The sequence below is a fragment of the Streptomyces uncialis genome, assembly GCF_036250755.1.
Taxonomy (GTDB): Bacteria; Actinomycetota; Actinomycetes; order Streptomycetales; family Streptomycetaceae; genus Streptomyces; species Streptomyces uncialis.
Window position 1 is genome coordinate 5,002,332 of record NZ_CP109583.1, and the last position, 102,669, is coordinate 5,105,000.

74 protein-coding genes, 7 tRNA genes, 3 pseudogenes and 1 riboswitch (1 of these 85 cut by a window edge) are annotated in these 102,669 nt (G+C 71.8%); of the genes and pseudogenes, 38 read left to right on the forward strand and 46 right to left on the reverse strand.

The window, feature by feature from the left end; all coding sequences use genetic code 11:
* Positions 1–1,028 carry the 5' portion of a helix-turn-helix transcriptional regulator gene (locus tag OG711_RS20755; RefSeq protein ID WP_329560020.1) on the reverse strand. It extends 142 nt beyond the left edge of the window, so 1,028 of the gene's 1,170 nt are visible here — the first part of the coding sequence; the start codon lies at positions 1,026–1,028; its stop codon lies beyond the left edge, outside the window.
* 440 nt (positions 1,029–1,468) lie between these two features.
* On the opposite strand from OG711_RS20755, the gene OG711_RS20760 reads away from it, so the two are divergent.
* Positions 1,469–1,771 (forward strand): hypothetical protein, encoded by a 303-nt coding sequence (locus OG711_RS20760; protein ID WP_329560021.1) that lies wholly within the window; start codon positions 1,469–1,471, stop codon positions 1,769–1,771.
* On the forward strand, positions 1,768–2,061 hold the full coding sequence (locus OG711_RS20765) for a hypothetical protein (RefSeq protein WP_329560022.1): 294 nt from the start codon (positions 1,768–1,770) through the stop codon (positions 2,059–2,061). Before OG711_RS20760 ends, OG711_RS20765 begins: the two co-directional genes overlap by 4 nt.
* Positions 2,062–2,118: 57 nt before the next feature.
* Here OG711_RS20765 and OG711_RS20770 read toward each other — a convergent pair whose 3' ends face one another.
* The 4 genes from OG711_RS20770 to OG711_RS20785 form a co-directional block, all read right to left on the reverse strand.
* Positions 2,119–3,033 carry an RNA polymerase sigma factor SigF gene (locus tag OG711_RS20770; protein WP_073787435.1) on the reverse strand — a complete coding sequence of 305 codons (915 nt, stop codon included), beginning with the start codon at positions 3,031–3,033 and terminating at the stop codon, positions 2,119–2,121.
* Between the two features lie 244 nt (positions 3,034–3,277).
* Positions 3,278–4,195, reverse strand: coding sequence for an RNA polymerase sigma factor SigF (locus tag OG711_RS20775; protein ID WP_107499239.1), 918 nt, complete (start codon positions 4,193–4,195; stop codon positions 3,278–3,280).
* A gap of 526 nt (positions 4,196–4,721) precedes the next feature.
* On the reverse strand, positions 4,722–5,015 hold the full coding sequence (locus OG711_RS20780; protein ID WP_073787437.1) for a Dabb family protein: 294 nt from the start codon (positions 5,013–5,015) through the stop codon (positions 4,722–4,724).
* A gap of 58 nt (positions 5,016–5,073) precedes the next feature.
* Positions 5,074–5,250, reverse strand: a complete 177-nt coding sequence (locus OG711_RS20785; RefSeq protein ID WP_099284417.1) for a hypothetical protein — start codon at positions 5,248–5,250, stop codon at positions 5,074–5,076.
* A gap of 702 nt (positions 5,251–5,952) precedes the next feature.
* Here OG711_RS20785 and OG711_RS20790 point away from each other — a divergent pair.
* Both OG711_RS20790 and OG711_RS20795 read left to right on the forward strand, forming a co-directional pair.
* A complete protein-coding gene (locus OG711_RS20790) occupies positions 5,953–7,215 on the forward strand; it encodes a DUF6357 family protein (RefSeq protein WP_329560023.1) in 1,263 nt (420 codons plus the stop codon).
* A 56-nt stretch (positions 7,216–7,271) separates the two neighbouring features.
* The gene (locus OG711_RS20795) at positions 7,272–7,709 is read left to right on the forward strand and encodes a DUF6892 domain-containing protein (RefSeq protein ID WP_266517562.1); all 438 of its coding nucleotides are present in this window, start codon (positions 7,272–7,274) and stop codon (positions 7,707–7,709) included.
* Here the strand turns inward: OG711_RS20795 and OG711_RS20800 are convergent.
* The 5 genes from OG711_RS20800 to OG711_RS20820 all read right to left on the reverse strand — a co-directional run bounded on the left by OG711_RS20800 (position 7,696) and on the right by OG711_RS20820 (position 9,942).
* Positions 7,696–8,001 (reverse strand): type II toxin-antitoxin system Phd/YefM family antitoxin, encoded by a 306-nt coding sequence (locus tag OG711_RS20800; protein WP_266517559.1) that lies wholly within the window; start codon positions 7,999–8,001, stop codon positions 7,696–7,698. The genes OG711_RS20795 and OG711_RS20800 overlap by 14 nt on opposite strands.
* A 100-nt stretch (positions 8,002–8,101) precedes the next feature.
* Positions 8,102–8,186: transfer RNA gene (locus OG711_RS20805), tRNA-Ser, on the reverse strand.
* A gap of 62 nt (positions 8,187–8,248) precedes the next feature.
* Positions 8,249–8,680: a tRNA adenosine(34) deaminase TadA gene (tadA, locus tag OG711_RS20810; RefSeq protein WP_266518392.1), complete on the reverse strand. Its 432-nt coding sequence runs from the start codon at positions 8,678–8,680 to the stop codon at positions 8,249–8,251.
* A gap of 165 nt (positions 8,681–8,845) precedes the next feature.
* Positions 8,846–9,382, reverse strand: coding sequence for a tRNA adenosine deaminase-associated protein (locus tag OG711_RS20815; protein WP_073787445.1), 537 nt, complete (start codon positions 9,380–9,382; stop codon positions 8,846–8,848).
* Between the two features lie 362 nt (positions 9,383–9,744).
* Positions 9,745–9,942, reverse strand: coding sequence for a hypothetical protein (locus OG711_RS20820; protein ID WP_073787447.1), 198 nt, complete (start codon positions 9,940–9,942; stop codon positions 9,745–9,747).
* A gap of 114 nt (positions 9,943–10,056) precedes the next feature.
* On the opposite strand from OG711_RS20820, the gene upp reads away from it, so the two are divergent.
* A complete protein-coding gene (upp, locus tag OG711_RS20825) occupies positions 10,057–10,692 on the forward strand; it encodes a uracil phosphoribosyltransferase (RefSeq protein ID WP_073787890.1) in 636 nt (211 codons plus the stop codon).
* Positions 10,693–10,978: 286 nt separating this feature from the next.
* On the opposite strand, the gene OG711_RS20830 is transcribed toward upp, so the two are convergent.
* Both OG711_RS20830 and OG711_RS20835 read right to left on the reverse strand, forming a co-directional pair.
* A complete protein-coding gene (locus OG711_RS20830) occupies positions 10,979–11,629 on the reverse strand; it encodes a LytR C-terminal domain-containing protein (protein WP_073787449.1) in 651 nt (216 codons plus the stop codon).
* 237 nt (positions 11,630–11,866) lie between these two features.
* Positions 11,867–12,163, reverse strand: coding sequence for a type II toxin-antitoxin system VapB family antitoxin (locus tag OG711_RS20835; protein WP_009067182.1), 297 nt, complete (start codon positions 12,161–12,163; stop codon positions 11,867–11,869).
* Positions 12,164–12,285: 122 nt separating this feature from the next.
* Between OG711_RS20835 and OG711_RS20840 the strand changes: the two genes are divergently transcribed.
* The gene (locus tag OG711_RS20840) at positions 12,286–13,932 is read left to right on the forward strand and encodes a helicase HerA-like domain-containing protein (protein WP_329560024.1); all 1,647 of its coding nucleotides are present in this window, start codon (positions 12,286–12,288) and stop codon (positions 13,930–13,932) included.
* A 179-nt stretch (positions 13,933–14,111) separates the two neighbouring features.
* Complete coding sequence (locus OG711_RS20845) at positions 14,112–14,699, forward strand: HhH-GPD-type base excision DNA repair protein (RefSeq protein ID WP_329560025.1); 588 nt, start codon at positions 14,112–14,114, stop codon at positions 14,697–14,699.
* Positions 14,700–14,828: 129 nt separating this feature from the next.
* On the opposite strand, the gene OG711_RS20850 is transcribed toward OG711_RS20845, so the two are convergent.
* Both OG711_RS20850 and OG711_RS20855 read right to left on the reverse strand, forming a co-directional pair.
* Entirely contained in the window at positions 14,829–15,557 is a 729-nt protein-coding gene (locus tag OG711_RS20850; RefSeq protein ID WP_266517542.1) for a siderophore-interacting protein, read from the reverse strand.
* Between the two features lie 119 nt (positions 15,558–15,676).
* Complete coding sequence (locus OG711_RS20855) at positions 15,677–18,142, reverse strand: excinuclease ABC subunit UvrA (RefSeq protein ID WP_329560026.1); 2,466 nt, start codon at positions 18,140–18,142, stop codon at positions 15,677–15,679.
* 105 nt (positions 18,143–18,247) lie between these two features.
* Between OG711_RS20855 and OG711_RS20860 the strand changes: the two genes are divergently transcribed.
* Complete coding sequence (locus OG711_RS20860) at positions 18,248–19,033, forward strand: TetR/AcrR family transcriptional regulator (RefSeq protein WP_245876743.1); 786 nt, start codon at positions 18,248–18,250, stop codon at positions 19,031–19,033.
* 973 nt (positions 19,034–20,006) lie between these two features.
* Positions 20,007–20,621: a potassium channel family protein gene (locus OG711_RS20865; protein WP_329560027.1), complete on the forward strand. Its 615-nt coding sequence runs from the start codon at positions 20,007–20,009 to the stop codon at positions 20,619–20,621.
* Here OG711_RS20865 and OG711_RS20870 read toward each other — a convergent pair.
* Positions 20,575–20,889 (reverse strand): 4a-hydroxytetrahydrobiopterin dehydratase, encoded by a 315-nt coding sequence (locus tag OG711_RS20870; RefSeq protein WP_073787459.1) that lies wholly within the window; start codon positions 20,887–20,889, stop codon positions 20,575–20,577. The two genes, OG711_RS20865 and OG711_RS20870, sit on opposite strands and share 47 nt — an antisense overlap.
* Before the next feature lie 292 nt (positions 20,890–21,181).
* Here OG711_RS20870 and OG711_RS20875 point away from each other — a divergent pair, with 292 nt between their 5' ends.
* From OG711_RS20875 to OG711_RS20905, 7 genes are all read left to right on the forward strand, one after another.
* On the forward strand, positions 21,182–22,090 hold the full coding sequence (locus tag OG711_RS20875; protein ID WP_329560028.1) for a hypothetical protein: 909 nt from the start codon (positions 21,182–21,184) through the stop codon (positions 22,088–22,090).
* 254 nt (positions 22,091–22,344) lie between these two features.
* Complete coding sequence (locus OG711_RS20880) at positions 22,345–23,187, forward strand: hypothetical protein (protein WP_329560029.1); 843 nt, start codon at positions 22,345–22,347, stop codon at positions 23,185–23,187.
* A gap of 279 nt (positions 23,188–23,466) precedes the next feature.
* Complete coding sequence (locus tag OG711_RS20885) at positions 23,467–24,789, forward strand: wax ester/triacylglycerol synthase domain-containing protein (RefSeq protein ID WP_329560030.1); 1,323 nt, start codon at positions 23,467–23,469, stop codon at positions 24,787–24,789.
* 428 nt (positions 24,790–25,217) lie between these two features.
* A complete protein-coding gene (locus OG711_RS20890; RefSeq protein ID WP_329560031.1) occupies positions 25,218–26,420 on the forward strand; it encodes a hypothetical protein in 1,203 nt (400 codons plus the stop codon).
* Between the two features lie 368 nt (positions 26,421–26,788).
* Entirely contained in the window at positions 26,789–27,415 is a 627-nt protein-coding gene (locus tag OG711_RS20895; RefSeq protein ID WP_399545500.1) for a DUF7144 family membrane protein, read from the forward strand.
* 607 nt (positions 27,416–28,022) lie between these two features.
* A complete protein-coding gene (locus OG711_RS20900; protein ID WP_329560032.1) occupies positions 28,023–29,231 on the forward strand; it encodes a cation:proton antiporter in 1,209 nt (402 codons plus the stop codon).
* 185 nt (positions 29,232–29,416) lie between these two features.
* Positions 29,417–30,652 (forward strand): YncE family protein, encoded by a 1,236-nt coding sequence (locus OG711_RS20905; RefSeq protein ID WP_329560033.1) that lies wholly within the window; start codon positions 29,417–29,419, stop codon positions 30,650–30,652.
* Between the two features lie 38 nt (positions 30,653–30,690).
* Here the strand turns inward: OG711_RS20905 and OG711_RS20910 are convergent, their stop codons facing one another.
* Together OG711_RS20910 and OG711_RS20915 are read right to left on the reverse strand one after the other, a co-directional pair.
* A complete protein-coding gene (locus OG711_RS20910; protein ID WP_073787469.1) occupies positions 30,691–31,074 on the reverse strand; it encodes a hypothetical protein in 384 nt (127 codons plus the stop codon).
* A 96-nt stretch (positions 31,075–31,170) separates the two neighbouring features.
* Positions 31,171–39,135 carry a hypothetical protein gene (locus OG711_RS20915; RefSeq protein WP_329560034.1) on the reverse strand — a complete coding sequence of 2,655 codons (7,965 nt, stop codon included), beginning with the start codon at positions 39,133–39,135 and terminating at the stop codon, positions 31,171–31,173.
* A gap of 278 nt (positions 39,136–39,413) precedes the next feature.
* Here OG711_RS20915 and OG711_RS20920 point away from each other — a divergent pair, with 278 nt between their 5' ends.
* From OG711_RS20920 to OG711_RS20940, 5 genes are all read left to right on the forward strand, one after another.
* Complete coding sequence (locus OG711_RS20920; RefSeq protein WP_329560035.1) at positions 39,414–42,179, forward strand: CHAT domain-containing protein; 2,766 nt, start codon at positions 39,414–39,416, stop codon at positions 42,177–42,179.
* Between the two features lie 907 nt (positions 42,180–43,086).
* Positions 43,087–43,779: a hypothetical protein gene (locus tag OG711_RS20925; protein ID WP_329560036.1), complete on the forward strand. Its 693-nt coding sequence runs from the start codon at positions 43,087–43,089 to the stop codon at positions 43,777–43,779.
* Positions 43,780–44,008: 229 nt separating this feature from the next.
* Entirely contained in the window at positions 44,009–45,676 is a 1,668-nt protein-coding gene (locus tag OG711_RS20930; RefSeq protein ID WP_329560037.1) for a fibronectin type III domain-containing protein, read from the forward strand.
* Between the two features lie 201 nt (positions 45,677–45,877).
* The gene (locus OG711_RS20935; RefSeq protein ID WP_266517506.1) at positions 45,878–47,053 is read left to right on the forward strand and encodes a Shedu anti-phage system protein SduA domain-containing protein; all 1,176 of its coding nucleotides are present in this window, start codon (positions 45,878–45,880) and stop codon (positions 47,051–47,053) included.
* Positions 47,050–47,370 (forward strand): hypothetical protein, encoded by a 321-nt coding sequence (locus tag OG711_RS20940; protein ID WP_266517503.1) that lies wholly within the window; start codon positions 47,050–47,052, stop codon positions 47,368–47,370. The genes OG711_RS20935 and OG711_RS20940 overlap by 4 nt, the downstream gene beginning before the upstream one ends.
* A gap of 294 nt (positions 47,371–47,664) precedes the next feature.
* Here OG711_RS20940 and OG711_RS20945 read toward each other — a convergent pair whose 3' ends face one another.
* From OG711_RS20945 to OG711_RS20960, 4 genes are read right to left on the reverse strand one after another with little or no spacing between them, the layout of a single operon-like run.
* Entirely contained in the window at positions 47,665–48,084 is a 420-nt protein-coding gene (locus OG711_RS20945; protein ID WP_266517500.1) for a hypothetical protein, read from the reverse strand.
* Positions 48,084–52,877, reverse strand: coding sequence for a putative T7SS-secreted protein (locus OG711_RS20950; protein ID WP_329560038.1), 4,794 nt, complete (start codon positions 52,875–52,877; stop codon positions 48,084–48,086). Before OG711_RS20950 ends, OG711_RS20945 begins: the two co-directional genes overlap by 1 nt.
* Positions 52,878–52,881: 4 nt before the next feature.
* Positions 52,882–53,526, reverse strand: coding sequence for a hypothetical protein (locus OG711_RS20955; protein ID WP_266517494.1), 645 nt, complete (start codon positions 53,524–53,526; stop codon positions 52,882–52,884).
* Positions 53,526–53,924: an SseB family protein gene (locus tag OG711_RS20960; protein ID WP_266517491.1), complete on the reverse strand. Its 399-nt coding sequence runs from the start codon at positions 53,922–53,924 to the stop codon at positions 53,526–53,528. The genes OG711_RS20955 and OG711_RS20960 overlap by 1 nt, the downstream gene beginning before the upstream one ends.
* Positions 53,925–55,898: 1,974 nt before the next feature.
* Here OG711_RS20960 and OG711_RS20965 point away from each other — a divergent pair.
* Entirely contained in the window at positions 55,899–56,084 is a 186-nt protein-coding gene (locus tag OG711_RS20965) for a hypothetical protein (protein ID WP_329560039.1), read from the forward strand.
* A gap of 10 nt (positions 56,085–56,094) precedes the next feature.
* On the opposite strand, the gene OG711_RS20970 is transcribed toward OG711_RS20965, so the two are convergent.
* Positions 56,095–56,547, reverse strand: coding sequence for a hypothetical protein (locus OG711_RS20970; protein ID WP_329560040.1), 453 nt, complete (start codon positions 56,545–56,547; stop codon positions 56,095–56,097).
* Between the two features lie 150 nt (positions 56,548–56,697).
* On the reverse strand, positions 56,698–57,135 hold the full coding sequence (locus OG711_RS20975) for a hypothetical protein (RefSeq protein ID WP_329560041.1): 438 nt from the start codon (positions 57,133–57,135) through the stop codon (positions 56,698–56,700).
* Positions 57,136–57,346: 211 nt separating this feature from the next.
* Here OG711_RS20975 and OG711_RS20980 point away from each other — a divergent pair, with 211 nt between their 5' ends.
* The gene (locus OG711_RS20980; protein WP_329560042.1) at positions 57,347–57,817 is read left to right on the forward strand and encodes a hypothetical protein; all 471 of its coding nucleotides are present in this window, start codon (positions 57,347–57,349) and stop codon (positions 57,815–57,817) included.
* A 432-nt stretch (positions 57,818–58,249) separates the two neighbouring features.
* On the opposite strand, the gene OG711_RS20985 is transcribed toward OG711_RS20980, so the two are convergent.
* A complete protein-coding gene (locus OG711_RS20985; protein ID WP_329560043.1) occupies positions 58,250–58,678 on the reverse strand; it encodes a hypothetical protein in 429 nt (142 codons plus the stop codon).
* Between the two features lie 61 nt (positions 58,679–58,739).
* On the opposite strand from OG711_RS20985, the pseudogene OG711_RS20990 reads away from it, so the two are divergent.
* Positions 58,740–59,117: pseudogene (locus OG711_RS20990) on the forward strand (tyrosine-type recombinase/integrase); the annotation flags it as partial.
* A gap of 51 nt (positions 59,118–59,168) precedes the next feature.
* On the opposite strand, the gene OG711_RS20995 reads toward OG711_RS20990, so the two are convergent.
* Positions 59,169–59,242 (reverse strand) — tRNA-Gly (locus OG711_RS20995).
* 568 nt (positions 59,243–59,810) lie between these two features.
* Here OG711_RS20995 and dcd point away from each other — a divergent pair.
* Together dcd and OG711_RS21005 are read left to right on the forward strand one after the other, a co-directional pair.
* A complete protein-coding gene (dcd, locus tag OG711_RS21000) occupies positions 59,811–60,386 on the forward strand; it encodes a dCTP deaminase (protein ID WP_073787489.1) in 576 nt (191 codons plus the stop codon).
* Positions 60,383–60,892 (forward strand): phosphoribosyltransferase, encoded by a 510-nt coding sequence (locus OG711_RS21005; RefSeq protein WP_073787491.1) that lies wholly within the window; start codon positions 60,383–60,385, stop codon positions 60,890–60,892. Before dcd ends, OG711_RS21005 begins: the two co-directional genes overlap by 4 nt.
* A 122-nt stretch (positions 60,893–61,014) precedes the next feature.
* Here OG711_RS21005 and OG711_RS21010 read toward each other — a convergent pair whose 3' ends face one another.
* The 9 genes from OG711_RS21010 to OG711_RS21050 all read right to left on the reverse strand — a co-directional run bounded on the left by OG711_RS21010 (position 61,015) and on the right by OG711_RS21050 (position 70,653).
* Complete coding sequence (locus OG711_RS21010) at positions 61,015–62,091, reverse strand: Yip1 family protein (protein ID WP_329560044.1); 1,077 nt, start codon at positions 62,089–62,091, stop codon at positions 61,015–61,017.
* Positions 62,092–62,733: 642 nt separating this feature from the next.
* Positions 62,734–64,353 carry an FG-GAP and VCBS repeat-containing protein gene (locus OG711_RS21015; RefSeq protein WP_329560045.1) on the reverse strand — a complete coding sequence of 540 codons (1,620 nt, stop codon included), beginning with the start codon at positions 64,351–64,353 and terminating at the stop codon, positions 62,734–62,736.
* A gap of 468 nt (positions 64,354–64,821) precedes the next feature.
* Positions 64,822–67,131, reverse strand: coding sequence for a (Fe-S)-binding protein (locus OG711_RS21020; RefSeq protein WP_329560046.1), 2,310 nt, complete (start codon positions 67,129–67,131; stop codon positions 64,822–64,824).
* Positions 67,132–67,391: 260 nt separating this feature from the next.
* Positions 67,392–67,465: transfer RNA gene (locus OG711_RS21025), tRNA-Phe, on the reverse strand.
* A gap of 23 nt (positions 67,466–67,488) precedes the next feature.
* A tRNA-Asp gene (locus tag OG711_RS21030) sits at positions 67,489–67,563 on the reverse strand.
* A gap of 32 nt (positions 67,564–67,595) precedes the next feature.
* Positions 67,596–67,668 (reverse strand) — tRNA-Glu (locus OG711_RS21035).
* Positions 67,669–67,748: 80 nt separating this feature from the next.
* Positions 67,749–69,434, reverse strand: a complete 1,686-nt coding sequence (locus OG711_RS21040; protein WP_405673888.1) for a metallophosphoesterase family protein — start codon at positions 69,432–69,434, stop codon at positions 67,749–67,751.
* Between the two features lie 184 nt (positions 69,435–69,618).
* A complete protein-coding gene (locus OG711_RS21045) occupies positions 69,619–69,969 on the reverse strand; it encodes a metallopeptidase family protein (RefSeq protein WP_073787501.1) in 351 nt (116 codons plus the stop codon).
* 93 nt (positions 69,970–70,062) lie between these two features.
* Entirely contained in the window at positions 70,063–70,653 is a 591-nt protein-coding gene (locus OG711_RS21050) for a hypothetical protein (RefSeq protein ID WP_329560048.1), read from the reverse strand.
* Positions 70,654–71,279: 626 nt separating this feature from the next.
* On the opposite strand from OG711_RS21050, the gene OG711_RS21055 reads away from it, so the two are divergent.
* Entirely contained in the window at positions 71,280–73,775 is a 2,496-nt protein-coding gene (locus tag OG711_RS21055; protein WP_329560049.1) for a DEAD/DEAH box helicase, read from the forward strand.
* Positions 73,776–74,064: 289 nt separating this feature from the next.
* Positions 74,065–74,137: transfer RNA gene (locus OG711_RS21060), tRNA-Lys, on the forward strand.
* Positions 74,138–74,261: 124 nt separating this feature from the next.
* Here OG711_RS21060 and OG711_RS21065 read toward each other — a convergent pair.
* The 3 genes and pseudogenes from OG711_RS21065 to OG711_RS21075 form a co-directional block, all read right to left on the reverse strand.
* Positions 74,262–74,372, reverse strand: a pseudogene (locus OG711_RS21065) (class I SAM-dependent methyltransferase); the annotation flags it as partial.
* Positions 74,373–74,675, reverse strand: coding sequence for a hypothetical protein (locus tag OG711_RS21070; RefSeq protein WP_329560050.1), 303 nt, complete (start codon positions 74,673–74,675; stop codon positions 74,373–74,375).
* Positions 74,672–75,085, reverse strand: coding sequence for a hypothetical protein (locus OG711_RS21075; RefSeq protein ID WP_329560051.1), 414 nt, complete (start codon positions 75,083–75,085; stop codon positions 74,672–74,674). Before OG711_RS21075 ends, OG711_RS21070 begins: the two co-directional genes overlap by 4 nt.
* Before the next feature lie 152 nt (positions 75,086–75,237).
* Between OG711_RS21075 and OG711_RS21080 the strand changes: the two genes are divergently transcribed.
* On the forward strand, positions 75,238–76,437 hold the full coding sequence (locus OG711_RS21080; protein WP_329560052.1) for a helix-turn-helix transcriptional regulator: 1,200 nt from the start codon (positions 75,238–75,240) through the stop codon (positions 76,435–76,437).
* Positions 76,438–76,490: 53 nt separating this feature from the next.
* Here the strand turns inward: OG711_RS21080 and OG711_RS21085 are convergent, their stop codons facing one another.
* A complete protein-coding gene (locus tag OG711_RS21085) occupies positions 76,491–77,648 on the reverse strand; it encodes a helix-turn-helix domain-containing protein (protein ID WP_329560053.1) in 1,158 nt (385 codons plus the stop codon).
* A 161-nt stretch (positions 77,649–77,809) separates the two neighbouring features.
* On the opposite strand from OG711_RS21085, the pseudogene OG711_RS21090 reads away from it, so the two are divergent.
* The 5 genes and pseudogenes from OG711_RS21090 to OG711_RS21110 all read left to right on the forward strand — a co-directional run.
* Positions 77,810–78,046: pseudogene (locus tag OG711_RS21090) on the forward strand (hypothetical protein); the annotation flags it as partial.
* 39 nt (positions 78,047–78,085) lie between these two features.
* Positions 78,086–78,159: transfer RNA gene (locus tag OG711_RS21095), tRNA-Met, on the forward strand.
* Positions 78,160–78,313: 154 nt separating this feature from the next.
* Positions 78,314–79,450, forward strand: coding sequence for a PP2C family protein-serine/threonine phosphatase (locus OG711_RS21100; protein ID WP_399504846.1), 1,137 nt, complete (start codon positions 78,314–78,316; stop codon positions 79,448–79,450).
* Between the two features lie 529 nt (positions 79,451–79,979).
* Positions 79,980–80,123: riboswitch (cyclic di-AMP (ydaO/yuaA leader) on the forward strand.
* Positions 80,124–80,134: 11 nt separating this feature from the next.
* Complete coding sequence (locus tag OG711_RS21105) at positions 80,135–81,247, forward strand: M23 family metallopeptidase (protein WP_329560054.1); 1,113 nt, start codon at positions 80,135–80,137, stop codon at positions 81,245–81,247.
* Between the two features lie 120 nt (positions 81,248–81,367).
* Entirely contained in the window at positions 81,368–82,312 is a 945-nt protein-coding gene (locus OG711_RS21110; RefSeq protein ID WP_073787521.1) for an aldo/keto reductase, read from the forward strand.
* Between the two features lie 46 nt (positions 82,313–82,358).
* Here OG711_RS21110 and OG711_RS21115 read toward each other — a convergent pair whose 3' ends face one another.
* The 5 genes from OG711_RS21115 to OG711_RS21135 form a co-directional block, all read right to left on the reverse strand.
* On the reverse strand, positions 82,359–84,050 hold the full coding sequence (locus OG711_RS21115; RefSeq protein ID WP_329560055.1) for a PrsW family intramembrane metalloprotease: 1,692 nt from the start codon (positions 84,048–84,050) through the stop codon (positions 82,359–82,361).
* Between the two features lie 864 nt (positions 84,051–84,914).
* On the reverse strand, positions 84,915–85,772 hold the full coding sequence (gene trmB / locus OG711_RS21120; protein WP_456341299.1) for a tRNA (guanosine(46)-N7)-methyltransferase TrmB: 858 nt from the start codon (positions 85,770–85,772) through the stop codon (positions 84,915–84,917).
* Between the two features lie 73 nt (positions 85,773–85,845).
* Positions 85,846–86,535, reverse strand: a complete 690-nt coding sequence (locus OG711_RS21125) for a hypothetical protein (RefSeq protein WP_073787525.1) — start codon at positions 86,533–86,535, stop codon at positions 85,846–85,848.
* A gap of 94 nt (positions 86,536–86,629) precedes the next feature.
* Positions 86,630–87,841, reverse strand: a complete 1,212-nt coding sequence (gene lhgO / locus OG711_RS21130) for an L-2-hydroxyglutarate oxidase (RefSeq protein WP_329560056.1) — start codon at positions 87,839–87,841, stop codon at positions 86,630–86,632.
* A gap of 113 nt (positions 87,842–87,954) precedes the next feature.
* The gene (locus tag OG711_RS21135) at positions 87,955–89,376 is read right to left on the reverse strand and encodes an MFS transporter (protein ID WP_073787529.1); all 1,422 of its coding nucleotides are present in this window, start codon (positions 89,374–89,376) and stop codon (positions 87,955–87,957) included.
* A gap of 921 nt (positions 89,377–90,297) precedes the next feature.
* Between OG711_RS21135 and OG711_RS21140 the strand changes: the two genes are divergently transcribed.
* Positions 90,298–92,397: an asparagine synthase-related protein gene (locus OG711_RS21140; RefSeq protein WP_073787531.1), complete on the forward strand. Its 2,100-nt coding sequence runs from the start codon at positions 90,298–90,300 to the stop codon at positions 92,395–92,397.
* 661 nt (positions 92,398–93,058) lie between these two features.
* Here the strand turns inward: OG711_RS21140 and OG711_RS21145 are convergent.
* Positions 93,059–95,233, reverse strand: coding sequence for a sigma-70 family RNA polymerase sigma factor (locus tag OG711_RS21145; RefSeq protein ID WP_329560057.1), 2,175 nt, complete (start codon positions 95,231–95,233; stop codon positions 93,059–93,061).
* A gap of 734 nt (positions 95,234–95,967) precedes the next feature.
* On the reverse strand, positions 95,968–96,873 hold the full coding sequence (locus OG711_RS21150; RefSeq protein ID WP_329560058.1) for a TetR/AcrR family transcriptional regulator: 906 nt from the start codon (positions 96,871–96,873) through the stop codon (positions 95,968–95,970).
* A 402-nt stretch (positions 96,874–97,275) separates the two neighbouring features.
* Between OG711_RS21150 and OG711_RS21155 the strand changes: the two genes are divergently transcribed.
* Positions 97,276–98,670 carry an NAD(P)/FAD-dependent oxidoreductase gene (locus OG711_RS21155; RefSeq protein ID WP_329560059.1) on the forward strand — a complete coding sequence of 465 codons (1,395 nt, stop codon included), beginning with the start codon at positions 97,276–97,278 and terminating at the stop codon, positions 98,668–98,670.
* A 122-nt stretch (positions 98,671–98,792) separates the two neighbouring features.
* On the forward strand, positions 98,793–100,445 hold the full coding sequence (locus OG711_RS21160) for an ATP-binding SpoIIE family protein phosphatase (RefSeq protein ID WP_073787537.1): 1,653 nt from the start codon (positions 98,793–98,795) through the stop codon (positions 100,443–100,445).
* Between the two features lie 161 nt (positions 100,446–100,606).
* Here OG711_RS21160 and OG711_RS21165 read toward each other — a convergent pair whose 3' ends face one another.
* Positions 100,607–101,908 (reverse strand): MFS transporter, encoded by a 1,302-nt coding sequence (locus OG711_RS21165; RefSeq protein ID WP_329560060.1) that lies wholly within the window; start codon positions 101,906–101,908, stop codon positions 100,607–100,609.
* 102 nt (positions 101,909–102,010) lie between these two features.
* Here OG711_RS21165 and OG711_RS21170 point away from each other — a divergent pair, with 102 nt between their 5' ends.
* Positions 102,011–102,559: a MarR family winged helix-turn-helix transcriptional regulator gene (locus OG711_RS21170; RefSeq protein WP_073787541.1), complete on the forward strand. Its 549-nt coding sequence runs from the start codon at positions 102,011–102,013 to the stop codon at positions 102,557–102,559.
* Positions 102,560–102,669 lie beyond the last annotated feature (110 nt).

The following is a 102,669-nucleotide window of genomic DNA, read 5'->3' on the forward strand; positions in this document are numbered from 1 at the left end:
GTCCGGTGCAGGGTTGCCGCTGCCTCTTCGAGCTTACGCTGGCGGATGAGAGCGAGGGTCAGGTTGCTGAGCGCGATGCTTTGGCTCTTTCTCTTCGCGGTCAGCGCAGTCACGGTCGCGGACAGAATGGGTTCGGCCCGGTCCGGCAGGTTCAGATGCAGATAGCAGGACCCGCGCAGCCGATTGAACTCGTTCACCGTGTAGAGGTCTGCGGCCAGGTCGTCCTCATTCACCCGGTCGAACTGAGCTCGGGCCTTCCTGAACGAGTCCTCGCAGCCCTTGGCGTCACCGGCCATGGCCTGTCCTTCAGCGATATGGAGCAGGGACAGGCCCAGCAGTGCCGGACTGCCGAGCTGGGCGACAGCCGCAGCCTCTTGGGCCAGCACGAGGCCTTTGCCCGGATTCCTCTCACCGTACAAAGCCACGAAGCTCTTCCGCAGCACGGCGTGCGCCTCAGCGTTCGGGTCACGTACCTGTCGCGCGGCGTGGATGGCTGCATCAAGGTAGTAGGCAGATCCGGCGTGGTCGCGCCGCTGACTCACATCCCAGACGAGTTGGCCCATCAGCGTCGCTGATTCGGCCTCTGCCCCCAGCAGCGCCCGCCTCACTCGGGGATTGCCCGCATGCTGCCGAAGGTGGCTCACCTGTCCGTGCAGTTGGCCGGCCGGTCCGAGTAGCCCCGTGGACGGAGCTTTGTCATAGGACTCATCCAGGTGCCGGATGCGTTCGTGCAGATAGGCGACGGCGATCAGATCGACACTTGAAGGGCGTTCAATCGCGTAAGCGATGCGCTCGCTCGGGCCCGGTCCGCCGACGATGACGATGTCGTCCAGGAGGGCTTGCAACTCGTCGCCTGTGACTGCGAGCAGCCTTGCCAGCTTCGGACGTATGGGTGGCTGTGGTTCAGTCACGGCCGTCTCCCAACGGATGACCGTCGTCCGTTCAACGCCCAAACGAGCAGCCAGACTTTCTTGGGTGAAGCCTGCTGACTTGCGGCGTTGGGACAAGCGCACCCGCTTGCTCGCCATGCCCTCACCCCCTTCGACCGGCGGATGCCAAAGGCTAAACCCGATTCGTCATCCGTGCAGGTGAGACCGCCGAACGCCACACTTCTGCGTCATCCTTGCCACCGTTCTGCGGTGGTGTTCGCCGGGCATTGCCGCTTCGCTTGTGCCTGGTCACACGGGTGGTTCTGGAAACGTTCGGAATATCAAGACGGATTGCCGGAAGCCAGCTGAGATCGGGCAATGCGTGTGGCCGTCAATCCTCCAACCCCCAGCCGGGGCCACCGTCCGGGCGACCGCGTGATGCCGACCGGGCCATGGCCGTCAGCGAAGGAGCCGACGTGCAGCACTGTCCAGCTGTTCCGGAACCAGCGGGAGAAGCTACCTCCGCTGCGGTCCATCCACTCCTGACCGACCGCCTCATCGCGTGGGCCCATGACCGTGACATCGGTGAGCGGGCGGCTGTGGCGGCGTTGATCGAGGAGGGGGACATTCTGGCGCGGGGGGATGTGCGGGATCTGCTGGTCGTGGAGAACGACGCTTTCGTGTTCTGTGACTGGCCGAGGTTCGAGGCGCGGTACCGGTGTGTGCTGGTGCTGGACGAGGGGGAGGACGCGTTCCTGACGCTGGTGCTCGCTACGGCGTTTCCGCGGCTCGTTCCGTTGTGGAAGGTGGAGGTGCTGGGGGAGCGGCGGTTGGGAATCGTGCTGCGGGCGCTGGCGCGGCTCGCGGGGTGCGCGACGGTCGCGGTGGGGGTGCGGTCGTGAGCGCGGCGGCCGGGGTGATCTGTTGCCGGTGCGACGGGGGGATCGGGCCCGGAGAGCCGTACGAGACGCTGCTGCGGCACTCGGTGTCGGGGCCGGGGACCCGGATGCACCGGCATACCCGCTGCCCGGACGAGTCCAGCACTCGCCAGGCCGCCCTTCACGCGGCCTGGGGAAAGCTGATGACCCACCTCGGGGCCTGCGCCGTATGCCTCAGCGACGAGCCCGGGGAGTGTGTGACCGGACGGCGCCTGCGCGAGGAATGGCGCGCCGCCGAACGCGACGCGTCCTGAGGGCGTCGCCGTACCCACCGGGGCGGGGTCCCCGGGCCCGGTGGGGGCGTCGCGTCGTCAGTCGGAGATGAGGCCGTCGCGGAGCTGGGCCAGGGTGCGGGTCAGCAGGCGGGAGACGTGCATCTGGGAGATGCCGACCTCTTCGCCGATCTGCGACTGCGTCATGTTCGCGAAGAACCGGAGCATGATGATCCGGCGCTCACGCGCGGGGAGCTTTGCGAGCAGCGGCTTCAGCGACTCGCGGTACTCGACGCCCTCCAGCGCGGTGTCCTCGTAGCCGAGGCGGTCCGCGAGGGAACCTTCGCCGCCGTCGTCCTCGGGGGCCGGGGAGTCGAGGGAAGAGGCGGTGTACGCGTTGCCCACGGCGAGGCCGTCGACCACGTCCTCCTCGGACACCCCGAGGACCACGGCCAGTTCGGGGACGGTCGGGGAGCGGTCGAGCTTCTGCGCCAGTTCGTCGCTCGCCTTGGTGAGGGCGAGCCGCAGCTCCTGGAGCCGCCGGGGCACCCGCACCGACCAGGACGTGTCCCGGAAGAAGCGCTTGATCTCGCCCACGACCGTCGGCATCGCGAAGGTCGGGAACTCCACCCCGCGTTCGCAGTCGAACCGGTCGATCGCCTTGATCAGCCCGATCGTGCCGACCTGGACGATGTCCTCCATGGGCTCGTTACGGCTGCGGAAGCGGGCCGCGGCGTAACGCACGAGCGGGAGGTTCAGCTCGATCAGGGTGTCGCGGACGTAGGGCCGTTCGGGGCTGTTCTCGTCCAGGGTCGCGAGCCGCAGGAACAGGGAACGGGACAGCGTCCGGGTGTCGATGGGCCCCGGGGTGACGAACACCTCGGGTGCCGGCGGGGTCGTGAGGGCCTCGGGAGCGACGAGGACCTCCGAGCGGTCGGAGCCGTGAAGCTCGGCGGGCGCTGATTCGCTCTTCGTGAGCGTGAGCACCTTCGAGCTGCCCTGTTCTGCGGACATGCCACCCCCTTGAGGTCGCTGACGGTCGCGGCCGTTCGTTCCGTCCGAGGAACCCGGCCTCCACCTGAATACCGGAGCCTGAGCCTCGGCAAACGCGCTTTCCGCAGAATGTCACATGTCGGCAACACGCTGTAGTGACTTGTCGACATCGTGTTGCTGGGTCCGTGCAGGAAAGAGGGGGTCTGGGTGCTTTGGGGGGCCGGGGTGTCGGTAACCGGCGCACGGAGGGGTCAACCCGATCCGGTTATGCCTCGATCCTGTTTGCGGATCGAAGACGCGCGAAACTTCGCGCCAGCAACCTTGACACATGCATCTGCGAGACCCCCAGTTCCGCGCTGATCTGCGACTGGGTCAGATTGCTGTAGTAGCGCAGCAGAAGGATGCGCTGCTCGCGCTCGGGGAGCTGGACGAGCAGATGCCGTACGAGGTCCCGGTGCTCGACTCCGTCGAGGGCGGGGTCCTCGTAACCGAGCCGGTCGAGCAGCCCCGGCAGACCGTCACCCTCCTGGGCGGCTTCGAGCGAGGTGGCGTGGTACGAGCGGCCGGCCTCGATGCAGGCGAGCACCTCGTCCTCGGTGATGCGCAGCCGTTCGGCGATCTCGGCGGTGGTGGGGGTGCGTCCGAAGCCGGTCGTCAGGTCCTCGGTGGCGCCGTTGACCTGCACCCACAGTTCATGGAGGCGGCGCGGGACGTGCACGGTGCGGACGTTGTCGCGGAAGTACCGCTTGATCTCGCCGACGACGGTCGGCATGGCGAACGTCGGGAACTGCACGCCCCGGTCCGGGTCGAACCGGTCGATGGCGTTGATCAGCCCGATCGTGCCGACCTGGACGACGTCCTCCATCGGCTCGTTGCGACTGCGGAACCGGGCCGCCGCGTACCGCACCAGCGGCAGGTTGGCCTCGATCAGCGCGCCCCTGACCCGGGTGTGCTCGGGCGAGCCGGGCTCCAGGTTCTTGAGCTGCCCGAACAGCACCTGGGTGAGGGCCCTGGTGTCGGCGCCGCGGCTGCGCGGAGGAGCGGGCGGGGCGGTGGAGGCGTCGGGTTCCTCGGTGGGCGGGTCGGCCGGGCCGCGGGGGGCTCCCGGTGCCGCGTCACGGGTGACCGTGTCATGGGGGGCGCGGCGGGGTTCAAGGGGAGCACCGGGGCGGTCGGACGGCACGGCCCGGTGCTCGGGGAGCGCGAGGGGGAGTTCATGGGGCGCGACGGGGGGATCGGGCAGGGGTGCCCCGCAGACCACGGGGGCGGCGGCATCGGGTGCCGCGGCTTCATGGGGCGGAGCCTGAGGCGCTGTACTGGCCGGCACGGTCAACGCCACCCCTTCGACACGTTTCGATCGCACGGTTCAACTCATCCGTCAAAAGCGGTCATAGCATCACAAGACATGTGCACTGTGTGCAAGCACCGCAAAAAGCCGTGTTGAGCTCGGAGGACGTACGGCGAAGCCCTCCACGGGGGCCGTGGAGGGCTCGGGAGAAGCGGTGGCGCCGAGAGCGGCGGCGCCCGTACGTGACCGTCAGGGGGACGCCGATGGGGCCAGGTGCGCGGGGCGGGGCGCCGGAACGGGAGGGCCCGAGGTGGCGGATCGCGCGGGGTGCGGTGCCCGATCGCGCGAGGACGCGGCGCCGGACGGGGCGGTGGGCCGCCGGATCACACGGGGTACGGTGCCGGACCGGGCGGTGGCCGCCTCAGAACTCGTAGTCGGCGATGACCCAGGTGGCGAACTCCCGCCACAGGGTCACTCCCGCCTGATGCGCGGGGTGCTCCACGTACCGCTTCAGCGCCTCGGTGTCGGCGACCGCGGAGTTGATCGCGAAGTCGTACGCGATGGGCCGGTCCGAGATGTTCCACTCGCACTCCCAGAACTCCAGCTCCGGGATCTGCCCGCCGAGCGCGCGGAACGCCGCGACACCCTCGACCACCCGCGGATCGTCGCGCCGCACGCCGTCGTTGAGCTTGAACAGGACGAGGTGACGGATCACGGGGGAACTCCTCGGCGCTTACGGGGCCGCGCACGCCGTGGGGCGCGGGGCCGGAAGGTCAGCTCTTGCCGCCGTTGGCGACCCAGGTCATGAAGTCACCGACTGCCTGGGCGGCGCTGGAGACGCCTTCGAAGCCTATCTGGACATAATCGGCGGCGTTCTCCGGGTCGGTGATGATCACATAGAGCAAGAAGACGACCACGACGTACAGCGCGATCTTTTTCGTGTGCACCACGTGGTGCCCTCCCCTGTCGCCGTGCCCTTGTCCGTCCCCCGCTAACCGGCGGTGCAGTGTAACCCGGGACCAACGACCCACCCCTTCGGGCCCTTTGCCCGTCGCTCCGGCGCGGGGTCCGCAGCAGGATGAAGGGGAGCCCGGCGGGGCCTGGCAGGAGTCCCCGCGGGGCCCAGGGACGAACCCCCGTGCGGGGTCCGCGCCGCTCGCGTTCCCCCTGAGCGTGGCGCGGACCCGGGGGAACGTCCGCCCGGGGGAAGCGGCCACCCCCCCGTCGCCGCTTCCCCCATCCGACCGGCGGTTCCCGGCCCGGCCACTGCGGAGGGCCGGCCGGGGCCGCGGTCCATGGTGAAGTCGCTCCCGGGCGGGGCCGCACGGTGAGTGCCATATCCGGCCTCTTGGCCGAGAACCGCTGTTCCCCGCTGGGCGTCCCCCTTGATGAAGGCCCGACGTCGAGTTCGGGTTCGATGTCTGACAATGTCTGACCCGGGCATGCGGTTTCCGGCCCGGGCTTGCGGTTTCCGGCCCGGGCATGCGGTGTCCGGCCGGGGCTTGCGGTGTCCGGCCCGGGCATGGGTTGTCCGACTCGGGCATGACGGGCCTGCTCGCTCCGGGCGTGCGGCGCGGGTGTACACGAAAGCAGCTGGTCGGATCGGTGCGGGCGGGACCCGCCGGTCTCGTCCGACGGGAGGGACCGGGTCCATGAGAGACATCGTCTTCACGCGCCAGAGCGGTTGGATACCGCAGGTGATCAGCGAGGACGGCGAGCTGAAGCTGATGCTCGGTGCCGGGGCCGACGCCAACCACGAGCCCCGCACGTTCACGTTCCCGATCGGGGAGGCCCATCTCGCGGTGATCCAGGAGGACCTGGCCAGACACCTGCTGCTGTGGAGTGCGGTCCTTCCGCTGTGCGACGCCGCCGGGACCCGGGGCCGGCTCGACGAGGACGCCGCCGTGGCGCTGCTGGACCCGATCCTCCTCTCCACGCCCGCGGACGTCGACGCGTTCTTCCGGAGCATCCGGTGGGACAGGGGCAGGCTCGTCGCCCATGGCGCCGACCTCGGTCTCCTCAAGCGCGGTCAGGTCTGCGCGGCGATGCGCGCGGCGACGGAGGCGCCCGACGGGAAGCGCGCTCAGGAGTACCACGCGGACCGCCGCCGGGCCGAGCGCGGAACGGTACTCGGCCCGCTCGACGCCGCGGTGCTGCGGTACACGGGCCAGTACCTGCACGGCTCGACCGTCCCGAAGCGGCTGCCCGACGCCGTGGACCCCGCGCTGCTGCCCCGGGTCATGGCTGTGATCGCCACGGCGGAGCAGGCATGCGCCGGGATGCGGATCAGCCGCGATCCGCGCCGGGGCAAGCGCGCCACGGACAAGCGCGACTGGGACCGGATGGCGGCGGTGGTCGACGCGGCGGTGCGCCGCGCACACCCCGCGCTCGCGGACGACGCGGTCCGCACCGTGAGCTTCCTGATGTGTTCGGAGGCATCGGACCGCTCCAGGAACGCGCCCATGGAGGACGACGAGGAGACCTCCGCCGACCGCGCCGACCTCGGCGGGAGCACGAGGCGCGGGCCCCTGTCGTTCACCGACGACAAGGGCGTCGAGAAGAAGTGGCTCCCGGACGGCCCCCGCTCCGCCACCGCGGAGTTCTGGGAGTTCGTCGGCGAGCGCTCCGCCGGGGACAACGAGGTGTTCACCATCGAGGACGAGGAGAAGGGCGAAGGCGTCCAGCTCCACTTCTACGCGGACTCCCTCGCCCGGATCACGACGGTGCGCGAGGGCCGAGGCGGGGCGGACCCGGAGTACCGGGTCGAGTACACCCTGGTCGACGGGATCGGCGGGTACCGGAACCTGGTGAGCGTCTTCGTCCGCGGCGGCTGCGCCGCACTCGAACGGCACGGCTCCTGGATGTCGGACGTCGACGAGTTCGAGCGCGCGCGCAGGCGGCGCGACGCCCGGTAGGCCTGGTACGCCCGGTCGGGGGCCGGTGTGTCAGTGCCCTGTTCTAAATTGACCGCATGATCGCCTTCAAGGACTTCAACTTCAAGCTGCTCGTCATCGAGAAACTCATGTACTGGGACGAGACGCTGACGCCGCAGTTCAGCCTCGGGGAGCACCTGCGCGAACGGAGCGGGGTCACCGACCTCCACCGGTACGCGGTCGACAACGACCTGGACCACAAGGTCTTCCCCGAGGCGCGCGCCTACTTCGAGGGGCTGGACATACCGGATGAACTGCTTCTCACGGTCGACGAACTGACCATCGACGGCGGTCACCAGGTGTACCAGGAGTGCGCGCCGGTCTGGGACGGCGAGGACGAGCTCTTCGACGTCCGCTCACTCGCGGATCTCGCCCTCGTACCGAATCTCCGAAGCGTCGTCGGCGCGGAAGAGGCCCTGCTCGCGGTCCCGGACAAGCTCGACATCCTCACGGCCCACGGCATCACCGCCGACTGACCGGAACCGGAACGGGGGCCGAAGCCATGGTGTCGCCTCGTTCGGCGCGTACGTCTCCCTGAAGGGTCTCCTCGATGTCGTCGTCGGTCAGATCGGGGAGGCCGAGGTCGGGCAGATCGATTTCGCCCATGAGGTCCGTGGGGTACGGGGGAATGTCGTCGTCGACGGGTACCACGCGAGCGACGGCGACGCCGTTCTTGGTGACGGTGATGGTCTCGCCACGTGCGGCGGCGGCGAGGATCTGTGAAGACTGCTGACTGAACTCACGGGCCGTGACTTCCATGTAGCGCATGTTGCTACCGCTGGGTCGGGCTGCTGCCGAGATGGTCACGCCCCTCACACGCAAAACACCCCCCTGAACGCGTTTCCGCAGTTCAAGGGGGTGTTAAAAGCGGTAGCGGAGGGATTTGAACCCTCGGTGACTTGCGCCACACTCGCTTTCGAGGCGAGCTCCTTCGGCCGCTCGGACACGCTACCGGGAGAGACCTTACCCCAAGGTGGGGTGTGCGCCGAAATCGTTTGAGGGCCCGGGTCCGGGGTCAGCGGTCGGAGCGGAAGAAGTCCGTGAGGAGGCGTCCGCACTCCTCCTCCAGGACGCCCGCGACGACCTCCGGGCGGTGGTTCAAGCGGCGGTCCCGTACGACGTCCCAGAGCGAACCCGCCGCGCCCGCCTTCTCGTCCCGGGCGCCGTAGACCACCCGGTCCAGCCGGGACTGGACGATCGCGCCCGCGCACATCGTGCACGGTTCGAGGGTGACGACCAGGGTGCAGTCGGTCAGCCGCCAGGCGTCCAGGGCCACGGCCGCGCGGCGGATGGCGACGATCTCCGCGTGGGCGGTGGGATCACCGGTGGCCTCCCGGAGGTTGTGCCCCGTTCCGAGCACCGTGCCCGCCGGGCTCAGCACGACCGCGCCCACCGGGACGTCTCCGCCCGCGAGCGCGGCCCGTGCCTCGTCCAGCGCGGTCCGCATGACCCGCTCCCACAACCCGCCCGTACCGTCCACGACCCCAACCTACCGACCCGGGGTGACGGGATCAGTGGCCACGGCGGGCCTGGTGGCGCGGTAGGAAGGTACGGGGTGCCGGGGTACGGGTGCCGCGTGGCCGCGGGTCGTACCCCGTACCGGGGCCGTCGGTCAGCGCACCGCTTCGAGTACTTCCGCCACCCCCAACGCGTCCGCGATCTCGCCGAGCGCGTCACCGGGTTCCAGCGCGCGCAGTTCCCTGGCGGAGACCCCGAAGTCGCCCAGCAGGTCCAGGTCCCCGAGCGGACCGGACGACACCGCGTCCCCGCCCTCCGGGGCTTCGTCGTCGGAGGACGAGGAGCTCTCCGGCTCCCCCTCCTCGGTACCGTCGAGGTCGAGCGCGTCGAGATCGACGTCGTCGTCCCCGGGCTCCCGTCCGATCAGCTCGTTCGTGAGGATCTCCCCGTACGAACTGCGCGCCGCGTTCGCGGCGTCCGACACGTAGATACGGGGGTCCTCCTCGCCGTCCACCCGGACGACCCCGAACCACGCGTCCTCCTGCTCGATGAAGACGAGAACGCTGTCGTCGTCGATCGAGGCGTCGCGGGCCAGATCGGCCAGGTCCGACAGGGACTCCACATCGTCGAGCTCCGTGTCGCTCGCTTCCCACCCGTCTTCGGTGCGCGCGAGCAGTGCGGCGAAGTACACCGTGACTCTCCCACTGGTCTGAGGCGTGCCGCTTGGGGTTCCCCCCGGCGGAGGTTGTGGGCGGGCCGTGCGGTGCGAGTGCCCCGCCCAATCGGAATCGTGGCAGAAACCACGGCCCGAGGAGAGGTGTTCCGGGGCCTGTGTGCGCGTCGCGTCCTCCGCGCGGGGGCTTCGCCACCCCGCGACCGTCCCGTACGACCGCCCCCACGCGCCCCCCGCACGCCTGCCCGGGGCCGTCGGTCCCAGGGCCCGGACGGCCCGGCGCCCCCTGCCGGGGCCCCGGGAAAGGCACCGGCGAGGCCGCCGGATCGATACCGGAACGTGTCCGGTGTCACTTCCTCACCATTCGCGCGCCGCGCGCGTCACTGCGTGCGGAATGTCCGGTTGCGCATCGCCTGGCGCATTCGCTGCGCCCGGGCGCGGCGCGGCTGCACCCGGCGTCTCAGCTCCCGCGCCTCGGTCAGTTCACGCAGGAACTGGGCGCGGCGCCTTCGGCGTTCGGCGTCCGTCCAGCGGTCGCTCCCGGCGTCTTCCCCGCCTCGCGGGGCCCGCTCAGGCATCGGTCACACCCCCAAGGGGCCCTGGTGGGCCCCGGTCGGTCCCTCCCACTTTCCCCCGGTCGGCGGTTTTGATGCCAGCACGGAGGGCACGGAGGCCCGGTTACTGTGGTGGACATGCGTCTCCACGTCGTCGACCACCCGCTGGTCGCCCACAAGCTCACCACCCTGCGCGACCGCCGTACGGACTCCGCCACCTTCCGGCGTCTCGCCGACGAGCTGGTCACCCTGCTCGCCTACGAGGCGACCCGCGATGTGCGGACCGAGCAGGTCGACATCGAGACGCCCGTCTGCGCGACCACCGGCGTCAAGCTCTCCCACCCCCGCCCCCTGGTCGTGCCGATCCTGCGGGCCGGTCTCGGCATGCTCGACGGGATGGTCCGGCTGCTGCCCACGGCCGAGGTCGGGTTCCTCGGCATGATCCGGGACGAGGAGACGCTCCAGGCGTCGACCTACGCCACCCGGATGCCCGACGACCTGTCCGGGCGCCAGGTGTACGTACTGGACCCGATGCTGGCGACCGGCGGCACGCTCGTCGCCGCGGTCCAGGAGCTGATGCGGCGCGGCGCCGACGATGTGACCGCCGTCGTGCTGCTCGCCGCGCCCGAGGGCGTGGAGATCATGGAGCGGGATCTCGCGGGCGTCCCGGTCACCGTCGTGACGGCGTCCGTGGACGAGCGGCTCAACGAGAACGGGTACATCGTCCCGGGTCTCGGTGACGCGGGCGACCGGATGTACGGCGCGGCTGAATAGCCGTCGCGTAGCCCCCCGCGTAGCCCCCCCCGCGCGCGTTGGACCGGGTTCCAGGGTGTTGCCCGGGGTGCCCGGGGTGCGGTGGGTTCACGAGGTGCGTGCGCGGGTGCGCGGGTGCGCGGGGTTCAGGGCCTGGCTGTCCTGAACCCGTTCCCGGGCGGCCCGGTCTTCCGCGCGGGCGTGATCCCGGGCTCCTCGACCCCGGTCCCCTCCGCGTACGTGACCCCGGCGGGACGGTTCCCGCACGGGGTCGGAACGGGACGACGGGGACGGTTCCCGGGCCGGGTCAGCAGGACGACGGGGTGGGTGCCGGGCTCGGGGACGCGAGGGCGGACAGGGCCTGGGTCGCGGCGGCCTGCGGGGTCAGCTTGGTGAACGCCGTACCGAGGATGAGGTCGACATCGCCCGCGCCCCGCGCGTCCGTCCGCTGCTGCGCGCCCGCGAGCTGCGTCGCGAGGACCGGCAGCGCGCCCCGCTCGGAGGTCTTCGCCCCGACCACCAGCCCGGGTCCCGGCACCTTCTTGTCGAACTCCTTCGGGGCGTTCCCGACCTGACCGATGGCAAAGCCGCGTTTGCGCAGTTCGTCGGCGGTCTTCTTGGCCAGCCCGCTGCGCGGGGTCGCGTTGAGGACGTTGACCTTTATCCCGGCGGGCCGCGGCAGGGCCTTGCCCGTCCGGCTCGCGACGTCCGCGGACCGGCCGGGGGACGGCTTCGCCGAGGGCGCGCATCCGGCGCCGGCCGCCGACGCCTTGCCGCCGTCGCCCGTGAAGACGCCGACGAGCTGGAGGGTGCCCCAGCCGATCACGCCCAGGGCCACGACGGACGCGACGCACACGGAGACGATCCAGCCGCGTCGGCGTCCCCGGCGCATACGGGGATATCTTTCCCCGGTGATGCGGTACTGACCGCCCATGCCGGGGGGTGTGAGCATGCTCATGTGCGCAGCGTAGTGCTGCGCGGCGATGATGCCTACTAAATGATCATTTGCTGAGGGCCGGTCCAACCCGAAAGGGCCAACGGCCTTGGGCGGACCGGCTCAGTCCACCACGGGCGACCGGCTCGTCCACGAGGAGCGGGACCCGGTCGTCCACCGGGTGCGGACCGGATCGTCCGCCATGAGGGGGCCCGGTCGTCGCCGTGAGCGGTTCCGATCGGCCACCGTGAGCGGACCGGCTCAGTCCATTTCCAGCACGCGGGCGTGCAGCACCTGCCGCTGCTGGAGTGCGGCCCGGACCGCCCGGTGCAGCCCGTCCTCCAGGTACAGATCGCCCCGCCACTTCACGACATGCGCGAAGAGGTCGCCGTAGAAGGTCGAGTCCTCGGCGAGGAGCGTCTCCAGATCGAGCTGGCCCTTGGTGGTCACGAGCTGATCGAGGCGGACCGGACGCGGTGCGACGTCCGCCCACTGCCGGGTGCTTTCCCGGCCGTGGTCGGGGTATGGCCGGCCGTTTCCGATGCGCTTGAAGATCACACGGAAAGCCTACCGGCCAAGCCTCTCCGGGCGCAGCCTCGGCGGGGCAGTGCGAGTGTGGTGCATAACGCCCTTAACGGTACGGACCGGTACCACTGGGGCCGGGGACAGGGGCCTGAACCATGAGTGACAGCGTGCCGGAGCCCGCCGGGACCGCCGGGTCGGCCGTCAAGGACATCGTTGCCGGGTACTCCTTCACCGGCCCCGCGCTCGACCTCGGGGCGCTGCTGTGGGACGGCCGCGCCGTCCCGGAGGCGCAGATCCGGGTGCCGCTCGGCATGCTCAACCGGCACGGGCTGGTCGCGGGCGCCACCGGTACGGGCAAGACGAAGACCCTCCAGCTCATCGCCGAACAGCTGTCCGCGCAGGGCGTCCCCGTGTTCCTGGCGGATGTGAAGGGCGATGTCTCCGGGATCTCCGAGCCGGGTGAGGCGGGGGAGCGGGTCACCGCGCGGGCCGGGGAAGTGGGGCAGCGGTGGGAGGCGGGCGGCTGTCCGGCCGAGTTCTACGCGCTGGGCGGGATCGGGCACGGCGTCCCGGTCCGCGCCACGGTCACCAGCTTCGGTCCGGTGCTGCTGTCGAAGGTGCTCCAGCTGAACCGGACCCAGGAGCAGTCCCTCGGGCTGGTCTTCCACTACGCCGACGGCAAGGGCCTCGAACTCGTCGATCTGAAGGACCTGCGGGCCGTCGTCGCCTTCCTGGTCTCGGACGAGGGCAGGGCCGAGCTGAAGGGGATCGGCGGGCTGTCGGCCGCGACCGCCGGGGTGATCCTGCGTTCGCTGACCGCCTTCGAACAGCAGGGCGCTTCGGCGTTCTTCGGGGAGCCGGAGTTCGACACGGGTGAGCTGCTGCGGACCGCGGACGGGCTCGGGGTGGTGTCCCTGCTCGAACTGTCCGCCGTCCAGGACCGGCCGCAGCTCTTCTCCACGTTCCTGATGTGGCTCCTCGCGGACCTCTACCACGACCTTCCCGAGGTCGGGGACCTCGACCGGCCGAAGCTGGTGTTCTTCTTCGACGAGGCGCATCTGCTGTTCAGCGACGCGTCCAAGGCGTTCCTGGAGGCGATCACGCAGACCGTGCGGCTGATTCGCTCGAAAGGGGTGGGGGTGTTCTTCGTGACCCAGACGCCGAAGGACGTACCGGCCGAGGTGCTGGGGCAGCTCGGCAACCGGGTGCAGCACGCGCTGCGGGCGTTCACCCCCGACGACCAGAAGGCGCTGCGCGCCACGGTGCGGACGTTCCCCGACTCCCCGTACGACCTGGAGGAGGTGCTGACCGCGCTCGGCACGGGCGAGGCGGTGGTCACCGTCCTCAGCGAGAACGGCGCGCCGACCCCGGTCGCCGCGACCCGGCTGCGGGCCCCGGAGTCCCTGATGGGACCGCTGGACCCGGCGGCGCTGGACGCGGCGGTGACGGGGTCCGCGCTGTACGGGCGTTACGCGGAGGCGGTGGACCGGGAGTCGGCGTTCGAGCGGCTGGCCGCACGGGGAGCCGAGGGCTCGGGTCGGGAGCCGGGGCCTGGTCCGGGGCCTGGTCCTGGGCCTGGGCCTGAGTCGGGCTCGGGTCCGGGTGGGGAGTCGTCGGGGTCCGGGTCGGCGTCGGACCGGGAGTCGGCTCGGGGGAAGGGGGCGGCGGCCGGGCGGGCGGACCCCTCGCTGGTGGAGCAGGTGGTGGGGAGCGGGGTGTTCAAGTCCCTGGCGCGGTCCGTCGGCACCCAGCTGGGGCGGGAGATCAGCCGCTCGCTGTTCGGCACGGCCCGCAGACGGTGATCCGGGGGCGGTGACCTCCGGGTGGTGAGCTCCGGTGGGCGAGGCGTGCACGGTGACTTGTGGGCCTGTGGAACGTGAGCGTGTCGGGTGGGGTGGCGCCGGGTGGGCGTGCCGGGTGGGGGGTGCCGGGTGGGGGGTGCCGGGGTGCCGGGGCCGGTGGGGGGCGGCATCATCGTCGTATGGATGTGAATCTTCGTCTCGCGCAGCAGCCCGACGCCGACGCGTTGCTGGGGCGCAGCCCGCTGGCCGCGCTGGTGGGCATGCTGCTGGATCAGCAGGTGCCCATGGAATGGGCCTTCGCGGGGCCGTACACGATCGCGGAACGGCTGGGCGGGGACGATCTCGACGCACAAGAGATCGCCGCGTACGAGCCGGAGGCGTTCGCCGCGCTGCTGTCCGCGAAGCCCGCGGTGCACCGGTATCCCGGGTCGATGGCCAAGCGGGTGCAGCAGCTCTGCCAGTACCTCGTGGAGCACTACGACGGTGATGCCGCGGCGGTGTGGGAGGGCGTCGGCAGCGGGAAGGAGCTGCTGAAGCGGCTCCAGGACCTGCCGGGGTTCGGCAAGCAGAAGGCCCAGATCTTCCTCGCGCTGCTCGGCAAGCAGCTCGGGGTGCGCCCCACGGGCTGGCGCGAGGCCGCCGGGGCGTACGGGGAGCAGGGGGCGTACCGGTCGGCGGCGGACATCACCGGGCCGGAGTCGCTGGCGAAGGTCCGCGCGCACAAGCAGGAGCTCAAGGCGGCGAAGAAAGCCCGGAAGCCCCTGTGACACGGCGGCCGTGGCCGGGTGTCGCAAGGGCTTCCGGGAAGAGTCGGCGGAACCGGGCTGAGAGCCGCCACAGTCCGGGTCCGCCATCTGGCGCATGTCCCACTGGGAAGGGACATGCGTCCACCCCCGTCAGTCCGGACGCCAGTACCCGAGGGCCTTGACGCGCGGTCTGGGTACCGACAGCTCCTTGCGCAGGTACGCCGTGAGGGACCGTGTGGTGACGGTGTCGCAGGCGACCCAGACGAAGTAGTCGTCGGTGTCCCGGTGTTTCCCGAGGAGGTCCGGGAGGGTGGACCGGACCTCCTCCATGAGTCCGCCGCCGCCGCGCGCGACCGTACGCAGGTCGTGCCGCGCCGGATCGAGCCGCATCGGCAGCCGGGCGTCGAGCGGATGCGAGGTCTCGTACCAGACGGTCGCGGGAACCTCGCCCAGCTCGTCGAGCAGGGAGTTGATCGCGGGCAGCGACGCGGCGTCGCCGACCACGTAGAGATGGGAGGGCGGTGGATCGGGCGTGGTGAAGTCCGAGCCGTGCACGGTCGCCTCGATGGTGTCGCCCTCGCGGGCGGCACGGGCCCAGTCGCTCGCGGGACCTTCGTGGAGCACGAACTCCAGGCTGAAGGTGCCCTTGTCCGGGTCCGGGTCCACGAGGGTGTAGCCGCGCTGGTGCGGCTTGCCCGCCTTGCTGAACCAGAGCCTTACCCACATGGTGGGGTGGACCCCGGTGACCGCGAGCATGCCGCCGTCCGTGACGTGGATCCTGCGGAAGCGGTCGTTGACCACCTCGGTGCCGGTCACGGTGAGGACGAAGTCCTTGCTCCGGAGCAGCTTGAGAACGGCACCTTCCCAGCCCCGCTTCATCACCACTCCCCTCGCCGGTCGCCCCCGGTGGCACTTCTGCCCCCGGCGTCCGTTGGTTAGGTTAGCCTAACCTAAAGCGATTTGGCGAGGGGTTCGCCGCGTGTCGTTCAGGAAGTCGTTCAGGAACCGGCCACGTACTCCCTCAGATGCCGGGCCGTCAGCGTCCGCCCGCCGGCCACCAACTCCTCGGGTGTCCCCGTGAAGACGACCTCCCCACCGGCCTGGCCGCCGCCGGGACCGACGTCGATGATCCAGTCCGCGTGCGCCATCACCGCGAGATGGTGCTCGATGACGATGACCGAGTTCCCGTCCTCCACCAGCCGGTCCAGCAGCGCCAGCAGCTTGTCCACGTCCGCCAGATGCAGACCCGTGGTGGGCTCGTCCAGGATGTACGTCGAGGACTTCTCCGCCATGTGGATGGCCAGCTTCAGACGCTGGCGCTCGCCACCGGAGAGGGTGTTGAGGGGCTGCCCCAGCCGGAGGTACCCGAGGCCGACGTCATGGAGCCGGTTCAGCACCTTGCGGGCCTGACCGGTCGGGAAGAAGGACCGGGCCTCGGCGATCGACATCCCGAGCACCTCGCTGATGTTCCGCCCGTCGAGCCGGTACTCCAGCACCTCCGGGGTGTACCGCTTGCCCTCGCACTCCTCGCAGACCGAGACCACCCCGGCCATCATCGCGAGATCGGTGTACACATGGCCCAGCCCGTTGCACCGCGGGCAGGCGCCCTCCGAGTTCGCGCTGAACAGGGCCGCCTTGACGCCGTTGGCCTTGGCGAACGCGGTCCGGATCGGGTTCAGCAGCCCCGTGTACGTCGCCGGGTTGGAACGCCGGGAGCCCCGGATGGGGGACTGGTCCGCGACCACCACTCCCTCCCGGTCGGCCAGATGACCGTGGATCAGGGAACTCTTGCCGGAACCCGCGACACCGGTCACCACCGTCAGCACCCCGAGCGGCACGTCCACCGAGACGTCCTTGAGGTTGTGCAGGTCCGCGTGCTCGATGCCCAGCTGGCCGGTGGGCTTGCGGACCGTCTCCCGCAGCCGCGCCCGGTGCCCGATATGGCGGCCGGTGAGGGTGTCCGAGGCGCGCAGCCCCGCCAGGTCCCCGGTGTACTGGATCGTCCCGCCGTCCGCCCCGGCGCCCGGCCCGAGATCCACCACATGGTCGGCTATCGCGATGACCTCGGGCTTGTGCTCCACCACCAGCACGGTGTTGCCCTTGTCGCGCAGCCGCAGCAGCAGGCTGTTCATCCGCTGGATGTCGTGCGGGTGCAGCCCGATGGTGGGCTCGTCGAAGATGTACGTGACATCGGTGAGCGGTGAGCCGAGATGGCGCACCATCTTCACCCGCTGCGCCTCACCGCCGGAGAGCGTGGACGAGGTGCGGTCCAGGCTCAGATAGCCGAGACCGATCTCGACCAGGCCGTCGAGGAGATCGCCCAGGGCGCCCAGCACCGGGGCCACCTCGGGGGCGTCGAGACCGCGGACGAAGGCGGCGAGATCGCTGATCTGCATCGCCGAGCACTCGGCGATGTTCACCCCGCCGATCCGCGCCGCCAGCGCGGCGGCGCTCAGCCGCGCGCCCCCGCAGTCCGGGCAGACGGCGAAGACGACCGCCCGGTCCACGAAGGTCCGGATGTGCGACTGCATCGCCTCGCGGTCCTTGGACAGGAACGACCGCTGGATACGCGGGACGAGCCCCTCGTAGGTGAGGTTGCTGGTGCCGACCTTCACCTTGGTGACCGGCTTGTGCAGCAGGTCGTGGAGCTCGGTCTCCGTGAAGTCCCCGACCTTGGTGTCCGGATCGTAGAAGCCCGAGCCCGCCATCACGCCCCACTGCCAGGAGTCGACGGCGAACCCGGGGACCAGGATCGCGCCCTCCTTCAGGGACAGCGAACGGTCGACGACCCGGTCGACGTCGATCTCGGAGGTCTGCCCGATCCCCTCGCAGCGCGCGCACATGCCCTCGCCGCTGTTGAAGCTGAAGAAGTTCGAGGTGCCCGCGTACGGCTCGCCGAGCCGGCTGAAGATGAGCCGCAGCATCGTGTACGCGTCGGTGGCGGTGCCCACGGTGGAGCGGGAGTTGGCGCCCATCCGCTCCTGGTCCACCACGATCGCCGCGCTGAGGTTGCGCAGCCCGTCCACGTCCGGGCGGCTGGGCGCGGGCATGAACGACTGGATGAAGCTCGGGTACGTCTCGTTGATGAGCCGCTGGGACTCGGCCGCGATCGTGCCGAAGACCAGCGAGGACTTCCCCGAGCCGGACACCCCGGTGAAGACGGTGAGCCGCCGCTTGGGGATGTCGACCGAGACATCACGGAGGTTGTTCGCGCGCGCCCCACGCACCTCGATGACGTGATGCCCGTCCGCCTCGGTGAGGACGAGGGCGGGGAGGGTGCCGATGCCCGGGGCGGGTGCGGGTGCGGGTGCGGGTGCCGGTGTGGCGGGGGCCGGGGCAGTGGCAGCGGTGGCGGTGGGTGCGGTGCCCGGGGCGGGGTCCGGGGCGGGGTCCGGGTGGGCACTCGGCGTGGTGGGGGGCGTGCTGTTGCTCGGTGCGGACGTGCGGTCGGCGTCGGCCGGCATGACTCTCCTCGGGCGCCCAGGGGCTGTCGTCGACATGGTTCAGAAATCTCCGTGGATACTCTGTACGTCGTACAGGATACACAGTACTGCATACGATGTACGCAGATGGAGTTGGTGGACATGGTGACCGGTCGGAGCGGGGCACAGACAGGCGATCCCGCGCGAACGCTGGAGCTGCTGTGGCGGGAGCCCGGCGACGAGCACTCGGGGCGTGGGCCCCGGCCGGGACTGAGCGTCGACACCGTCGTCCGCACGGCGATCGCGCTCGCCGACGCGGAAGGGCTCGACGCCGTCACCATGCGGCGGGTCGCCGAGCGGCTGGACTTCACCCCCATGTCCCTCTACACCTATGTCCCGGGCAAGGCGGAGCTGCTCGCGCTGATGCTGGACCGGGTGTACCTGTGGATGCCGCGCACGGTCCCCGCCCCGGGCGGCGGCTGGCGGGAGCGGGTCACCGCCGTCGCCGACGAGAACCACGCGCTGTACGAGGCACATCTATGGGTCGCGGGGCTGCCCACGGTCCGTCCGCCCCTCGGGCCCGGCGTGATGACCAAGTACGAGCACGAACTGCGGGCCTTCGACGGGCTCGGGCTCACCGATGTGCAGATGGACTCGGCGCTGGCCCACGTCCTCGGGTTCGTGCAGTCCGTGGCACGCGGGCGGCTGGATGTGCGGACGGTGGAACGCGAGAGTGCGCAGAGCGATGCGGAGTGGTGGGAGCAGCATGGGCCGCTGCTCGCGCGGGTGCTGGACGCGGAGCGGTTTCCGCTGGCCCATCGGGTGGGGGGTGCGGCGGCTGTGGAGTACGGGGGGCCGTACAGCGCGGAGTACGCGTACGCGTTCGGGTTGCGGTGCGTGCTTGATGGCCTTTCGGCCCTGATCGACGTGTGAAGGGCGCCTTCGCTTGCGCTTCTGAGGTCCCCCCTGTGCTGGGCGTACTTGTCCCGTGCGGGGCGCCTTCGCTTGCGCTTGTGGGGTCTGTCCGGCTGGGCGTACTTCGTTCCTGTGCGGTCGTTCGTGGGGTGCGCGGTTCCCCGCGGGTCGCCTTCGCTTGCGCTTCCGAGGTCCGTCCGGCGTGACGCGCTTGTTCCCGCACAGGTCGTTCGTGGGTGCGCAGTTCCCCGCGCCCCTGGGTGGTGCCTCTGTGCGTCGCTCTTCGGGTGCGGGCCGGTTCTCGTCTTTGCGCAGTTCCCCGCGCCCCTCAGGTCGCGCCTCTTGCGGTTTCCCTTCGGGTGCGGATGGCGCTTGGTTGCTCGCGCGGTTCCTCGCGCCCCTGGGTGGTGCCCCCTTGCGGTCGCTTTTCGGGTGCGGGGCGGTTCTCGTGTTTGCGCGGTTCCTCGCGCCCCTGAGGTCGCGCCTCTTGCGGTTTCCGTTCGGGTGCGGGTGGCGCTTGGTTGCTCGCGCAGTTCCCCGCGCCCCTGGGTGGTGCCTCCTTGCGGTCGCTTTTCGGGTGCGGGGCCGTCCTCGTGTTTGCGCGGTTCCTCGCGCCCCTGAGGTCGCGCCCCTTACGGTTTCCGTTCGGGTGCGGATGGCGCGTGGTTGCTCGCGCAGTTCCCCGCGCCCCTTTGGGGCGCGTTCTGCTGTCTTTCGGGGCGGGGCCGGTCGGGATTCTCCGTCCTCGCTCCAACGCGCTCGGTCGGACGTCCCTCTTGTCCTGCTGAAGAGCATCGGAGTCTGCGGGCAGAGATTCCCGCCCACCCCCTCCCGTAGCGGGGCGCGTGCACGAGGAGGGGGGTGCAGGACAGGAGCAAGGTCGCTCAGCCGGGGGGACCGGTCACCCGGATGGGTGTTGTGGGCTGCGGGGTGGGGTGGGGCGGCGGATCGTGGGGGGTGATCGTCCCCCCACCGGTGCGAGGTGTACGTGATGGACGTACCGGACGCCGCGGACGACCCGGGTTCCGGAACGGCGGAGCCGGACGGCGGTTCCGGCCGTGGTCCGCGGCACCGGCGGTTCCGCGATCCGCTTCAGCGGTGGGGTGCGATCGCCGGGACGGTCACGATTCTCGTCACTCTGTACTTCCTCCTCCCCAACACGGCCTTCGGGCCCGACCACCCCGCCGTGAGCTGGCTGGCGTTCATCGCCGCGCTCGTGCTGATCGCCACGCTGCTGCTCCGACATATCCGGGACGTCCTGATGGAGCGCGAGGGCACCCATCCGGCGTTCGCGATCGTCGTGCTGATGTGTATGACCGTGCTGGTCTTCGCCACGGCGTACCTCGCGCTGGCGCGCAGCCCGGGGGAGTTCGAAGGGGGGCTGTACACCCGGGTGGACTCGCTGTACTTCACGGTGGTGACCCTGGCGACCGTCGGCTTCGGGGACATCACCGCGCACGGGCAGGCGTCACGGGTGGTGGTGATCGTCCAGATCCTCTACACGTTCGTGTTCCTGACGGCCTCGGCCACCGCCGTGTCGACCAGGCTCCGCTCCCAGCTCAGGAACCGCTCGGGCGCGAACCGTGCTGGGCGGCAAGAGCGCTGAGTCTGGCCGCGAGCGCGGTGTCCAGCGCGGTGATGGCGCCGCCCGCGTCATGGGTGTCCAGGGCGAAGGTGATCGTGTTGTACAGGATGTGGACGGACGCGTGGTGGTTCGCCTGGTCCTCCACGGCGGCCACCGCGGCGTAGAGCGCGGGGAGGGTGGCGCGGTCCAGGGTGAAGGAGGCGTACAGCTGGCCTTCCTGCACGGACCAGTCGGACAGCTCGCCGAGGGCCTGGTCGAGCTCGGCCGGGGTCAGGGGGGTGGCGGACATGACGTGGGATCACTCCTCGGGTACGGGGCGGGGATGGGTACGCGTCGGTTTCGGGGTGCCTGTGTGTCGGTCTGTGTGCCGGTCTGTCTGCGGGTGCGGGTGCGGGGGTGGATTTGGCTGGTGCGGGTGTCGGGTGGCGCTGTTTTTAGTACACCGCTCGACCCGCTGAGGTTCCCATTCGCGTTACCTCGGAGGTAATCGCCACGCCTGGGGCTCCCGGGACAGACTTGCGGCACCGCGGGCCCCCGCCCCGTACCGCAGGACCACCCCGCCCCCGTACAAGGAGCACCTGATGCAGCGCCCGCGCCGGACAGCAGCTGTCGTCACCACCGTCCTGACCACCGTCCTGACCGGTGCGCTCGTGGCCGGTCCGGCCGTCGCCGGACCCGCCCTCGCCACCGGCGGGACCGGGAAGGCCGCGGGGGGCGGGAAGGCAGCCGAGGTCGACATCCCCTTCGCGGATCTCAAGGTCGAGGCGACCGGTCCGGCGAAGGTCGTCGCCGGGGATCTGGTCGAGTACGTCGTCCGGGTCACCAATCTGGAGGGGGAGGAGGTGTCCACCGAGCTGGAGTTCGAGCTGCCGAAGGGTTCGACCGGTATCACCGTCGGCTCACGTCCCGTGACGGAGCATCTGATACCCGTCGAGTCCTTCCTCCCGGGCAGTACGCGGGTGCTCAGGATCGGGGCCAGGATCGGCGCCGGTGACGGCGGGATCAAGCTCCCCGCGAGCTTCAGGATTCCTGACCAGCCGCTCCTGAACACCTACAAGGACACCGACTGGCGGAACAACCACGCGTACGTCGACACGGTGAACGAGAAGGGCGATCCCTTCATCGGCCCGAACGCCGTACTCGGCGTCAAGGGGCAGATCCTCGCGACCTCTCCGCAGTCCAAGGTGCTCAAGCAGGTGATCACCATCAAGAACACGGGTGAGCACCGGGCCACGGAGATCGAGCTCGAAGGACGGGTGCACCGTCTCTCCGGGAAGATCCTCAAGATCGACGGCGTCGACCCCGCCCGCGGCCACCACACCGACATCGGCTTCCGCTACCGGCTCTCCCCGCTGAATCCGGGCAGGTCCCGCACGGTGATCGTCAAGACGCGGCTCACCTCGGAGACCGGCCCCGGGTCCGCGTACGGCGGCTTCTACGTGCTCGGCTCCGCGAACGGCGGGGAGCACACGCTCGACCTGCGCAAGTAGGGCGCCCGCAAGCAGGGCGACCTTGAGCAGAGCGGCCGCGAGCAGGCGGCCCCATGACAGGGGGTGCGGGGAGGTGACCTCCCCAGGTGCTGCCCCGCACCCCCGCTCGACCCCCGCTCGTGCCCTCCGTGCCACCCCGGCCGGTACGAGCGGGGCCCACCTTTCCCGGACCCGTCACCCCGGTCGTCGCGTCCCGCGCGTGAGCCCGGCCCCGTCCGGTCCGCGACCCATATCGATCGGGGAGGAACCCGGATATGAAACGTCCTGCCGCCATCACCGCCATCACCGCCATCACCGCGCTCACCGCCGCGGCCCTCGTGCTTCCCGCCACCGCCGTCCAGGGGGACGGCACACCGGACACGGACATGAGCCTGCGCGTCACCGGCCCGGCCGGGGCCGACCCGGGGGCCATGGTCGAGTACGTGGTGACCGTCGCCAACGAGGGCCGTGAGGCGGCCCCGCTGATCGTCGGGACCACGATGCCGAAGGGCACCACCAAGATCTCCTACGACTCCCGGCCCGTGGTGAACGGCAGGATCCTGCTGAACACCCTCGACCCGGGCGAGACCCGTACGCTGCGGATCGCCGCGCGGATCGGCAACCACAAGAACGCTCCGGTGCTGCCCGCGGTCTTCCGGGCCGGTGGAGGCGGTCCGGACCTGGTCCTCTTCAACGACAGCAACATGAGCAACAACACGGGCGAGGTCCGCACCAGGAACCTGAAGCAGGACTCGCTGAACGGTCCCGACGCCCGGCTCGGCATCACCGGCGGGATCACCGGCGACGGCACGCCGGGCAGTGAGCTCACCCAGACGGTCACCATCGGCAACACCGGTGTGCACCGGGCCACCGGCGTCTGGCTCAGGGCGGTCATGAACCCCGCGTCGGGGCCGATCACGAAGGTCACCACGGTCGAGGGCGCCACGGGATCGCACGGCACGACGGGGCTGAACTACCGGCTGCCGAACCTCGACCCCGGCAAGACCCATGTGATCACCGTGACCACGAAGGCGGCGGGCACCCACCTCGGCCCCCTGGGCGGTGACTACTACCTCGGTGGGGTCAACGGCGGGGACCACGAGCTCGTTCTCCGTTGACAGGCCACCCGTGAACAGCTGACGGGCCACCCGTGAACAGGGGGCGCGGGCCCATGTCCTTCCCCCGGACATGGCCCCGCGCCCCCGCCGTCCGCCACGCGGCGGAACGGGAAGTCGCGGGTGGCCGACAGTCGCTTCCGGTGTCAGAGGGGGTACGTACTGTGGTGAGGGGTGGAGCTGTCGGCCGGTGCCGGGGCGGAGGCGGACCGGGGGAGGCGGCCGCCGGGGGTGCGCGGGGCCGGGTGCGCGGTGCCGCGTTGTCGAGGAAGGCGGGGGACGATGACGGATGCACGGGGACCGCTGCTCAACGGAGCGGACCGCTTCATGCTCAACCGGGCCCGGACACAGCGTCAGGCGACCGGCCTCGTGCTCGACTTCAGCGGACCGGCGCCGCCGACGGAGGCGCTGCGGGAGCGGCTCGCGGAGCGCGCGCCGCTGATCGGACCGCTGCGGTACATCACCCCCGCCGGGGGCGGCCCGTCCTGGCGGCGCCCGCGCTGGCGGCCGGCCGAGGGGGTGTTCGTCCCCGCACACCATCTGCGGGTGCGGGAGCACGCCGACCCGGTCGCCGCGCTGGACGAGGTCATGCGCGCGCCGCTGCCGGGCGGTGAGGTGCCCCCGTGGGATCTGTGGCTGCTGCGGTCCAGTACGGCGGCCGACCGGTTCCGGCTCTGTTTCCGGGTGCACCACGCCCTCCAGGACGGGGTGGGCGCCGCGCACAGCACGCTGGATCTGCTGGACGACCAGGGGCCGGGCGGTTCGCCCGGCCCCTGGTCGTATCCGCCGGGGCGGCCCACCGCGCGCGGGGCGCTGCGGGTGCTGGGGGACCTGGGCCGCTCGTACCGTCCGGCGGGCGGCTGGGAGGCGCTGCGGCCCCCGGTGCCGGGGCCGACCCGGATCGTCCACGCGGACGTGCCCGAGGCGCTGTTACAGGAGGCCGCGCGCGGGTGGGGCGTCAGTGTGAACGATCTGTGCCTGGCCGGGCTCGCGCGTGCCCTGCGCGGCGGATGGCCGCGTCCGGGTGCCGGTGACGGGCCGCCCGCCACCTTGCCGGTGCAGGTGCCGATGTCCCTGCGCGGGGCGGACGAGCGGTCCGCGCCCGGCAATCTGACGGCGCTGTTCCGGCTCGAACTGCCCGTCGGCGCGGACGATCTGGCGCAGGCCGTGCGGCGGGTCGGCGCGGCGACCGGCGCGTTTCGTGACACCCGGCTGCGGGATGTGGCACGGGTCGCCGCGGCGGTGTCCCCGTACGCCGTCACCGAGTGGACCGGGCACCGGCTCGCGGACCCCCGCGCGCTGCCGCTCATCGCCAGTTCGCTGACCCTGCCGGGGGTGGTGGCGGCGTTCGGGGCGCGGCTCGTGGGGGGCGCCATGTTCTACGACCCGTGGTTCCCGCTGGGCGCGTACGTCTCGTTCACCCGTGCGGGTGGTGTGGTGCGGTGCGCGGTGGTGCACGCGCGGTCCGCGTCGGCGGTGCGGACGCTGCCGGAGCGGTGGGCGCGGGAGCTGTGCGAGTCCCTCGCGGGTGTGCCGCGTCCGCCCTGGCCGTCGCGGCCCCGGCGGGTGGTCACGCCCCGGTGGTACGAACGGCCGTCGTCCTGACCGTCGCCGGGCGGTGCCGTCCACCCGGGGACGGTCACCTGTTCGGGGGTTCCGCGGTCGCCGGTTGACGGGGGGTGAGGTCTGCTGTCGGGCAGGAGCGGGGCCCGTACGGCGAGGAGATCGGTATGCCCGGGGACGGCGAGGAGGACCCCGGGGCGCGACGGGCCCACGGTGCGCAGGGGGCATCCGGTGCGGAGAGGGCACCCGGTGCGGAGGGCTCGGCTGGGGTGGAGGGTTCAGCTGGGGCGGGTGGGTCACCGGCTGGGGCGGCGGGATCGGATGGGTCCCTGGCTGGGGCTGGGGCTGGGGCTGGGGCTGGGGCTGGGACCGGAGGCGGGGGCCAGGCCGGTGGCGGGTCCGGGGTCGGGGGCGGTGGGCCTGGGGAGCGGTCGGGGGACGAGTTCGCGCTGTTGCGGGAGCGGGTCGCCGTGCTGGAGGCCGACCGGGGCGCCGGGGCGTCCCGGCACCGGGTGCGGGCGTTCTTCGCGGCGCTGCTGATCGTCGTCGGTTGCGTACTGGCGCCGCTCGCCGTCCTGGCGTCCTGGACCTCTTCCGAGGTCGGCGACACCGACCGGTACGTGGCCACCGTCGCGCCCCTCGCCTCCGACGCCGATGTCCAGGACGCGGTGGCGGACCGGGTCACCGACGCGGTGATGTCGCATCTCGACCTGAACGCGCTGCTGTCCGGGGTGGCCCCCGACCAGCGGCCCGCCCTGGAGAAGGCGCTCGGCAAGCTCGGGGACGCGCTCCAGAACGCGGTACGCGGCTTCGTGCACGACAAGGCGCGGGCCGTCGCCGGGTCCGACGCGTTCGCAACGGTGTGGACGCGGGCGAACCGGCGGGCGCACAGCGCGGTCGACAAGGCGCTGACCGGGAGCGGCGGCGGGGCCGTCCAGCTCACCGACGACGCCGTCACCATCGACCTCGGGCCCGTGGTGGACCAGGTGAAGCAGCGGCTCGTCGCCGACGGGCTGACCGTCGCCGGGCGGATTCCGGAGGTCCATACGGAGCTGGTGGTCGCCCGCTCCGAGGACATCGGGAAGATCCGCCCCGCGTTCCGGGTGCTCCAGGTCCTCGGCAACTGGCTGCCGGTCGTCGCCGTGCTGTTCCTCGCCGTGGGTGTGCTGCTCGCCCGCGGGCGGCGCCGGGCGACGGTCGCCGCCGCGCTCGGCGCCGCCTTCGCGACGCTGCTCCTCGGCGCGGGGCTCGTCGTGTTCCGCGCGCTCTACCTCGACGCGCTGCCCCCGGGGGTGTCGCGGGGCGCCGCCGGTTCGGTGTACGACGCGCTGACCCGGTTCCTGCGGGTCGCGGTACGGACCGTGGTGGCGGTCGGCGTGGTCGTCGCCCTCGCCGCGTGGGTGACCGGGGGCGGCCGGTGGGCCCGGCGGGTGCGGGGCGCTTGGGGCGACGGGATCGGAGCGGTACGGGGGGCCGCGGACCGCTTCGGGTTCCGCACCGGTCCGGTGGGTCCGTGGCTCGGACGGTACGGGGTGTGGGTGGGGTGGGCGCTGGTCGCGGCGGCGGTGCTCACGCTGGTGCTGTGGTCGTACCCGACGGGGTGGGTGGTGTTCGGGCTGGCGCTGGCGCTGGTCCTCGCGCTGGCGTTGGTCACGTTTCTGGCGGGGGTCTGAGGGGGCTCTGGGGGGCTCTGAGGGGGCTGACGGGTGGGCTGGCGGGTGGCCCGGGTGGGGTGGCTGGGTTCGGCTGGGGTGGCTGGTCTGGCTGAGGTGGCTGGGTCCGGCTGAGGTGGCTGGGTCCGGCCGAGGTGGCTGGGTCCGGCTGAGGTGGCTGGGTCCGGCTGGGTTCGGGGTGGCCGGGGTGTTCGGTGGGGTGGGTGCGGGCCGTGTCGGCGGGCGGTCGCGGTGGTGTGCGGCGTTCACCCGGGCGGGGGTGTCCCTGTGGCGGGGGGTGGTGGTCCGGGTGACGTTGGGACGGCGGGGCCGGAGTGGCCCGGTGCGGTGCGCGCGGTGTGCGCGGGCCGGTGAGAAAGGTGGTCCCCATGAGCGACGAGACACCGCGTCCGGGCGACGGGACATCCCGTCCGGGCGGTGCGGGTCCGCGTCCGGGCGGCGAAGGCCTGCGCCCGGGTGGCGAGGGTCCGCGTCCCGGTGGTGAGGGTCCGCGTCCGGGTGGTGCGGGTCCGAACCCTCCGCCGACGGGAGGTGCGGGGGCGCCGCAGGGTGCCGGGGGCACACCGTGGGATCACGGGCGGGCTCCGGCGCCCGACGACCCGCGCAGGGAGTGGGTGCTGGGCGGGGTGCTGTTCGCGGGGGTGCTGCTGCTGTGCAACGGGGTGCTGGCGATCCTTCAGGGGATCTCCGCGATCGCCCAGGACGACGTGTACGAGTCGGTGGGCTCGTATGTGTACGACATCAATCTGACGGGGTGGGGGTGGCTGCTGCTGGGGCTCGGGGTGCTCGCGGCGGTGACCGGGTGGGGGCTGCTGAGCAACGCGGACTGGGCGCGGATCGCCGGGATCGTGCTGGCCTCGCTGAGTCTTGTGGCGCAGTTCCTGTTCCTGCCGTACCAGCCGGTGTGGGCGGTGATCATGATCGCGATCGATGTCTTCGTGATCTGGGCGCTGGTGGCCTACCGGCCTGTCCGTGGTGGGGGGTCCCACGTGTGACGGTTCCTTCCCCTGTTCCGGGTGGTGGCGTCCCCCGTTCGGCGTGACGCCCCCTTCCCGGGTCCGGGGGACGGGGTCCCCTCGGGTCCGTGGGCCCCCCGGGTCTTGTGTGCCCGTTCCTCGCTTCGTTGGTGCGGGGCGCCTTCGCTTGCGGTTCCGAGGTTTGTCCGGCTGGACGCGTTTGTTCCCGTACGGGTCGTTCGGTGGGTGCGCAGTTCCTCGCGCCCCTGGATGCTGCCCCATTGCGGTCGCTCTTCGGGTGCGGGTCTGCCCTCGTTTTTGCGCAGTTCCCCGCGCCCCTGGGTTGTGCCTCTTGCGGTTCCCGTTCGGGTGCGGGTGGTGCTTGGTTCCTCGCGCCCCTGGATGCTGCCCCCGGTCGGTTGTTCTTCGGGTGCGGGGCTGCCCTCGTTTTTGCGCAGTTCCCCGCGCCCCTTTGGGGGCGCCTCTTGCGGTTCCCGTTCGGGTGCGGGTGGTGCTTGGTTGCTCGCGCAGTTCCTCGCGCCCCTGGGGTTCCACACCTGGGCGTGCTTGTTCCTGTGCGGGGGCGTGACCGTCGTGGCCGGCCCTGTTCTGGGGGGCTGGGGCGGAAGGGAGTTGGGTAGGGCGTATGGGGTATTCGGGCACCCTTCTTCTGATTCTTGCCGTCGCTGTGGTCGCGCCTCTGCTCGCGTACGGGCTGGGGCGGTGGGTGCGGGTGCCGTTGGTCATCTTCGAGATCGGGCTCGGGATCGTCGTCGGGCCCGACCTGCTGGGGCTGGCGCACGACGATCCGGCGATCGACACCCTGTCCGACCTGGGACTGACGATGCTGATCTTCCTCGCGGGCTACGAGATCGAGTTCGCCGCCGTACGCGGGGACACCCTGCGCCGCGCGGTGTGGGCCTGGCTGCTGGCGCTGGCGGCGGGGCTCGGGGTCGCGTTCGCGGTGAACGGCGGTGACACCGCCAAGAGTTTTGTGATCGGCACGGCCCTCACCAGTACCGCGCTCGGCACGATCCTGCCCATCCTGCGCGACACCGGAGAACTCAAGGGCCGTTTCGGCACCGTCGTGCTGGCCTTCGGGGCGGTCGGGGAGTTCGGGCCGATCATCGCCATGGCCCTGCTGCTCGGCGGACGTTCGCCCGGGGCGTCCACCGCGCTGCTCGCGGCCTTCGCCGCCGTCACGGCGTGCGCCGTGTACTGGGCGATGCGGCCCCGTCCCCCGTGGTTCGCGCGGATCGTCGCGCGGACCCTGCACACCAGCGGACAGTTCGCCGTCCGGTTCGTGATGCTGCTGCTCGGCGCGATGCTGGCGCTCTCCGCGGTGTTCGGGCTCGACACACTGCTCGGCGCGTTCGCCGCGGGGCTGCTGACCCGGCTGGTGCTGACCGGCGCGGTACCGGAGAGCAGCGCGGAGATCCTGGGCAAGGTCGAGGCGATGGGGTTCGGGTTCCTCGTCCCGGTCTTCTTCGTCGTCACGGGTATCGGGTTCGATCTGCGGTCGCTGCTGGACGGTGGGCGTGAACTGATCCTGCTCGCCCTGTTCCTGCTGCTGTTCCTCCTGGTGAGAGGCGTCCCGGTGTATCTGCTCGCACCGCGCGACCTGCCCCGCCGCGACCGCACCGCCCTCACCCTGTACTCGTCGACCGCGCTGCCCCTGGTCGTGGCCATCACCACGATCGGGCTGGACGACGGCACGGTCACCGCGGGCGAGGCGGCGGCCCTCGTGGGCGCCGCGATGGTCTCGGTGCTGGTGTTCCCGCTGCTCGCGTCCCGGCACCGCAGGGTGTCCGGCGCCCCGGCCGAGGGGACGGCCACCGCGACGGAAGCGTGGTGAGGGGTCCCGTACCCGGGTGGGCGCGGGTGGGCATCAGCCGTTCGGACGACCCGGGGGACCGCCACCCGGGTGCCGGTGCGGCACGGTCCACGGGGGAGGGTGGTGGGGGGTGGGACGGGCTGCCTGGCCCCTCGTCCTTGTCCCCGCGCTCCGCGCGCCCGCTCCCCGACCGACAGGAGGCCGCTGTGCCGCGTACCCGTCCGTCCCCCGCCGTACGGAAACCGGCCCGCCGCACGTCGTCGCACGTCGTGGTGACCCTCCTCGCCGCCGCGCTCCTGGGTGCCTGCGCCACCGGCCCCGAGGCCCCCGGCGACAGCACCCGTACGACGGGCGCCGCCCGGGACCGGCCCACCGCGACGCCCGACCCGCGCCCCCCGCACCCCGCGCCGTCCGGCACCGGGACGGACGCCGTCACCCCCGCGCCGTCCGGCACCGGCAAGAAAGCCGTCACCCCCGCCGGGGATCTGCTGGTGGCCGACTTCGGCGGGGACACCGTCACGTTCCTCGACCCGGTGGACGGACCGACCGGCTCCGTACGGGTGGGCACCGCCCCGTACGGCATCGCGCTCGGGGACGACGGCCGGGCGTGGGTGGCCACCGCGGAGGGGGTCGCCGTCGTGGACACCCGTACCCGCCGCTCCCTCGGACGCGTCCCGTACCGGACCGGGACCGGGCCCGTCACCGGGGGCGAGTACCGCGGCGGCGGCATGGGCATCGCCCTCGCGCCGGACGGCGAACGGCTCTACGTCGGGGTGAACGTGCCGGACGGGCCGGGGGTGCTGGAGGTCGTCGACACCGCGAAACGCGAGGTCACCGCCACGGTCCCGGTCGGGCGCCGGCCCTTCGACGTGGACGTGGCCCGGGACGGCGCCGAGGTGTACGTGACGAACCACGACTCGTTCGACGTCACCGCCGTCCGCGCGGACACCCTCGCGCCCCGCCGGTTCGAGGTCGCCCCGTACGGCACCGAGGGCGGCCTCGGGTCCTGGCTGAAGCCGCACTACGCGGTGGTCCGTGCCGACGGACGGCTGCTGCTGCCGTTCGAGGGCGAGCGGCTGGCGGTGCTGGACCCCCGGACGGGACGGGTCACCGTCGAGCCGATGACCGCGGACACCCATCAGCACGGTGCCGCGCTCACCCCCGACGGCACCCTGCTGGTCGTGGGCACCGGACCGGTCGGCGACGCCACCGGAGCGCCCTCGCTGACGGTCCGGGCCCCGGACGGTACGGAGCGGACCGTCCCGCTCCAGGGCCCGCACGAGGACGTGGCCGTCTCCCGCGACGGCCGTACCGCGTACGTCACCGGCGGGTTCACCCGCGCCGGGTCCTGGGACGGGATCACCGTCGTGGACCTGGCCCGGGGGACGACCCGCCGCCTGCCCGGTGGTGACCGCCCGCTGGGCGCGGTGGTCCTCCCGTGACCGGGAACGGGTGCGCCCACCGGTGAACGCCCGGGGGGTCAGCCTCCCGCCACCGCCGAGTAGATCCCCACCGCCGTGCCGAACGGGGCCAGCGTCTCGCCCGCGTCCGCGAGGATGTCGCGGACGGTCCGGGCGAACCGCCGCAGACGGCTCGGCTGGGGCTCCGGCAGCCGGGCCTCCTCCTCCAGCTGGGCCACCGCCGTGTCGAGTTCGGCGGCGTCCCGCTCCGGGAGCTCCGCCCGGACCTGGGCGATCTCCGTGCGGAGCTGCTCGATCAGCTCCAGCAGCGCGGGCGCCTCGGGGGCGGCCACCCCGTCGTTCACCGTGCCCGTGCCGTCACCGACATTGCCGATGTTCACCTTCGCGTGGTCGCCGGACACGCTGCCGACGGGGCCCTTGAAGGTGTTGCGTACCTCTGCCATGGAGATCAGGTCCTTCTGTCGTGGTCCCCCGGGACGGCTCGGTGCCGTTCCGGGCTGGTACGGACGCCCGCCCGCGGGACGCGGGGCGGCGCGCGGTCAGGGGGGCGTCTCCTCCCCCGGCCCGGGGGCGGACACCTCGTCGACACGGACGTCGGCGTGGTCGCCGGTCACCGCGCCCACCGGGCCCCGGAAGTCGTTCGTGCGCCGTTCCACCCGGGTGTCGGCCCGCGCGTTGGTGATGACGGTGATGCCGGACGGGGGCGCGGGGAGCGGCACGGGGTCGGCCGGGAGGGTGCGGCGGAGCTCGTCCGCGAGTTCGCCGGGGGTGGTGGTCCGGGGTGCGCGGGGCTCCTTGAGGATCGTGTAGAGGATCTTGCCGACCGGTCCGGCCACCAGCACATTGGTCTCCGCGACCGCCGTACCGGGCTCGTCGGGCCACGGCAGCCGCCGTTCCGGGTCGAGGAGCTGGTGCAGCAGGGCCGCGAGGGCCACCGTGTCGTGCTGCGGGGTGCGCGGCACGCCCGCGTCGCACGCCGGGCGGTAGTAGACGGAGTCCCACGGCGGGGGGACGACCTCCCCGGGCCGCGCCGGATCGGGCGTACCGCTGTGGCCCCAGCCGCTGAGCCGTACCTCGCCGTCGACCAGCGCCAGATTGTCCGGGTGGATGTCGCCGTGGGTCACCGCGTGCCGCCGGTACACCTCGTCCAGTACCTGGGCCGCGTCCACGATCCAGCGCACCGCCCGCTCCGGGGGCACGTCCTCGTTCTCCAGGCAGCGGGTGAACGACCGGCCGCCCACGTCCTCCTGGAGGAACCAGCGCCCGCAGTGCCGCCAGGCGCCCGGCAGCGCCAGACCCGCCTCCCGGGCGACCCGGTCGTACCGCGCGACGGCCGCCGCCGCGTCGCCCTCCTGGAGCCAGGTCGCCCGGTACTTCAGCCCGCGCGCGTCCCGGACCCGGGCGACGAGGACCCCGTCGCGTTCGTCCCGGCTCACGACCTGGAGGCCCTCGCGCAGCAACTGCACGGTCTCCGGCGTCTGTTCCTCGGCCGCCCGGTGCCGCCCGCTGTCGAACCAGCGTTCCACGATCGGGTTCACCCAGGCCAGGCTCGCCGGATCGCGGCCCTCGCGGCGCAGCAGCCCCAGATCGATGTAGTCGGCCAGCTCACCCGACTTCGTGTCGCTCCAGCCCGCCTTGACGTCGCTCTCCCAGCGGCTGTCCTTGAGCCGGTCCGCGACCTCGAACAGCAGCGGCGGGATCTTCTCCGGCGCGTCGTACTGGTCGAGCAGCCCGGTGACGGCGCCCTCGCTGGTGGCGATGGAGTGCACCGCCTCCCGTACGAGCCGCGGATCGATCACCCGGCGGTCCCGGTCCTTCAGCAGCTTCGCCAGCGCCTCACCGAGCAGATGCAGATGGTACGGATGCCCCAGGGTCGCCTCGTACGCGGCGATCGCCGAACGGTTCAGGACCTCCACCCGCGTCCCGCCGCCGTCGTCGGGGAAACCCTGGTGGATGACCTCCAGCGCCGGGTCGGAGTCCAGCAGCCCGATCGGCAGCGGCTGCGCGATGTCGGTGTCCAGCTTGGTGCCCCCGAGCAGGGTCTCCAGCTGGGCGTGCGTGCACGAGCCGCTGAACAGCAGCGCGATCTCACCGCGCTGGGTGAGGTCCCGCAGCATCCCGAACGCCCGGCGCTTCGCCTCGACGTCCGACTTGTAGCCGCGCAGCAGGTCCTGGCACTCGTCGATGATCACCAGCGGCTTGACGACGTCCCCGGGCCACATCGTCCGGCGCACCCCGTCCCACCACGCGGCGAACGACGCCACCTCCACCGGTTCGCTGCGCCGCCGCAGCTCCGCCAGGGACGCCGACGGGTCCGCGTCCGGGTGGACCCGGCTGAGCAGACCCTCGATGTCCGCGGCGACCAGCGGCAGCAGATTGCGCACCGGATGCTCCTGCGACTGCCCGCTGACCAGCGCCGGGAACAGATGCGGCACCGGCCAGCCGGACGGCGGCGGCAGCTCGTCCCCGGGGGAGTTGCGCAGCCTCCGCAGATGCTCGATCAGCGAGGTCTTGCCCGCGCGCCGCGCGCCGGTGATGAACTGCGGGCTGACCGGGGCGTGCGGCGCGTCCTCGAACGCCCGCCGGATCTCCGCCTTCTCCAGCCGGCGGCCCACGAACATGTCCTTGCCGGTGGTGATCCGCGGGGTGAACCGCTGGCGCACCGACCCCCGCCGCTCCAGCGGCTCCACCGGCACCGGATGCCCGACGGGCTCCGACCAGCCCTCGCCGGGGAACCGCCAGCGCAGCGTCAGGGTCACCTCCCGCGCGCGGGAGTCGATGACGAGGGACCCCTTGCGGGACTCCTCCGGCGTCAGCTCCCCGCTCTCCCACTCGTACGCGGCGCCCTCGCAGCCCACCCGCACGACCTCCGGCGGCTGCTGTCCGGCCCGCAGCTCGAACACCGCCTCCACCGGGCCGCTCCCGATCCGGGTCGCCCGCGGCTCCGCCAGCACCGGCTCGCCCTGCTGCAACCGCCGCTGCGCGGTGTGCTGCCAGTGGACGCGCAGTGCTCGCTGCACGGTCAGGACGGGCGGGCCGAACGCGCTCTCCCGCAGCAGGGTGTCCTCGGCGAGCGGGTCGCTCTCCGCGAGCGCGGCGGCGGTCCGCGCGGTCAGCTCGGCCACGGAGTCCGTGCCGGGTCCGCGGGGCGCCAGCCGGGCCGTCGCGAGGATCAGCCGCGCCTGCCGGTCCCAGCATCCCGCGAGCCGTTCGGCGACGGCCCCGGTCAGCGGGTCCACCCCGGCCGTGAGGAATGCCATGAACCGGGCCACCCGCTCGGGCAGTTCCGTGTCCGGCGGCAGCTCCGCGATCTCGGCGGCCAGCCGTACGGCCTCCCCGGGCGGCGGACCGACGGACGGCGCGGCGGGACGTTCCAGCAGCTCACGGGCGGCCGTCACCGGGTCCGGATGGCCGTGCCGGGCGCACAGCTCCTCCAGCGGGGCCCTCACCTCCGCGGGGCTCGCGCCGCTGTCCCCGGCCTCCCGCAGCCGGGCCAGCGCCGCGCCGACCCGGCCCATCCCGGCGTACGCGCGGAACTGGTGCAGCTTGCGCGCGGCCACCTCGCGGCGCTGGTCGGGACCCTTGCGGTTGCCGTGCTGACGGGTGCGGCGCAGGAACGACAGCAGCCGCGGCGGGTCGTCCGCCAGATGCCGCGCCACCCGGTCGATCTGCTCGGGCGGCAGGACCGGTACGCCCTTGGAGTTGAGGATCTCCGGCAGATCGGCGGCCAGCGCGTCCGTGACGAGACGGGCCGCCGGCCGGTCGCGCTCCCCGGCCAGCCGGTAGTGCGCGATCGCCTCGTCGGTGAGCCGGCCGTCCCCGCCGCGGTGCGCGAGGAGCGCCGCGACCGCGGCGGCCCGCATCCCCGGCTGCCCCGGCCGCAGCTTGCCGTACTCCAGCAGCAGCGCCGCCGCCGCCGCGGGCCGCCCGCACATGCCCTGCCCGGCCCGCAGCCCGACCTGCGCCCACACATCGCGTTCGGTGCGCCACCAGTGCGGCGCCGCCGTGAGCAGGGCGTCCGCCCGCTCGTAGCGGGCGCGGGCGTAGTCGAGCTGGACGAGGATCTCCTGGCGGATCTGCGGGGTGCCCGCCAGATCGGACAGCCCGCGGATCTCGTCGTCCGTCTCCTCCTTCTCGGTGGCGCTCAGCTCGGGCAGGTCGTGCAGCCGGATCAGGCACATCGCGGCGGCGTTGGCGATGCCCGCGTGCCAGGGCCGCTCCTTCACCAGCTCCCGCGCGTACGCGGCGGCGGCCTCCCAGTCCTCCCGCTCGGCCGCCACGATCATGTCGGTGGCGTCGGCGAGCAGTTCGGGCGGCGCGTCCCGCTCCGCGAGCCGCGCCTTCTTGTGCGCCTTGAGCGCCGTGGTCAGCGAGCCCCGGTTCGGGGTCGGCCGGTAGCGGATCAGCGCGTGCTGGTCGAGGAAGTCGACGGCGGTCCCGTACGACTCCTCCAGCAGCGCCACCGCCCGCTCCCGCGGGGTACCGGCGTCCAGCCGCACCCGGGGCCGGACGACCTGCACCGCCTTCTCGGCGCGCTGCCCCTCCGGGTCGAGGAGGTACGCCGCCTCCGCGCAGCTCTGGTTGCGGGTCAGCGCCTGCTGCGCGTAGGTGACCCGGCCGTCGCCGTCCCCGAGTTCGTCACTGGCCTTCGCGAGGGTCAGATAGTGCTCGAAGCCCGCGTCCGGCCGCAGATGCGCGAGCAGCGCGTCCCGCAGCTCCGGGAGCCGGCCCGCCTCCCGGGCGATCCGGACCGCCGGACCCAGCAGCTCCGGGTGGGCCCCGGTGTCGTCGATCCACCGGGCGAGCAGCTCCCACGCCTCGGCCGTCATCCGCGCCGTCTCCAGCACCATCACCAGGGCGGCGGCGGTCGCCGGTTCCGGCGGCTGGAGCGGGAACAGCTCCCGGACGGTGGCGACATGGCGTTCCCGGCCGCCCCGGTCGAGCCGGATCGCCTTGCGGACGGCGTCGGCGGCGAGCCGGAAGTGATGGGTGCTCGGGGCGTTGCGGCACTGGGCGACCAGCCGGGCGGCGGTCGACTCCGCCTCGGTGACGTACAGCGCGGCGCGCGGCGGCCGGTGCGCCGGGGTCCGCGCGGCCTGCCCGCGCACCACCGGGGCGGGCCGGTGCGCGGGTTGCGGCACGGCCCGGCCGGCCGCCCCGAACAGCTCCGCAAGCTCCCGGTTCTGCTGCGCGGTGAACCACCGGGTGGTGACCCGCGCGTGGTAGACGAACGTGTCGGCGGCGGCCGTCAGCCGCCCCGTCGCCGCGTACGCGCAGCCCAGGTTCCAGGCGGCGCCCGCGGTCAGCCACATCTCGTCCGCGTAGGCGCTGTGCAGCCGCAGCGCGTCCTCGGGGCGGCCGGAGATGATGAGCTGGCCGAGCGCGTTGCCGAGGGCGACGGGATGGGCGCGGACCGCGTCGGTCCACAGATCGACCAGATCGTTCTGCGTCGCCAGGGCCGGGGGGTTCTGCGCCCGCCAGATCGCGACCAGGGACGCCTCCGGCTCCACGATCCGCACCAGATGCGGCTGGATCTCCTGGCGGTCCCCGCGCACCGGAGAGCCCACGTCCTCCCGGACCGGCGGGCACGCCGGGTTCAGCTCCTCCAGGATGCTGCCCGCCCGCGCGGCCTGGTCCCGCAGATGCAGGATGCGCGGCAGCCGCTCGGGGGAGATCCACTGCACACAGCTCTGGAGCACCTCCACGGCCTCGTCCCAGTACCGGTGGTCCATCAGCCAGGCCGCGAGGTCCCGCACCGCGAAGTCGTCCCGGATCTCCAGGACGGCCTTGATGACCAGGTTCAGGGTGCCCGGCGGCGGCAGGCTCATCCGGGTGGACCGCAGATGCGCGAGGACGGTCGCGAGATCGCGGCCGGGGCGGGGCCGCCCCGAGCGCGCCTCCGCGAGCAGTTCGGGCAGCTGCCCCTCGAACAGGGCCTGCGCGTCGTCGGGTTCGCGGTCCCCGGTCCGGAAGGGACCCGACCCGTACGCGGGGGTCCGCTGCGGTGCGGAGGCCCGCTCCAGGCGTTCCTCCAGCGGCTGCGTCCAGTGCGGTCCGGCGCCCTTGGCCCGTGCCTGGCCCAGCTGTTCGCGGGCGAGCCCCAGATCGGTGCAGCGGCGGTCGAGGGCGACCCGCGCCAGCTCCACATGGTGCCGCCAGCTCAGCTCGCCCCGGGCCGCCTCGATCCGGCCGGTCGCCGCGCGGGCCGCCGCCAGATCGCCGCGTTCGCGGTGGATACGCATCAGCAGATACGCGGCGGGCGCCGACGGGTTGGCGCGCAGCAGTTCGTCGAGGAGCCGGACGGCGTCGTCGGTCCGGCCCCCGTCGTGGAGCTCCTTGGCCCGCGCGGCGAGCGCCGGTTCGTCCACCGGCGCGGCGGCCGGGTCGGGCGCGGCGGCCGTGGCACCCGGGGAGGCCGTGGCACCCGGCGCGGGCGCCGGGGCCGGGGCCGGTACGCGCGGCAGCGGCGAGGGCGCCCCGAGCCGCCCGCAGTACGCGTCGACGGCCGCCCGCTGGTCGGGCGCCACCACCCCGGGCAGGACCCGCGCGAACACCCGCAGCGACTCCAGCGCGGCCCCGTCCCGCCCGGCGGCGGCGTACGCGCACGCGATGTTCCACACGGCGGCGGCCCCGAAGTACTGCGTGTGCGCGTACCGCGCGTACAGCGCGAGCCCGGAGTCCGGGTCCCCGCCCCGCACGTACCAGCCGACGGCCCGCCCCAGCGCGACCGGCGACCCCTCCGCCACGGCCCGCGCGAAGTACGCCGCGGCCCCGAGGGGTTCCACCTCGCCGGTCCCGCCCTCCGGCGCGCTGCCGGTCCCGGTCCCGGTCCCAGTCGCGGTCCCGGATCCGGTCCCGGTCCCGGTCCCCGGTGGGTCCTCCAGCAGGGGGACGAGGGTGAGCGCGTCGTGGGGGAGGGGGGTGCCGTCGGCGGGGGTGGTGGGGTGCGGGGTGCTGTCGGCGGGGGTGGTGGGGTGCGGGGTGCTGTCGGCGGGCAGCGGACCGTGCGGGTCGGCGTGGGTCGGCAGCGGGGGGAGCGGGTCGGTACCGGTCGGGAGCGGGGGGTGCCCGAGGGCGAACACCGCGTCGGCGCCCGCCCGGTCGCCCTCCGCACGCAGTTCCTCGGCCAGCGCCTGCCAGTGCCGCCCGCGATGCGGTTCCGTGAGCGTGGCCCGAAGGGCCGCCCCGCGCTCCGGCGAACCACGGTCCAGCAGCCGCGCCGCGACCTCCACGGGGTCCTCGGGCGGTGGGCCGGGGGTGGGGCGGGGGACGGAGTCGGGTACGGGTGCGGGGTCCTGCGCCGGGTCCGGTGCGGAGGGGCCGGGTACGGGTGCCGCTTCGGGTACGGGTACGGGTTCGGGGTCCTGCGCCGGGTCCGGTGCGGAGGGGCCGGGTACGGGTGCCGCTTCGGTTACGGGTACGGGTTCGGGGTCCGGCGCGGAGGGGGCGGGCGCGGGGTCGGGTACGGGTACGGGGTCCTGTGCCGGGCCGGACCGGGCGGACGCGGACTCCTGCTCCACGGTGGACGCGGACTCCTGCTCCACGACCTCCAGATAGCGGACCGCGGTGTCGAGGTCGCCCGCCGCGAGATACATCTCGGCGGTCCGCAGATGGAGCCGCAGCAACCCGGCGTGCTCGTCCGCGTCCCCGTCCGCCTCCGTGCTCGGCCCACCGCGCGTGCCGTGCGGGGACGGGGACGGGGACTCGGACGTGGACGGGGAGTCGGGCCGGGCCACAGCCGGGGCCAGGGACCGGTCGGCGGTGTGGAGCCGACGGGTCACCTCCAGCCGCCGGTGTTCCGCGCCGAGGAGTTCGGCGCCGTCCTCCGCGCGGTCGATGTCCCCGCGCTCCAGCGCGGCGTCGACCGCGTCCCGCAGCGGACCGAGCACCGCCGCGTCCTCCGGTCCCGCACCGGCCACCAGCCCGTCCGCCCAGTCCCGCAGTTCGTCCAACGGCGCCAGATGGGCGCGCAGTTCGTCGTCCGGCAGCCCCCAGGTGCTCACGGCGACGGCGATCCGGTGCCGGAAGCGGGGACCCGCCGCCGTGAGCGCGTGGCGGGCGACCGCCACGAGGACCGGTGTCCCGCCGGGCGTGCGTGGCGCGTCCGGGTCCGGCCCCGGGTGCAGAGCCGCGGCGGCGACGGGCGCGAGCGGGCCCGTGAAGCCCTCCGCGCCGGTGAGCGCGCCGTCGCCGCCGGTCCACAACCGCTGCGCGCCGAGCAGGAGTTGCGCCAGCGCGGCGGCCTCGGGTCCGCCGTCCGCGCGGGCGGTCCGGACCATACGGGTGAGCAGATCGCCGTCCCCGCGCGGGCCGCCGGGGTCCGGGGCGGCCGCGAGCGTACCGCCGCGCAGCAGGGCGCGGCGGCGGAGGGCCAGCAGGGCGGGTACGGCGATCCGGCACAGCTCGTCCGGCGTGAAGGCGGCGCCCTCCGTACCGTCGTCGAGGAGGAACGCGGACACGACGCGGCCCGTCTCCTGGATGTCGTCCTCGGACCAGGTGAGCACCCCAACCCCCGCGCTCCGCTTGCCGTACGGGTACCGATGGTATCCAGCGTGGCCGGAATCCGACGCGGTGTCACCAGGGTCCCGTCATCACGCGGTCGCCCGCCCGTCGCGCACAGAGACGCCGCCGGGGCCCGCGCGGTTCGCGCGGGGGCGTACCGGATACGGCCGTGCGCCGGTACGGGGCCGGGACTACGCTCGGTGCGGGTTCCGTACCGGGGCGTGTGCCACGGGGTGCGTGTCTCCGGGCCCGCCGTCCACGCCCGACCGGGGGAACGCGTGTGAACGACCATCCGAATCTGCTGCCGGAGGACCGTCCGGCGTACGAGAGGTGCGTCGACCAGGGCATCCGGACGCTGCGGGCCAGCCCGTCGCCGCCCGACCCGCGGCTGTCCGAGGTCCTGCGCACGATGGCCCTCAACGCGACGTTCCAGGTCAACGAGTCGGCCGCGCCGGAGTACGAGGAGTACGTCCGGCGGCGGGCGGCGGCGCGGGCCTCGCCCGGGTGGGCGTCCGACGCTGGTGACGCGTTCGCCGGGGCCGCGCCGACGACAGCGCCCGCACGGAAGCCGTTCCCCCGTGGGCGGGTGGCGCTCGTCGTGCTGGGCTTGCTGCTCGGCGGGTCGGCCCTGGCCGTACTGCTGCTCGGGGAACCGGGCACGGCCGCGGTCGTGCTCGGTGCGGTGGCCGCTCTCACGGTCCTCGGCGCGGTGCCTCTCCGGGGTCTGGGGGCCGCCCGGCTCCCGAAGCCCTTGCGACGGCGGCGCCCGGCCCCCGAGCCCGTCGCCCAGGCCGGGCGGGCGGACGGGCCCACGAGGGGCCACGACCTCCGGACGGCCAGGCGGGAGTGGGAGGCGGCGCTTCTGTACCGGGGCGTGCTGCCGTTCCTGCGGACCGCGCTGGAGTCCTCCGCCGAGGTGCGCCTGGACGCACGGCTGGCGGATGTGCGGAGCACGAGGACCATCCGGCTGAGGCCCACCGCCCGGCGGCGCGTCTCGGAGCGCGGTCCGGGGTACGGACCACCGCCCGCCGCCGACTCCGGGACCACGACGGACACCCTGGACCGCCCTTGGCCGGGAGGCAGCGAACGGGACCGCCCCTGGCCGGGAGGCAGCGAACCGGACCGCCCTTGGCCGGGAGGCAGCGAACGGGACCGCCCTTGGCCGGGAGGCAGCGAACCGGACTTCTCCAGCCCCGACTACGGCGCCTGGGACGCCGCCGATGAACCGGACGAGGACGAGCCGCCGTACGACGACCCGGAGCGCGAGCACGGGAGCACCGAGCCGGGCGCCGGATGGGGCCCGTCGAAGACACCCGGCAGGGACCCCGGCGAGGACTCAGGTCCGCCGGACCCCGAGCCACCCGTACGCGCCGACCCGCCCCACCCGCACGGAGGCTACGGCCAGGCACAGCCCCCCGCGCACGCGTACCCGCAACCGCAGTACCCGTATCCCGGCGGGCGTCCGCACCCGGGTACGGGCGGCCGCCCGCACCCTGGCCTGCCGTCGCGGAGAGTCCGCCCGCACCCGGAGTACCCGAGCGCCCGCCCGCACCCGGACACCACCGGGCGGCCCGACCGGGACACCCCGCCGCCCCCCGACCCCCGCCGTATGGTCGTGGAACTGGTCGAGCAGGCACCGCCCGGCACGGAAGTGCCCCTCCAGGTGCAGATCGTGCAGGACCGGTCGGCGGACGACCGCGCGGAACCGGGCATCGCGCTGCGCGCGTTCGCGGTCCCGGCGGACGGGGCGCGGCTGCTGATCACCGTGCACGCGCCGGGGCTGATCGCGCTGGGCGACCTCCAGCAGGAGGTGACGGTCCGGCCCGGCACCGACTCCGATGTGCTGACGTTCGGGCTGCGCACGGCGGCGGAGGGGCTGCGCGCGGTCACCGTACGGGCGTTCCACGCGGGGACGTTCCTGGGCGAACTGCGGGTCCAGCTGTCGGTGCGGCACGGCACCCCGGCCCGTTCCGGCCCGCCGCGTGTGGCCCCGCTCGCGTCGGTCGCCTTCGACCCGGGCGAGGTGACCCTCCAGGTGCTCAGGGGCGAGGACGGCTCGTACAGCTTCCAGCTGATCAGCGAGACCTGCTACGCCCCGGAGTCGTTCCGGCTGCTCGGCGGCGACCCCCGGTGGATCGCGGACCGGGTGTACCGGGAGCTGCGCCAGGCGGCGGCCGAGTCGGGACCGGGCTCGGACGGGGTGGCGGGGGCCCGGCGGCTGCGGAACCTGGGCGTCGAGATGTGGGCGTCGGCGGTACCCGAACCCGTACGGCGGCAGTTCTGGGCCGAGGCGGACCGCATCTCGTCGGTGACGGTGCTCGGCGCGCACGACCTGGTGCCGTGGGAGCTGCTGTACCCGCTGGACGGCGACTGCGAGGGCGAGGGGTTCCTGTCGGAGTGGCTGCCGGTGATCCGCCGGACGTTCGGCCAGCAGCGGGTCCGGGAGCTGGATCTGTCCCGGGCCGCGTTCGTCGTGCCGCCGGACTCCCCGGAGGGCGCGGCGGAGGAGATCGCGTCGCTGCGCCGGCTGTTCGGCGCGGGGGTCACCGACCTCGGGGTGTTCACGGAACGTTCGGCGGTCAGCGGTCTGGTCGAGAGCGGGTTCGGGGGGCTGCTGCACTTCGCGTGCCACAACACGTTCAGCGACGAGGGCTCGCAAGTGGCGATGGCGGACGGCCCGTTCGACCCGATCGACCTGGCGTACGCGACGCACTCCCGCTCGCTGCGGGACTCGCGCCCCCTGGTGTTCTTCAACGCGTGCCGCAGCGCCGGCGAGATCGGCTGGTACGCGGCGAGCCTCGGCTGGGGCACGCAGTTCCTGCGCTCGGGCGCGGGAGCGTTCGTCGGCACCCTCTGGCCGGTCCGCTCCGACGCGGCCCACGACTTCGCCCGCGCCTTCTACACCGAACTCCTCACCCGCGACCGCACCCTGGGCCAGGCGTCCCTCCACGCCCGCAGAGCGGTCCGCCGCGGCGACGGCGACCCGACGGGCCTGGCATACGCGGTGTACGGCAGCCCGGCGGCCCGTGCGGGTCGCCTTCGCTAGCGCTTCCGAGGTCCGTCCGGCTGGACGTACTTGTCCCTGTGCCGTCGCTCGTGGGGTGCGCAGTTCCCCGCGCCCCTTTGGGGCGCACCCTGTGGGTCCTTCGGGTTGGTGCCGGTCGGGATTCTCCGTCCTCGCTCCAACGCGCTCGGTACGACGTCCACTGACCCGACTGAAGAGCATCGGAGTCTGCGGGCAGAGATTCCCGCCCACCCCCTTCGGTAGCCGAGCGCCCGCACGGGGAGGGTGGTTCAACCCCGCCCGGCCCGGAGCCTGACCACACCCGCAGGCCGAGAACAGCCCCCACCCGAAGGACAACACCAGCCAGGCAGCGCCCCGACAGGGGCGCGGGGAACTGCGCACCCACGTGAGTACCCGCACGGAATGAGGTACGCCCAGGAATGGAACCCCAGGGGCGCGGGGAACTGCGCACCCCACGAGCGACGGCACAGGAACGAAGTGCGCCGCGCCGGACAGCCCTGGGAAGCGCAAGCGAAGGCGACCCGCAGGGAACTGCGCGAAACCACCGAGCGACGGCACCGGAAACAAGTACGCCCAGCACAAGAATCCCAGGGGCGCGGGGAACTGCGCACCCACGTGAGTACCCGCACGGAATGAGGTACGCCCAGGAATGGAACCCCAGGGGCGCGGGGAACTGCGCACCCCACGAGCGACGGCACAGGAACGAAGTGCGCCGCGCCGGACAGCCCTGGGAAGCGCAAGCGAAGGCGACCCGCGGGGAACTGCGCGAAACCACCGAGCGACGGCACGGGGAACAAGTACGTCCCGCCGGACAGACCTCGGAAGCGCAAGCGAAGGCGACCCGCAACCAACTCACCTCCCCCACAGGTCTTGGGTCCGACGCCCGCTCGCACGGCGGGCGTCGGACGACCGGTACCGAGGGGACCCCATGAGATCTGTAGACAGGCGAGAAGGACGTTTCGCGGACCGCCTCACGAGCCGCTCCGCCGCCGCGTGCCTGGCGGTCGCGGGAATACTCGCGGGCGTGCTGGTCGGCAACTCCGCGCTGGGAACCGTGCCCGGCTGCGGATTCGGCAGTGACGCCTACCCGTCCCAGACCGCCGGGGACTGGACCGCCCACGCGGATCACGTGGTCGTGGCCACCCCGGTGAAGGAGCGGAGCATCAACAGGCGGGACTACGAGGAAGGCCGGACCTTATACGACGTGGAACGCGAGGTGACCTTCCGCGCCGATGACGTCCTTTGGGGTACGGAGCGCCCCGGACGTCCGGTAGGCGCCGAGTTCGAACTGGTCGCTCCCGGCTGGAGGGTGATCAGGGCGTCGGGCGACCGCTTCGACCATACGAACGCGAACGCGCCCCGCTTCGAAACCGGCCACACCTACCTCCTCGCCCTGCGATGGGATGCCGGCCGGTGGGCCGTGCTCGGGGAGGGCGCCGCCGTCCCCTTCGACGACCGCACGGTCGGCCAGGGCGAATGGTGCGGGCGCGACCTCAGCAAGGAGGACGTCGCCCGAGGCGAGCGCTTCTCCCGCCCGGACGACACCAGCCTTGAGGAATCCCTGCTGGGCCGGAACGCGCAAGCGGTCACCCGTGAACTCGACAAGGCGAGCAGGAAGTGACCACCGGAGCCGTGCGGCCGCCGGGCGGGCGGGAAGCGGACCGCCTGTCGCCGCACAGTCCGCCCGCGTGCCCTGCCAGCCGGTCACACCTGCGGTGACCTGCTGAGACCCGTACAACCAATGGCCGCCTCCGACGGTCCTGCTCGACAACCTCTGATCAACGGATCACGGATCACGGATCACGGCCCGACGGGCCGCTGTCCGTGGCCGACCAGGACTGAAGGACTCGATGAACCCAGCCAGACGCACCACCGCCACAGCCTTGGTCCTGGCCACGGCGGGCGGGGTGCTCCACGCCACTGCCGCGCCCGCCTCCGCGGCGGTGAGCTGTACCTCCCCTGTCTTCAAGCGGCAGGTCTTCGCGAACACCACGTTCGCCGGTACGCCGAAGAAGACGGACTGCGACTCCGCGATCGACCAGAACTGGGGTACGGGCGCACCCGCGTCCCGCGTGCCGAAGGACAACTTCGGTGTTCGCTGGACCGTGACCCGCGACTTCGGCTCCGGTGGCCCGTTCACGCTGAACGTGGCCGCTCAGGACGGCATCCGGGTGTACCTCGACAACAGCCGCAAGGTCGATCTCTGGAGGAACGTCTCCGCGACACAGAAGAAGACCGTCAACATCAACGTCCCCTCCGGCAAGCACACCCTCCGGGTCGACTTCGTCAACTGGAGCGGAAAGGCGAACGTCAAGTTCGGCTACCAGCCGCGGACCGCGGCGTCGGTCGACAGGGTCAAGCCCCTTGCTCCGACGGCTCCGGCCGTGTCGTACAGCGCCTCGACCGGCAAGGCCGAGCTGACCTGGGCGAAGAACAAGGAGATGGACCTCGCGGACTACCGTGTGTTCCGCCGCGCCAAGGGAGCCGCCTTCAGCACCAGGCCGCTCGCGACGACGATCTCCACGACGTACACGGACACCACCCTGCCCAAGAACGGGGACGTGTACTACTACGAGGTACGGGCCCGCGACAAGGCAGGCAACCAGTCGGCGGGTACGGCCGACAAGGGCGTCACGACCGCCGACCGTACGGCGCCGGACCGGGTCAGGGGGATCTCGGCGGAGGGCACGACCGCGGGCAACACCGTCCACTGGCTGGCCTCCTCGAAGGACGTCCGCCACTACGAGGTGTCGGGCGCACCGGTGGGACAGCAGGACGCGGACGGCCCCGTCGTCGTCCCCGGCACCTCCTACACGGACCCGGCGGCGGTCGCCGGTACGCCCGTCACGTACACCGTGCGCGCGGTCGACGCGGCCGGGAACAAGTCCGCGGTGTCCCAGCCCGTCTCGGTCACCCGGCCCGCGGCTTCCGCCGTGCCCGCCCCGTCCGCGCTCCGGGCCGAACCCCTGGACGCCTTCACCGACGTCACCTGGTCCGGCGCCGACGGTTCCGACGCCGCGGTCACCGGTTTCCACGTCTATCGCCGCACAGCGTCGACCGGTGCCTGGGCCCTGGTGGGCAAGGCCGCCGCGTCCGCCACCTCGTACCAGGACACGTCGGCTCCGAAGGGCCGCGCGTACTACTACGTCGTGGCCGTGGACGACGGTGACGCCGAGTCGGCCCCGTCCGGCACGACCACCCTCGACCGCCGCACCCCGGCCACCAGCGACGGGCCGCGCGCACCGCGACTCGACCTGATCTCGTCGGGTTCCACCCGGTCACCCATCATGGTCGGCATCAAGCCCGGCGCGGGCGACGAGAAGAGGCTGCTGAGCGGCTACTCCTGGAACATCTCCGGCGCGTGCGGCGACAGCGGCCTGGGCGGCATGACGACGACCACCACGATCTCGTGGACACCCCCGTACAACGGCCCCTGCGCGGTGACCGTGTTCGCCGTGGACACGTACGGAAGGCAGGGCGAAACGGCCGGCCAACTGGAGTTCATGGTCAACCGCTGACCCCGGAACCTCGCTGTACAGAGGGAGAGCCGACCCCCTGGGCTCTCCCCCGACCTCGGGCGGCCGAGGGCGTCACGGCCGTGCATTCGACAGAAGGGCACGTCAGCCTCTGCGGCCTTGGAGCCATCAGGCGTGGTTGTCAGTGCCCGGTTCTAGGGTGCCCCCATGGCGACATTTCGATCCGGTTTCACGCTCAGGCGCATGGTCAAGGAGGCGCGGGAGCTCACCGAGCACGCCACCGTGCGGGAGCGGATCGACGCGGTTTTGCACATAATGGGTGGCCCTGGTGGGACGTACGGCAAGGGCAGACCGCTGGTGGAGGCCTTGGAGGATGTCGCCCAAGAGGCCCTTCTGCACGAGGACATCGCGTTCGCTCAGCGCTTCCAGAGGTTCGCCGGCTACGCCGGCGGCAGCCTCTTCCTCGACACCGTGGAGTACTACTACGACGAGGGGGCTCGGCGGCGCAGCGAGGAGTACATGCGGCGGATGGCCGCCTTGGGTGCCGAGCGAGCGGTGGCAGTCCTGGAGGCATTGTGCGCCGACAACCCTGACGCGAGCGCCGCCGATGCCCATGCCCTCTTTCGCGGCATCGCCCGATCTACCGACCATCTGGGAATCGGAAGCGGAGAGGGCGGGATCCAGCTGTCCACCAGGGACTTGAAGTACCTCCAGCGACATGGCCACATGGAGCTGGTCCTACGGAACCTGCCCCGGCCAGCCACCGCCGAGACCGCCCGGATGATGAGCGATGTCCTGGCGGACGCCGACGCGGGAATGCTGGCCCAACTGCTCGAACTGAAGGCCAGACGGGCCGGCCTTGCGTCCCTGCGTGCTGTGGTGGACCACTCGGACAGCTCCGAGAGCGCGCTCCACGCCTGTCTGAAGAACCAGGAGTGGATCTTCGGTGGTGCCTATGTGGCCGAGCTTGCCCGCCGTCAGTACACCCCCGAAACCATTCTCGACATCCCGCTGCTGCGTGGTGACGGATCTCTCCACGTGGTGGAACTCAAGCGCGCCAACATCCAGGACCTGGTGATCCGGCCCAGCGGCCACCTCATGCTGGGTGCGCCGGCACACCGCGCGGTCTCCCAGGCGCAGAACTACCTCCGGGCCATGGACGAGAACCGACAGACCATCCTCGCGCGGTACGGCATCGATACTCGCAGGGCCTCGGCGACGGTCGTGATCGGGCACCCGCAGTACGTGAGAGGGAGCATCACACCCCAGGAGGTCGCGGAGACGCTGCGAACCTACAACACGCACATGGCACGCATAGAAGTGATCACGTACGAGACCCTGCTGGAGTCGGCATCCCGGATGCTGGCGCTCTCGTCGGCAGGTCAGGACCCCACCCCGATCGAGGACCCCACGGCATGAACGACACCACTCCTGGGATCGAGTCGCTCCTTGCGAGCCTCTGCGGTGGCGCGATCACCGGCAAGGATTACATCGGCTACTTCCTCAACGAGCACGGAGAGGAACTCGTTTTCGCTCAGCGCAAGGGCGAGAAGACGGCCCGGCTCTGGCACAGCGACGCGGACTGGAAGATGTTCCGTATTGGTGATCATTCGATACGGGTGGACGGACCCATGGACGGGATGATCACCATCGGCGATCTGATCATCGATCGCTCGGAGGCGTCATGGCTGTCCTCCTGCCTGGCAGCCTCCCGTCATATGCGCTCCAGGCGCTGATGGCGACTTCGCAACGTGGCGCTCGCGAGCGTCGCCCCTGGTGGCGAAGGACGACCTTTGACCTCTGGCGATCATGCCTCCGAATTTGCGGCGCACTTCTGCGACAATTCGGTGGGACTGATTCGAATGGAATGCTGACGGAGAGTGGTGGCGGTGCTGTTCGAGTGACGTGTAGAAATCGGAAGGTTCGTCCACCCCGGATGGCCGACACTGCACGGCTCATCTGAGAAAAGCGTCATCGATCCATTCCCCAAGCCATGCGTCATGGATGGTTGAAACTGCCCGTATATTGAGTCATGACTGAGGGGCGGCTCCTGGGTCGTGACGGAATCCGAGCATGCTGCTCACCGAATATGCGATTTCGATCAGGGCATTCTGTGGCACCTGTGGAATGATATATCGATTGAGTTTCATGAAGTCGACGAAATCGGCAGGCAGCTCGATTGCGTAATGCTGAACATAGGGCGCTAGGTCTGTGCGCCAAATAAATGTTCCGTCGGTCAGGACGGAGGGGCCTCCAGGCACATGAAATGCCCCGCCGATGAGATCGGTCGTGGATTCCATGACATCGAGCACCGGGTAGCCGGCATTCAAGTATTGAAAAACGTCTCGCCGTGAATAGTCGGATGCCTCGGCGCGGGCCTTCGGGAGGGTCTCCGTGTAGACCGGTGAATCCGTCTTTGACATTTCCCTGAAGAATCCGACGGTTCTCATCAACTCGCTCCTGTGATCGGCAAGAAGACACGCCAGTTCCCATTGTTGGCGATCTGAGGTGCCTGACCCGGGCCCAGAACCGGGTTCGTGCCTACCATATCGGTAGGGGCGCGCACAGTGACACCTAGTTCATTGGCGAGCTGTTGGGCGATGCCTGACCCATCCGCTCCGGAATGGCAGACCATGAGACGGAGCGGACCCCCATTGTAGTGGGGATTGTTCATCACCGCATCGGCCAGCTGGCCGCCATTGACATTGCCCCCGGGCAGGCCCAAGAAGCCATCGGGAGTTCCATGGGCGACCACGTCGTGCTCGCCGGCGTTCTGCACATTGCGGAAATTGCGCATGCTGGACCCGTCATCGCCGACCAGTGTTCCCGTTGGGCCATGAGTGACCGGCGCGCCGGACGGGATTCCGCTGTCCTCCATGTAGTCCATGTCCCTCATGCCTGAGCATGGGGAAAGGCCCAGGGCATCGAACGCACTATGGGGATTGTGGACGTAGGCGGTCGGGTTGGGGGCTGGTGCGAGGCCGAGAGGGTCGGGGGTGAGGTAGCGGGCGGTTTCGGGGTCGTAGTGGCGGAAGTAGTTGTAGTGAAGGCCGGTTTCGGGGTCGTGGTACTGGCCGGGGAAGCGGAGGGGGGTATAGGTGGTGGCGTTGGTATTCCAGGTGGTGGTGCCCCAGAGCGTGGTGCGGGTGTGCCAGGCGATGTCGCCGGATTCGTCGATGAGTTCGGTGGGTGTGCCGATGAGGTCGGTGGCGATGGCGAAGAAGCGCTGGTCGATCACCGACTGAGGTGCGTGAGCGTCAAGGATGCGTTCGGTCTGGGCGAGTGGACGCAGACCGTGGTGGTCCCAGCTGAGGGTGACGGGGTGGGGGAGCCCGGTCGCGACCGTGGTCTGTTCGCAGAGGGTGGTGCCGTCCCACGTGAACCGCACTTCCTCGTGGACGGTCTCACCGTCGTCGTGGAGGCGTTGTTTGACGGTGCGGCGACCCAGAGGGTCGTAGCGATAGCGCCAGCGGGTGCCGTCGGGAGTGGTGACGGCGGTGAGGCGGTCCTCGGGATCCCATGTGTAGTGCCAGGTGTCGGGTTTACGGGAGAGCCTGGTCTTCTGGCGCAGAGAGATGCGGCCGAGGGCGTCGTGTTCGTAGCGGATGTTTCCGGCACGGGTGATGGCGGTGCCGGTGTAGCTGCGGGGTCCGGTGGCTTCGTGCCCGGGGTGCGTGGTGGGCCAGGAGGCCGAGGTCTGGTTACCGAGGTCGTCGTAGGTGTAGGTCTCGCTCCAGTTGGTGGCGGTGACGGCGGTGACCCGGCCGGCGGTGTCGAGATCGAAGCGGGACGGGCCGCGGAGCGCGTCGTCGACGGTGGTGAGGTGGCCGTCGGCGCGGTAGGTGTAGCCGCGGTGGTTGAGGGTGCGGTCTCCTGCGGTCAGGTGTTGGGCGGCGAGGCGGCCCGCGAGGTCCCAAGCGGATGTGACGGTGAGAGTGTCGTCGTAGGAGCGTTCGCGTTCCCGCCCGGCTTCGTCATGGGAGAAGGTGATGCGGTGGCCGCCGGGCGTGAGGTGACTGCGCCGTCCGGTGGCGTCATGTCCGTAGGTGGTCCGGTGACCGGTGGGGGTGATCCGGTGGGTGCGACGGCCGACTCTGTCGTATCCATAGGTGGTGATCCGGCTGTTGACCATCTCTGTTTTCAGCAGTCCGCGCCGGTCGTACTGATGGATGAGCTCGCTGTCCGGGCCGATGGCGTGAACGAGTCGCCCAGCCGCGTCGTACGCGTAGGTCGTCGTGGTGCCGCCTGCGGTCTTGCGGGTCACGCGGCCGAAGCAGTCCCGTATGAACGTGAGTTCTCTCCCGCTTGCGTCGGCACGGCTCATGACCCTCCCGGCCGCGTCAAGGATGTAGGTGAGAGTGCGCCCGTCGAAGTCCGTCTCGGAGACGAGCCGCCCTGCCGGGTTGAAGGCGTAGCTCCAGCTACGCCCCACCGGATTGGTGACTCTGGTGAGCCGCAGCTCGGAGTCGTGATGGAAGGCGTACCGCACGCCGTCCGGGCCGGTGCGGGCCGCGAGGAGATCGAAATGGGTGTACTCGAAGTGGACCGTCTGGCCCATGGGGTCCGTGAGGCTGGTGCAGTTGCCCTCGCCGTCGTATGTCCAGATTCTCACTGAGCCGTCGGGCCCGGTGCGGCGTGTCAGCTCACCGTCGACGGTCCACTCAAGTCGTGTGATTGCGCCGAGGGGATCCGTGATGTCTAGGGGACGGCCGTAAGCATCGCGTTCGTACCGGGTGGTGGAACCGGCGGGATCGGTTACTTCCATGAGCAGTCCGGCAGGGTTGCAGCGGATCGTGGTCACTGCGCCGAGCGCGTCCCTGATGGAGGAGATGTGGCCACTGCTGTTGTAGGTGTAGTACGTAGTGTGGCCGGCCTGGTCGGTGGTCGCCGTACGGTTGCCGTGTTCGTCGTGTTCTTGACGTTGGCAGGTGCCGTCCGGGGCTGTGAACTCGGCGAGCAGGCCCAGTTCGTTGTACAGCATGCGCAGTTCGGTGCCATCGGGGCGGGTGGCGGTGATGAGCCTTCCGTCGCCGTCGTAGGCGTACGCGGTGTTGTGGCCGAGAGGGTCGGTGTGAGTGAGCCGATGACCGTTGGCGTCGTAGGTGTGGCGGGTGGTGTGGCCGAGGGGGTCGGTGGTGGCGAGGATCCGGCTCTGGCCGTCGATGAGGTGGCGGGTGGTGTGGCCTTCGGCGGTGGTGAGGGTGGTGGTGCGGTGGCCGCTTTCGGGGTCGGGTTCGCTGTAGGTGAGGGTGAGTCGGAAGTGGCCGGCTTCGCCGCCTTCGGCGATCACGCGGTGCCGGTGGTCGTAGGTGTAGTCGTAGCGGCTGTTGTTGGAGTCGATCCAGGCCGTGATCCGGTGGTGGTGGTCGTACTCGAAGGTGAGTGTGGCACCGGAGGGTTTGGCGACGGTGGTGAGGTTGTCGGCCGTGTACCCGTAACGCCGTATCGGGTGGATCTCCTCGCCATCGGCGAGGGCCAGTGCCGTGATCCTGCCGTCTTCGGTGGTGAGGGTGAGGTGGTAGCCGCCGGAGTGGACGAGTGCCAGGGGTGTGCCGTCGTCGGTGCGGTCGATGGTGATGGTGTTGTGGTTGCGGTCGGTGATCTGGACGGCCCAGGCGTTGCCGTCGTCGCCGGGATCACCCGGTGGTGCCGCGAAGCGGTGTGTACGGCCGGTGTCGGGGTCGGTGATCGTGTAGTCGCCGTCGTTCAGGCGGACGAGTGTGGTGCGGGAGGTGCCTGACTCGCTGCGGGTGGGCAGTCCGGGGGCGGGGTGGGGGTAGGTGATCAGTCTGCCGTCGTCGGTGATGTGGATGACACCGATGGCGTCGATTTTCAGGCGTTCGTCGATGGTGGAGGCCCAGGAGGGGCCGAAGAACCGGCCGAGGGTGTAGCCGGACTCGACGCGGCGGGTAAAGGCGAGGGGCAGCACCCCGGGGAGTGCTACGTCTGTCTGGGCGAGGAACATGCGTCCGGTGGCGAGGTCGACGGGGTCGGTGCCGGTGGTGGTCTTCTCGCCGTCGGTACGGTTGTGGGCGCCTTCCGGTGTGTCGTCGACTGCCTTGCGTGCCCGGTTGGTGTCGGCGGCCAGGTCCGCCAGCTCCTTCGCGACCCGGGCGCCTTTGACGCCGGCTCCGGCGCCGCCGGTGGCGGCGGTCAGCAGCAGGTCGGGGACGAGCCGGCCGAAGCCTTCGGCGGGGTCCTTCATGAAGCCGGTGATCATCTGCTTGCCGGCGCCCGCGGGGTCGTTGGCGACCATGACCAGGCCGGCGGCGGTGTTGTTGAGGGCGAGGGCGTACTCGGCGGGGTGGGTGATGTTGTACGGGTCGAGGGGGTTGAGGCTGCGGGCGAATGTGACCAGCCCGGCCGTGCCCTTGACGATTCCCGCGCCGAAGTGGGTCTGGAGCACCTCGTACTCGGCCAGGCCGTCCGCCATCTGAGCGGCGTACGAGGGCTTCGGCGGGGCCGCGTCCCGGGCGGCGGCCACCGCGCCGCGGGCGGTGTCGGCGGCTGTGTTGCGCTGCTTGCGGGCCTCGGCGAGGAGTTCCTGAGCTTCCTCCATCCGGGCCTTGCCCGGGTCGGAGAACTCACCCGGCTTCGGTGGCAGGGTGGACGGGTCCCGATCGTCGGCAGGCTTCGCGTTGTACTGGTCAGCGGCCTTGTTGTACGTGTCGACGCTCGCCTTGTGCGCGTCCAGAGCGTCCTCGGAGGCCTTCGTCCCGGCTTTCCATGTGTCGATCGCGGTCTGTGCCTGCCCCTGTGCCCATTCCACCGTGCCGGCGAAGGCCTCAAGCGCTCCGGCTGCCTTCTCACACGCGTCGGCGGCTTTGAACCACTTCGGGGGTTCGATCTTCACCGTGGTGCGGAACGCGTCCGCGGCCTGCCCCTTGAGCGCGGAGGAGTCCAGCCCTCCGAGTCCTTTGCCGACGCTGTCGAAGGCCTTCTGGAGATCCTTGAGATGGGCGGCGGTGGAGCGCAGTTTCGACGGGGACCCGTAGACGAGTCTGGTCTTGTCGTCGCTCTGCCCGAGGTCGAGTTCGTCGACTTCCGCGCCCATGCGGTTGGCGAGGGAGCGGGACTTGTCCCGGACCCAGTCGGATCCCGATTCCCAGCCGACATCGTCGAGCCGGTCGGCGGTCCAGTCCCCGGCGTCCTCGACCCGGTTGCCGACCCACTCGGTCCCCTTCTCGACCGCGTTCTCCACCGAGTCCGGAGTGAGGTCACCGACGATGTCCCCGATGCCCATGGATTCAGTTCCCCCCGTTGCCCTGCTGCTGCGCGGTCCGTTCCTCGGGTGAGGGCCCGTACGTGCTGTCGACGGCTCGTTCGAACTGCTCCTGGTCGACGCCGATCAGGTCGTTGATCGCGCTGACGCGCTGTCCGCCCATTCCCTCGGTCAGCACCGTCCGGCTCGTGTCCTTCCAGGTCTGAGCCGCCTCGGCCTTCGCCTGGTCGAACGACTCCCGGCTGTAGTCGGGGTCCAGATAGTCCGGCCTGAGGACCTCGCCCCACTCCTGCTTCACGATCTCGTCCTCCGAGGCGTGCGGATTGCCGAGGGCCGCGTTCACCGCGACCTTCAGCGTGCCCTCGACATACCGGTCCTCCTCCCAGACCAGCCCCGCCGCCAGCCCGAGCTTCGCCGCGATCGTGTTCGCGTCCTGGACCAGCGCCCGTACACCCCACTCCCAGCACTCGCAGAAGTCCTCGAAGTCCGTCGAGAGCCCGTGGTGTCCGGCCTCCACCCCTGTCATCGACAGATCCGAGAGTCCCTTGCCCATCAGCGAGCCGGTGTTGGTGCCGAACTCGCCCAGCTCGGCGATCGCGGCCCGCAGCCCTGAGGTGATCTGCTGGACACTCTCCCGGGAGACGCCGAGGTCCTCGGCCCCGCCGTCCATCAGCCCCGGCCCGCCGCGTCCACGGCCACCGCGTCCGGCACGATGCCCACGACCGGCGGAAACAGCATCGACCCGTCCCCATCGGCGACATTCACCGCCACCCCGGCCGGCGCCCCCAGCGCGGGAACCACCTCATCCAGCAGCCGGGCCCCGCGCACCTGAGCGAACTCCCACGACCGCCCCGCCTCCCCACGCGCCGCCGCGAACCGCGCGAACGCCTCCTCGTCCGTGAAAGCGCACACCCACCGCACCCCGCCGAACTCCGCCCTCCACAGCCCACCGCCCGCCACCGGCACCAGAACGAGAGCCCGCCGCAACTCACCCACCAGCGCTCGCGGATCCCCCGCCCCCGCCCGCCGCTCAGCGATCCGCCCCGCCAACCCTGTCCCCGTATCCATCACGGAACCCCCTCCGGCTCTCGAACCCACAAGCACCGTAGGCCCCCGCCGAGCGAGGCCGCCAGGAAACACGGCGGTTGGGGCCCGCTCCCGAGCCCGGCCGGACGCTATGGCCCGGAGACCACGAGCGCGATCAGCGGTGGTCGGGCACGCACACGGACACGCGACCCTCAATTGGTCTAGACAAAAACTAAGCCCCGGGCCGCTGGCCTGGGGCTTAGTTTTTGGAGCGGGTGACGAGAATCGAACTCGGGCTCTGAGCTTGGGAAGCAGCCGGGACTTCGACCCGTAGCCTCTGACCTGCGGCAAGGTTAATGTTGCGGTGTTTGCGGCCAGCTCCTGAGTAGCCCCTGACGACCGCTGCTTACCGCCCCTACTGGCACGTTGTGGCACGACCTTAAGTGCGATGGGAGGGATCGGGTCACCCGTGCAGATTCTGGGGCCAGGATGGCTCGGAACTGGATGGAGGCGCAGCCGGACCTCAGGGCCTCGTCAGTCGGCCCGTCGCGGGGTACGAGGCCCATTCGGGCTCACGATGCGTGACAGGTGGGAGGACGCGGGCAGAGAGAGCCGCTGCGGAATGCTCGTCTGCCTCCGTCGAATTCCTTTGATCCTTTGCCAAACCGTCGATCTGGGCCAGGAGATTTATGGTCGGAGTCCATTTGGCCAGGAGATCCATCAGGTCGGGCAGGGAAGCAGCGCAGGTGGTGATTGTGGATCCGTAGGTGTTGCCCGTCAACACGATGACGAATCGGGGCACACGCGAGTGCCTCTCGTACACGACCAAGTTCAGCGGCAGGTGACGGTCGTGAGCGCAGCGGCTGTCGATCTTGTCTGCGAATCCGTCTGCGGCGAGCCAAGGATCGAATTCTGCCGCGCGGAGATCGTCATAGAAGTCGCCGGTGCCCGCCTCCGGTACAGGATCGTAGGCCAGGTCGACCCACTCCCCGCAGGAGTACATCTGTTCATGTGCCCCAAGCCTGGTTCCGTTCCGGACCGGAATCTGATTCTCCCGAATTGAACCTTACCGCCCATGATCACAGGACCGTGAAAGGTACCGCCGCTGGCCTCGTTGTTGGTCTGGGATGCCGTACATTGCCGCCGGTGGTTGCGGTCTGTGCGGTGCTCTTCCACCAGTCCACTCCCGTTCGCATCGTTCGAGACGACCATCGTGCATCAGCAGTATCGGGGCGCGTGCGCGATTCGCCGCAAGATTTGACGGACCAGGCAGGGGGGCGGTGTTTTGTGCCGCACCAGGCCGGTGGCGGCGGGCATCGTGGTGAGACCGATCCGGCTACTCGCGATCCGGCTTCTCCGTTCCGCAGGTCATGTGGAAGGTGAGGTCGGAGAAGTCGCGGCCTTGGATCACCGGACCGTTCTGCGTACCTCCCGAGACGCTCTTGTGCACCTCGCCACCGGCTGCCTGTGCCCGCTGCCACCACTCTTCGAGGCGGACGCGGAATTTTTCGTCTAGAGCCGCCCGTACGTGAAGGGCTGTCACAAGTACCTGTGCCCGGTTCAGATCGGTGCTGTCTTCCTGTAGCGCGGCGAGCTTCAGTTCGCCGGAACTGGCCTGGGGCGGCCCATTCCCAGCCGGCTCCGGAACCGTCCTGCGCTGGAACGGGCGTCGCACCAAGGCAGCCAGCCCCGCCCAAGCTTGGCGGCCGACCTCACTTCCCGCGCTCCCTGCCAGTGCTGCCGAAACAGGAAGGTCGGACGACCGATGGCTAGGGACTTTCCCGCCTCCATGCGGATCGCCGACACCGATCCGCTGTGGGCCTACGCCGTCAAATACGAGGTCGCCGAGATCTTCAAGGCCGCCTTGAAGCAGTAACGCGCCCCACAGCAACAACACAGGACACATCGCCAGACGCAACCTAGAAGCACCACCGGCGCCCCGCAATCAAGCGGGAGGATGGCGGGCACCTCGGCACTACCCCGGCGCGTAACGACGTCCTCGACGACATCCGATCCGTGTCGACCGCCCTCGACTCCGGGCTGATGCCTATCCACCGCCCATGCACCGGGCTGTTCGACGAGCTACCGGGCTACGCATGGGACCCCGCAGCATCCGACCGCGACGAGGACCAGCCGATCAAGCGTGACGACCATAGCGCCGACGCGCTGCGCTACGTCGTGCACTCCAGTGCGCACGAGTGACGCCACCGGCTCACCACATCCACCGGTGCCGGGGAATCGGGATAGTCCGCCCCGTCCGGGCCCTCCACAAGAGCACGGAGCAGTGGACCCAGCCGTACAGGGAGATCAGCCCAAGCAGAATACCCAAGGTGCCAACGAACACAGCCGAGGGGAACGCGCGCAGATACCCCAGCGCCACGGCCAGACCCTCAACCAACAGCAACCACAAGTTCCAACGTCGCTTCCTGTGAATGACCCTGACATAGTCTTCAAACCTGCGCTGCTCTGCCGCCTCTTTGGCGGTCCCTTCATCGAGGATGCGCCGCTGGCGTTCGCTCCAACGTCGTTGCGTTTCTACTGCCTCCGGGTCCACTGGCGCAGCGGGCGAAGTGAACACAACGTCGCCGTGAATAGCACCGGACTGCACAACGTGGCCCTCGACGCTTCCACCCAACTCGTTTCGTATGGAAGGCTGTTCGCTCATGAGGCGGAAGATACGCGCTGACTCACAAGATCACCATCGAAGCGGCCGATGCCAATGCCCGCGAGCACACTTGGTGACCGCCTCCTTCGCCTTCCCGGAGAGCGGCGTACCGTGGCCGTCGCCGTCGTGGGCCCCGTACTGCCGCCAGGCTCAGGTCTGATCGAAAGGTGTCCCGAAGCTCAGTGAGCCCACGTTGCCAGCCTGAATCACTGGACCGTGCTGCACGCCCCCGCTAATAGTGTTATGGACATCCGCGGCCTGTTGATCACCCTTTGGGGTCGCCAAGTCAACAATTATTGACCGCAGTTCGGCAGCCGCGGCCGGATTTGCCAGCAAAGTGCGCCGCAATCGTGTACGCCACTCCGCCTGGACATCCAAGGCGGTCTGTTCGTCGCTGGCCTCCATTGCCGCCGCCAGTTCTCCGCGCGAGGTCTCCAGCTCCCCCTCGATCACGTCTTCCTCACCACCACCGCGACGCGAGAAGAACGACACCATCCGGTCACGAGCTTGTGCCCAGGAGTCCACCGCCATCTGCTGAACCAATGCCGTAGCGCCTGCGGCAGCAAGTGCCACCAACTCCGCTTCCATCGAACCACCTTTGCAGCATCTGAGGCCTCCACCGTACCCCCTGAAACTCGACGACCACAGCGTCGACGCCCTGTGCTACGCCGTCCATGCCACTGCACACGATTGGCGCCACCTGCTCGCTCATCAGCTATGCAGGATTGGCCGCTCGTACTTTCCTGGTTTCGTCCCAGAACCTCGGCAACCGTTCGTGCAACCCTTCTCGAAAGCACTCGTGGTTCGACCGTCCAGCCTGCTGGAGATCAAAACCTGCAGCGCGTACCAGCTCGATGAGTGGCTCGCCGGTGTGCCGGACGGGCCGACGCCGCAAACGCAGTGGTACCTCGCTGTGACCGGGAACGAGCAGGCGAACGTCGCTGCACTGCTCGGCGGGAACCGGCTGGTTGTGCACCGTGTCGACCTGCGTTCGTGGCACATCCGGCTCGACGACAACCCGAGCCTCTCCGCGGCCTACAACGACGCGCTGCGGGCCGAGTGCGTCGGACTCTGGCGCCGCCGGATGATCGAGGGCACCTGGGTGATCGCCGAGGGCGCGGTCTACGATATGTTCGACGAACTGCCGCCGATGCGCCGGTACTGGGTCCCCATCGACTACGGAACCGCGAACCAGTTCTCGGCGATCCTGTACGGCCTCGGCGCCGACGACCGGCTGTACGCGGTCAACGAGTGGCGCCCCAACTCGTGAGCCTTACACCGACAGATGACCGACGCGCAGTTCAGCCGCGCCGTGAGCGCATGGCTCGACGAGCAGCAGGTCGTTCCCGAGTGGACGTTTATTGACCCGTCCGCGACGAGCTTGTCCGCTCAATTGTGAACAGACAGGCATCCCGTCGTCGCCCTTGCGAACAGCGAGGTGCTCAACGGCATCCGTAGCGTGTCAACCGCGCTCGGCTCCGGGCTGTTGCGCGTACATCGATCATGCCGGGGACTCCTCGACGAGCTGCCCGGTTACGCCTGGCCAGAAGAGACCACAGCACGCGGCGAGGACAAGCAGAACAAGTGCCACGACCGCTCCTGCGACGGGCTGCGGTACGTGATCCACTCGACTGCGCACGTGTGGCGCCAAGTGTCAGACGTATTGAAGGACAGCGGTTGATCAGCTGCTCAATCCGGGGACTCAGCGATAGCGTCGAAGAGCCAACCAGTGCTTCGCCAGGAGTCCGAAACCGATCACCACGTCGAACCACCCAATCGACGCCCACGTCACTCGCGTGCTGTCGCCCCCGGATCCGTGACCACCGACAACCAGGAACAGGCCGAAAAGGATCCATACGACAGACCCGTAGATTCCGCGACGTGCCTTCTTGAGGAATTTCTGTCTTTGAAACTGAGACTGGGCGTAGCGTGCTGCACGTTCTGCATCTTCGGCGTCCAGGATTCGTTTCGTGCGTGCCGACCAGCGAGCACGTAACTCTGCCTCCTCTGGGCTCGGCGTAGCAGGCAGGATCACATTGCCGTTGATGGATCCAGCCTGGACCACGGGCCCGTTGACATGGCCGCTCACGCCGTTGCTTACGTTGTTGGTGACGTCCCGTCCCTCTCCCATGTTCCAGAAGGTACGCGAGGGCGCCACCACTCTCAATCGACTCATGTTGATCCATGCCTGGCTCGCTTGGTACGCGGAGAAGACCCCGGGCAGGTTGTTGTTCGTGGGCGAGCGGGGCAAGCTTTTCCGTCGTTCGCCCTTCGGCCGGGAGTGGCGCAAGGCCCGTAGCGTGGTCGGACTGCCGGCCGATGTCCGGTTCTACGATCTTCGTCACACCGAACACACCCTGACCACCCGATTGGGCGCGACGCTCAAGGACACGGTGGTGCGTGTCGGCCAGTCCACGGATAGGGCCGCGCGCATCTATCAGCACTCGGACTCCGAGCGCCAACGTGAGGTCGCTTCCGGGCTCGACTCCCTGATGCAGGCTGAAAGGCGGAAGGCTGCGGCCAAGACTGATGAACAGGCATCGGGCACGGAGCGGGCACGAGACACCTAGACAGGTCTAGACAACAAACAAAGCCCAAGTCGCTGACTTGGGCTTTCATTGTGGAGCGGGTGACGAGAATCGAACTCGCGCTCTGAGCTTGGGAAGCTCATGTTCTACCATTAAACTACACCCGCGTGTGCACCGGTCGGGACCGGTTGTGCATCGGCGCTCACTCTACCCCATGCCAGGCCCCCGGCGTCCGAGCCGTGGGGCCTGTCGGCCCGGGTGGGGGTGACGGGTGTGTGGGGCGGGGGAGTTGGGGCGTACCTTGGGGTGCGGGGCGGGTGTGGGCGGGGTATCGGAGTGCCGCCTGGATGGGCGTCCCTTTCCTCCCGTAATGTTGCGGTTCTCGTCGGTCCGTCGGATGCCCGTGCGGTTGTCCCCGGTCCGGCGCCGTTCCAGGATCGTGGGGAAGGGACTCAGAGGACTTGATGCAGCTCACTGTCGTCCGGTGTGCCGAGGGGCACGTGTTCAGCACCGCTTCGTTCCCGATGCAGCAGGCCGAGCGGCTCGGCCCCGGGCGGCTCCTGCGCTGCCCCCGCTGCGCTCGGCTCCGCAGCGCCGTACCCGTCGTACCCGCCAAGCGTTAGCGCCCGGCAGCGGCGGCCGCGCTCCGTGCGCGGTCGCCGCCGTACCGTCCCCGTAGCGCCGTCGGCGCGCCCGCATGCGAGCGGGGCCGTCCGACTTGCGTATCCTCGGGACGTGCTTCTCTCTGACAAGGACATCCGGGCCGAGATCGACGCAGGCCGGGTGCGTATCGACCCGTACGACGAATCGATGGTGCAGCCGTCGAGCATCGACGTGCGGCTGGACCGCTACTTCCGGGTGTTCGAGAACCACCGGTACCCGCATATCGACCCCTCGGTCGAGCAGGCGGACCTGACCAGACTCGTGGAGCCCGAGGGCGACGAGCCGTTCATCCTGCACCCGGGTGAGTTCGTGCTGGCCTCGACATACGAGGTCATCGCGCTGCCCGACGACCTGGCGAGCCGGCTGGAGGGGAAGTCCAGCCTCGGACGCCTCGGGCTCGTGACGCATTCGACCGCCGGGTTCATCGACCCCGGGTTCTCCGGGCACGTCACCCTCGAACTGTCGAACCTCGCGACGCTGCCGATCAAGCTGTGGCCCGGGATGAAGATCGGCCAGCTCTGTCTGTTCCGGCTGACCTCGCCCGCCGAGTTCGCCTACGGCTCCGAGCGCTACGGTTCGCGCTACCAGGGCCAGCGCGGTCCCACCGCCTCGCGTTCCTTCCTGAACTTCCACCGGACCCAGGTATGAGCGCCTCCGGGACCGGCGTACGGGAGAACCTGACGTACGAGCGGTTCGGCACCGCCGTCCGGGAGCTGGCGCAGACGATCGCGGACGACGGGTACCGGCCGGACGTCATCATCTCCATCGCGCGCGGCGGCGTCTTCGTCGCCGGCGGTCTCGCGTACGCCCTCGACTGCAAGAACATCCACCTGGTCAACGTGGAGTTCTACACCGGGGTGGGGACGACCCTGGAGATGCCGGTGATGCTGGCGCCCGTCCCCAACGCGATCGACTTCACCGACAAGAAGGTCCTCATCGCGGACGATGTCGCGGACACCGGGAAGACCCTGAAGCTCGTCCACGACTTCTGCCTCGACCATGTCGCGGAGGTCCGCTCCGCCGTCGTGTACGAGAAGTCCCACTCCCTCGTGAAGTGCGAGTACGTGTGGAAGCGCACCGACGAGTGGATCAACTTCCCCTGGAGCGTCGAGCCGCCCGTCGTACGCCGCTCCGGACAGGTCCTCGACGCCTGACCTACGCCTGATCCACTCCTGACCTGGTCCTTCCGCATCCGGTACGACGAACGGGGCGCGGGGGCGGATCCTTCTCCGCCCCCGCGCCCCGTTCGTCGTCGTACACCGGCCCCCGGGGGCGGTCAGAACGTCCCGAGCTTGATGATCGACAGCAGCGCCGCCAGCTGGATCGCCGACGCGCCCAGTGCCTTCGGCCACGGCAGGTCGTGCGACTTGTTCACCATCACCGTGAACAGGGCGCCCGCCGCGATCCAGGTGATCCAGCCGAGGATCTGCACGAACGGCTTGTCGCCGCCGGCGAACATGGCCACGATCAGCCGGGGTGTGTCCGTGAGGGCCATGATCAGCATGGACAGACCGACCGTCGGCTGCCAGGCCCCGTCCCCGCCGAGCTGACGCGCCAGCGTGTGGGTGACCACACCGAGCACGAACGCGCCGAACACCATCACGACACCGGTCAGCAGGACGTACGGCACGGCCGACGACAGCGTCGAGCTGATCGCGTCCTCACGCGCCCCGTCGAAGCCGAAGATCGCCAGCAGGCCGTAGAGGAACGTCACGACCAGCGCCGTGCCCCAGACCGAGTAGTCCCGCATCCGCAGGAAGGTCGCTCCGGGGCGGACGACGATGCCCTTGAGGAGTTCCTTCCAGTGCAGCGGAGGGCCGGCGGGCGGCGCGGCGGGCTGGCCCGCGTGGTACGTCCCGCCCTGGTTGTAGGGGTCCTCGCCGACGGTGAACGCCTGCGTGTGGCCGGGGTTGTTGGCCGCGTAGGGGTCGTGGGCGCACTGCTGGGGGTGGTGCTGCCCGTCGCCGAAGTACTCCGGCTCCCCGTGCCGACCCGGCCCCTGCCCCTGGCCGGGTCCCTGGCCCTGTCTCTGTCCGGGTCCCCTGCCCTGTCCCGGGGCGGGGCCCTGCGGCCAGCCGCCGCTCTGGCCGTAGCCACCGCCCTGGCCGCCGTACTGCTGCGGCTGCCCGTACGGCGGTCGGCCTTGGGCAGGGGAGGGTGGCGGCCCGCCGTACGGGGCCTGCTGACCGTACGGCTGCTGCTGCGGGGGTTGTTGGGGTCGCGCCTGCGGTGTGCGGTTGTCCCGGCCGCGTCCGATCCTGAATCCAGCCACGTCATCGAACGTACCTGGTCCGGCGGAGCGGTGGGCTGGGGGCGGGGGTGGGGGACGGGGTTTGCGGCCGAGCTGTGACATCCCCTAGGGGACCCCCGACGGGTCGCCTTCGCCCGCGCTTCTGGGCGCTTCGGGGTCTGTCCGGCGGGGCGTACTTGTCCCGGTGCCCGTCGTTCGTGGGTGCGCAGTTCCCCGCGGGTCGCCTTCGCTCGCGCTTCCGAGGTCCCCTGTGCTGGGCGTACTTCGTTCCTGTGCCGTCGCTCGTGGGTTTCGCGCAGTTCCCCGCGCCCCTGGATGCTGCCCCTTCGGGATTGTTCGTCGTGTGCGGGACCGTCCTCGTCTTCGCGCAGTTCCCCGCGCCCCTTCGGGGGCGCCCCCTGAGGTTGTTCTTCACCCTCCTCCTCTCGCAGTCGCATGGCTGCGTAAGGGGGTGGGCGGGAATCTCTGCCCGCAGACTCCGACGCCACCAGTACATCCACTGGACGTCGTACCGAGCGCGTTGGAGCGAGGACGGAGAATCCCGACCGGCACCGACCCGAAGAACCGGCCGGACGCGCCCCAAAGGGGCGCGGGGAACTGCGCACCCACCGAGCGACCCGCACGGGACAAGTGCGCCCACCCGGACAGACCTCAAAAGCGCAAGCGAAGGCGAAAAGCAGGCCGGCTCCGCCGGAGGGGGTGCGGGGCCGGCCTGCGTACCGGGGTGGGGGACCGTGGCGGGACCTACTCGTCGATGACCGAACCGAACCGGGCCGCGTCGAACTTCCCGGCGGCGGCACCAGCGTCAGCGTCGAGCCCGAACGTCCAGGCCCCCGCCCCGCTCACCCCGCCGGGCCCCGCGGGCAGCGCCCACACCACGCCCCGGCGCCCGTCCTCCCCGGGTGCCGAGACCAGCAACGCGTACCGGCCCCGCGGGTCGGGCCCCGTGAACCGGACCTGTGCCCCCCACGCGTCCCCCGGCTCCGCCTTGCCGGGAATCCACCGGGAGTCCTGGTTCCAGTGCGCGACCCCGCGCGCGGAGAGCCCGGACGCCGTACCCCTGAGCACCCACACCGCCCCCGCGTCGGCGGCGCGGCCCACGTCCTCGCCGGGTGCGCCGATCACGACATCGGCGTACCCGTCGCCGTCCGCGTCCGCGACGGAGAGGTCGCCGCCGAAGGCGTCACCGCGTTCGGCGGTGCCCGGGAGCCCGGGGGAGTCCTGGGTCCACCACTGAGGTGTGGCCGCGGGCCCGTCGGGACCGCCGTAGCGGACGCCGACCAGCCCCCCGGTCAGGGTCTCGCCGCCGTCGTCGGGGGACGCGGGCTCACCGGTGACGAGGTCGTCGTACCCGTCGCCGTCGATGTCCCCGGACGCGGCGACGGGCCCGCCCCGCGACTCCCGCGCGTACCCCGGGCCCCGGTCGCCGCCGGGGAAGTACGCGGACCAGCCGTGACCGGGTTCGGCGCCGGTGGTGACCCCGGAGACGACGAGGTCCGCGAGCCCGTCGCGGTTGTGGTCGCCGGTCGTGAGGGTCCGCGGCAGCACGGCACGCGCGCCGGCGGGCCGGGACAGCGGCTGCCGGGTGAGGGTCCGGGGCGTGACGGTCCGGGGCGTGACGGTGGACCCGGCACCCGCGGCCTGACCGGCACCCGCGGCCTGACCGGCACCCGCCTCGGCCGCGCGCGGGACGATACCGCCCGGCTGGTCGCCGCCGGGCTGTCCCGGGCCGGGTCCGGGACCGGGGAGCTCCCCCGGCGCGAATTCGAGGAGCTCCAGGCCGTCGCGGTCGGCCACGACGAGCAGATCACCGGGGTTCGCCGCGCTGAAACGGGCGGCGGCGAGCACCGCGCCGAAGCGGTCCCCACCAGTGGGACGCGGTGCCTGGAGCCAGCCGACGGACCCCGCGAGACCCGTCGGGGTGCCCCACAGCACGGTCGCCCCGCCCGCGTCGCGCGCGCCGCCCAGATCCTCGCCGGGGACGCCGACGATCAGGTCGTCGTACCCGTCGCTGTCGAGGTCACCGGTGGCGAGGGCCGCGCCGAACCGGTCGCCCGCCTCGGGTGCCCCGGGAACGCGGGGGGTGGCCTGGCTGAGCCGGCTGACGCGCTGGACGCCGACCCCGTCGGCGGTGCCGTACCGCACGCTCACCCGGCCCGCGCCGCTCGCCCCGGCCACGGTCGCGTCGGGCGCGGCGATCACGACGTCCTCGAACCCGTCGCCGTCGAAGTCGCTGTTGCGGTCGTTCGCGTACGTACCGCCGGGGGTCCCGGCGAGCGCGGGGTGCGCGGTGGCGAGGGTGACGGCCGCCCCGGACGCGAGGAGGAACGCGGCCAGGGCGGCGGCCGATCGGTTGTTGCGCACGTACGGCTCCTGGGTGGGGAAGGGGGTGGCCGGGCAGGCGCGGGGGCCGCCGGAGAGGGCCCGTACCTGTCCGGCGCATATTCCGACGCCGACCGCCGGGGAACGGTTGCAGCGGATTCGCACGCGCGTACGGTTCGTGGCGTACGGACGGTACGTCTCCCGGCAGGGCCCGTCCCGGTGGGTCCGCCTCCGCGTCGTAGGCCGGGTACGTACGTCCATCAGTACGCCTCCCGCGCCGCCCCCGGGTACGCACGAGGCCCGGGTCACCTCAAAGGGGTGGACCCGGGCCTTGATCCCGTCTCCGGGGCGTACGACGAACCGGCGCGAACCGCGAGCTGCGAGCCATGAGCCGCGAACCGCGAGCCGTAGTCAGGTCGCCGGACCGCGAACCGCGACCGTGAGCCGCAGTCAGGTCGCCGGACCGCGAACCGCGAACCGCGAACGCGGCCCAGGGTCACCGGACCGCGGTCAGGTGGCCGGCTGCGGCTCCGGCTCGTTCTCCGCGGGGGCCGTCCCGGCCGGAGGCTCGTCGCCGGGGGTGCGCACCGACTCCAGCAGCAGCTGGGCGACGTCCACCACCTGGAGGGACTCCTTCACCTGGGCCCCGCCGGTACCGCCCTCGCTCGTACCGCTCTCGGCCGCCGCCTTCTTGGCGTTGACGGAGTCGGTGAGCATCACCAGGCAGAACGGGCACGCCGTCGAGACGATGTCGGGGTTGAGGGACAGCGCCTCGTCCACCCGCTCGTTGTTGATGCGCTTGCCGATCCGCTCCTCCATCCACATCCGCGCGCCGCCCGCGCCGCAGCAGAAGCCGCGTTCCTTGTGGCGGTGCATCTCCTCGTTCCGCAGGCCCGGCACCTTGGCGATGATCTCGCGCGGCGGTGTGTAGACCTTGTTGTGGCGGCCCAGGTAGCACGGGTCGTGGTAGGTGATCAGCCCCTCGACGGGGGTGACCGGGATCAGCCGGCCCTCGTCGATGAGGTGCTGGAGCAGCTGGGTGTGGTGGATGACCTCGTAGTCGCCGCCGAGCTGCGGGTACTCGTTGGCGATGGTGTTGAAGCAGTGCGGGCAGGTCGAGACGATCTTCTTCGCGGACTTCGGCTTGCGGGTCGTCGCGTCCTCGTCGTCCTCGCCGAACGCCATGTTCAGCATGGCCACGTTCTCCTGGCCGAGCTGCTGGAACAGCGGCTCGTTGCCGAGGCGGCGGGCGGAGTCGCCGGTGCACTTCTCGTCGCCGCCCATGATCGCGAACTTCACGCCCGCGATGTGCAGCAGTTCGGCGAACGCCCTGGTGGTCTTCTTCGCCCGGTCCTCCAAGGCGCCGGCGCAGCCGACCCAGTACAGATAGTCGACCTCGCCGAGGTCTTCGAGGTCCTGGCCGACGACCGGCACCTCGAAGTCGACCTCCTTGGTCCACTCCAGGCGCTGCTTCTTCGCCAGCCCCCAGGGGTTGCCCTTCTTCTCCAGGTTCTTGAGCATCGTCCCGGCCTCGGAGGGGAACGCGCTCTCGATCATCACCTGGTAGCGGCGCATGTCGACGATGTGGTCGATGTGCTCGATGTCGACCGGGCACTGCTCGACACAGGCGCCGCAGGTGGTGCAGGACCACAGCACGTCCGGGTCGATGACGCCGTTCTCCTCGGCGGTGCCGATGAGCGGGCGTTCGGCCTCGGCGAGGGCCGCGGCCGGTACGTCCTTCAGCGCCTCGGCGCTCGCCTTCTCCTCGCCCTCCATCGTCTTGCCGCCGCCCGCGAGCAGATACGGGGCCTTGGCGTGCGCGTGGTCGCGCAGCGACATGATCAGCAGCTTGGGGGAGAGCGGCTTGCCGGTGTTCCAGGCGGGGCACTGCGACTGGCAGCGTCCGCACTCGGTGCAGGTGGAGAAGTCGAGCAGGCCCTTCCAGGAGAAGTGCTCGACCTGGCTGACGCCGAACACGTCGTCGTCGCCCGGGTCCTCGAAGTCGATGACCTTGCCGCCGGAGGTCATCGGCAGCAGTTCACCGAGCGCGGTGCCGCCGTCGGCGCGCCGCTTGAACCAGATGTTCGGGAAAGCGAGGAACCGGTGCCAGGCGACACCCATGTCGGTACGGAGCGAGACCGTGATCATCCAGATGAACGACGTGGAGATCTTGATCATCGCGAAGAGGTACACGAGGTTCTGGAGCGTGCCGACGGAGAGCCCGTCGAAGAGCGCGACCAGCGGGTACGAGACCAGATAGGCGGGGGTGTACCCGTCCACGTGGTGCAGCGCGCCCTCCAGCCCGCGCAGCACCAGGATCGCGACACCGATGATCAGGATGACGGCTTCGACGAAGTACGCCTGACCCATGTTGGAGCCCGCGAAGCGGGACTTGCGTCCCGGGCGGTCCGGCAGCGAGAGCTGGCGGATCACGATGAGGGTGAGGATGCCGAGGACGGTCAGGACGCCGATCAGCTCGGTGAAGATCTCGTACGGCGCCCAGGTCCCGATGAGCGGGAGCGTCCAGTCCGCCTGGAAGAGCTGCCCGAGGGCGTGCACCAGGGTCAGGACCAGCGCGAAGAAGCCGACCGAGACGAACCAGTGCGCCACGCCGACGACGCCCCACTGGTTCATCCGCGTATGGCCGAGGAACTCCCGTGCGACCGTGACGGTACGCCCGGCCGGGTCGTCCGTTCGGGTGCCCGCCGGGACATCCTGCCCCAGGCGCACATAGCGGTAGATCTGTGCGATGGCCCGGACGAACAGGGCTGCGCCGACCGTGGCGAGCACCAACGACACAATGATCGCGGCGAGTTGCATGGAGGCTCCTCGGGCCTGCGAGAACTTGACTACTAAGCGGTAACTTATGGGGTTCGTTCGAGGGTACCCAGTTGTTTCGCCGCACTGTAGTCAGCCGGGCGGTGATCTGTGTCGCTGAGGTTCCCCTATCCCACGGCGGCTTGACGGGGCGTGGGGCGAGGGAGGGAACCGGGAGGGGAACGGGCGGGGAGGGTGGCCCGGGAACGAGAACAGCCCCGCCGGAGAGATCCGGTGGGGCTGTGTGCCCTTACGGGCGAAAGTGGCTGGGGCCGGGATCGAACCGGCGACCTATCGCTTTTCAGGCGATCGCTCGTACCAACTGAGCTACCCAGCCACGAAGTTCACGAAGAACTTCAGCGGTCCTGACGGGATTTGAACCCGCGGCCTCCACCTTGACAGGGTGGCGAGCACTCCAAGCTGCTCCACAGGACCCGGTGCGTGTGCCGAAACAGTCTTGCACACTGTGCCCCCAACGGGATTCGAACCCGTGCTACCGCCTTGAAAGGGCGGCGTCCTAGGCCGCTAGACGATGAGGGCTATCGGCCCGCCTGGGCGCTTCTCAGCGCGTCGGGGACGTGAGAAGCATATGGGATGCCGGGAGGTATCGCCAAAACGGTTTACGGGACCCGCTCCGGAGGGGTCGCGCCGGGCCGGTTCTCCTCCGCCAGATGGCGGCTCACCTCGGCCGTGCTGAGGCCCAGACCACCCAGTTCGATCTCGTCCCACGCCTGGAGCCGGCGGGTGTCCCGGTCCAGGTAGAGGACCGACGCCTCCACCGGGTCCGGCTTCTTCCCCTCGACCGCGCGCAGCCCGCCGCCGCCCGTGGAACCCTCCAGCCGCATCCGGGTCCCCAGCGGCAGGGTCCGCGTCTCCTGCCGGTGGTAGTGCCCGGCCAGGACCATCGGGACCGTCCCGTCGGTCTCCCGCGCCGCCGCCGGCTGATGGACCACCGCGATGTCGACCGGGGTACCCGCCGACCGCTGGTCCCGCAGCGTGGACGCGAGCCGGATGCCCGCCATCCGGTTCGCCGCGTCACCGCCCGCCGGGGTCGACCGGTCGGGCGTGAACGTCGGGTCACCCGTACCGGCGAACCTCACTCCCGCCACGGTGACCGCGCGTCCCTCGTCCAGGACATGGACATCGCGCATCCGCTCCAGATAGCGCTGGGTCGTCCGGGAGTCGTGGTTGCCCCGCACCCACACATACGGGGCGCCCAGGTCCTCGATCGGGTCCAGGAAGCCGTTCTCGGCCGCGCTGCCGTGGTCCATCGTGTCGCCCGTGTCCACGATCACGTCGATCGCGTACTGCTCCACCAGCGAGGCGACGATCTTCCAGCTCGCCGGGTTCAGATGGATGTCCGACACATGCAGCACCCGCAGGGTGGACGCTTCCGGGCGGTACGCGGGGAGCGTGGACGTCGCGTCGTACAGCTTGGTCACATTGGTCACCAGCCGCGCCAACTCCTGCTGGTACACATCGAACTCGCTGACGATGCTGCGCGCGTCCCCGACCACCGAGGGCGCGCTGGTGAGCAGCCCGGAGAAGCGCGGTTCCAGCACCGCGCCGGGCCGCCAGGTGGCCAGCGCGGTCGCCCCCGAGGTGACCAGCAGCGCCAGCGCGAGCCCGCCCGCCGCCACCGCGCGGCGCGGCCGCCGGTAGACCACGAGCCCCAGCGTGCCCGCCCCCACCACGACCGCCGCACAGGACCGCACCGCCAGGTCGAGCGTGCCGCGCCCGACGTCCCGGGCCACCTCGTCCTGGAGCCCGGATATCCGCTCCGGGTGCTTGACCAGCGCCTGTGAACGCACCGGGTCGAGCTGTTCCACGTCCACGTCCAGCCGGATCGGCGCGGTGTGGGTGTCCAGCTCCAGCGCGCCCAGCGGGGACACATTGATCTTCGTACCGCCGGACAGCGAGGCCCGCAGGGTCATGCTCGTGTCCATCGGACCCACCGGCACCCGCACACTCCCCACCACCAGCAGCCCCAGCCACGCCCCCGCCAGCACGACCCCCGCCATCCCCAGCGCCCTGCGGTACGGGTGCCCCGGGCGCGCCGGCAGCTCCACCGGCCGTACGGGACGGGACCGCCGCGCCCGCGGCCGGAACGCCGTACGGAACGCCTTGCCGAGCCCCGTACCGAACCCCTTACCGAACCTCGCGCGGAACGCCCTACGGGATGCCGCGGACGACTTCTTCGTACGGGAAGTCGTGCGGGAGGCCGTGCGGGACGTCGTACGGGGCGAAGTGCGGGCAGGCGTACGGGAGGTGCCGCGGTCCGGGCCGCGGGGCGTGTCGCGGGGCATTGGTCCCGTATGCCCCGGCGGCCGGTCGGCCATGCGGGGGAGCGTCATGGGGGGCGGTCATGGGACCGGCAGGCAAGGACCGGTCGTGCGGGGGCCGGTGGCGTGGCGACCGGTGGCGTGGGGGCCGGTGGTGCGGGGAGTGCGCGGGGGCCGGTCTCGCGGGGGACCGGTCGTGCGGGGGCGGTCAGCCCCAGCCGAGTTCGTGGAGCCGGTCGTCGTCGATGCCGAAGTGGTGGGCGATCTCGTGGACCACCGTCACGGCGACCTCGTGGACCACGTCCTCCGTGGTCGCGCAGTACCGCAGGGTCGGCCCCATGTAGATCGAGATCCGGTCCGGCAGCACCCCCGCGTACCACTCGCCGCGCTCGGTCAGCGGTGTCCCCTCGTAGAGCCCCAGCAGTTCGGGGTCATGGGCGGGTGGCTCGTCCTCCACGAACACGGCCACGTTGTCCATGACCCGCGTCAGCTCCGGCGGGATCGTGTCCAGGGCCTCGGCCACCAGCTCTTCGAACGCGTCTCGTGTCATTTCCAGCACAGCCCCATTGTCCGGGACGCGGCGCGGAACGGGCCTGGGCGCGTCCCCGACGATCCCGGCACCCGTACCCGGCACGTCGGGCACCCGTGGCCGTCACACCGGGCTGCCCGCCTCCGGCGACGGTTCGTGGCGGAACATCCGGGCCGCCTGGCCCTGCGCCGGCGGGTCCTCGTGGGCCGACGAGGACGGCTCCGCCGGGGTGGGCTCCGGGGCCGGGGGCTCGGGTGTCGGTTTCGGGGGTTCGGGGGCCTGGGTGGCGCGGGTCGGGGTGGGCTCCGGCGGGGCCACCGGGGTGGGCGCGCCCGGGGCGGTCGGGCGGGGCGCCCGGGTGGGCCGGGCGGGCCGCGGGGCGTCGGGTTCCGGGGCGGGCGCTCCGGCGGGGTCGGGGCCGGGGTCCGGCTTCGGGCCGGGCTCCGGGGCGGTGCCGGGGGCCGGGGCGGAGGGGGAGGCGCCCTTCTTGCGGGGGCTGCCGTCGAGGTGGGCCTTGGCGTCCCGGCCGCCCTGGTAGCGGCCGTAGCCGCCGTCGACCGTCGTGGCGGCGCCGCCGGGTTGCGCCCCCTCGCCGTCCCGGGGGCCCGAGGAGTGGGAGGGGCCCGGGCGGGCGGCCTCTTCGCCCACGCTGACGCAGCCCGCGGTGGCCGCGAGGGCCGCCGCCAGGGTGGCCAGGCGGACGGGGACGGACATGGGGCGCACGGGCCACCTCCGGGGCGCGGGATCCAGGGTTCGGCTGTCCAACTCCCTCCCCCCGCAAGAAGACACGCCGCCGCACCCCGTACCCCCGGGCCGTCCGCCGCGCGCCGGGCGCGTCCGCCGCCGACGGGACCGGCCGCGGGGGCCCGCGGCGGCCGTACGCGCCCCCGCCTCCGGAGGACCGGATGCCCGCACCGCACCGGTCCCCGTCCCGGTCCCACCCCCTGTCCCCGTCCCGGTCCCACCCCCGTCCCCGGGCCCGCGCCGCCCAGGTCCCCGGCCGCGCACCACCCCCGCACCACCCCCGCACCACCCCTGTCCCGCCCGCGTCCCCGGACCCGTACCATCGGTCCCAGGAGCCCCGTACCGACCACCTCCGGGGCCCTGCTGGGGCGTGACCGGGGTCACCCGGTACGGCATTTGCCTTGCGGCCCCAGAGGTGCGTATGGTGGTAGATCGTTTGATCCCATTTGCCCGGCGCACTCCTCACAGAGCGAGGAAAGCAGCGCGCCGCGTGTGGCGCGTACTCCCTGCCGTGGCCGGACCGCATAGAGGCGGTCGATTTGTAGCTTCACGGAGTTTGGGCGCGTGCCGTGAACTCCGGAAGGTTCGCATTTCGCATGTCCGTTTCCCCTGCTGACCGCGCTGTTCTCACCGAGAACGCCGAAGCCCCCACCAGCACCCCCGAGGCCGTCGACGCCGTCGTGACCGAGGTCACCGAGCCCGTCGCCGCCGAGGTCACCGAGACCGTCGAGACCGCCGGCACCGTCACGCAGGCCGTGACCGAGACCGCCGACGAGACGTCCGCTGCGACGGCCCCCGAGGCCGGGTCCGCCACCGAGGAGGACACCGCCGAGGCCGAGGCCGACGCGGAGCCCACCGTCACGTTCGGTGACCTGGGTCTGCCCGAAGGTGTCGTCCGCAAGCTCGCGCAGAACGGCGTCACCAGCCCGTTCCCGATCCAGGCCGCGACCATCCCGGACGCCCTGGCCGGCAAGGACATCCTGGGCCGTGGCCGTACCGGCTCCGGCAAGACCCTCTCCTTCGGTCTCCCGCTGCTGACGACCCTCTCCGAGGGCCACACCCAGAAGAAGCACCCGCGGGGCATCATCCTCACCCCCACCCGTGAGCTCGCGATGCAGGTCGCGGACGCCCTCCAGCCGTACGGTGACGTGCTCGGCCTGAAGATGAAGGTCGTCTGCGGCGGTACGTCGATGAGCAACCAGATCTACGCGCTGGAGCGCGGCGTCGACATCCTCGTCGCCACCCCCGGCCGGCTGCGGGACATCATCAACCGCGGCGCCTGCTCGCTGGACAGCGTGCAGATCGCCGTCCTCGACGAGGCCGACCAGATGGCCGACCTGGGCTTCCTGCCCGAGGTCACCGAGCTGCTCGACCAGGTGCCGAGCGGCGGCCAGCGGATGCTGTTCTCCGCCACCCTGGAGAACGAGATCGACAGTCTCGTCAAGCGCTACCTGAACGCCCCGGTCATCCACGAGGTCGACCCGTCGGCCGGTGCGGTCACGACCATGACCCACCACATCCTGATCGTGAAGCCGCGCGACAAGGCCCCGGTCACCGCCGCGATCGCCGCCCGCAAGGGCCGCACGATCGTCTTCGTCCGCACCCAGCTCGGTGCCGACCGTGTCGCCGAGCAGCTGCGTGACGCGGGTGTCCGCGCCGACGCGCTGCACGGCGGAATGACGCAGGGCGCTCGTACGCGCACCCTCGCGGACTTCAAGGAGGGCTACGTCAACGTCCTCGTCGCCACCGACGTCGCCGCGCGCGGCATCCACGTCGACGGCATCGACCTGGTGCTGAACGTCGACCCGGCGGGCGACCACAAGGACTACCTGCACCGTTCGGGCCGTACCGCCCGCGCGGGCCGCTCCGGCACGGTCGTGTCGCTGGCCCTGCCGCACCAGCGGCGCCAGATCTTCCGGCTGATGGAGGACGCGGGCGTCGACGCCGGGCGTCACATCGTCGGCGGTGGCGGGGTGTTCGAGCCCGAGGTCGCCGAGATCACCGGTGCCCGGTCCATGACCGAGGTGCAGGCCGAGTCGGTGGCGGGTGCCGCCAAGCAGGCCGAGCGCGAGGTCCAGGACCTGGCGAAGCAGCTGGAGCGGGCCGAGCGCCGCGCCTCCGAGCTGCGCGAGGAGGCCGACCGGCTCAGCGCGCGTGCCGCGCGTGAGCGGGGCGAGGACCCGTCGGCCGTCGCCCCCGTGGCCGACGCCACCGCCGAGGCCCCCGTCGCCGGCGCCGTGAGCGCCACCGCCGAGGCCGGCACCCAGGCCGCCGCCGAGGCCCCGGCCACCGCCCCCGTGGCGGAGACCGCGACCGAGCGTCCGGCCCGCGAGGACCGCGCCGCGTCGTACGAGCGCCGTGACAACGAGCGCGGCGGGTTCAACCGTGACCGGCGCGAGGACCGCCGTGAGGACCGTGGCGGCTTCCGCCGCGACGACCGCGGTGACCGTGGCGGTGACCGTGGTGGTTTCAACCGTGACCGTGGTGGCGAGCGTGGTGGCGGTTTCAACCGCGACCGTGGCGGCGACCGTCCGGGCTTCCGTCGTGACGACCGTCGTGACGGTGAGCGCGGTGGCGAGCGCGGTGGATTCAACCGTGACCGTGACGACCGTGGCGGCTTCAACCGCGACCGCGGCGGCGACCGTCCCGGCTTCCGTCGTGACGACCGTCGTGACGGTGACCGTGGCGGTGACCGTGGTGGTTTCAACCGTGACCGTGGTGGCGAGCGTGGTGGTGGTTTCAACCGCGACCGTGGCGGCGACCGTCCGGGCTTCCGTCGTGACGACCGTCGTGACGGCGAGCGCGGCGGTGACCGTGGCGGGTTCAACCGTGACCGTGACGACCGTGGCGGTTTCAACCGTGACCGCGGTGGCGACCGTCCCGGCTTCCGCCGCGACGACCGTCCGTCCACCGGCCACCGGGGCAGCGACCGCCCGGTCAACCGTGACCGCCGCGACGACCGCCCCGCGGGCGGCCACCGCACCGGCGGCAGCGACCGCCCGTACGGCCACCGCGGCAGCACCGGCACCGGCACCGGCACGGGCGGCTTCAACCGCCGTGACGACAAGCCGCGCTGGAAGCGCAACGACTGACAGCCGGGTCCTGGTCGCCCACGGGTGACCGGAACCCGCTGACCGGCACGCAGCCGGTCGGCACACCGACGGACGCCAGGCCCCGCCCCCACCGGGCGGGGCCTGGCCCGTTCACGCCGTACGACCGGACCGCACCGGCAAAACCGGACGCGCACCGCCCCGGAAGATGTCAGGATGTCCAGGCACCACCGGACCCCGCCCCGGCGGACCACCCCCAGGGCGCTCGCCCTGTTCCCCCACAGGGACAGGTCCACGCCCGCGACCGACACCCCGCTATGCTGCGGGGTGCGGGCCGTTAGCTCAATTGGCAGAGCAGTGGACTTTTAATCCATTGGTTGTGGGTTCGAGTCCCACACGGCCTACAAGCCGCAGGGCCGGGCGCAAGCCCGCGACCTGCGAGGAAGCGCCCCACCTGGTTCCGACCGGGTGGGGCGCTTCGGCGTTGCGGGGTTCGTACGTGAGCGGGGATGCCGTACGACCCTCCGCTCCGTAGTGGGAGCGGGCTCGTCGGATCTGGAGGCCGACCAGGTCGACCGCGGTGACGTGGGCGCCGTGGCAGGTGGCGAGGTGGGCGGCGCTGTGGCCGGGGCCGTCCCCTCAGCGCGTGTCGCGTTCGACGGTGCGCCACTCCTCGCGCAGGCGCCGTCCGGTGGCACACTCCCCGGGCTCGTCGCTGAGGCATACGGCGCAGGCCCCGAGGTGGGTCATCAGGCGTCCCCACGCGGCGTCCAGCGCAGCCTGGTCCCGGTCCACGCCGTCCGCCTCGTCGGGACACCGCATGTGCCGGTGCATCCGGGTCCCCGGCCCCGACATCGAGTGCCGCAGCAGCGTCTCGTACGGCTCCCCGGCCCCGATCCCCCCGTCGCACCGGCAGCAGATCACCCCGGCCGCCGCGCTCACGACCGCACCCCCACCGCGAGAGTCGCGCACCCCGCGAGCCGCGCCAGCGCCCGCAGCACGATCCCCAACCGCCGCTCCCCCAGCACCTCCACCTTCCACAACGGAACGAGCCGCGGGAACGCCGTCGCCAGCACCAGCGTCAGAAACGCGTCCTCCCCCTCGTCCAGCACCAGCACACACCGGTACCGCGCCTCGAACCTCGGCCAGTCACAGAACACGAACGCCCCGCCCTCCACGAGCAGCAGATCCCGCACATCCCCCCGCGCCAGAATGTCCCCCTCCTCGATCAACGCCGCCACAGCCGCCGGCTCACCGATGTCACGGTCATGGGCCCACGCGATGAGGCGGTCGCTGAGAAGTCGCGGGACCGGCGGTTCAGTTGTCGGTGTGACGGCGGGATCGCGCACCATGTCTGCTCCCAGGTGGGTCGGGTGCCTCTATGGTGAAACCGGCCCGCGGTCACAGAGCGTGGTCCACTGTTGTCAAGCGGTGTCTGGCGGCAATGACAACAGGACATAGGTGTCTGTTCGGTTCAATTCGTTTGAGCCGGAGAGGGGGCAACATGTCGTTACCCGATGCGCTGCGCGCCCTTCGCGGGCGGGCCGGACTCTCCCTCGGCGCGCTGGCGGCACGCACCCACTACGACCGGTCCCATCTGCATCACGTCGAGACCGGACGGCGCCGGGCGACCAGAGCCGTCGCCGAGTCGCTGGACCACGCCTTGGGCGCCGACGGGGAGTTGTTCACGGCGTGGGAGCGGGACGAGCGGGTGCGGCGGCGGGATGCCGCGCTTCACGCGACGCGGGCCTCCGCCCTCGCCGTGTCCCACGACCTCTGCGGTCTCGCCGAGCTGGACGTGGACGACCTGTACGACGGGGTCGAGGAGATCGCCGTCGTGTCGCGATCCACCCCGCCCGCACTGATGGCGGAGCGCGCCCACGTACTCCGTGACGAAGCGCTGCACCGTATTCGTGCGGGGCAGTATCCCCCCACCGGCCTCGCGGACCTCTACGTCGCGGTCGGCCGCCTCTCGGGCGTCCTCGCCTACGCGCTGCTGGATCTCGGCTGCCCGCATGACGCCATGCGGCATGCCGAGGCGGCGGCGAGCTGCGCGGACCGGGCCGGTGACGCGGACCTGGCCGTCTGGGTGGCGGGGACGCGGTCCCTCATCGCCCGGTTCCAGGGGGACTTCCCGCTCGCCCTCGACCTCGCGCGCGGCGGCCTGCGGCAGGCCGGGTCCGGGCGGGGTACGGGAAGAGCCCGTCTGAAGTGCGGGGAAGCCCAGTGCCTGGCCAATATGGGCGACTCGGCGGGCGCGAACAGCGCCCTGAACGCGGCGGAGGACGCGCGGGAACGGGTACGGGGCGACGCACCCGGACTCTTCGGCTTCAGCCGGGCCAAGCAGTTCTACTACGCCGGTTCCTCGCTCATCTGGCTCGACGGCGGCGAGGACGCGCGCCGCGCGCTGCGGGCCGCCACAGACGCCATCGCCATATGGCAGTCGGCCCCGGCAGGACAACGGTCCCTGGTCGACGAACGTCTGGCACACATCTACGCGGCCACCGCCCACGCCCAACTCGGCGATGTGGAGGGCGCGGCCGACACCGTCCGCCCCCTGCTGTCCCTCCCGCCCGAGGACCAGATCTCATGGATCGTGAAGCGCATGGACCGGCTCGCCCGGCTGCTGTCCGCACCGTACTTCCAGGGCAACACGACAGCCCACGAGACAGCGGAGGCGATCAGAACACTGGCCGGACCATGAGGAGCCCATGGATGAGCGTTCGCGGGAGCAGCCGCTCTGTCGACCAATCACCGTTACCCGGCCGGTACCGACTCGATCTCCGCCTGGAGCATACGGAGCGTCAACGAATGCTTCTCCGGCGGAAGCTGCTCCAGGGCGGCCCTCGCGTATCCGGCACCGCCGGCCCTGTCGCCGGACCGGGCCATCATCAGGCCCCGGTGCAGTTCCAGGTGTGTGGTGAAGCGGGGCAGGGCGGGCGGCAGCTCACGTGCCGCCGCCTCTTGTGCCTCGACGGCGCCCCGCTCTTCGCCCAGCCGGGCCAGCAGGAGTGAGAGGAAGACGTTCTGCCGCCACCACGGCACGGCGTAGTCGGAGTCCTGCTCGTGCGACCCGACCCGGTCGTGGATACGGCGTCCCTCGTCCGCGAGCGTGAGCGCCGTGCTCCGGTCGCCTCGGAGGGCGGCGACGTGAGCCCGGCCCATCACCGCGTTCAGCCGGCCGAGGGACGGGCGGTCGTCGAGGCGCAACGCCTCGGCGGCGAGCCGGTCCGCGACGGGGAGCGCGGCCCCCTCGTAGCCCAGGGCGATGGCGGCACGTCCCCGGACCCAGACCCGGGTGTCCGGGGCGCCGGACCGGTCGGCGGCTTCCGCGGCCATGCCGTACCAGTTGACGGCCTTCACCCCGTCGCTGCCCGGGAACGTCTTCGCGTACAGGGTCATCAGCTTGGCGGCGACGCCCCACAGCTCGGGCCGGTCCGCCTGCCGTTGCAGCAGGACGAGTTCCCCCGCGAGGCGTTGCTGGATCTCGGCGGCGCCCATGGACATGTAGTCGTGGCCGTAGGTGGAGAGCTTGGCCCGCCACTCGTCCACGTCCGGGCCGCGCCCCTCCAGTGCGGAGGCGAATCCGGCGTGGATGAGGTCGGAGGCGACAAGGGGAGCTATGGCGGTGGCGGCGAGATCGGTGACGAAGGTACGTCGGCGCAACGGTGACTCCAGAATCTGCACGGGGACCTGAAGGGCGGCGGCGAGCGCCCGCAGCATGCGGGGGCGCGGGCGGCGCTTGCCGCATTCCCAGCGGGAGACGTCCTGGCGTGTGTACGGCTGGCCGGTGACGAGGCTGAGCTCTTCCGCCAGCCGTGTCTGGGACCATCCGGCCACGTCACGTAACTCGGCGATGAGCCGCCTGAGCGGGCTGGGCGCGGTACCGGAGGAGCGGGGACGCTGATCGGGCATGTACCTGCTCCGTATCTGCCTGTCGGGTCGCGTCCTCAGGCTACGACGCGGGAGCCGACCGCATCCCAGGAACCGATGCTGGATCGACCACACGGGCACTGGGCGCTTTGCGCTTACGGCTACTTGGACAAGCTGACCCCACCGTCACCAACAGGGACGGGGTCGCGTACACCGACGGTGAGATCCGTCAGCAGTACGAGAACACCTGCATCGGACGCCCCGTCGGTGGTGAACCCATCGTCAACGACGAGGCCGACGGTGTGCGGTTCGTGCGGCCCGACGAGCTCGATCGGTACGACATCCACCCCAGCGTGGGCCGGCAAAGCGGCCACTACCCCGCCGACACCTACCCCCTTCTCAGCTGGGACGACGCTCCCACGCGCCCCGGCGAACGGTGAATCGCCATCACCCGGATGGTGTAGAGTCAGGTTTACCGACGCGGGGTGGAGCAGCTCGGTAGCTCGCTGGGCTCATAACCCAGAGGTCGCAGGTTCAAATCCTGTCCCCGCTACTCAGGCCGAAGGCCCGGAAGCCGAAAAGCTTCCGGGCCTTCGGCGTGTTCGGGGGTCTCACCCGGTCGGCCCGTCCCGTTCGCCCGCCGACCCCTCCGGGGCAAGCCTGGAGGGACGGTGGTGGACGGGCACGGAAGCGGCGGGAGACGGCGCGTGGGGCACGGAGGCGGGCCGACCGGTGACGGGCGTCCGGAACCGGGCGGCCCGCTGTCCGGCCGTCATCGCCGTACCCGCCGCGCCCGGAGTTTCAGCAGGGTGCTGCCCTGGCTGCTGATCGTGGCGGGCGTGGTCTACGACGAGCTGACCCCCGTCCGCTACACCGCCGCCCCGCTCTTCGCCGCCGCCCCGCTCGCCGCCGCGCCCTTCTACGGCCGCCGCGGCACCCTGCTGACCGGGGCCGCGGCCTGTCTCGCCGCGTTCGGGATGCGCGCGGAGGACGGGGTCGCCCGGAGCGAGTCGCTCACCGACATCGCGACGATCGTCACCGTCTCCGCGCTCGCCCTCGCCATCAACCGGCTCTCCCGCCGCAGCGACGCCAAGCTCGCGACCGCCCGGGAGATCGCCGAGGCCGCCCAGCGCGCCGTCCTCCCGGAGCCCGCCGACCGGATCGGCGGGCTCGACATCGCCGCCCACTACGAGGCCGCGCAGGCCGGCGCGGCGATCGGGGGAGACCTGTACGCCGTCCAGGACACGCCGTACGGAGTGCGGCTGGTGCTCGGTGACGTACGGGGCAAGGGGATGGGCGCGGTCGCCGCGGTCGCCGTCCTCATCGGGGCCTTCCGTGAGGCGGCCGAGCAGGAGAGCACCCTGGAGGCGGTCGCCCAGCGGCTGGAGCGGGCGCTCGCCAGGGAGGGGCTGCGGCGCCGGGGCGTGGACGACGAGGAGGGGTTCACCACCGCCGTCCTCGCCGAACTCCCGCACGGCGAGGAGCTGCTGCGGACCCTCAACCGCGGACATCCGCCGCCCCTGCTGCTCGCCCCGGACGGGGGACTCACCGTCCTCGAACCGGGCCGCTTCGCCCTTCCGCTCGGGATGGCCGACCTCGGGAGCTGGCCCGACGAGACCGACGAGACGGGCTTCCCGGCGGGCTCGACGCTGTTCGTCCACAGCGACGGACTGTCCGAGGCCCGCGACCGGCACGGCGTGTTCTTCGACCCGGCGGCATGGCTGCGCGGTCGGACCTTCGGCGGACCCGACGCCCTGCTCACCGCCGTCACCGCCGGGGTCGTCACCCACACGGGCGATGGCACCAGCGACGACATGGCCCTGCTGGCCGTCCGCAGGCCCTGACGGACCCTCCAGGGGACTTCAAAGGCCCCCGGAACTCTCCAGGGGACTCCAAAGGCCCCCCCGGAACTCTCCAGGACGCGGGATCGCGTACGAGAACGTGCGGAGCGGTCGGATCGGGTGCGGTCGCGCGGGGGTGCGTGGTGCGGGGTGCGTGCTGCGTGGTGCGTAGTGCGGGGTGCGCGGCCGGCCGGGCGGGGGGCGGAGGGGCCGGGCGCGGGCCCGTCCATCGGCGGGGGCGGCCTCGCGCGCCGTCCCGCCCCCGCCCCTGCGTCACCCCGCCCGCGCGCCCCCTCACACGCCGTAGCCGCCCCCTCCCGTTCGTATAACAACTGAGCAACCATCAATGTGACGTCGGCATGAAAGGGAATACCGACATGCCGTCAACTCGCCCCGTTCCGCCCGCCCGTGTCCCGATAAGTCCTGGCCAACGGCGTTAACGATCAGTCGGAAGCGCTTGGAATCCGGCCCCCAGGTCTATTAACGTTCGATAACGCAGCGCGGTCGTCCCAGCCGTCACAAGAGACGGCTCCGCGCGCACGCGCCGAATTCCGCAAGGGAACCGGGGAACCATTCCTTGGGGTGAATCGGACATCCTTCATGTGAAGGACGTCCGTAGGAGACCTTCCTGCTCCGAACCCGTCAGCTAACCCGGTAGGCGAGAAGGAAGGAAAGGAGTACGCCTCAGTGGCGTCAAACCGGCCTGCCCCCGAACCTCTCTACGCGCCTAAACCGACGGTGGACGGGCCTCACGCTTCCTCCCACGGGCAGGTGTTCGGCCCCGCGGTCACCGACGACGAGGTCCGGGAGGTCTGGAACCCGACCGCCGAGACCGTCCGGCCGGTCCGCGGCAGGCACCGCGTGGCCAAGCAGCGCGGCGGACTCGCCCGCAGCTCCACGGTCCTCGGTGTCGGCGTCATCGCCGCCGTCGGCGCGGGCGGCATCGCCACCGCGCAGGGCGGCAAGCCCCCGATCAAGATATCGATGCCGGACCTCGGCTCGATGATGTCCGGCGACGAGAAGCCCGAGGAGCCCGGCACCGGCCCCGCGCAGCAGGCCGCCGCCCCCCTCACCAGCGCGGGCGTCACCGGCGCCGACGCCGCCGAGGGCACCACCGACGCGGGCGAGGTACTGCGCGCCCGCATCCTCCAGCAGGCCGAGCAGCAGCAGGACCAGGCCGACACCGCCGCCCGCGCCGCCGCCGAGAAGAAGGCCGCCGACCAGGCGGCCCAGGACGCGGCCGCCGCCGAGGCGGAGCTGAAGGCCAAGGCCAAGGCGGAAGCCGAGGCCAAGGCCAAGAAGGCCGAGGAGAAGGCGAAGGCCGAGGCGGAGGCCAAGCGGCTGAAGGAAGAGGCCGAGGCCAGGGCCAAGGCCGAGAAGGAGCGCCTCGAACAGCTCGCGCGCAGCTTCTCCCTCCCCCTCGCCTCGTTCACGCTGACGTCGACGTACGGCCAGTCCGGCGCCATGTGGTCGTCCGGCTCGCACACCGGCCTCGACTTCGCCGCCCCGACCGGCACCCCGCTCAAGGCCATCCACAGCGGCACCATCACCGAGGCCGGCTGGTCCGGCTCGTACGGCTACCTCACCGTGCTGACCCTCGACGACGGCACCGAGCTCCGGTACGCCCACCAGTCGTCGATCGGTGTGAGCGTCGGTCAGAAGGTCTCCACCGGCGAGATCATCGGCCGCGTCGGCGCCACCGGCAACGTCACCGGCGCCCACCTGCACCTTGAGGTCAAGCTGGGCAGCGGCAGCGTCGACCCCGCCGCGTACCTCCGCGGCAAGGGCCTGTCGATCTAGGCGTCAACCCGCCCCCCACCGCTGGAACGCCGGCGGTCCTGACGATCACCCCCCGACGTCAGGGCCGCCGGTTCCCGTTCGCGGACGGATTCCGGCCCCTCGACGGTGTTGAGTAGGACCATGACTTCCTTGCGCCCTCTCGGCTCCTCCGGGCTCGACGTATTCCCGCTCGGACTCGGCGGCAACGTCTTCGGCTGGACGGCGGACCGGTCCGACACCTTCGCCGTCCTCGACGCCTACGCCGCCGCAGGCGGCAACTTCCTCGACACCGCCGATGTCTACTCCGCCTGGGTGGACGGTCATCAGGGCGGTGAGTCCGAGACGCTGATCGGCCAGTGGCTCGCCGCGCGCGGCAACCGCTCCGACATCGTCGTCGCCACGAAGGCCGGCTCGCACCCCGACTTCAAGGGGCTGTCCGCCGCCACCGTCAAACGCGCCGCCGACGCGTCGCTGAAGCGGCTGGACACCGACCACATCGACCTCTACTACACGCACTTCGACGATCCGACGGTCCCCGTGGAGGAGATCGTCACCGCGCTCGACGAACTGGTGCGCGCGGGCAAGGTCCGGGCCGTCGGCGCGTCCAACCTGACTGCCGAACGGCTCCAGGAGTCACTCGACTTCGCCGACCGCGAGGGCCTGACCCGGTACTCCGTGCTGCAACCGGAGTACAACCTGGTCTCCCGTGACACCTACGAGGGCCGCCTCCAGGCGGTCGCCTCCCGCTCCGGTATCGCGGCCGTCCCGTACTTCGCGCTCGCCTCGGGGTTCCTCACCGGCAAGTACCGGCCCGGTGCCACCGTGGGCAGCGCCCGTTCCGGTTCGGCCGCAGCCCATCTGGGGACCGAGCGCGGTCAGCGCGTCCTCGCCGCCCTCGACACGGTCGCGGCGGACCGGGGCGCCGAGGTCGCCACGGTCGCCCTCGCCTGGCTGGCCGCCCGCCCGACGGTCGCCGCCCCGCTCGCCAGCGCCCGCAACCCGGAACAGCTCCCCGCGCTGCTCGCCATGGCCGACCTGGAGCTCACCCCCGAGGACCTCACCCTCCTGACGGAGGCTTCCGCCTGACGGCGCGTACACCGATCCGGCTGTCGTCGGTCGTCGTGAGCCGCCCTCAGCCGTCGTTCCGGCCCGGGGCCGCGTACGGGTTGTACGGGGCCGGGGTGCCGGAGCCGTACGGGCCGCCCTGGCCGGGCACGGGACCGGTGCCCGGCTGGACCGGCGGGTAGCCGTACCCGGGACCCGGCTGTCCGTGGGCCGGATCCGGTTGGCCGTGACCGGGCACCGGCTGTCCGTGGCCCGGGTAGCCGTACCCCTGTCCGTACGGGGGCACCTGTCCGTACGGGGGCACCTGTCCGTACGCGGGTACCTGTCCGTAGCCGGGTGTCTGTCCGTACGCGGGCGGGTGGCCGTACGCCGCGGGGTGCGGGCCCGGGTACGGGGGCGCGTACGGGTGGGGGACGGCGGGGCGCGGTGCCGTCATCAGCGCGGCGTGCGTCAGCGCGGGGCGGGCCGCCGCCCTGCGGGCCCACATCGCGTCCAGCGACTCCTGCTCACGGATGCCGAAGTCGGCGCCCGCCCGGCCCTGTGCGCCCCGGTGCCGCAGGAACGCGAGCGCGGTGGCGTGCCGCTCGTACTCGCGGACGGCGCGGGCGGCCGGCTTGCCCCCGTGGTGGAGGGCGAAGTCCCGGGCCAGCCGCCGGGCGCGCAGCGAGCCGAGGGCGTACGGTTCCGGCGCGGTCAGCCAGCCGGCCGCCACATACGCGGGCAGTTCGTCCCGGACGGTCCGCAGCTCGCGTTGGCGGGCCCAGACGGCCAGCCAGATCAGCAGCCCGAACACGGGCACCATGAACGCGCCGTACACGACGAGGAAGCCGAGCCCGCCGAACACCGTCGAACCGTTCCACAGGGCGTGCAGCCCCATCGCGAGCAGCAGTCCGCCGAGGGGTGCGAGGACCCGCCACACCCGTCGCCGGGGGGCCGCCTGCGCGGCGAGGCCGAAGCCGATGCCGGTGAGCACCGTGAAGAGGGGGTGCGCGAACGGTGACATCACCACGCGGGCGAAGAAGGTCGCGACGGTGACCGAGCCGATGCCCTGGTCCCCGTACGTCTGGTCGTCGCCGAAGGCCCTGCCGAGGTAGAGGATGTTCTCGGTGAACGCGAAGCCGGTGGCCGTGACCCCGGCGATGACCACCCCGTCGACGAGCCGGGTGAACTCCCGGCGGCGGAAGAGGAAGATCAGCAGGATCGCCGCGCCCTTCGCGGTCTCCTCGACCACCGGGGCTATCACCGTCGAGCCGATGGTGTCCGCGCCGCCCGGGTCGGCGGTCGTCTCCGCGATCCACTCGGTCGCGAAGCTGTTCGCCACGATCGACATGAGGGCGGCGGCGCAGGCGCCCCAGGCGAAGCAGAAGACGACGTTCCGCCAGGGGCCGGGGGCGACCCGGTGCAGCCACCGGAACGCGGCGATCAGCAGCGGTACGGGCAGTACGGCGAGCCCCAGGCCGACGAGGAACCCCTGGGTCCCGGTCTCCTCCCGCACCAGCGCGAGGAGGACCGCGCCGCACAGGGCCAGTACGACGCCGAGTCCGGCGATCCGTACGGCGGGGCGCCGCCACCACGCGATACGCGGCGGGACGCCCAGCAGGCCGGGGGCCTGGTGGGGGATGTCCGGCGGGGCGGGGGCGGGGGCCGGGGGCGGCGCGGTGGGGTGGGTGCGGTCGGCGGGTCCGTCCGCGGGGTCCTCGACGGGGCCCTCGGTGGGGCCTTCGGCGGGGGCCGGGCGGGGCTCAGGGGTGGTGGCCATCGACTCGACCTTAATCGGCGGGTCGCCTTCGCTCGCGCCCCCGAGCTCCGTCCGGCTGGACGAACTTGTCCCCGCGGGTCGCCTTCGCTTGCGCTTCTTAGGTCTGTCCGGCGCGGCGTACTTCGTTCCTGTGCTGTCGCTCGGTGGGTTTGCGCAGTTCCCCGCGCCCCTTTGGGGCGCGTTCTGCTTGTTCTTCGGGTCGGTGCCGGTCGGGATTCTCCGTCCTCGATCCGACACGCTCGGTACGACGTGTCCTTGCCGGACTGAAGAGCATCGGAGTCTGCGAGCAGAGATTCCCGCCCACCCCCTCCGGTGAGTCCTGCGACTGCGCGAGGAGGGGTCTGCACCCAAAGGGCAACCTCAGGGGGCGCCCCCAAAGGGGCGCGGGGAACTGCGCGAAAACGAGGGCGGCCCCGCACCCGACGAACAACCGCAAGGGGGCAGCGCCTCAGGGGCGCGGGGAACTGCGCAAGAACGAGGGCGGTCCCGCACCCGAAGGGCGACCGCAATGGGGCAGCATCCAGGGGCGCGGGGAACTGCGCAAGAACGAGGACGGGCCCGTACTCGACGAACAACCGCAAGGGGGCAGCATCCAGGGGCGCGGGGAACTGCGCAAGAACGAGGGCGGACCCGCACCCGAAGGGCGACCGCAATGGGGCAGCATCCAGGGGCGCGGGGAACTGCGCACCCACGAACGCCCCGTACAGGAACAAGTGCGCCCAGCCGGACGGACCTGAGAAGCGCAAGCGAAGGCGACCCGCGGGGAACTGCGCACCCCCGAACGCCTCGTACAGGGACAAGTGCGCCCAGCCGGACGGACCTGAGAAGCGCAAGCGAAGGCGTCCCGCACAGGGACAAGTGGGCTCAGGCGGGGCTCGGGGGCGCGAGCGAAGGCGACCTGCGGAAGAGGACGTCGTGGACGGGATGGCCCTTGTCCAGGCCCTGCCCCTCGAACCGCGTCCGTGGACGAAACGCGGGCCGGGGCGCGAAACCCCCGTCGACCTGCGTGTTCTCGAACGCGGGATGCGCGGTGAGCACATCGAGCATCTGCTCGGCGTACGGCTCCCAGTCGGTCGCGCAGTGCAGCAGGGCGCCCGGCTTGAGCCGGCCCGCCGCGAGGTCCAGGAACTCCGGCTGGACGATCCGCCGCTTGTGGTGCCGCTTCTTGGGCCAGGGGTCCGGGAAGTAGATCCGCAGCCCGTCGAGGCTGTCGGGGCCGAGCATGCTGGTCAACAGGATGATCGCGTCACCGTTGGCCACGCGGACGTTGGTGAGTTCCCCGCGGTCGGCGAGGCTCAGCAGATTTCCCTGGCCGGGGGTGTGGACGTCGACCGCGAGGATTCCGGTGCCCGGGTCGTCGGCGGCCATCCGCGCGGTCGCCTCGCCCATGCCGAACCCGATCTCCAGGACGACGGGCAGCCCGTCGAAGAGTTCCCCGAGGTCGAGGACCCGGCTGCCGTCGACATCGAGTCCCCAGCGCGGCCACAGCCGCCGGATCGCGTCGGCCTGGCCCCGGGTGACCCGGCTGCGGCGCGGCTGGAAGCTGCGGATGCGCCGGTCGAAGTGCGCCCCCGCGGGGTCGGGGGCGGGTCCCTCACCGGGCGGGAACATCGGGGTACGCGGCGGCCGGCCCACGGCTCCGTCGGACGCCTCGTACGTTCCGGCTGCCTCGGGGGCCGCTGTCTGGGGTGTTTCGTCATGCTCGGACACAGTGGGACCGATTCTACGGAGGTCCCGGGGTGCCCGTCCGCCGCCGAGGGCCGGGTGCGGGTCCGGCCCCGGCGGGGTACGGGCGCTACGCCTTCTCGCGGGGCTCCCCGGTCGCGGCCGAACCCTTGGGGCACACCCGGACGGCGGCCTGGTGGGCGATCCGCGCCTCCGCCTCCGTCAGATTCGTGAGCTTGTCGTTCCAGACGATCCGGTCCTCGCAGCGCAGCACGAATTGGGTTATCTGCGGCCAGGACTTCACGAAGCCCTTCCCGTCGGCGCACGGATGGGTGAACGTGGCGGTGATCAGCTCGATGTCGTGCCAGCCGAAGTACCGGCCCGCTTCTGTCTCGCCGGCCTCGTACTGCACGGACTCCGTGCCCGTCCTCTCGCCCGGCTGCCCGAGCGGGGTCTCCTCGCTGATCCCGAGGTGCTTGCCGAGGGCGTTGATCGCCTGTTCGGCCTTGAGCCCCTTGAAGACCCCGGTCGCACCAGCGGGGTACTGCTGGGTGAAGCCCTCGACCAGGACGGAGAGCTCACCCTTGCCGTCGTGCTCGACCAGCTCACTCACCCCGGTCAGCTTCCGCTCGCGCTTGACGTCGCTCCAGACGAACGCCGCCTTCGCGCACTCGGCGGCGGGCCGCGCGCTGCTCGTGGCGGTGCCGTCGCCGCCCTTGGCGCGGTCCGGGCCCTCGTCGGTGCTGGTACCGGAGCAGCCGACCGCGCCGAGGAGTATCCCGGCGGTGGTCACGGCCAGCGCGAGACGACGTACAGGCATGTGCATCCTTATGTCCGGGCGGCGCTCGGTGCCGCACTGCAACCGGGGACGAGTGATCACCCCGGTCCGGTTGCCCGGCGGGGCGATGACCTGCTCAGTTCGGCGAGGTCAGGGACCGCAGGGCGCGCCGGGCGACCTCCCGGCCGATCGGCAGCGAGGCGGTGGCCGCGGGGGAGGGGGCGTTCAGCACATGGACCGTACGGGGGCCCTCGCGCAGCAGGAAGTCGTCCACGAGGGTGCCGTCCCGCAGGACGGCCTGGGCGCGGACCCCGGCGGCGGTCGGTATCAGGTCGTCGGCGGTGACGGCCGGCAGCAGCCGGCGGACCGCGCGGGTGAACGCCCGCTTCGACAGGGAGCGGCGCAGCTCGCCGCCGCCGTAGCGCCAGTGGCGGCCCGCTATCCGCCAGGAGCCGGGCCAGGCCAGGGTCCCGGCGAGCTCGGCTGGGTTCAGGGTGCCCCAGTCGTAGCCCTCGCGGGCGAGCGCGGGGACGGCGTTGGGCCCGACGTGGACGCCGCCGTCGATCCCACGGGTGAGGTGCACCCCGAGGAACGGGAACGCCGGGTCGGGCACCGGATAGACCAGGCCCCGCACCAGCTCGGGACGCGCCAGCTCGTAGTACTCCCCCCGGAACGGGACGATCCGCATGCCCGGGTCGTCGCCGGTGAGCAGCGCGATCCGGTCGCAGTGCAGCCCCGCGCAGTTCACCAGGACCCTGCCGCGCAGCACCTCGCCGCGCGCGGTGCGGACGGCGACCCCGCGGTCGGGACGGCGGTCGATCGCGACGACCTCGGTGCCGTAGCGGATCCCGGCGCCGGACACCTCGGCCAGCCGGCGGGCGACCGCCGGGTAGTCGCAGATCCCGGTGGTGCCGACCTGGATGGCGGCGAGGCCCCGTACCCCGGGCTCGTACTCCACGATCTGGGCGGGGCCCAGCTCACGGACGGGGATGCCGTTCTCCCGGCCGCGCTGGACCAGGCCGTGCAGCCGGGGCAGCTCGTCCCGGCGGGTGGCCACGATGAGCTTGCCGGTGACCTCGTGGGGGATGTCGTACTCGGCGCAGAACTTGACCATCTCGGCGGCGCCGCGGACGGCGTACCGGGCCTTGAGGGAGCCGGGGCGGTAGTAGATCCCGCTGTGGATGACGCCGCTGTTGCGGCCGGTCTGGTGCCGGGCCGGGCCGTCCTCCTTCTCCAGGACGGTGACCCGGGTGCCGGGCGCGGCCCGCGTCAGGGCGTACGCCGTCGACAGACCGACGATCCCGCCGCCGATCACGAGCACATCGCAGTCGTACGCCACGCGTGTCACCTCCCGCTCCCGATAATGCACTGCGCCACTGACAGCGCCGCCAAACCCGGGAGACCGAGGACATCGCGCGACTCACCCCGGCCGAGGGCGGCGCCGGGCTCCGCGGGAGCCGGTCAGGCGGGTGCCATCAGCAGGGGCCGGGCGCGTTCGCGCAGCTCCATGACGCGGGGCTCGTCGCCGTACGGTTCCAGCCGGTGCAGCAGGTCGCGGACGTACTCGGTGGTGCGCGCGGAGGAGATCCGCCCGGCGACCTCGACGGCGCGCACACCCTGGGCGCAGGCCGCGTCGAGGTTGCCCGACTCCAGTTCGGCGACCGCCGACACGACGAGCCGCAGCCCGTGGGAGCGCACGAACTCCTCGGTGGGTTTCGACAGGGCCTGTTCGGTGAAGCGGCGCACCTGGCGGGGCGCCTTCAGATCGCGGTAGCACTCGGCGGCGTCGGCGGCGAACCGGTCGTACGAGTAGAAGCCGAGCCAGGACGGGTCGTGGTCGCCGTCCCGGGAGCGTTCCAGCCAGCCCTCGGCGGCCTTCAGGGCCGCTCCGGCGGCGTGCGCGTCCCCGGCGCGCGCGTGCGCGCGTGCCTCGACGAGCCGGAAGAAGCTCATGGTGCGGGCGGTGGCCAGCCCGCGGTTGCGTTCGAGGGCGGCCTGCGCGAGGTCGACGCCCTCGTCGCCGAAGCCCCGGTAGGTCGCCTGGAGGGACATCGACGCCAGGACGTAGCCGCCGAGCGGGACGTCGGCCGCCGCGCGGGCGAGGCGCAGCGCCTGGATGTAGTAGCGCTGGGCGGCCTCCTGCTGGCCGGTGTCGAAGGCCATCCAGCCCGCGAGCCGGGTCAGCTCGGCGGAGGCGCCGAACAGGGCGCGCCCGACCTCGTCGGAGTAGGAGCCGAGCAGCAGGGGCGCCGCCTCGACGCGTAAGCACTCGGGGACCATGGAGGAGCGCCAGTCGCCGCCGCCGTACTTGGAGTCCCAGCGGCGGGCGTCCTCGGCGGCCTCGCGGAGCTTGCTGACATCGCTGTGGCCGACCTTCAGGGCCGACACGCTGTCCTCGGCCGGGCTCGCGTCGCGGGCGACGGAGCTGTCGGCCGGGGTTATGAGCCAGCGGGACGCGGGGGTGGCGTAGGCGCTGACGGCGAAGGAACCGGCGAGCGACTGCCAGATGCCGCCGCCGGTCCGGCGGCCGGCGAGATCGAGCCGGTACAGCTCGGTCGCCGACTTCACGGCCGCGGCCACGTCCCGGGGGAACGCGAGGCCCACCTCGGGCGCGGGGTCGGCGTCCGCCAGCCCGATCTCGTGCAGGGGGACCGGGCGGCCCAGTTTCTGTCCGATGGCCGCCGCGATGAGGTGCGGGGCGGCGCCCTGCGGCACCATGCCCTTGGACACCCAGCGGGCCACGGAGGTCTTGTCGTACCGGAGTGTCAGGCCGCGCTGCGCGCCCAGGTCGTTGACCCGGCGCGCGAGGCCGGCGTTGCTGATTCCCGCGAGGGCGAGAACGGCGCCGAGCTTTTCGTTCGGCCCGCGTTGCTCCCTGGACATTGCGCCACCCCTCGACACAGACGGCTGCCGCGACGGTGGTGACCGCGCGGCATTCGCGCCATGCGCTCCCGGCGGCCTTCTGCCCGGGGCGGCAACCGAATGAGCGGGTGGCCGACCCCGGAGGTATATGCCTCCGTGAAACACAGACACACACAGCGTAGTTCGACGCATCCCATGCGTTAAGAGGCATAGTTCCGGATGGCGGGATTGTTGCCCGTGGCCTGTCCGCCCCCCGGGCGCCATGTGCTCCGCCTGTGTGGCAGTGCGCCCGTGCGTGCGCTCTTCACCGGTTCCGGGGTGGCCGCTTCCATGGATCGTGCGTGGGTCGGCCCGCTGAACTGGTTCCAGTGGGCTGGGGGACACCGCCGCCTTCATCCCCGCGGGCGGCGGACCGGTCCGGGAGGTGAACACCACCTCCCGGACCGTGCGTTGTGCCCTCAAGGTCCGCAATGATGTCGTTCATGGGTCCGGCGCGGCCAAGTTGGCCGAATATCGACCCTGCTGGTCACGCCCTTGAGCGTCCCCCCGCACGCGTGAGCGCGCTTTCCCTCCGCGTACCGGTCGCCCCGCGTGCCCGTGGGACACCCGTTCCCCCGGTCGTCCCACGCATCCTCCCAGCCCCTCCCGTGCGCCCATGAGGGGCCGCCCAGGAGTGCGCCCGTACGGCTCACCCGCCGCACCCGGCACACGAGTTGGGGCAGCGGGCCGCCGCGCACCGGAGCTCCGCGCGGACGGCGCCCGCAGGGCCGCGGCGGGAGCGCGAGGGGAGCGCGAAGGGTTCGAAGGGGGTTCGAGGGGGGCTTGTCAGGGGCGCGTACGGGTGGGCACGAAGCGGCCGGGGCCCGCTCCCGCACGCCTCCTTCGTGGCAGCATGGTCCCGAGTTCGTACGGTGCACGGTTGTCCAGCCCGTGGAGGCGACGATGCGGTGGTTGGTGGGGTGGAGCATTGCCACCGCGGGAACGAGCGGCCCGGTGACCGCCGGTGCCACCGGACCCGACGGCGAGGCACTCCAGCCCGTCGGCTCCCAACTCCTGTGGAGCGACCCCGATCCCCTGTGGGCCGTCGGCGACTGGCGCCCCGACGAGGTACGTGTCGTCACCGTCGACCCCCACACCCGTATCGCCGTCCTCGGCACCTGCGGCGCCAGCGACGAGGACCTGCGGCTGGGGCTGCTCGCCGCGCGCGGCGGCGCCCTGCGCCATCTCACCGCCTGGTCCGGCAGCTACACCGCCGTCGCCCGGATCGGCCGCCGCGTCACCGTCGCCGGTGACCTCGCGGGCGCCCGCCCCGTCTTCCACACCCCCTGGTCCGGCGGCACCGCCTACGCCACCGCGGCCCTCCCGCTCGCCGACCTGGTCGAGGCCCACCTCGACATCGGCCATCTCGCCGCCCTCCTCGCCGCCCCCGACGTCCCCGAGGCCCTGCACGACTCCACGCCCTACCTCGGCGTCCACCGGGTGCCGCCCGGTCACGCCCTGATCCTGCGCCAGGGCGCCCGTGAGATCGCCGGGTACGACCCGGTGACCTCCCTCGCCGTCGCCGCGCCGCCCAGCGACGCCGCCGGCGCCGTCGACGGCGTCCGTGACGCCCTCGTGGAAGCCGTACGCGCGCGGCTGACCGCCCCCCGGCACGTCCCCGGCGGCGGGATCGACCCCGGGCCCGTACCGGGTATGGGGCCCGCCGAACGGCGCGCCGCGCGCGGCACCCCCGTCCCCGGCATCGGCGCCGACCTCTCCGGCGGACCCGCCTCCGCGACCCTCGCCCTGCTCGCCGCGGGACTGCCCGGCGTGCCCGGCACCGTCCTCGGGCACGGCAGCGGCGCGGGTGAACGCCTCCTCGCCGTCACCTTCAACGACCTCGCCGTGCCCGGCCGCGAGGCCGAGGTGGAACGCGCGGGCGCCATCGCCGCGGACCCGCGACTGCACCATGTCGTCGTCGCGGGCGGCGAGGAGACCCTTCCGTACACCGACCTCGACGGCCCCCTCACCGACGAACCCGGCCCCTCGCTCGTCACCGCCGCCCGCCACCGCGCGCGGCTCGCCGCCGGGAGCGCCGACCACTTCACCGGCTACGGCGCCCGCCAGGTCCTCGACGCCCACCCCGCGCGCCTCGCCGACCTCCTCATGGACCGCAAGAGACGCCACCTGGTCCGCCCCGTGGCCGCCCTCACCACCGCCGAGGGCTCCGTGTCGATGATGGTCCCCGCGCGCGTGTACGTCGCCGCCCGCCGCCTCGCCCGCACCCCGTACCGCAGCGGCGTCGACCGGCTCGCCGACCAGTTGCTGCGCCGCCGCCTCGACGAACCCGGCGGTACCGTCGGCGCCTCCCTCGCCGCCCTCACCTGGGCGCGGCCCGGGCCCGCCGCGCGGTGGCTCACCGGTGAGGCGCTGGCGGAGGTGTCCGGCCGCCTCCAGAACGCGGTCGGCCGTCCCGGCCCCGGGCCCGGCCAGCGGCCCGGTGACTTCCGCGCGCGGGCGGCCCTCGCCCGGCACGCCGCGGACCTCCGGGTCCTCGAACAGGCCGCCGAGGTCCGCTTCCAGCGGCTGCACGCGCCCTTCCTCGACAACCAGGTCGTCCGCGCGTGCCGTGCCCTTCCGGAGGCGCTCCGGGTGCGGCCCGGGGCCCGGGCGGAGATCCTGCGGACCGTCCTGGAGGGCGCGGGGATCTCCGAGCTGCCGTCCGGCTGGGGCACCCCCTCGCACGCGCCGTCCGCGACCGCGGCCCGTGCGGGGTTGCGGATCGCGATGCCCGACCTCCTCAGGCTCTTCGACACGCCTCTGCTGGCCGACGCGGGGCTCGTCGAGGCGCGGGTCGTCCGCAAGGCCCTGCGGGGTGCGGCCGAGGGGGAGCCGCTGCCGCTGGACGGGCTCGCCGACCTGGTGGCCGTGGAGCTGTGGCTGCGCAGGCTGCTCGCCCGGCGCGGCACCTGCTGGACGGGGACGCCCGCCCGGCAACGCGCGGTGCCCACGGGGTCGGTGGCCCCGGCCCGCGGAGCCCTCGGCACGGGTGCGCGGCCCTGAGCGGGGCTCTGGGTTTCCTGTGCTGGACGTACTTCGTCCCTGTGCCGTCGCTCGTCGGGTGCGCAGTTCCCCGCGCCCCTTTGGGGCGCACCCTGCCGGTCCTTCGGGTCGGTGCCGGTCGGGATTCTCCGTCCTCGATCCGACACGCTCGGTACGACGTCCAGTGACTCGACTGAAGAGCATCGGAGTCTGCGAGCAGAGATTCCCGCCCACCCCCTCCCGCAGCCGAGCGTTTGCGCGAGGAGGGTGCTTTGAACCCTGACCCCGGTTTGCTGAGAGCCCGCAGCCGGACGACAGCCCCAGCCGGACGCCCCCAAAGGGGCGCGGGGAACTGCGCGAGCAACCAGGGACCGTCCGCACCCGAACGGGAACCGCAAGAGGCGCGACCGAAGGGGCGCGGGGAACTGCGCACCCCCGTCCGACCCGCACAGGAACAGGTACGTCCAGGTGTGGAACCCCGGAAGCGCGAGCGAAGGCGACCCGCGGGGAACTGCGCACCCACGGAGTACCCGCACAGGAACAGGTACGTCCAGGTATGGAACCCCGGAAGCGCAAGCGAAGGCGACCCGCGGGGAACTGCGCACCCCACGAACGCCGGTACGGGGACAGGTACGCCCAGCACAGGAACTCGGAAGCGCGAGCGAAGGCGACCCGCTGAACGTCAACAGATGAAGCGGGACTCCGCCCAGTCGGACAGCGTCACCGTGTCGAACGAACTGTGCGGCTCCACCACCAACCGAATGGCGCTCCGCCCCGACAGCCCCACCCGCACCGGCACCCCCGGCTCCCCGCCCCGCACCAGCGGCGACTGCCACAACGGCACCCCGTCCGCGTACACGGAGAACCGCACGGCCCCGCTGCCCATCGCGAGATCGTCGATGCCGACCACCGCCTCGTAGGCACTGCACTCACGGTTCAGGTCGATGGTCACGGACGACGTGCCGTGCACGGTGACCCCGCGCCCGTACGCCTGCCCACCCATCCGCAGCCCCTGCCGCTGCCACACCCAGGAGCTCTCCCCGTACCGCATCTCGGGCGCGGTCCCGTCCCCCAGGTCGCCGTACGCCAGCTCGCTCCACTGGTAGACGACGGGTGCGGGCGGTGTCGGCTCCGGCGGGGGCGGTGAGCTGGGAGGGGAAGGAGTGGGACGCGGGGCGGCCGGCGGACTCGGCGTGGGTGAGGGCGACGACGAGGCGGACGGCGAGGGCGTCGGCTCAGGCGACGGCGTGGGCTCGGCCTCGGGGGAGGGCGAGGGCTTCGGCGGTGTCGGCCGCGGCGAAGGCTCGGCCTCCGACGGCGCGGGCTCCGGCGCGGGCTCGGCCGCACGCGCCACCGGGGGCGCGGGGCGCACCGGCGCGGGCTCCGGCGCCTCCTCCGGCGCGGCCACGGGCGGCGGCGCCTCGGGATGCGAGACGGGAGGCTGCGCCCGGGGCCGGTCCGGCTCGGGCTTCTCCCCGCCGACGAGCGCGAACGCGACCGCCACGGCCACCGCGATCGCGACGGCCGCCCCGATCCCGGCCTTGACGGGCCCTCCGACGGCCTCGGAGAGCGCACCCCCGCCCCCGGAACCGGAAGCACCCGCACCGGAAGCACCCGCACCCGAAGCACCCGCACCGGAGGCACCGGCACCGGCGGCACCCGCACCCCCCGAGGCACCGGCGGCACCGGCGGCACCGGCGGCACCGCCCTGCGCGGCGGCCGCGGCACCGGCCGCACCCGCGCTCGCGGTACCGCCCCCGACGAGGGCGGCCACCTTCGCGTACCCGGCGGCACCGAACCAGCCGATGACGGCGACCGGTACGACCGCGGGGATGCCGCCCGCGACCTCCTTGATCTGGCCCGCCGCCAGCCGGCACTTGGCGCACTCCTCCAGATGCTTGCGCAGCCCCCGCTCGGCCCGGCTGCGCAGCCCGCCCCGGGCGTACGCGCCGAGCCGGTCCGCGTAACTGGCGCACTGCTCGCTCGCGGTGAGCGCGGCACTGACATGTGCCTGGAGGTACGCCTGCTTGAGGCCCTCGCGGGCGCGGCTGGCCAGGACCCGGGTGCCGTTGGCGTCCAGTCCGAAGAGGGTGGCGACATCGCTCGGGGACTCGTCCTCGACCTCCGTGTGCCACAGCACGGCCTGCCAGCGCTCGGGAAGGCTGCGGAAGGCGCGCATCGCCATCGACCGCTCGGCCTCCTGCATGGCGCGGACGTCCGCCCCCAGGTCGACGGACCCGTCACCGGGCACCTCCGACCCCCGGTCCGCCTGCGCGGCGAACACGGCGAAGTCGTCGACCAGTTGTTCCCGTTTCGCGGACTTCATCCAGTTCGCGGCGACACGGCGGACCGTCGTCAGCAGATACGCCCGCACCGCGTGCTGCGGCCCCGAACCCCCGCGCACGGCCTGGAGCATCCGTGCGAAGACCTCCGCCGTGAGGTCCTCGGCGGTGTGCCCGTCACGGCAGCAGGTGCGCGCGTAGCGGCGCACGGCGCCCGCGTGGCGCCGGTACAGCTCCCCGTACGCCGTGTCGTCACCCGCGCGCATGCGCCCGATCAGCTCGGCGTCGGACGGCGGTGTGTCGGCGCCGGCCGGGGCGCCGGGATCGTCCGCCGGGTGCTCCTCGGGCCGGGGTTCCTCGTGCTCCCGCTGCTGCGGTACGCCTGTGTCCGGTGGGGTGGACGGGGCCGCGGTGGTGGCCGGGTCGGCTGCGTCGGACGTGCCGCCGGATGCCGGTCCGGATCCGGCGTCGCCCGGTCCCTCCGGGCCTGCCTGGCGGGGTACTTGGGGCGGCGAGGGGTCGTCGGCTCCCCCTGTCGTGCCGCTCTTCGACTCCTCCGGCCCGTCAACGCCCATCACGGAAAGCACCCGTCCGTACACTCAAAGACCACCGGGCAAGAGTGCCACACGGCTGTCATCTACTCAGCTGGTACCACCATCAACCACTCATCCGGGGCGTCTTACCGGAACTCCGCACCTTTCCCCCCAGGAACCCAGTGCGGATTCCGGTCGCCTATATCCAGCCAACTCGGCCCATCGGGTGGGCGATTTAAGCCTGTTCAGGTGAATTGCTCACAGTGCCGAACCCCCCACGGCCTCCCCGTCGGAGGCGTGAGCCGATTTCGTCACGTTGCCACCCACCCCGCCCCCGGCACCCCCAGGATTTTGGCGAGTTCCCGCCCTACCGCCAGGCCCCCGCCTCCGTACCCACCCCACGGAGAACCCGCACAGGGACAGGGGCGCCCCAAAGGGGCGCGGGGAACTGCGCAAGGACGAGGGCCGACCCGCACCCGGAGAACAAGCCCCAAGGGGCAGCATCCAGGGGCGCGAGGAACCGCGCACCCACGGGGGAGGACAGACCTCGAAGGCGCAAGCGAAGGCGACCCGCACAGGAACAAGTACGCCCAGCACCACGAACCCCGCCGCCCCGGCCAAAGACGACCGGACCCCACCCGGAAAGCCCCGCAAGGGACGGGGCCAACCAAGGGCCGGGCCCCACAGGTACGGGCCCCGACAGGCACAGGGCCGGCCCGCCAAGGGACCACAGGGCCGGGCCCGCCAAGGGACCACAGGGCCGGCCCGCCAAGGGGCTACGGACGTGACCGCAACCCGTCCAGCAGAATGTCCAGCAACCGCGCGGACGCCGCTGCCTGTTGCACCGCGTCCGGCAACGAAGGCGCCGCCGTCGCGATCACGAGCAGCACGTCGGACACGGTCACATCCGCCCGCAGCTCACCGGCCCCCCGCGCCCGGTCGACCAGCCGCCCCACCACCTCCAGCAACGCGTCGGCCCCGGCGTCCGCGGCCATCGCCGCCTCCGAGGCGGCCGAACCGGCGGCCGTACCGACCGCGCCACCGATGGTGGGACCGACGGCGGCACCGGCGACGACCGCCCCGGCCCCCCGCTGCTCCACGACCCGGCTCTCGCCCACCCCACCAGGGGCGACGTACGGGGAACCCGCCCCGGACAGCGAGGACATCGCCGGGGCGGCCGCGCCCTCACCGGCCGGCGGTACCGCCCCCCGCTGCTGCGGCACCCGGGTCTCCTCGTGCGCGTCGTCGACCCCGACGCGCAGCACATGCGGCGGCAGCAGCCGCCCCGCGCCCGACGCCACCGAGGTCCGCAGGAACCGCGACAGGGCCGACCAGGGCTCGTCCTCCTGTCCCAGCGCGGCCCGTGCCTGGTCGGTCAGCCGGGAGGTCTCCTCCTCGGCGATCCGCCGCACCAGTACGTCCTTGCTCGGGAACCGCCGGTACACCGTGCCGACGCCGACCCGCGCACGGCGGGCCACGTCCTCCATCGGCGCCCCGTACCCCAGCTCACCGAAGACCTCACGTGCCGCGCGCAGCACATGCTCCAGATTCCGCTGGGCGTCCACCCGCAACGGCGCGGTCCGCCCGGGGTCGGGCAGACCCCGGCCCCCGCCCCCCGTGGCGACGCCCGACGAGATGGCGGACGCGGTCGCCGTCGCCCACTGCTGATCCTGCGTATGCATATGTGTTCCCCCGGTTTCAGACGTCTCCCCCCGGAGACTCTCCCCGCCGTCGGCAGCCGGAGCACGGGGAACGGAAGCGCGTGGGACGGGCCCCCGTGGGTGGGCCCGCCGAGTGTGTCCCCCGACACCCCGACGTCCCACGAACATAGTTGAGCCGGGGGAGATTGCGAAGGGCCACGTTCCGCCACACCGGCCACCCGATCGGGGTACGCACCGGTTACACCCTGAATGCACCACTTCCCATGGTCCCGCTCCCACCCTCTGACCTGCACATCCTCAGGATGAGCGGGAACACGCCGCGTGCCGCGGCCCCTCCCCTCCCGCACCCCCCGCGCGCCACTTCCGGTCACACAAATTGCTCAGGCTGTGGACAAACTCCCGAGCCCGTTGCGTCATGGGTGGGTGAAGGCTGCCAACCCCCCGGGCACACCCCCCGGACCGACGCCCGCCACCCGCGTCCTCGTGATCGGTGGTGGCTACGTCGGGATGTACACGGCCCTGCGGCTCCAGCGGACGCTCGCACCGGAGATCAAGCGGGGCACCGCCGAGGTCGTGGTGGTCACCCCCGACCCGTACATGACCTACAAGCCGTTCCTCCCGGAGGCCGCCGCCGGATCGATCTCCCCCCGCCATGTCGTCGTCCCCCTGCGCCGTGTCCTCGACCGCTGCCGTGTCGTCGTCGGCGAGGCGCACTCCGTCGACCACACCAAACGCACCGCCACCATCAGCACCCTCGCCACCGCCGAGGAGGGCGCCGGCACCACCGCCCTGACCTACGACGAACTGGTCCTCGCCCCCGGCTCCGTCTCCCGCACCCTCCCGGTCCCCGGCCTCGCCGAACACGGCATCGGCTTCCGCACCGTCGAGGAGGCCATCGGGCTGCGCAACCACGTCATCGAACAGATGGACATCGCCTCCTCCACCCGCGACCCCGCCATCCGCGACGCCGCCCTCACCTTCGTCTTCGTCGGCGGCGGCTACGCGGGCGTCGAAGCGCTCGGCGAGCTGGAGGACATGGCCCGCTACACCGCGCGGTACTACCGCAACATCACCCCCGACGACATGAAGTGGGTCCTCGTCGAGGCGTCGGACCGCATCCTCCCCGAGGTCGACGCCGCCATGGGCGCCTACACCCTCAGCGCCCTGCGCCGCCGGGGCGTCGACGTACGGCTGCGCACCCGGCTCGACAGCTGCGCGGACCGCGTCGCCACCCTCAGCGACGGCACCCGCTTCCCCACCCGCACCCTCGTCTGGACCGCGGGCGTCAAACCCCACCCGCTGCTCACCGCCACCGACCTTCCCCTCACCGACAACGGGCGCCTCAGGTGCACCGCCCACCTCACCGTCGAAGGCGTCCCCCACGCCTGGGGCGCCGGTGACGCCGCCGCCGTCCCCGACCTCACCGCCCCCGGCACCGACACCGCGCCCAACGCGCAGCACGCCCTGCGCCAGGCCCGCGTCCTCGGCGACAACATCGCCGCCACCCTCCACCAGCGCCCGCTCACCCCGTACGAGTACCGCTGTACGAGCTCCGTCGCCTCACTCGGCCTCCACAAAGGCGTCGCCCAGGTCCGCGGACGCGAGTTCAAGGGCTACCCTGCCTGGTTGATGCACCGCCTCTACCACCTCAGCCGTGTGCCGACCGCCAACCGCAAGGCACGCGTACTCGCCGAATGGACCCTCGCCGGTCTCTTCACACGCGAGATCGTCTCCCTGGGTTCACTCGAACACCCCAGGGCGGAATTCGAACTCGCGGCCGGTAAGGACCACCCCGACGACCCGAAGGGGTCGACCTGACCGGAGCCAGGAACTCCCCCCGACCGTCCGGCGTCTGACGAATGTCGGTCCCGTCGGCCAGACTGGCTCCCGCGACCTGTGGGCGGCCCGCCCGCCCCTCGACCCCACGAGGCTTCTACCCAGTGAACTTCACGCGCTGGAGCGCCCGGCTCCCCGGAACGCAGCGCCGCGCCGCCGCCAGGACCGAACACAGCGCCTCCCCCGCGCCACGGGGCGACAGCTCCGTGCCCGCGGCCCGCGCCGAGCACCCCACCGGCCCCGCCGCGCCCACCGCCGCCGTCGCCGGCCTCGCGGCCCACGAGGTCCTCGACCGCATCCCGGCCCTCGTCGCCCTGGTCCAGGGCCCCGACCACCACCTCGCGTACGTCAACGGCGCCTGGACCGCCGCGTTCGGCGAACGCCCCACCGGCGGACCCGCGCGCGAGATCATGCCCGAGCTCGAATCCCTCAGCCTGCTGCCGCTCCTCGACCAGGTGCTGAGCAGCGCCCGGCCCCGCACGGTCAAGTCCCGCAAGGCCCCCGGCGGCCGCTCGTACACCTTCACCTGCACCCCGGTCGACGGACTCGGCGGCCCCGGCACCTCCGGCGGCGTCCTCATCTTCGCCGCCGACGTCACCGACCACGCCGAGGCCGCCGAACGCCTGCGCGCCAGCGAACGCAGCCAGCGCGAGACCGCCGTCACCCTCCAGCGGTCCCTGCTCCCGCAGGAACTGGAGGAGCCGGACGATCTGCGTGTCGCCGCCACCTACCACCCCGGCGGCACGGAGGCCGCGGTCGGCGGCGACTGGTACGACGTCATCACCCTCGGCGGCGGCCGCACCGCCCTGGTCATCGGCGACGTCATGGGCCGCGGGGTACGCGCGGCGGCTGTCATGGGCCAGCTGCGCACCGCGGTCCGCGCCTACGCCCGTCTGGACCTCCCGCCGCACGAGGTCCTGCAACTGCTCGACGGCCTCGCCACCGAGATCGACGCCAACCAGATCGCCACCTGCGCCTACGCCGTCCACGACCCGAACGAGGGCCGTCTCGTCTACGCGTCCGCCGGGCATCTGCCGATCCTCGTCCGCGACGAGAACGGCACCGTCCACCGCGCCGCCGAACCGACCGGACCCCCGCTCGGCACCGGCGGCTGGCTCCACGCCTCCGGCTCCGTCCCCCTCGGCCCCGGCTCCACCGCAGTCCTCTACACCGACGGCCTGGTGGAACGCCGGGGCGAGGACATCGACCACGGTGTCACCGCGCTGGAGGTCGCCCTCGCCGGCGCCACCGGCTCACCCCAGGTCGTCTGCGACCGGCTGGTGCGCAGCGCGGGCGTCACCGCCGACCATGACGACGACGTCGCCGTCCTCGTCCTCCAGCACCCCGCCCGCACCGGCCCGGACAGCGAGCTGTTCCGCAACGCCGCCCTGGAACTGCTCGGCGGAGTCGAGGCCGCGCCCCGCGCGCGTGCCTTCGCCTCCGGGGTCCTCGCCAGCTGGCGCTTCCCGCCCGATCTGCACGACCTGGGTGTCCTCGCCGCCAGCGAGCTCGTCGCGAACTCGCTCCAGCACGGCACCCCGCCGATGCGGCTGCGGCTGCGCCGCACGGACCGCCGTCTGATCATCGAGGTCACCGACGGCGACGACCATCTGCCGCGCCGCCGCCGCGCCGAACCGGCCGACGAGGCCGGCCGAGGCATCGCGATCGTCGCCACCATCGCCACGAACTGGGGCTCGCGCCGCACCCCCGGCGGCGGCAAGGCCGTCTGGTGCGAATTCACCCTCCCCCAGCTGTGACGCCCCAGGGGTGACACCGCAGACAGGTGACGGCCTGGACATGAGCGCCCGGATGTGACGCCGCCCTCCCCCGGGGACGGAAGGGGGAGGGCGGATACGGACGGGAGCGCCCGGATCGCGGCCGAGGCCAGGACCCGGACGGCACGGCCCGGGGGCCATGGCTACACCGCCGCGTGCTCCTGCTCCTGCGCCTGCTCCGGCTTGCTCAGCGCCACGACCCGCGGCGTCGCGAGCGACGGCTGGTTCTGCACCGGGGTCAGCTCCCTGCCCAGGCGTATCGCCAGATAGGTGATACCGAGCGAGAACAGGAAGAACGTCACCACGTACGGGCCGTGCAGCGAGGCACCCATCGGGCCGCCCACCGCCGGACCCACCGCGAGCGCCAGCTGCTTCACCAGGGCGAACGCCGAGTTGTACTGGCCCACCATCCCGCCGGGCGCGAGATCCGCGACCAGCGGCGCGACCGTCGGCGACAGCAGCGACTCACCCAGCCCGAACAGCGCGTACGTCGAGATGAACGCCGCCGTGGCCATGGCCTGGCTGCCGTTGCCCAGCCCGGCGTACGCCGCGGCGGCCCAGGCGACGGCCCAGATCAGCCCGACGGACGCGATCACCCGGGACCGCTTGCGGTACTCGACGAAACGGAGCACCGCGAACTGCGCGATCACGATCACCGCGGTGTTGGCCGCGAGCGCGATACCGAGCGTGGACGGGGAGATCCCGGCCGCCTCGACGCCGTACGCCGACAGCCCCGACTCGAACTGTCCGTAGCAGGCGAAGAACAGCACGAAGCCCAGCACCATGAGCTGCACCATCGCGCGGTGCTGGAGCAGCGCGCGCAGACCGCCGCCCGCCGGCCGCTCACCGCGCCCCGGAGCACCCGCGACGCCCGCGGCCTTGGGTATCCGTACCCCGGCCGCTATCGCCCCGAGCACCAGGAACATCACGGCCTCGATCAGGAACAGCGTGGTGAACGAGCCCGGCCGGTGCTCGTCGACGATCTGGCCGCCGATGAGGCCGCCGAGACCGAGCCCCAGGTTCTGGAGGAAGAACTGGGTGGCGAACGCGCGGGTGCGCGACGCGGGAGGGGAGCACCACACGATCATCGTGGCGAGCGCGGGCTGCATCACGGCCGTACCCGCGCCGAGGACCGCGGCCGACAGGACCGCCGTCGTCGCCGTACCGGACATACCGAGCGCCAGCGCGCCCACCGACGCGGTGACGGAAGCGGCCACCACCACGGGAAGCGGTCCGCGGCGGTCGATCACCCGACCGACGAAGGGCAGGGCGATCAGCGCCGCCACGGCGAACGCGGCGAGCACGAGGCCCGCCGTGGTCGAGCCCAGATCCCGCACCTTCGCCACATAGACATAGAGGAACGGAACCGTGAACCCGATGCCGAACGCACTCAGTGCGCTGCCCATCTGGATCCGGCGCATCGCCGCGCCCATCGCCCTGGTCATTTCACCTGCCTTAGACATGAAGACTTCGAAGCTAAAGTTAGAGCATTAACAATACACACAGAAGGACTTCGATGCCAACCGGGTCCGTGCCATACTGCGGCCATGCCTCACACCCCGTCCGCGGACGAGCCGAGCCTCGACGAACAGATCGCCGCCTACCAGCGCGAGTACCAGGACCTCGACCCCCAGGTCGAGAAGATCGTCTCGGCCCTCGGCCGGCTGAACCGCCGCATGAACGTCGCGTACGGGCGCCAGACCTCGACCCTCGGCATCAGCAACGCCGAGTGGGAGGTCCTCAAGGCACTCGTCCTCTCCGGCGCCCCCTACCAACTGGGACCCGGCGACCTCGCCAAGCGGCTCGGACTCACCCCCGCCGCCATGACCCACCGCATCGACCGCATGGTCGGCGAAGGTCTCGTCACCCGCGAACGCGACGAGAACAACCGGGTACGCGTGATCATCGAGCTCACCGACGACGGCCGGCAGAAGTGGCTGGAGGCCATGCAACTCGCGGCCGTCTTCGAGGAGGACCTCCTCCAGGACCTCTCCACCGGCGAGCGCTCGGTGCTCGGCGAGGTCCTCACCCGCCTGCTGCGCCGCGTGGAGCACGCCCAGCCGGACGCCGGCGGACGCCTCACCGACCTCGACTGAAAATATGTTGACCTGCGGCGGTTGACAGGCATCGGGCCGATCCGTAAGGTTCTCCGAGTTGCCGCCGAGCCGTAACGGTTTTGCGTCAGCATCTCCCGCCGCTACTGCGG

Excerpts from the sequence above, each read along its gene's own strand:
- OG711_RS20865 (WP_329560027.1), top strand. The coding sequence starts at position 20,007 with ATGGACGTACCGGACGCCGCGGACGACCCGGGTTCCGGAACGGCGGAG.
- OG711_RS21075 (WP_329560051.1), bottom strand. The coding sequence starts at position 75,085 with ATGGTGCGCGATCCCGCCGTCACACCGACAACTGAACCGCCGGTCCCG.
- OG711_RS20925 (WP_329560036.1), top strand. The coding sequence starts at position 43,087 with ATGAGATCTGTAGACAGGCGAGAAGGACGTTTCGCGGACCGCCTCACG.
- OG711_RS20850 (WP_266517542.1), bottom strand. The coding sequence starts at position 15,557 with ATGAAGCGGGGCTGGGAAGGTGCCGTTCTCAAGCTGCTCCGGAGCAAG.
- OG711_RS20975 (WP_329560041.1), bottom strand. The coding sequence starts at position 57,135 with ATGGAAGCGGAGTTGGTGGCACTTGCTGCCGCAGGCGCTACGGCATTG.
- OG711_RS21040 (WP_405673888.1), bottom strand. The coding sequence starts at position 69,434 with ATGCCCCGCGACACGCCCCGCGGCCCGGACCGCGGCACCTCCCGTACG.
- tadA (WP_266518392.1), bottom strand. The coding sequence starts at position 8,680 with ATGCGGACCGCGCTGGACGAGGCACGGGCCGCGCTCGCGGGCGGAGAC.
- OG711_RS20795 (WP_266517562.1), top strand. The coding sequence starts at position 7,272 with ATGATCGCCTTCAAGGACTTCAACTTCAAGCTGCTCGTCATCGAGAAA.
- OG711_RS21165 (WP_329560060.1), bottom strand. The coding sequence starts at position 101,908 with ATGACCAGGGCGATGGGCGCGGCGATGCGCCGGATCCAGATGGGCAGC.
- OG711_RS20830 (WP_073787449.1), bottom strand. The coding sequence starts at position 11,629 with ATGAGCATGCTCACACCCCCCGGCATGGGCGGTCAGTACCGCATCACC.
- OG711_RS20875 (WP_329560028.1), top strand. The coding sequence starts at position 21,182 with ATGCAGCGCCCGCGCCGGACAGCAGCTGTCGTCACCACCGTCCTGACC.
- OG711_RS20800 (WP_266517559.1), bottom strand. The coding sequence starts at position 8,001 with ATGCGCTACATGGAAGTCACGGCCCGTGAGTTCAGTCAGCAGTCTTCA.
- OG711_RS20955 (WP_266517494.1), bottom strand. The coding sequence starts at position 53,526 with ATGGACGGCGGGGCCGAGGACCTCGGCGTCTCCCGGGAGAGTGTCCAG.
- OG711_RS21055 (WP_329560049.1), top strand. The coding sequence starts at position 71,280 with ATGTCCGTTTCCCCTGCTGACCGCGCTGTTCTCACCGAGAACGCCGAA.
- OG711_RS21080 (WP_329560052.1), top strand. The coding sequence starts at position 75,238 with ATGTCGTTACCCGATGCGCTGCGCGCCCTTCGCGGGCGGGCCGGACTC.
- OG711_RS20960 (WP_266517491.1), bottom strand. The coding sequence starts at position 53,924 with ATGGATACGGGGACAGGGTTGGCGGGGCGGATCGCTGAGCGGCGGGCG.
- OG711_RS20950 (WP_329560038.1), bottom strand. The coding sequence starts at position 52,877 with ATGGGCATCGGGGACATCGTCGGTGACCTCACTCCGGACTCGGTGGAG.
- OG711_RS20935 (WP_266517506.1), top strand. The coding sequence starts at position 45,878 with ATGGTCAAGGAGGCGCGGGAGCTCACCGAGCACGCCACCGTGCGGGAG.
- OG711_RS21005 (WP_073787491.1), top strand. The coding sequence starts at position 60,383 with ATGAGCGCCTCCGGGACCGGCGTACGGGAGAACCTGACGTACGAGCGG.
- OG711_RS21140 (WP_073787531.1), top strand. The coding sequence starts at position 90,298 with ATGCGGTGGTTGGTGGGGTGGAGCATTGCCACCGCGGGAACGAGCGGC.
- OG711_RS20880 (WP_329560029.1), top strand. The coding sequence starts at position 22,345 with ATGAAACGTCCTGCCGCCATCACCGCCATCACCGCCATCACCGCGCTC.
- OG711_RS20845 (WP_329560025.1), top strand. The coding sequence starts at position 14,112 with ATGGATGTGAATCTTCGTCTCGCGCAGCAGCCCGACGCCGACGCGTTG.
- OG711_RS20985 (WP_329560043.1), bottom strand. The coding sequence starts at position 58,678 with ATGGGAGAGGGACGGGACGTCACCAACAACGTAAGCAACGGCGTGAGC.
- OG711_RS21050 (WP_329560048.1), bottom strand. The coding sequence starts at position 70,653 with ATGTCCGTCCCCGTCCGCCTGGCCACCCTGGCGGCGGCCCTCGCGGCC.
- OG711_RS20770 (WP_073787435.1), bottom strand. The coding sequence starts at position 3,033 with ATGTCCGCAGAACAGGGCAGCTCGAAGGTGCTCACGCTCACGAAGAGC.
- OG711_RS20945 (WP_266517500.1), bottom strand. The coding sequence starts at position 48,084 with ATGAGAACCGTCGGATTCTTCAGGGAAATGTCAAAGACGGATTCACCG.
- OG711_RS21020 (WP_329560046.1), bottom strand. The coding sequence starts at position 67,131 with ATGCAACTCGCCGCGATCATTGTGTCGTTGGTGCTCGCCACGGTCGGC.
- OG711_RS21170 (WP_073787541.1), top strand. The coding sequence starts at position 102,011 with ATGCCTCACACCCCGTCCGCGGACGAGCCGAGCCTCGACGAACAGATC.
- OG711_RS20900 (WP_329560032.1), top strand. The coding sequence starts at position 28,023 with ATGGGGTATTCGGGCACCCTTCTTCTGATTCTTGCCGTCGCTGTGGTC.
- OG711_RS20855 (WP_329560026.1), bottom strand. The coding sequence starts at position 18,142 with ATGCCGGCCGACGCCGACCGCACGTCCGCACCGAGCAACAGCACGCCC.
- OG711_RS21010 (WP_329560044.1), bottom strand. The coding sequence starts at position 62,091 with ATGTCACAGCTCGGCCGCAAACCCCGTCCCCCACCCCCGCCCCCAGCC.
- OG711_RS20840 (WP_329560024.1), top strand. The coding sequence starts at position 12,286 with ATGAGTGACAGCGTGCCGGAGCCCGCCGGGACCGCCGGGTCGGCCGTC.
- OG711_RS20870 (WP_073787459.1), bottom strand. The coding sequence starts at position 20,889 with ATGTCCGCCACCCCCCTGACCCCGGCCGAGCTCGACCAGGCCCTCGGC.
- OG711_RS20820 (WP_073787447.1), bottom strand. The coding sequence starts at position 9,942 with ATGCCTGAGCGGGCCCCGCGAGGCGGGGAAGACGCCGGGAGCGACCGC.
- OG711_RS21085 (WP_329560053.1), bottom strand. The coding sequence starts at position 77,648 with ATGCCCGATCAGCGTCCCCGCTCCTCCGGTACCGCGCCCAGCCCGCTC.
- OG711_RS20930 (WP_329560037.1), top strand. The coding sequence starts at position 44,009 with ATGAACCCAGCCAGACGCACCACCGCCACAGCCTTGGTCCTGGCCACG.
- OG711_RS21115 (WP_329560055.1), bottom strand. The coding sequence starts at position 84,050 with ATGGCCACCACCCCTGAGCCCCGCCCGGCCCCCGCCGAAGGCCCCACC.
- OG711_RS20940 (WP_266517503.1), top strand. The coding sequence starts at position 47,050 with ATGAACGACACCACTCCTGGGATCGAGTCGCTCCTTGCGAGCCTCTGC.
- OG711_RS21110 (WP_073787521.1), top strand. The coding sequence starts at position 81,368 with ATGACTTCCTTGCGCCCTCTCGGCTCCTCCGGGCTCGACGTATTCCCG.
- OG711_RS20885 (WP_329560030.1), top strand. The coding sequence starts at position 23,467 with ATGACGGATGCACGGGGACCGCTGCTCAACGGAGCGGACCGCTTCATG.
- OG711_RS20860 (WP_245876743.1), top strand. The coding sequence starts at position 18,248 with ATGGAGTTGGTGGACATGGTGACCGGTCGGAGCGGGGCACAGACAGGC.
- OG711_RS20970 (WP_329560040.1), bottom strand. The coding sequence starts at position 56,547 with ATGAGCGAACAGCCTTCCATACGAAACGAGTTGGGTGGAAGCGTCGAG.
- OG711_RS20790 (WP_329560023.1), top strand. The coding sequence starts at position 5,953 with ATGAGAGACATCGTCTTCACGCGCCAGAGCGGTTGGATACCGCAGGTG.
- OG711_RS21125 (WP_073787525.1), bottom strand. The coding sequence starts at position 86,535 with ATGCCTGTACGTCGTCTCGCGCTGGCCGTGACCACCGCCGGGATACTC.
- OG711_RS21145 (WP_329560057.1), bottom strand. The coding sequence starts at position 95,233 with ATGGGCGTTGACGGGCCGGAGGAGTCGAAGAGCGGCACGACAGGGGGA.
- OG711_RS20895 (WP_399545500.1), top strand. The coding sequence starts at position 26,789 with ATGAGCGACGAGACACCGCGTCCGGGCGACGGGACATCCCGTCCGGGC.
- OG711_RS20910 (WP_073787469.1), bottom strand. The coding sequence starts at position 31,074 with ATGGCAGAGGTACGCAACACCTTCAAGGGCCCCGTCGGCAGCGTGTCC.
- OG711_RS21135 (WP_073787529.1), bottom strand. The coding sequence starts at position 89,376 with ATGTCCAGGGAGCAACGCGGGCCGAACGAAAAGCTCGGCGCCGTTCTC.
- OG711_RS21150 (WP_329560058.1), bottom strand. The coding sequence starts at position 96,873 with ATGCATACGCAGGATCAGCAGTGGGCGACGGCGACCGCGTCCGCCATC.
- upp (WP_073787890.1), top strand. The coding sequence starts at position 10,057 with ATGCGTCTCCACGTCGTCGACCACCCGCTGGTCGCCCACAAGCTCACC.